This window comes from Lacticaseibacillus salsurae (assembly GCF_045862175.1).
Classification (GTDB): Bacteria; Bacillota; Bacilli; order Lactobacillales; family Lactobacillaceae; genus Lacticaseibacillus; species Lacticaseibacillus salsurae.
The window spans coordinates 1-107158 of sequence record NZ_BAAFZI010000004.1 but is presented as its reverse complement, the minus strand read 5'-3'; the positions used below and the strand labels follow the sequence as shown (position 1 = coordinate 107158).

108 protein-coding genes, 1 tRNA gene, 2 pseudogenes and 1 riboswitch are annotated in these 107158 nt (G+C 49.5%); of the genes and pseudogenes, 24 read left to right on the top strand and 87 right to left on the bottom strand.

Annotated features, from left to right (window positions below):
• Positions 1–177 precede the first annotated feature (177 nt).
• The 3 genes from ACKTSG_RS02985 (at position 178) to ACKTSG_RS02975 (ending at position 2114) form a co-directional block, all read left to right on the top strand.
• Positions 178–462 carry a hypothetical protein gene (locus ACKTSG_RS02985; protein WP_407891808.1) on the top strand — a complete coding sequence of 95 codons (285 nt, stop codon included), beginning with the start codon at positions 178–180 and terminating at the stop codon, positions 460–462.
• Positions 459–1082, top strand: a complete 624-nt coding sequence (locus ACKTSG_RS02980) for a serine hydrolase (RefSeq protein WP_407891806.1) — start codon at positions 459–461, stop codon at positions 1080–1082. Before ACKTSG_RS02985 ends, ACKTSG_RS02980 begins: the two co-directional genes overlap by 4 nt.
• An 87-nt stretch (positions 1083–1169) precedes the next feature.
• On the top strand, positions 1170–2114 hold the full coding sequence (locus ACKTSG_RS02975) for a diacylglycerol/lipid kinase family protein (RefSeq protein WP_407891804.1): 945 nt from the start codon (positions 1170–1172) through the stop codon (positions 2112–2114).
• A gap of 85 nt (positions 2115–2199) precedes the next feature.
• On the opposite strand, the gene ACKTSG_RS02970 is transcribed toward ACKTSG_RS02975, so the two are convergent.
• From ACKTSG_RS02970 to ACKTSG_RS02945, 6 genes are all read right to left on the bottom strand, one after another.
• The gene (locus ACKTSG_RS02970; RefSeq protein WP_407891802.1) at positions 2200–2982 is read right to left on the bottom strand and encodes a 2-keto-4-pentenoate hydratase; all 783 of its coding nucleotides are present in this window, start codon (positions 2980–2982) and stop codon (positions 2200–2202) included.
• Positions 2983–3421: 439 nt separating this feature from the next.
• Positions 3422–3946 (bottom strand): hypothetical protein, encoded by a 525-nt coding sequence (locus tag ACKTSG_RS02965; RefSeq protein ID WP_407891800.1) that lies wholly within the window; start codon positions 3944–3946, stop codon positions 3422–3424.
• A gap of 279 nt (positions 3947–4225) precedes the next feature.
• Entirely contained in the window at positions 4226–5443 is a 1218-nt protein-coding gene (locus ACKTSG_RS02960) for a GNAT family N-acetyltransferase (protein ID WP_407891798.1), read from the bottom strand.
• 8 nt (positions 5444–5451) lie between these two features.
• On the bottom strand, positions 5452–7854 hold the full coding sequence (recD2, locus tag ACKTSG_RS02955; RefSeq protein WP_407891796.1) for an SF1B family DNA helicase RecD2: 2403 nt from the start codon (positions 7852–7854) through the stop codon (positions 5452–5454).
• Positions 7847–8500, bottom strand: a complete 654-nt coding sequence (locus ACKTSG_RS02950; protein WP_407891814.1) for a tetratricopeptide repeat protein — start codon at positions 8498–8500, stop codon at positions 7847–7849. The genes recD2 and ACKTSG_RS02950 overlap by 8 nt, the downstream gene beginning before the upstream one ends.
• 112 nt (positions 8501–8612) lie before the next feature.
• Positions 8613–9275, bottom strand: coding sequence for a histidine phosphatase family protein (locus ACKTSG_RS02945; RefSeq protein ID WP_407891794.1), 663 nt, complete (start codon positions 9273–9275; stop codon positions 8613–8615).
• A 104-nt stretch (positions 9276–9379) separates the two neighbouring features.
• Between ACKTSG_RS02945 and ACKTSG_RS02940 the strand changes: the two genes are divergently transcribed.
• Positions 9380–10555: an iron-containing alcohol dehydrogenase gene (locus ACKTSG_RS02940; RefSeq protein ID WP_407891792.1), complete on the top strand. Its 1176-nt coding sequence runs from the start codon at positions 9380–9382 to the stop codon at positions 10553–10555.
• A 21-nt stretch (positions 10556–10576) separates the two neighbouring features.
• On the opposite strand, the gene ACKTSG_RS02935 is transcribed toward ACKTSG_RS02940, so the two are convergent.
• From ACKTSG_RS02935 to mnmA, 3 genes are all read right to left on the bottom strand, one after another.
• The gene (locus ACKTSG_RS02935; protein WP_407891790.1) at positions 10577–10945 is read right to left on the bottom strand and encodes a sigma factor; all 369 of its coding nucleotides are present in this window, start codon (positions 10943–10945) and stop codon (positions 10577–10579) included.
• An 86-nt stretch (positions 10946–11031) separates the two neighbouring features.
• Positions 11032–11772, bottom strand: a complete 741-nt coding sequence (locus tag ACKTSG_RS02930; protein WP_407891788.1) for a CPBP family intramembrane glutamic endopeptidase — start codon at positions 11770–11772, stop codon at positions 11032–11034.
• A gap of 84 nt (positions 11773–11856) precedes the next feature.
• A complete protein-coding gene (gene mnmA, locus ACKTSG_RS02925; protein ID WP_407891786.1) occupies positions 11857–12987 on the bottom strand; it encodes a tRNA 2-thiouridine(34) synthase MnmA in 1131 nt (376 codons plus the stop codon).
• Positions 12988–13119: 132 nt separating this feature from the next.
• Between mnmA and ACKTSG_RS02920 the strand changes: the two genes are divergently transcribed.
• Complete coding sequence (locus ACKTSG_RS02920) at positions 13120–13290, top strand: hypothetical protein (protein ID WP_407891784.1); 171 nt, start codon at positions 13120–13122, stop codon at positions 13288–13290.
• A gap of 52 nt (positions 13291–13342) precedes the next feature.
• Here ACKTSG_RS02920 and ACKTSG_RS02915 read toward each other — a convergent pair whose 3' ends face one another.
• The 5 genes from ACKTSG_RS02915 to ACKTSG_RS02895 form a co-directional block, all read right to left on the bottom strand.
• Entirely contained in the window at positions 13343–13684 is a 342-nt protein-coding gene (locus ACKTSG_RS02915) for a DUF1831 domain-containing protein (protein WP_407891782.1), read from the bottom strand.
• A gap of 128 nt (positions 13685–13812) precedes the next feature.
• Positions 13813–14973: a cysteine desulfurase family protein gene (locus ACKTSG_RS02910; protein ID WP_407891780.1), complete on the bottom strand. Its 1161-nt coding sequence runs from the start codon at positions 14971–14973 to the stop codon at positions 13813–13815.
• A gap of 2 nt (positions 14974–14975) precedes the next feature.
• Entirely contained in the window at positions 14976–15674 is a 699-nt protein-coding gene (locus tag ACKTSG_RS02905; protein ID WP_407891778.1) for a 5'-methylthioadenosine/adenosylhomocysteine nucleosidase, read from the bottom strand.
• 62 nt (positions 15675–15736) lie between these two features.
• Positions 15737–16009, bottom strand: a complete 273-nt coding sequence (locus ACKTSG_RS02900; protein WP_407891776.1) for a hypothetical protein — start codon at positions 16007–16009, stop codon at positions 15737–15739.
• Positions 16002–16550: an NUDIX hydrolase gene (locus ACKTSG_RS02895; RefSeq protein WP_407891774.1), complete on the bottom strand. Its 549-nt coding sequence runs from the start codon at positions 16548–16550 to the stop codon at positions 16002–16004. The genes ACKTSG_RS02900 and ACKTSG_RS02895 overlap by 8 nt, the downstream gene beginning before the upstream one ends.
• 158 nt (positions 16551–16708) lie before the next feature.
• On the opposite strand from ACKTSG_RS02895, the gene ACKTSG_RS02890 reads away from it, so the two are divergent.
• Both ACKTSG_RS02890 and ACKTSG_RS02885 read left to right on the top strand, forming a co-directional pair.
• Entirely contained in the window at positions 16709–17416 is a 708-nt protein-coding gene (locus ACKTSG_RS02890) for a 5-bromo-4-chloroindolyl phosphate hydrolysis family protein (RefSeq protein ID WP_407891772.1), read from the top strand.
• Positions 17416–18573: a toxic anion resistance protein gene (locus ACKTSG_RS02885; protein WP_407891770.1), complete on the top strand. Its 1158-nt coding sequence runs from the start codon at positions 17416–17418 to the stop codon at positions 18571–18573. The genes ACKTSG_RS02890 and ACKTSG_RS02885 overlap by 1 nt, the downstream gene beginning before the upstream one ends.
• 734 nt (positions 18574–19307) lie before the next feature.
• Here ACKTSG_RS02885 and ACKTSG_RS02880 read toward each other — a convergent pair.
• From ACKTSG_RS02880 to ACKTSG_RS02870, 3 genes are all read right to left on the bottom strand, one after another.
• Positions 19308–20291, bottom strand: a complete 984-nt coding sequence (locus ACKTSG_RS02880; protein ID WP_407891768.1) for a helix-turn-helix transcriptional regulator — start codon at positions 20289–20291, stop codon at positions 19308–19310.
• Between the two features lie 39 nt (positions 20292–20330).
• Positions 20331–21326: a hypothetical protein gene (locus ACKTSG_RS02875; protein ID WP_407891766.1), complete on the bottom strand. Its 996-nt coding sequence runs from the start codon at positions 21324–21326 to the stop codon at positions 20331–20333.
• A 169-nt stretch (positions 21327–21495) separates the two neighbouring features.
• Positions 21496–22929 carry an MFS transporter gene (locus ACKTSG_RS02870; RefSeq protein WP_407891764.1) on the bottom strand — a complete coding sequence of 478 codons (1434 nt, stop codon included), beginning with the start codon at positions 22927–22929 and terminating at the stop codon, positions 21496–21498.
• A 138-nt stretch (positions 22930–23067) separates the two neighbouring features.
• Here ACKTSG_RS02870 and ACKTSG_RS02865 point away from each other — a divergent pair, with 138 nt between their 5' ends.
• On the top strand, positions 23068–23907 hold the full coding sequence (locus ACKTSG_RS02865; protein WP_407891762.1) for a substrate-binding domain-containing protein: 840 nt from the start codon (positions 23068–23070) through the stop codon (positions 23905–23907).
• A 177-nt stretch (positions 23908–24084) separates the two neighbouring features.
• Here ACKTSG_RS02865 and ACKTSG_RS02860 read toward each other — a convergent pair whose 3' ends face one another.
• From ACKTSG_RS02860 to ACKTSG_RS02765, 20 genes and pseudogenes are all read right to left on the bottom strand, one after another.
• Entirely contained in the window at positions 24085–25542 is a 1458-nt protein-coding gene (locus ACKTSG_RS02860) for an ABC transporter substrate-binding protein/permease (RefSeq protein WP_407891760.1), read from the bottom strand.
• 93 nt (positions 25543–25635) lie between these two features.
• Positions 25636–27261 (bottom strand): putative polysaccharide biosynthesis protein, encoded by a 1626-nt coding sequence (locus ACKTSG_RS02855; RefSeq protein WP_407891758.1) that lies wholly within the window; start codon positions 27259–27261, stop codon positions 25636–25638.
• 198 nt (positions 27262–27459) lie between these two features.
• Positions 27460–27675: a cold-shock protein gene (locus tag ACKTSG_RS02850; RefSeq protein ID WP_407891756.1), complete on the bottom strand. Its 216-nt coding sequence runs from the start codon at positions 27673–27675 to the stop codon at positions 27460–27462.
• Between the two features lies 1 nt (position 27676).
• Positions 27677–30466 carry an isoleucine--tRNA ligase gene (gene ileS, locus ACKTSG_RS02845; RefSeq protein ID WP_407891754.1) on the bottom strand — a complete coding sequence of 930 codons (2790 nt, stop codon included), beginning with the start codon at positions 30464–30466 and terminating at the stop codon, positions 27677–27679.
• Between the two features lie 290 nt (positions 30467–30756).
• A complete protein-coding gene (locus ACKTSG_RS02840) occupies positions 30757–31446 on the bottom strand; it encodes a DivIVA domain-containing protein (RefSeq protein WP_407891752.1) in 690 nt (229 codons plus the stop codon).
• An 18-nt stretch (positions 31447–31464) separates the two neighbouring features.
• Positions 31465–32244: a YlmH family RNA-binding protein gene (locus tag ACKTSG_RS02835; RefSeq protein WP_407891750.1), complete on the bottom strand. Its 780-nt coding sequence runs from the start codon at positions 32242–32244 to the stop codon at positions 31465–31467.
• A 4-nt stretch (positions 32245–32248) separates the two neighbouring features.
• Positions 32249–32533, bottom strand: a complete 285-nt coding sequence (locus ACKTSG_RS02830) for a YggT family protein (RefSeq protein WP_407891748.1) — start codon at positions 32531–32533, stop codon at positions 32249–32251.
• Positions 32534–32544: 11 nt separating this feature from the next.
• On the bottom strand, positions 32545–33009 hold the full coding sequence (locus ACKTSG_RS02825) for a cell division protein SepF (protein WP_407891746.1): 465 nt from the start codon (positions 33007–33009) through the stop codon (positions 32545–32547).
• A gap of 63 nt (positions 33010–33072) precedes the next feature.
• Positions 33073–33264, bottom strand: a pseudogene (locus tag ACKTSG_RS02820) (cell division protein FtsZ); the annotation flags it as partial.
• An 81-nt stretch (positions 33265–33345) separates the two neighbouring features.
• A pseudogene (gene ftsZ / locus ACKTSG_RS02815) lies at positions 33346–34296 on the bottom strand (cell division protein FtsZ); the annotation flags it as partial.
• Between the two features lie 20 nt (positions 34297–34316).
• Complete coding sequence (gene ftsA / locus ACKTSG_RS02810; protein ID WP_407891744.1) at positions 34317–35618, bottom strand: cell division protein FtsA; 1302 nt, start codon at positions 35616–35618, stop codon at positions 34317–34319.
• Between the two features lie 119 nt (positions 35619–35737).
• A complete protein-coding gene (locus ACKTSG_RS02805; RefSeq protein ID WP_407891742.1) occupies positions 35738–36553 on the bottom strand; it encodes a cell division protein FtsQ/DivIB in 816 nt (271 codons plus the stop codon).
• A 15-nt stretch (positions 36554–36568) separates the two neighbouring features.
• Positions 36569–37657, bottom strand: coding sequence for an undecaprenyldiphospho-muramoylpentapeptide beta-N-acetylglucosaminyltransferase (murG, locus tag ACKTSG_RS02800; RefSeq protein ID WP_407891740.1), 1089 nt, complete (start codon positions 37655–37657; stop codon positions 36569–36571).
• 2 nt (positions 37658–37659) lie between these two features.
• Positions 37660–39024 carry a UDP-N-acetylmuramoyl-L-alanine--D-glutamate ligase gene (gene murD, locus ACKTSG_RS02795; RefSeq protein WP_407891738.1) on the bottom strand — a complete coding sequence of 455 codons (1365 nt, stop codon included), beginning with the start codon at positions 39022–39024 and terminating at the stop codon, positions 37660–37662.
• 16 nt (positions 39025–39040) lie between these two features.
• A complete protein-coding gene (gene mraY / locus ACKTSG_RS02790) occupies positions 39041–40006 on the bottom strand; it encodes a phospho-N-acetylmuramoyl-pentapeptide-transferase (protein ID WP_407891736.1) in 966 nt (321 codons plus the stop codon).
• An 18-nt stretch (positions 40007–40024) separates the two neighbouring features.
• Positions 40025–42184, bottom strand: coding sequence for a penicillin-binding protein (locus tag ACKTSG_RS02785; protein WP_407891734.1), 2160 nt, complete (start codon positions 42182–42184; stop codon positions 40025–40027).
• Entirely contained in the window at positions 42184–42567 is a 384-nt protein-coding gene (ftsL, locus tag ACKTSG_RS02780; protein ID WP_407891732.1) for a cell division protein FtsL, read from the bottom strand. The genes ACKTSG_RS02785 and ftsL overlap by 1 nt, the downstream gene beginning before the upstream one ends.
• 4 nt (positions 42568–42571) lie before the next feature.
• Complete coding sequence (rsmH, locus tag ACKTSG_RS02775) at positions 42572–43519, bottom strand: 16S rRNA (cytosine(1402)-N(4))-methyltransferase RsmH (RefSeq protein ID WP_407891730.1); 948 nt, start codon at positions 43517–43519, stop codon at positions 42572–42574.
• A gap of 3 nt (positions 43520–43522) precedes the next feature.
• Positions 43523–43954 carry a division/cell wall cluster transcriptional repressor MraZ gene (gene mraZ / locus ACKTSG_RS02770; protein WP_407891728.1) on the bottom strand — a complete coding sequence of 144 codons (432 nt, stop codon included), beginning with the start codon at positions 43952–43954 and terminating at the stop codon, positions 43523–43525.
• A 171-nt stretch (positions 43955–44125) separates the two neighbouring features.
• Positions 44126–44455 carry a hypothetical protein gene (locus ACKTSG_RS02765; RefSeq protein WP_407891726.1) on the bottom strand — a complete coding sequence of 110 codons (330 nt, stop codon included), beginning with the start codon at positions 44453–44455 and terminating at the stop codon, positions 44126–44128.
• Between the two features lie 128 nt (positions 44456–44583).
• Between ACKTSG_RS02765 and ACKTSG_RS02760 the strand changes: the two genes are divergently transcribed.
• The gene (locus ACKTSG_RS02760; RefSeq protein WP_407891724.1) at positions 44584–44697 is read left to right on the top strand and encodes a DUF4044 domain-containing protein; all 114 of its coding nucleotides are present in this window, start codon (positions 44584–44586) and stop codon (positions 44695–44697) included.
• Positions 44698–44895: 198 nt separating this feature from the next.
• On the opposite strand, the gene thiT is transcribed toward ACKTSG_RS02760, so the two are convergent.
• From thiT to ACKTSG_RS02675, 17 genes are all read right to left on the bottom strand, one after another.
• Positions 44896–45498, bottom strand: coding sequence for an energy-coupled thiamine transporter ThiT (gene thiT / locus ACKTSG_RS02755; RefSeq protein WP_407891722.1), 603 nt, complete (start codon positions 45496–45498; stop codon positions 44896–44898).
• Between the two features lie 44 nt (positions 45499–45542).
• Positions 45543–45639: riboswitch (TPP riboswitch) on the bottom strand.
• A gap of 84 nt (positions 45640–45723) precedes the next feature.
• Positions 45724–47157, bottom strand: a complete 1434-nt coding sequence (cls, locus tag ACKTSG_RS02750; RefSeq protein ID WP_407891720.1) for a cardiolipin synthase — start codon at positions 47155–47157, stop codon at positions 45724–45726.
• A 96-nt stretch (positions 47158–47253) separates the two neighbouring features.
• Entirely contained in the window at positions 47254–48069 is an 816-nt protein-coding gene (locus ACKTSG_RS02745) for an amino acid ABC transporter substrate-binding protein (protein WP_407891718.1), read from the bottom strand.
• The gene (locus tag ACKTSG_RS02740; RefSeq protein WP_407891716.1) at positions 48069–48707 is read right to left on the bottom strand and encodes an amino acid ABC transporter ATP-binding protein; all 639 of its coding nucleotides are present in this window, start codon (positions 48705–48707) and stop codon (positions 48069–48071) included. Before ACKTSG_RS02740 ends, ACKTSG_RS02745 begins: the two co-directional genes overlap by 1 nt.
• Before the next feature lie 10 nt (positions 48708–48717).
• Positions 48718–49374 carry an amino acid ABC transporter permease gene (locus ACKTSG_RS02735; RefSeq protein ID WP_407891714.1) on the bottom strand — a complete coding sequence of 219 codons (657 nt, stop codon included), beginning with the start codon at positions 49372–49374 and terminating at the stop codon, positions 48718–48720.
• Between the two features lie 491 nt (positions 49375–49865).
• Positions 49866–50660 (bottom strand): septum site-determining protein MinD, encoded by a 795-nt coding sequence (gene minD, locus ACKTSG_RS02730; protein WP_407891712.1) that lies wholly within the window; start codon positions 50658–50660, stop codon positions 49866–49868.
• Entirely contained in the window at positions 50661–51317 is a 657-nt protein-coding gene (locus ACKTSG_RS02725) for a septum site-determining protein MinC (protein WP_407891710.1), read from the bottom strand. It abuts the gene before it with no gap.
• Positions 51318–51380: 63 nt separating this feature from the next.
• Positions 51381–51911, bottom strand: coding sequence for a rod shape-determining protein MreD (gene mreD / locus ACKTSG_RS02720; RefSeq protein WP_407891708.1), 531 nt, complete (start codon positions 51909–51911; stop codon positions 51381–51383).
• A gap of 537 nt (positions 51912–52448) precedes the next feature.
• Positions 52449–53309, bottom strand: coding sequence for a rod shape-determining protein MreC (gene mreC / locus ACKTSG_RS02715; RefSeq protein WP_407891706.1), 861 nt, complete (start codon positions 53307–53309; stop codon positions 52449–52451).
• A 25-nt stretch (positions 53310–53334) separates the two neighbouring features.
• Positions 53335–54339 carry a rod shape-determining protein gene (locus ACKTSG_RS02710; protein WP_407891704.1) on the bottom strand — a complete coding sequence of 335 codons (1005 nt, stop codon included), beginning with the start codon at positions 54337–54339 and terminating at the stop codon, positions 53335–53337.
• A gap of 105 nt (positions 54340–54444) precedes the next feature.
• Entirely contained in the window at positions 54445–55113 is a 669-nt protein-coding gene (radC, locus tag ACKTSG_RS02705; protein ID WP_407891702.1) for a RadC family protein, read from the bottom strand.
• 23 nt (positions 55114–55136) lie between these two features.
• Positions 55137–55775, bottom strand: a complete 639-nt coding sequence (locus ACKTSG_RS02700; protein ID WP_407891700.1) for an HAD family hydrolase — start codon at positions 55773–55775, stop codon at positions 55137–55139.
• On the bottom strand, positions 55768–57054 hold the full coding sequence (locus ACKTSG_RS02695; RefSeq protein WP_407891698.1) for a bifunctional folylpolyglutamate synthase/dihydrofolate synthase: 1287 nt from the start codon (positions 57052–57054) through the stop codon (positions 55768–55770). Before ACKTSG_RS02695 ends, ACKTSG_RS02700 begins: the two co-directional genes overlap by 8 nt.
• Before the next feature lie 151 nt (positions 57055–57205).
• Positions 57206–58570 carry a L,D-transpeptidase family protein gene (locus tag ACKTSG_RS02690; RefSeq protein ID WP_407891696.1) on the bottom strand — a complete coding sequence of 455 codons (1365 nt, stop codon included), beginning with the start codon at positions 58568–58570 and terminating at the stop codon, positions 57206–57208.
• Positions 58571–58812: 242 nt separating this feature from the next.
• The gene (locus ACKTSG_RS02685) at positions 58813–59487 is read right to left on the bottom strand and encodes an ABC transporter ATP-binding protein (protein WP_407891694.1); all 675 of its coding nucleotides are present in this window, start codon (positions 59485–59487) and stop codon (positions 58813–58815) included.
• Between the two features lie 2 nt (positions 59488–59489).
• Positions 59490–60548: an FtsX-like permease family protein gene (locus ACKTSG_RS02680; protein WP_407891692.1), complete on the bottom strand. Its 1059-nt coding sequence runs from the start codon at positions 60546–60548 to the stop codon at positions 59490–59492.
• A 14-nt stretch (positions 60549–60562) separates the two neighbouring features.
• Positions 60563–61051, bottom strand: coding sequence for a TetR/AcrR family transcriptional regulator (locus tag ACKTSG_RS02675; protein ID WP_407891690.1), 489 nt, complete (start codon positions 61049–61051; stop codon positions 60563–60565).
• Between the two features lie 373 nt (positions 61052–61424).
• Between ACKTSG_RS02675 and ACKTSG_RS02670 the strand changes: the two genes are divergently transcribed.
• Both ACKTSG_RS02670 and nadC read left to right on the top strand, forming a co-directional pair.
• The gene (locus ACKTSG_RS02670) at positions 61425–62627 is read left to right on the top strand and encodes an MFS transporter (RefSeq protein WP_407891688.1); all 1203 of its coding nucleotides are present in this window, start codon (positions 61425–61427) and stop codon (positions 62625–62627) included.
• A complete protein-coding gene (gene nadC / locus ACKTSG_RS02665) occupies positions 62611–63444 on the top strand; it encodes a carboxylating nicotinate-nucleotide diphosphorylase (RefSeq protein WP_407891686.1) in 834 nt (277 codons plus the stop codon). The genes ACKTSG_RS02670 and nadC overlap by 17 nt, the downstream gene beginning before the upstream one ends.
• A 321-nt stretch (positions 63445–63765) precedes the next feature.
• On the opposite strand, the gene map is transcribed toward nadC, so the two are convergent.
• Together map and ACKTSG_RS02655 are read right to left on the bottom strand one after the other, a co-directional pair.
• Positions 63766–64563 (bottom strand): type I methionyl aminopeptidase, encoded by a 798-nt coding sequence (gene map, locus ACKTSG_RS02660; protein WP_407891684.1) that lies wholly within the window; start codon positions 64561–64563, stop codon positions 63766–63768.
• Between the two features lie 51 nt (positions 64564–64614).
• Entirely contained in the window at positions 64615–65547 is a 933-nt protein-coding gene (locus tag ACKTSG_RS02655; protein ID WP_407891682.1) for an NAD-dependent epimerase/dehydratase family protein, read from the bottom strand.
• A gap of 112 nt (positions 65548–65659) precedes the next feature.
• Between ACKTSG_RS02655 and ACKTSG_RS02650 the strand changes: the two genes are divergently transcribed.
• The gene (locus ACKTSG_RS02650; RefSeq protein ID WP_407891681.1) at positions 65660–66118 is read left to right on the top strand and encodes a flavodoxin; all 459 of its coding nucleotides are present in this window, start codon (positions 65660–65662) and stop codon (positions 66116–66118) included.
• A gap of 107 nt (positions 66119–66225) precedes the next feature.
• The gene (locus ACKTSG_RS02645) at positions 66226–66696 is read left to right on the top strand and encodes a glutathione peroxidase (protein WP_407891679.1); all 471 of its coding nucleotides are present in this window, start codon (positions 66226–66228) and stop codon (positions 66694–66696) included.
• Positions 66697–66734: 38 nt separating this feature from the next.
• Here the strand turns inward: ACKTSG_RS02645 and ACKTSG_RS02640 are convergent, their stop codons facing one another.
• The 6 genes from ACKTSG_RS02640 to ACKTSG_RS02615 form a co-directional block, all read right to left on the bottom strand.
• A complete protein-coding gene (locus tag ACKTSG_RS02640; RefSeq protein ID WP_407891677.1) occupies positions 66735–67895 on the bottom strand; it encodes a hydroxymethylglutaryl-CoA synthase in 1161 nt (386 codons plus the stop codon).
• Positions 67892–69148, bottom strand: coding sequence for a hydroxymethylglutaryl-CoA reductase, degradative (locus ACKTSG_RS02635; protein ID WP_407891812.1), 1257 nt, complete (start codon positions 69146–69148; stop codon positions 67892–67894). Before ACKTSG_RS02635 ends, ACKTSG_RS02640 begins: the two co-directional genes overlap by 4 nt.
• Positions 69149–69150: 2 nt before the next feature.
• Positions 69151–70326, bottom strand: a complete 1176-nt coding sequence (locus tag ACKTSG_RS02630; RefSeq protein ID WP_407891675.1) for an acetyl-CoA C-acyltransferase — start codon at positions 70324–70326, stop codon at positions 69151–69153.
• Between the two features lie 176 nt (positions 70327–70502).
• Complete coding sequence (locus ACKTSG_RS02625) at positions 70503–71426, bottom strand: FAD:protein FMN transferase (protein ID WP_407891673.1); 924 nt, start codon at positions 71424–71426, stop codon at positions 70503–70505.
• On the bottom strand, positions 71426–72598 hold the full coding sequence (locus tag ACKTSG_RS02620) for an NAD(P)H-dependent oxidoreductase (protein WP_407891671.1): 1173 nt from the start codon (positions 72596–72598) through the stop codon (positions 71426–71428). Before ACKTSG_RS02620 ends, ACKTSG_RS02625 begins: the two co-directional genes overlap by 1 nt.
• Complete coding sequence (locus ACKTSG_RS02615) at positions 72595–73155, bottom strand: NADPH-dependent FMN reductase (RefSeq protein ID WP_407891669.1); 561 nt, start codon at positions 73153–73155, stop codon at positions 72595–72597. Before ACKTSG_RS02615 ends, ACKTSG_RS02620 begins: the two co-directional genes overlap by 4 nt.
• A gap of 823 nt (positions 73156–73978) precedes the next feature.
• Between ACKTSG_RS02615 and pyk the strand changes: the two genes are divergently transcribed.
• A complete protein-coding gene (gene pyk / locus ACKTSG_RS02610; protein ID WP_407891667.1) occupies positions 73979–75409 on the top strand; it encodes a pyruvate kinase in 1431 nt (476 codons plus the stop codon).
• Between the two features lie 84 nt (positions 75410–75493).
• On the opposite strand, the gene ACKTSG_RS02605 is transcribed toward pyk, so the two are convergent.
• The 4 genes from ACKTSG_RS02605 to ACKTSG_RS02590 all read right to left on the bottom strand — a co-directional run bounded on the left by ACKTSG_RS02605 (position 75494) and on the right by ACKTSG_RS02590 (position 78945).
• Positions 75494–76489 (bottom strand): YihY/virulence factor BrkB family protein, encoded by a 996-nt coding sequence (locus tag ACKTSG_RS02605; RefSeq protein WP_407891665.1) that lies wholly within the window; start codon positions 76487–76489, stop codon positions 75494–75496.
• Between the two features lie 15 nt (positions 76490–76504).
• The gene (locus ACKTSG_RS02600) at positions 76505–77245 is read right to left on the bottom strand and encodes a hypothetical protein (RefSeq protein WP_407891663.1); all 741 of its coding nucleotides are present in this window, start codon (positions 77243–77245) and stop codon (positions 76505–76507) included.
• A gap of 124 nt (positions 77246–77369) precedes the next feature.
• Positions 77370–78146, bottom strand: a complete 777-nt coding sequence (locus ACKTSG_RS02595) for a hypothetical protein (protein WP_407891661.1) — start codon at positions 78144–78146, stop codon at positions 77370–77372.
• A 127-nt stretch (positions 78147–78273) separates the two neighbouring features.
• Positions 78274–78945 carry a sugar transferase gene (locus ACKTSG_RS02590; protein ID WP_407891659.1) on the bottom strand — a complete coding sequence of 224 codons (672 nt, stop codon included), beginning with the start codon at positions 78943–78945 and terminating at the stop codon, positions 78274–78276.
• A gap of 269 nt (positions 78946–79214) precedes the next feature.
• Between ACKTSG_RS02590 and ACKTSG_RS02585 the strand changes: the two genes are divergently transcribed.
• Both ACKTSG_RS02585 and ACKTSG_RS02580 read left to right on the top strand, forming a co-directional pair.
• Positions 79215–79766: a helix-turn-helix domain-containing protein gene (locus ACKTSG_RS02585; RefSeq protein ID WP_160529049.1), complete on the top strand. Its 552-nt coding sequence runs from the start codon at positions 79215–79217 to the stop codon at positions 79764–79766.
• A complete protein-coding gene (locus tag ACKTSG_RS02580; protein WP_407891657.1) occupies positions 79766–80278 on the top strand; it encodes an IS630 family transposase in 513 nt (170 codons plus the stop codon). Before ACKTSG_RS02585 ends, ACKTSG_RS02580 begins: the two co-directional genes overlap by 1 nt.
• A 106-nt stretch (positions 80279–80384) precedes the next feature.
• Here ACKTSG_RS02580 and ACKTSG_RS02575 read toward each other — a convergent pair whose 3' ends face one another.
• From ACKTSG_RS02575 to ACKTSG_RS02555, 5 genes are all read right to left on the bottom strand, one after another.
• On the bottom strand, positions 80385–81590 hold the full coding sequence (locus ACKTSG_RS02575; protein WP_407891655.1) for a CamS family sex pheromone protein: 1206 nt from the start codon (positions 81588–81590) through the stop codon (positions 80385–80387).
• 5 nt (positions 81591–81595) lie between these two features.
• Positions 81596–83623 carry an NAD-dependent DNA ligase LigA gene (ligA, locus tag ACKTSG_RS02570; protein WP_407891653.1) on the bottom strand — a complete coding sequence of 676 codons (2028 nt, stop codon included), beginning with the start codon at positions 83621–83623 and terminating at the stop codon, positions 81596–81598.
• A 570-nt stretch (positions 83624–84193) separates the two neighbouring features.
• Entirely contained in the window at positions 84194–86434 is a 2241-nt protein-coding gene (pcrA, locus tag ACKTSG_RS02565) for a DNA helicase PcrA (RefSeq protein WP_407891651.1), read from the bottom strand.
• A 141-nt stretch (positions 86435–86575) separates the two neighbouring features.
• A complete protein-coding gene (locus tag ACKTSG_RS02560; protein WP_407891649.1) occupies positions 86576–88096 on the bottom strand; it encodes a DUF438 domain-containing protein in 1521 nt (506 codons plus the stop codon).
• Positions 88089–88316, bottom strand: a complete 228-nt coding sequence (locus ACKTSG_RS02555) for a DUF1858 domain-containing protein (protein ID WP_407891647.1) — start codon at positions 88314–88316, stop codon at positions 88089–88091. Before ACKTSG_RS02555 ends, ACKTSG_RS02560 begins: the two co-directional genes overlap by 8 nt.
• Positions 88317–88447: 131 nt before the next feature.
• On the opposite strand from ACKTSG_RS02555, the gene ACKTSG_RS02550 reads away from it, so the two are divergent.
• Complete coding sequence (locus tag ACKTSG_RS02550) at positions 88448–89701, top strand: MFS transporter (RefSeq protein ID WP_407891810.1); 1254 nt, start codon at positions 88448–88450, stop codon at positions 89699–89701.
• A gap of 40 nt (positions 89702–89741) precedes the next feature.
• Entirely contained in the window at positions 89742–90062 is a 321-nt protein-coding gene (locus ACKTSG_RS02545) for a hypothetical protein (protein WP_407891645.1), read from the top strand.
• A gap of 89 nt (positions 90063–90151) precedes the next feature.
• Here the strand turns inward: ACKTSG_RS02545 and ACKTSG_RS02540 are convergent, their stop codons facing one another.
• The 8 genes from ACKTSG_RS02540 to ACKTSG_RS02505 all read right to left on the bottom strand — a co-directional run bounded on the left by ACKTSG_RS02540 (position 90152) and on the right by ACKTSG_RS02505 (position 99395).
• A complete protein-coding gene (locus tag ACKTSG_RS02540) occupies positions 90152–91477 on the bottom strand; it encodes a 3'-5' exonuclease (RefSeq protein ID WP_407891643.1) in 1326 nt (441 codons plus the stop codon).
• A gap of 92 nt (positions 91478–91569) precedes the next feature.
• Positions 91570–92727, bottom strand: coding sequence for an MFS transporter (locus ACKTSG_RS02535; protein WP_407891641.1), 1158 nt, complete (start codon positions 92725–92727; stop codon positions 91570–91572).
• Between the two features lie 880 nt (positions 92728–93607).
• Positions 93608–94906 carry an adenylosuccinate lyase gene (gene purB, locus ACKTSG_RS02530; protein WP_407891639.1) on the bottom strand — a complete coding sequence of 433 codons (1299 nt, stop codon included), beginning with the start codon at positions 94904–94906 and terminating at the stop codon, positions 93608–93610.
• A gap of 43 nt (positions 94907–94949) precedes the next feature.
• Complete coding sequence (locus tag ACKTSG_RS02525; protein ID WP_407891637.1) at positions 94950–96059, bottom strand: ATP-grasp domain-containing protein; 1110 nt, start codon at positions 96057–96059, stop codon at positions 94950–94952.
• Between the two features lie 18 nt (positions 96060–96077).
• The gene (locus tag ACKTSG_RS02520) at positions 96078–97400 is read right to left on the bottom strand and encodes a nucleobase:cation symporter-2 family protein (protein WP_407891635.1); all 1323 of its coding nucleotides are present in this window, start codon (positions 97398–97400) and stop codon (positions 96078–96080) included.
• Positions 97397–97975 (bottom strand): xanthine phosphoribosyltransferase, encoded by a 579-nt coding sequence (locus ACKTSG_RS02515; protein WP_407891634.1) that lies wholly within the window; start codon positions 97973–97975, stop codon positions 97397–97399. Before ACKTSG_RS02515 ends, ACKTSG_RS02520 begins: the two co-directional genes overlap by 4 nt.
• 293 nt (positions 97976–98268) lie before the next feature.
• On the bottom strand, positions 98269–98898 hold the full coding sequence (locus tag ACKTSG_RS02510; protein WP_407891633.1) for a glycoside hydrolase family 73 protein: 630 nt from the start codon (positions 98896–98898) through the stop codon (positions 98269–98271).
• Entirely contained in the window at positions 98898–99395 is a 498-nt protein-coding gene (locus tag ACKTSG_RS02505) for a hypothetical protein (protein ID WP_407891631.1), read from the bottom strand. Before ACKTSG_RS02505 ends, ACKTSG_RS02510 begins: the two co-directional genes overlap by 1 nt.
• A gap of 92 nt (positions 99396–99487) precedes the next feature.
• Between ACKTSG_RS02505 and ACKTSG_RS02500 the strand changes: the two genes are divergently transcribed.
• Positions 99488–100456 (top strand): Gfo/Idh/MocA family protein, encoded by a 969-nt coding sequence (locus ACKTSG_RS02500; protein ID WP_407891629.1) that lies wholly within the window; start codon positions 99488–99490, stop codon positions 100454–100456.
• A 236-nt stretch (positions 100457–100692) separates the two neighbouring features.
• On the opposite strand, the gene ACKTSG_RS02495 is transcribed toward ACKTSG_RS02500, so the two are convergent.
• Complete coding sequence (locus tag ACKTSG_RS02495; protein ID WP_054720182.1) at positions 100693–100893, bottom strand: cold-shock protein; 201 nt, start codon at positions 100891–100893, stop codon at positions 100693–100695.
• 169 nt (positions 100894–101062) lie between these two features.
• Here ACKTSG_RS02495 and ACKTSG_RS02490 point away from each other — a divergent pair, with 169 nt between their 5' ends.
• Positions 101063–101695, top strand: coding sequence for a hypothetical protein (locus tag ACKTSG_RS02490; RefSeq protein WP_407891627.1), 633 nt, complete (start codon positions 101063–101065; stop codon positions 101693–101695).
• 46 nt (positions 101696–101741) lie between these two features.
• Here ACKTSG_RS02490 and ACKTSG_RS02485 read toward each other — a convergent pair whose 3' ends face one another.
• From ACKTSG_RS02485 to ACKTSG_RS02475, 3 genes are read right to left on the bottom strand one after another with little or no spacing between them, the layout of a single operon-like run.
• Positions 101742–102344, bottom strand: coding sequence for an ECF transporter S component (locus ACKTSG_RS02485; RefSeq protein WP_407891625.1), 603 nt, complete (start codon positions 102342–102344; stop codon positions 101742–101744).
• 44 nt (positions 102345–102388) lie between these two features.
• Positions 102389–102880, bottom strand: a complete 492-nt coding sequence (locus ACKTSG_RS02480; RefSeq protein ID WP_407891623.1) for an alcohol dehydrogenase — start codon at positions 102878–102880, stop codon at positions 102389–102391.
• A gap of 60 nt (positions 102881–102940) precedes the next feature.
• Positions 102941–103108, bottom strand: coding sequence for a hypothetical protein (locus ACKTSG_RS02475; RefSeq protein ID WP_407891621.1), 168 nt, complete (start codon positions 103106–103108; stop codon positions 102941–102943).
• Positions 103109–103259: 151 nt separating this feature from the next.
• On the opposite strand from ACKTSG_RS02475, the gene ACKTSG_RS02470 reads away from it, so the two are divergent.
• Positions 103260–103787 (top strand): hypothetical protein, encoded by a 528-nt coding sequence (locus ACKTSG_RS02470; protein ID WP_407891620.1) that lies wholly within the window; start codon positions 103260–103262, stop codon positions 103785–103787.
• Positions 103690–103986: a DUF3658 domain-containing protein gene (locus ACKTSG_RS02465; protein ID WP_407891618.1), complete on the top strand. Its 297-nt coding sequence runs from the start codon at positions 103690–103692 to the stop codon at positions 103984–103986. Before ACKTSG_RS02470 ends, ACKTSG_RS02465 begins: the two co-directional genes overlap by 98 nt.
• 2 nt (positions 103987–103988) lie before the next feature.
• Here the strand turns inward: ACKTSG_RS02465 and ACKTSG_RS02460 are convergent, their stop codons facing one another.
• Together ACKTSG_RS02460 and ACKTSG_RS02455 are read right to left on the bottom strand one after the other, a co-directional pair.
• Positions 103989–104864 (bottom strand): DMT family transporter, encoded by an 876-nt coding sequence (locus ACKTSG_RS02460; protein WP_407891616.1) that lies wholly within the window; start codon positions 104862–104864, stop codon positions 103989–103991.
• A gap of 85 nt (positions 104865–104949) precedes the next feature.
• Complete coding sequence (locus ACKTSG_RS02455; protein WP_407891614.1) at positions 104950–105456, bottom strand: hypothetical protein; 507 nt, start codon at positions 105454–105456, stop codon at positions 104950–104952.
• 152 nt (positions 105457–105608) lie between these two features.
• Here ACKTSG_RS02455 and ACKTSG_RS02450 point away from each other — a divergent pair, with 152 nt between their 5' ends.
• On the top strand, positions 105609–105830 hold the full coding sequence (locus ACKTSG_RS02450; RefSeq protein ID WP_407891612.1) for a hypothetical protein: 222 nt from the start codon (positions 105609–105611) through the stop codon (positions 105828–105830).
• Positions 105831–105913: 83 nt separating this feature from the next.
• Here ACKTSG_RS02450 and ACKTSG_RS02445 read toward each other — a convergent pair.
• Positions 105914–105998, bottom strand: a tRNA-Leu gene (locus tag ACKTSG_RS02445).
• 227 nt (positions 105999–106225) lie between these two features.
• Here ACKTSG_RS02445 and ACKTSG_RS02440 point away from each other — a divergent pair.
• The gene (locus ACKTSG_RS02440) at positions 106226–106690 is read left to right on the top strand and encodes a GNAT family N-acetyltransferase (protein ID WP_407891610.1); all 465 of its coding nucleotides are present in this window, start codon (positions 106226–106228) and stop codon (positions 106688–106690) included.
• On the opposite strand, the gene ACKTSG_RS02435 is transcribed toward ACKTSG_RS02440, so the two are convergent.
• The gene (locus tag ACKTSG_RS02435) at positions 106667–107017 is read right to left on the bottom strand and encodes a SprT family protein (RefSeq protein ID WP_407891608.1); all 351 of its coding nucleotides are present in this window, start codon (positions 107015–107017) and stop codon (positions 106667–106669) included. The two genes, ACKTSG_RS02440 and ACKTSG_RS02435, sit on opposite strands and share 24 nt — an antisense overlap.
• Positions 107018–107158 lie beyond the last annotated feature (141 nt).

The following is a 107158-nucleotide window of genomic DNA, read 5'->3' as shown; positions in this document are numbered from 1 at the left end:
TGCCTTGGAACCAAACATTTACCGGTACCGCCCAATCGACCGTCGCTTAAAGCAAAGAGGTCCGCTTCCCTGAATCTGGGAACGGGCCTCTATTGATTTTCAAGACGGTCTGTTATTGGGTGCTTACGAAAGCGGTTGCGGATTATGCGATAATCAAAGCAGTCAGGAGGATCGCTTATGAATACCACACAACGCCACTTAAAACCTATCGTGAAACTCGCCTTATGGGCCTTCACCATGCTCTTATTGATCGGTTTGTTTAAATGGCGTGCGCAACTGTTACCAACTGATGCGACCTCATCATTTCCAGCCTTCACCCAGCCGGCGTCACCCACTGCCCCAACTGCCGCTCAAGTCAAAGCCACTTTGAAACGCCAGTGGCGCCGCCAACTTGCCAAACCCCGAAGCGCCCGATCAGCATCGCGGTTTATTCCCAGCGTTATCACTTCACGTTGGCCATGAACACCCACAAAACCACCCCTCACTCCACTGCCAGCATCGTCAAAGTGGCCATGTTAGTCCAACTGCTACATCAACACGCTCAAACGCATTCGACTTTAACTGCCACTGAACGCGCCGCTGCCGTCGGTGCCATCGAACACTCCAATAATGTCGATGCCACCACGTTGTATCATGCCATTGGCCAAGGCCAAGGTTTGACCACCTTATTTGCTAACTTACAAATGAACGATTCTAAAGCTTATGCCGCCGGCTGGGTCAGTACCACGACCAGCGCTAACGACCAGTTGAAATTATTACATGAGATCTTTGGTAACGGCACTTACCTCACCGCCAGATCCAAAGCCTACATCAAATCACGCATGTCGCATGTCGCCAATGATCAAAACTGGGGCATCAGTGCCGGGAATTCAACATTTGCGTTGAAAAACGGTTGGCGGCTCAACGGCAACAACAACACTTGGATCGTCAATTCCATCGGGCAGCTCGGCACTGGCAAAAATCGTTGCACCTTGGCGATTTTAAGCGATCAAAACCCCAGCTTGAAACAAGGCATCGCCACAGTTGAAAAGCTCGCCAAACTCACTGGCAAAACGCTGAACTTGTCTGGTTCCAGAAAATAAACACTGACTTTTCTCATCTTGATTGTTTTTGTGAAAATCCCTCTGTATAATTAATAGAGTATTTTCGTCGAAAAAGAGGAGTATTCTATGGCAGCTGGATTCTACTACATCATTTTTAATCCGGCAGCAGGTGCAGGCACTGCTGTGGACATTTTCAAAAAGATCCAAGCGCGCTTAGATGCGCAACACATCGCCTATGAGATCAAAGTGTCGCGCTATTCTGGCCATACGATCCAACTCGCCAAGCAAATCGGTGGCTTCAATCACCATGCCAATGCCGTGATGTTAGTGATCGGCGGCGATGGCACCTTGAATCAAGCCATCACTGGTTTGCATCAAACGCCACACGCTGAAATGCCAGTGGCCTACATTCCTGCTGGTTCTGGCAATGATTTTGCCCGCGGTGTCGGGATCTCCCAAGATCCGCTGAAAGCGTTGGACCAAGTATTAGCCGCACAACACCCCACAGTGATCGATATCGGCCATTACACTGAAAAAACGCGTGGGGAATCCGGCTATTTCGTCAACAATGTTGGCATTGGGTTTGATGCCGCCGCCGTTGCTGCCACCAACCGTAGCCGCTTTAAAACTGTGTTGAATCGCCTGCACTTAGGCTCTTTGGCCTATATGGTCGGTGTCGTCGGCGTCTTTTTTTCACGCAAACCTTTTCCAGTGGCGATCTATGTCGATGGCAAACGCACCTATATCCAACAAGCCTTCTTAGTCACTACCACCAATCACCCTTACTTTGGCGGCGGCGTCCGTATCTTGCCTGGTGCTGACCCGCGCGACGGCAAGTTGGATCTGATCGTGGTCGAACACCTCAATACCCCGTATTTCTTATTCTTGTGCTTGCAGTTGTTGCTAGGCCGCCACACCAAATACAAGCGAGTGCATGTGTTTGAATCCCCGCGCATCGAGTTGGAGACCCCATCACTAGAATTTGGTCAAATGGACGGTGAAGAACTTGGTAGCCGCCCATATGAATTAAGCTTTCATGTTGAAAAACAAAATTTCTGGTTCTCAGTTTAACGCAAAAGCCACCGACATTTTCCACGTGTCGGTGGCTTTTATTCACATGACTGAATTGTATGGTTGGTCATAAGTTGAATGGTGACTAGTTTAAATCAAAAGTAACTGTACCAAAATATTTGTCGAATTTCGCTTCATAATGCCCTTTAGTCGCATGTGGTGGCAATAAGAACGTCCCACTGGAGACCTTCGTGCCAGCTGGAAAATCATGCCCTTGAGCGGCCAATTTTTCAACCAGCCACTTCAATGAATTCAACGGGTTCCCCAGCACTTCACTAGACGCCCCATGGGCTAATTCTTTGCCGTCTTGATAAAGCGTGGCATGAACATTGGCTAAGTCGTCAACACTGAAGCTATCTTGAGACGCTGGTGCATATACCACCCTGCCGGCAACGGCTGAGTCTGAAACCACTAAGTATTTGTCCAATGCCGGGAACCAATCTGCAAAGCGGCAATCCGGCAATTCCACAGCGCCAGACACGCTGGTTTTTTTCAGCAGGTCTTCAACTGAGTCTTCAGGCGTCAACGCTTCATTGGCGGTAAACACCAATTCCACTTCCAACAGCGGGTCCATTAGCTCGGACAACGCCACAGTTTCGCCGGACTTGACCCAAGAATCAGCCACTTCAACGCCGTAAAATGGCGAATCAGAGTCAAACATTTTTTGGGTCTCTGCTGACGTTAAGGACACTTTATAGCCTCCGACTGGCGTTTTTTTCAACGCGGTGAAGGCCCATTGCACTCGATATGCGGAATCGTAATCGGTGACTTTGCCGTCATAATCGGCCATCGTCAGCGGTTTTTTGGTGGTCAATGCTTGATACAAGTCGTTTGCGACAGTTTGTTCTTGGTTTGTGGTTTCACTCATGATGATAGCCTCCATTGGCAATGCCAATTGTTATTTTTTAACACGCGGACCTATTCAACTGGGTAGTGCGCGCGTCGCTGCAGTCGACAAAAAGCGCCCCATCAGACAGTTGTCTGACGGGGCGCTTGTGCGCGGTACCACCCGTGAGTTGGTTTTTGTCACCAAAAACCACTTAGCACGTACAGCGATCGATTCGGCCAAGAACGATCACGATACGCCGGCCAGATATTGGTGGCCACCCAGTACCGCTACTTATCACGATACAACTCAGAGGTGATCGGTTAAATAGCTTTTGCAGATCCCCTTGCACCAAACGGGACTCGCTGGCTGCGACGCTATTGACACATCCTCTTCAACGTTTTGTTCCTTGTGTTGTGATAAATATAAACTGTTCATGAGGATTCGTCAACCGTTTTGCCATTATTTTTTAACTTTAATTTCAGACAGTTGGCAAAATGTTGTACAAACACCACACCATATCTGGTTCAAACCGCGCCAACACCGGCGTCATCGCTGGCAATAAATTGGCGCTGGTGATGCAATAGCGATACCCTTGGGCCAGAAATTCTTGATAGGCTTGGGCTTTGCTACCAGCATATAACACGGGATAATCACCGGTGCCTAATTGATGCCGTAACAAATTCTCTGTGGCTGGGTGGATGATCGCGGCATCTTGTGAATACTGCGGGTTTTCGATCAGTGCCATGGCTTGCAGCGGCCGGTGAAACACGAGCTCCAAGGCCAATTGATTGGAATATTCATAACACAACTCGCGCCACCCAAAATCCGGCCGCGCGCTTTGATACGCCGCTGGCAATAAGAATTGATCGCCAGCATAATCAGCCAAAGCGGCAATGATCTCATCAAAATTTGGATGCAGTTGGATCTGTGGGTGATCCATCCCGGGAATATGCATCGCCGCATCATAACTGTCGGTGGTTTTGGGGCCTAACGTATGTATCATCACTTGTCCTCCAATAAAATTTTGCCAGTAGCTTTAAGCAAACAAAAACACGACCTTGCAGCTTGCAAGATCGTGCGGAAAAGTGGGATCGCTTCGCCTCAGATCAACCATCTCTGAGGAACACTTTCTCAGACATGGACGCAAGCCAATACGCGCCCATGCCAGCATGGACGCTATCTGAAAAAGAAAAATGTGAATTGAACGCGATCAGTTGTCATATTTAAGCCTTCATTAATTAGAATAATCTCATTAAACCACACTCATCAGTATCCGTCAATATCAGAAATAATCGGAGAAGTAAGGTTCCTCCATCGGAATGATGCTTTCCAAGTTCTTTAATGCCGCTTTTGAGGCATGTAACCGTTCGATTCGGGCCAAGTAAGACGGCCGACGATAACTCATCAACATCGTGGTCAACGTTTGGATATCCACATCCACTGCTTCGCCCACTGGCCGATGCGTCACTTGGATATCCCCTTTTTCATTCCACCACAAGCCAAAGGTTTTGTTGTTCCACTCTGCTAATGGATCTGACACGTTAAAGTGGATCGGCTTGCCAGGTTCGGTGAAGGGATACTCTTTCAAGAATTCTTCAACGTCGACGATCCGCGCCATGAAGTAAGGGTGAATGGTTTGCTTGATGTCGCCATCTGACAGCAAGAAGTGCAAAGGTTCGTTTTTATAAATATTGCCGCGCACATGCTCCACCATGGAAAAATGTGCCGACACAAAATTCCACAAGCCCACGCGCGCTTCCTGGGTGTTATAAACCATTTCTTTGATGTGAAACACTTCATTGGCGATCCAATATAACACATATCCTTGGGGTTGATCTTGCGCATCATAATACACCCCGGCAATGCGCTCTTCCTCGTTTTCCCAGCGCCAATACTCATCCCAATTCAGCTGATTGCGGATCATGGCACCATGGGTGTGTTTGGCATAGGTTTGGTACGTTGAGATCACATCAGGATCATCGATCTCTAAGCGCTCGACATGCCCTGGCGTCGGCTGCGCTTTTGGCAATTGGGTGTCTTTAACATCAAAGGTCAAATGATCAGACATGATCTCCCAACCTTTTTTGCGGTAAAACGGGATCGAATACGGGTATAAATAAGAAAGCCACTGTTGATGCGCACGCATGTGTTGCAAAGCCAAGCGGATCAAATCATGCATCAGGCCATGACCGGCATATTCAGGATACGTGCCAACACCAGTCAAGCCGCCCATTTTCACTAAGTTGCCGTGCAAGTTTACCGTGCATGGGTAAATGGCCAACTGCGAGATCAACTCATCGCCATGAAACCAACCGATCACGTCGGATTTTTCCAGCACTGGACGCTTGGCACGTTCCAGTTCGCCTTCTTCATAACCAGATTCTTCAACTTCTTTGGCAGTGACTTGAAACACATAAGCCAATAAATCGTTGAATTGGTCTAAATAGTCTAATGTCACCGGTTTAATGGTGAGATTTTTGCGTATATTATTCTCGTCCATCCTAAAATTTACTCCTTGTGGGGTAGCGCCTCATCAACTGAAACAAAGTCCAACGGCTTGACGCCAGCCATGCCGATCATGGGATCAATGGTTTGACTTTGGATCAACGCTTCAGTCAACACAAATTCTTGTGGTGCTTCATCGCTTTTCTTATTGTCCGATAGCACATCGCTTGTGTCAATCGGTGTCATGACGCTTTGCAAGCGCGCCACCAAACTGGTTTTGCGATTATCGGCAACAGCTTGCACCGCCAGTTCAAACGCCCGCGGATCGCCCATCAACACCAATGACCGGCTGGCGCGCGTCACGGCGGTGTACAACAAATTTCGCCGCAACATCCGCCGAGATGCCAAAGTCAGCGGTAAGATCACCAAATCAAACTCACTACCTTGGGCTTTATGGATCGACGTCGCATAAGCCAAGGTAAATTTAGCAAAATCACTGCGGGTATAGGTGATCTCAGTGGTATCAAAATCAATGATCAATTCATCGGTTTTGGAATCTGCTTCTTTAGCTGGGGTAATGCCGATCACACGCCCGATTTCGCCGTTGAACACTTGTTGTTCAGGATTATTCACCAACTGCAAAATTTTGTCGCCGATGCGGTACGTCCGATCGCCAAAGGTCACTTCTTTAGAGCGGTCTGATTTTTTGGGATTGAGAATATTTTGCAACAAGGAATTGAGCTGATCGATCCCACCAGCGCCGCGATACATTGGCGCTAACACTTGCATATCATTAAGAGCGAACTTTTGCGCCGCTTTGGCCACCACTTGGCCCACTACCGCTGCTAATTGGTTAGGCGGGCACAAGATAAAGCTGCGATCAGGTTTGGGCTGTTGCCAATCTGCTGGCAAGTGACCAGTATTGATGGCATGCGCCAAGTCAATGATCGACGATTGCGAATCTTGCCGGTGGATATGAGTCAACTCTTGGGCGGGCAAACAATGTGCCCGCAGAAGATCAGCGAATACTTGCCCTGGCCCGACACTAGGTAATTGGTCTTTATCGCCAACTAAGATCAAACGAATGCCAGGATGCAGCGACATCAACAAGGTTTTGAACAAATAAGTGTCCACCATTGACATTTCATCAACGATCAACAGCCCATCTGGCAGTTCTTTGGGTTCATATTCATCCGAATCAATCGTCAACCCTAACAAACGGTGGATCGTACTAGCCGGCAAGCCGGTGGTTTCCGTCATGCGTTTGGCAGCACGGCCAGTGGGGGCGGCTAACATGATCGGGAAAGGCTCATCTTTATAAGTATTGACGTCCAATGACAACTCGTTGATCTCAGCATAAGTGCGCACGATACCGTTGACCACAGTGGTTTTACCCGTCCCAGGGCCACCGGTTAACGCAAAAATACCCGCTTGCATCGCGGTGATGATGGCATGGCGTTGGGTGTCATCATAGGTAATGCCTTGCGCTTTTTGCACATCTTTGAGCGCTTTTTGAATCGCTTTGTCAGCTGGCTTTTCCACGTCTTGGTCCAGTTGTTTCAAGCGGTTGGCGATTTCAAATTCGGCATCATACAAGCGCTTGGGGTAGATGCGCTGGTCTTCTGCCATGATCTGATTGCTTTTGCGCAAAGCAACGACTGCATCAGCAACATCGTCTGGGGTGATCTCGACATTGCGGGCACTTTCAAGCATGCCGATAGTGGCATCTAACAACTCAGGCAATTGGACATAAGTGTCCCCTTCGCCTTCAGTTTGATTGGTCAACGTTTCCATCACCGCGCCTTGGATGCGGATCGGGGCATTTGGGGCGATATTCATGTGAGCAGCAATCGCATCAGCGCGTTTAAAGCCGATACCATCGACATCGGCGATCAAGCGGTACGGATTTTCTTGGATCACATCTAGCGCATCAGTGTCATACAACGCATAGATCTTTGCCGCCATATTAGCGGTGAAGCCAAAATCATTCAACCCGATGATCACTTGTTCCATGCCTAAGTTGGCTTGCAAGTTATCGACTAAGGTTTTTTGGCGCTCGGCTTTGAGTTTCAATGGCGCCAAAACGCTTGGATCTTTTAGGATCTTATCAATGGCATTGACGCCAAGTTCGTCAACGATGCGCTCGGCGGTTTTTTTTCCGATACCAGGAAATTTATCCGAACTCAAATAGCCGATCAGCCCAGCTTTGCCTGATGGCTTTTCGACTTGATAATTGTCAGCAGCAAACTGTTGGCCATATTTAGGATGGGTGACCAATTTCCCCACAAACGTATAGGTTTCATCTTCTTTGATGTCACCAAAAGATCCTGTTACCACGATTTCCGGCTCCAACCAAGTCAGATTGGTTTTGGTGATCGTGATCAACAAGATCTTAAAAAAGCTCGTGGGATTTTGGAAAAAAATGCTTTTCACGCGCCCAGTGACAGATCGTGGCTCGTCAGTCATCAGATGACTCCTTGTGCAATAAGTAACCGGCAATGTCACGCACTTGGTTGGCTTTTTGATCGTAGCCATCTGGATCCAAGCGCTTGGCTTCATCCAAATATTTACTGCCGTCTTGCCCTGCGCCAGTCAACGCCATGCCATAAGTGAAATAAGCTTGCGCATTTTTGGTGCGCAACTGTGGTTCAAGCATGTCGGCGGCTTGTTGAAATGCCCCCATGCCTAACAACAGCTCTGCCGTTAACAACGCAGCATCTAAGCGATGCGGGGCGGCTTCATGTGCCGTCAGCGCAAAAGCCAACGCTTTTTGCGGCTGTTCCAGATGTTGGTACGACAAAGCCACCATGTAAGTGGCATCTTGGCCTAAATTGTCTGATTTGTCGATCAGTTGTTGGAAATATTGGATCGCCAATTGCCAGTTTTCCTGCCGAAACTGCAACAGCCCGAAGTTATACACCAATTCACCATCATCAGGAAACAACCCGATCGCTTGCATCAATAATTGCGTCGCTTCGTCATAGGCGTTGATGGCGATCAACATCGTGGCCAAAGTCGCATAACGCTTTGAGTCCTTGGGGTTTTCGTCAATGGCAGCAACTGCTGCATGAATGGCACCATCATGATCGCCATGATTGAATTGGGCAATCATGTTTTGCTTTGGCGTGGTTTTGCCTTTGGCTTTTGGGTGGGTATTGTTTTGCTTGGAATTTGTTAACATCATGTCTCCTGAAGGTTGTCAGCGAAGCGATTCAACTTATGCGTCAAATCGTATCCGTGGGATCGAGTTTCTTGGTGAGGTATTCGGTATCGTTCCACTTGATCAGCTTAAACGGCAACTTTGGCCCATGCGCTTCTAAAATGGTGACCGATGAATTGGTCAAACCACCCATTTTACGCATATCAGCGATCGGCGTGCCTAGCAAACTTTGAATCAACGCCACAAGCGCCGCCCCATGGCTGACAAAAAGTAGATTTGCTTCACCAGTGATATCTTGGGCGACTGCGTCTAACACTACCGGTTGCATCCGCTTGATCAAATCGGGAAAGGTTTCGCCGGCAATGGCACTGGGATCATATTCACCTGGGGCGGCGCGAAAAGCATGAAGTTCTTTGGGGTATTTTTTAGCCACATCGGAAAATTTCATGCCTTCCATTTTCCCCAAGTTGAATTCGCGCATCCCCACAGTCGTCGTGGTCGGAATGTTTTCATCAAGATCTTGTAACAAGGTTTTGGCAGTCGCTTGCGCACGAGGCAATGGGCTGACGTAACAATGCGCAAAATGTGTACCTTTGAGAAAACCCGCCAGCTGATGGATCTGCTCATAGCTTTCTGGCAATAACGGGGAATCCCCATTAGCGCCTTGATAGCGTCCTTCCAAGTTCCATTGCGTTTTACCGTGCCGCACAAAAAATAATCGTGTCAACTGCGTGCCCTCCTTGTTGTTGCTTCTATTATCGCGATTTTTGCGCGCCTTTTCAACCAGCCGGCGGTATAATCGAAGTAATCAGGAATTTGGAGGCCTTTTCAATGCAAGATTTTACTTACTACAATCCCACCGACATTCGCTTTGGTGATGATATCGACGATCAACTCGCTGACACCTTGGCGCACTTCGGCCAAAAAGTGCTGTTGGTGTACGGTGGCCATTCGATCAAAAAAACTGGCTTGTACCAGCGGGTGATCGATTTATTAAAAGGCTTTGATCTTGTCGAATTACCCGGCGTTGAGCCTAATCCTAAGATCGCGTCGGTGCGCGCCGGCGTTAAACTTGCCCAAGATCGCGATGTGGTGTTGGCAGTGGGTGGCGGTTCTGTCATCGACGCGGCTAAAGTGATCGCCACTGCAGCACATTATGACGGGGATGCATGGGACTTAGTCGTCGATCGCCCACTCGCCCAAAAACAAACCATGTTACCAGTGGTGGATATTGTGACCTTAGCCGCCACTGGTAGTGAAATGAATGTCAATGCGGTGATCTCTGATCCTAGCCGCAACGCCAAAGTCGGTGCGCGTTGCCCGAACCCACCAAAAGTCTCATTTTTGGACCCACGCTTGACCTTCACCGTGCCCGCTCGCCAAACTGCAGCTGGTTCGATGGATATTTTCTCACACTTATGTGAACAATATTTTGACCGCGCGGAAAATGACGCCGCCAAAGGCATGATCGAAGGCTTGATGCAAACCGTCACGCGCTGGGCGCCAGTGGCAATCAACAAGCCAGATTCCTTGGATGCTCGGGCCAACTTAATGTGGACTGCCACCAATGCTTGCTCAGGAATCGTTGGCGTCGGCACTGAAAATCACTGGTCTTGTCACGCGATGGAACATCAATTATCTGCCTTTTATGACGTCACTCATGGCGTGGGGTTAGGGATTTTGACCCCGCGTTGGATGCAATATGTGTTAGACCATGATGAATCGACTGCCAAACTTTTCGCTCGCTTTGGCCACCGCGTTTGGGATCTGCCCGTGTTAGGCAATGTACACAACCGCGCGCAAGAAGCCATTGATGCCACTTGGAGTTGGATCTTTGGCTTAGGGTTTGGCATGACGTTGCCAGAAATCGGTATCGTCGATGACACCCATTTTGCCGAAATGGCCAAAGTCGCTGCCGCTGGGGGTTTGGATCAAGCCTATTTGCCACTTGATGCCCAAGCTGTTGAAGCCATTTATCGCGCCAGCATGACCCCAGGGATGCATTAAGCCGACTTGAAAAAGCCTTCCTCAGATTTGTCGAGGAAGGCTTTTTTCATGGGCTAAGGCAGGAGTTTTGCGGCTGGCACAGTGAAGGTTGCTGGCAACACTAGGCTCATCAACTGCCAAGGCAGTCAATGTCGGCTTGCGTTTGGCGATCATTTTGAAAATGCAATTGAGTTCAACGCGAATCAGCCATGTATCAAAATACTCTGGGTGTTTCAGTTTATGAATGCTTAACATGGCTTGCAGCGCAGTTTCTTGCACGGCGTCTAGGGCATCTTGTTGCTGGTGTAGATATAAGTATGCGGTGCGGTAAAGCTTCTCGTTGCGCGCTTGCAACAAGGCAACTAAGGCCTCTTGATCGCCTTGTTGCGCCGCGTTGATCAAATCTTGCATGCCCATCCCTCCAATTCTCGATTACCCTTATTAGTACGCTTGAAGGCAAAAAAAGTTCCCTCCCAATCAAAAAAATCGCCGATCACTCAGCGACTCACTTCAAGGGGTAATAATTTCAGCGGTTTGCGGCTCCCATAGACAATGACGACGGCAATCGCCAAGTAGATCATCACCCAAATCAGCGAACCATATAATAAGATCTGAAAGTTCCCCGTTGGCGTCCCGCTTAATCCGTGGATCGCCACAGCAATATAATCTAAGCTAAAATGAAACGCTATTGGCACCAACAAACTGCCACTGCGCAAATACATCGCCGCCAACATCACGCCCATCCCCGCTGCTTGAAGGATCTGAACTGCGGTGATCCCAGCGCTTTGATGGGTCAAGTTGATCAAATGCAACGCGCCAAACAAGAATCCAGACGTCAACATTGCAGCCCACAGACTGCGCCAATGCTTCAATAGTTGTGTCAAGATCACCCCACGAAACATGCATTCCTCTGTTAAAGCAGCGACCAAGCCAATGACTAATCCCGCTGGGATACGACTGCTATGACCAAAGTGTGCAGTGGTCACACCCACGCCGATCCATAACAAGAACAACCACGTCCAAGTCCACCATTTTAAATTGATGACATGCAGCTTTTGATGGATCAGCCACCAGTTAAGCGCGAGGATGACGCAAAATTCTAGCGCTTTATAAACAAATAAGTGTGGCACGTAAGCCAAATGCAACATGCGGGTGCCATAGCCGATCACCACTTCGCCAAGTAGCAATTCCAATCCAAAAAATAACCCTAGGCGCAACTGCCATGAAAACTTTTCCATTTGAGCCTCCTATACGCTTTGGGCTGATTATACCAAAATTTCGACGCAAAAAAGCAACCAAGTGACCACTTGGTTGCTTCAAGGTCAAACGTATTGTAAGACTTGCTCATTGGCGTAAGCCACGTCGATGGTACCGCCACCGTAGCACTCTTCGCCATTGTATAACACCACTGCTTGACCTGGGGTGATGGCACGCACTGGCTCGTCAAACTCGATATGCGCGTTGTCGCCGTCTAAGTGCACCGTCACGCCAACATCAGCTTGGCGATAACGGAACTTGGCCGTGCAATGGAAATCTTGCGCTGGGGCAAAGCCGGTGAAGAAGCTCATGCCAGAAGCATCTAAACTCGTCGCCATCAAATGCGGGTTGTTAAAACCTTGACCCACATACAAAATGTTTTTGCTTAAGTCTTTGCCGACCACAAACCAAGGCTCGGAGTTCTCAGAGTTGCCGCCGATACCAAGACCGCCGCGTTGGCCAATGGTGTAATACATCAAACCGTCGTGTTGGCCTTTGACTTCGCCTTCGTAAGTCATCATCTTACCAGGTTGTGCTGGTAAGTAAGTGGATAAGAACTGCTTGAAGTTACGCTCGCCGATAAAGCAGATCCCAGTGGAATCCTTTTTAGCCGCTGTGGCTAAGCCGTATTCTGCGGCGATCGCACGGACTTCAGGCTTTTGCAAATGGCCGATCGGAAACATGGCTTTTTTGAGTTGGGCTTGGGAAAGCTGGCTCAAAAAGTAAGTTTGATCCTTGTTGCCATCGGCGCCGCGCAACATGTGTACGATCCCGTTTTCGTCAGTGGTCGTTTGGGCGTAATGACCCATGGCGATATAGTCGGCGTCAAGTTCTTCTGCATAATCCAAAAACGCTGCGAACTTGACTTCCTTGTTGCACATCACGTCAGGGTTTGGCGTGCGGCCAGCTTTATACTCGGTTAAAAAGTATTGGAAGACGCGATCCCAATATTCCTTTTCGAAGTTGATCGAGTAATAAGGAATGCCGATCTCAGCGGCCACTTTGGCCACATCTTCGTAGTCTTCCGTTGCCGTACATACGCCATATTCGTCAGTGTCGTCCCAGTTTTTCATGAAAACGCCCACCACGTCATAGCCTTGTTGCTTCAGGAGCAAGGCGGTCACGCTGGAGTCCACGCCGCCTGACATCCCAACGACAACGCGGGTATTGCTGTTGTCCATATGATTCACCATCATTTCATCAGATTGCTGAAAGCATTGATTTGAAGGTCAAGATTCCAGTAACGTCAAGTATAGCATAATCGCTTGCCAAAAGTAAGCCGATTTCCAGCCGCATTTTGGCGTATACTGAAGCCTTGAGGTGATCACATGCAAGTTTTCTTAGCCTTAATGGGTGTGTGCTTATTGGTGTTAGGCGCCCAATTTATGTCTGGGCGCTGGTTATCCATGTTAAAAGCTGACGCCACCAAACAAACCGGTATCGCTGTGGGATTGCCGCTGTTGGTATTCGGCTTGTTATTGTTGCGTTTCGCATTTTGATCGCGCCACCAAAAAACGTCAAAAGGCACATGGCCCTTTGACGTTTTTGAAGTTAAACAGGTTTGATCACTTGACGGTCGATCAATTCTGCAATGATGTAGTTGAACTGTTCGACATTCTCAGCGGTTTTGTCTGATTTAAAAATGTCGAGCGCTTTTAACCCGTTGCCGGTGGTCACACCCATTTGAAACGCACTCAGATCAGCTTTAAACGTGATGCGCAGTTTATTTGCTGCGGTAAATGGTGAGTTGGGATCCAAAGAGCGCTCCAATTGGAAATTGCCGTTTTTGGTTTTGGTAAAACCCAGATCCATCAACGTGTAACGCTTCACTGCTGGATCAACTGCATAAGTTGTGGGACTGCCAAGAGGTGCACTGGTGGTTGCTAATGCCATAATTATCCTCCTTCAAATCTTTAAGTCCATTTTACCACGAAAAGCGGTTACTGGTGGCGTCGAGCAAAAATCTGGCGCCCAGTGAAAAAAGCACCTGATCGCCGCTTCGGCGATCAGGTGCTTTCATGTTACCGGTTGGCGCGCGCATGCAAACGCTTGGCGATTTTGATCAAGGCCGTGCCAAATGCTTGCACTTCTTCAGCAGTGGTATAAGTCCCAAAGCTAACGCGAATGGACTCGCTGATCCGCGGTGAATCTTTGCCAAACATCGCGATCAACACATGAGACGGCTCTAAACTCCCCGCTGTACATGCAGACCCGCCGGAAATCGCAAACCCAGCCAGATCCAAGTTCGTTTGCAAGGCGTATGTCGACAAGCCTTTTAACCACAAATTCAAGACATGGTTGGGGTTATCTGGCTTCAAGCTCCCATTGACGGCATAAGCGACGCCTGCATCATCCAGTTGCTTCAACAATTGTTGCTTGAACGCGTAAAAATCCGCTTGGTGTTTGGCTTTGACTTCAGGCGTCAATAACGACACTGCCTTGGCAAAACCCACGATGCCAGCCACATTTTCTGTGCCCGCACGGCGCTTTTTTTCTTGTTCCCCACCATTCATGAACGGGAACAATTTGTACCCTGGCCGCCGATATAAGAACCCAACGCCTTTAGGACCATTGATCTTATGCGCCGAAGTTGATAAAAAGTCCACATGCAAAGCGTCGACATCGATATCATACAAGCCATAAGTTTGCGTGGCGTCAGTATGAAACAACGCTTGATGATCTGCTAACCGCTCACCGATCGCTTGGATCGGCAACCGCGAACCGACTTCGTTATTGCCCATCATGATCGATACCAAAATCGTTTGGTCATCTAACGCTGCATCAAAATCTGCCAGATCCAACTCACCAGCTGCAGACACTGGCAAATACGTCACGTTGAAACCTGCTCGCTCTAAAGCCTTCATTGATTCCAAGACACTAGGATGTTCAATGGCAGTAGTAATGATGTGCTTGCCTTTTGAAGCCATTGCCTGCGCCACGGTTTTGATGACGGTGTTGTTGGCTTCAGTAGCGCCGCTGGTGAAAATAATGTCATCAGGGGCGGCGTTGATGGACTGGGCAATCGTTTTGCGCGCCGCATCTAGTTGGGTATGCGCCGTGCGGCCAAACCAGTGACTGGAGCTGGCATTGCCAAAGTCATGTTGCATTTGGTCGGTCATGGCCTCAACCACTTGTGGCGCCATAGGCGTGGTCGCGGCATTATCAAGATAAATATGTTGCATGATCAAGCTTCCTTTAATTGATGAATATAGGCCAATAACATGGCGGCAGAGCGCTTGCCAGCGTCGATGATAAAGTCATCAAAGCTTTGGCCAGCATTGCCGTCTGCGGTGTCGCTCATGGCGCGGATCACCACAAATGGGGTGTTGAATTGCGTGGCCACTTGGCCGATCGCAGCGCCTTCCATTTCCGCAGCCAGTGCTTGGGGATAAATGCTTAAAATGCGTTTTTTCGCGTCATCTGAGGCAATGAATTGATCCCCAGACACGATCAAGCCAGTTTTGGTGGTCAAACCCACTGACTGCGCAGCTTTGGCAATGTCTGCGACCAGCTTGGCAGCAGCAGTGAACGTTTGTGGCTGTTGAGGCAGTTGCCCCATTGCATACCCAAAAGCGGTGGCGTCTGCGTCGTGATATGCCACGGCTGTTGATAACACGACATCGCCAACTTGTAAGCCTTGGCCGATCCCACCAGCTGAGCCGGTATTGATCACCACATCAGGGGCGAATTTTTCCAACATGATCGCGGTGGTCATGCCCATTTGCACTTTACCGATGCCAGATTCAACTAACACCACCGAAATGCCTTCAATGGTGCCTTGGAAATAATGTTGGTTGGCCACAGAAATTTCTGTTTTGCCTTCTAGTTTCCCTAATAAAGCGCGCAATTCTTCTTCCATTGCGCAGATCACGCCGATCGTCATGAGTTGTCCTCTTTTCAAAAAATGTCTGTGTCCAGTATACACTTTATTTAAGTAAGTCGCAATCAAACAAACGCCAACACCAAAAACACGATCACCAGCAACACCACCACGATGCCGATCGCCCAGTTGAGCTTTTTCTTCAAGCCGGTGACGCGCTTGTAAGTCACCTCATCGAATTGACCATTGGGTTGGATCTTACTGCGTTTTTGTTGGCGCTGTTGCCGCGCATAATCGCGTTCAACTTGTACCCGCTTTTTATCGCGCTGCGACGCTTGGCTTTGCGAATGCTTTTGCGCCTCACGATACGCTTTGCGGGTTTTGGGTTCTTCATCCATTAGCTGATCCTTTCATATTTGCCCATAGTGCCAACCCCAACACCGTTTTGGCATCGCAGATCACCCCTTGAGCTAACAAAGCTTGCGCCTCACGCAACGTCAACCACTGTGCATCGACAAATTTGCCGACGTCTTGAGGGCGTTTGGCTACTACTGAGGTGAGATCTTCAGCTAAAAACACATGACACAACGCATCCGAAAAACCGGCTGCTTGATAAAATTGCGTCAGTGGAGTCAATTTGTTGGCTTTGAGTCCCGCTTCTTCATTAAGCTCACGCGCAGCGGTCACCAAAGGCGCTTCTCCCACTTCGATGCGGCCTGCTGGCAGTTCGATCGTGGCTTGTTTTAAAGGCGCTCGCCATTGGCTGACAAACAATGCCTGATCACCATTGAGGGCCAATATTGCCGCGGAGCCGGTAGTATGCACGACTTCGCGATCAGCAGTTTGACCATCAGCTAAGCGAACTGTTTGTTTGGCTAAAGTCACGACTTTGCCTTGGTACAAAATCGTTTCTGACAACAACGCCTCAGGGGTCATCATTGGTCCTCCTTAAATACATTTACTGTATCAACTATACCGTTGTGCTGCCATCCTGCAAAGGACTTAACGAAAACTTGATGAAACTCAACCCGAAGTCTGATATTGAATCTCTTGGTTTATGCTAAAATGAGGACATAAAGAGTTAGGAAGTGAACCAGGTGAAAAAAACGCAAAAACGGATCCGCAGTTGGCGGGTGCTGGTATGGCTTGCAGGCGGTGTCGCGCTTGGCTTATTAAGTGGGCATATCGGCATTGCAATTTTTGTCGGCGTCGTGTTTGGCGCCGCACGACTGATCGGCGAACTTTCTCGGCCACGGCCTGTGACCCCTAGTGCTGTTAAACCTTTAAGTGCCAGCATGGCAGCGCATTATCAAGAATCCGGCTTAGATGATAGCGAGATCAAAGTCTTTCGTGACACAATGGATCAAGTTTCTGATCAGGTCCAAGAATTTGAAGAGATCATTGCCCGCGTCCCTAAACTCAAAAGTATCGCCATTAACACGGACATTGTTTCAGTTTTGCACGCGTACTTTAAAGCCATCGTCAACAACCCCACGGCAATGGGGGCGGCTGGGCATTTCATCTACGAGCAACTGCCGAATTTAGTCCGCATTGCCGAAAAATATGAAGCCATCAGCCACCACGAAGTCAAAACTGAAGACACTTATGAAGTGTTGACCACTGCGGCCAACACCACTGCGGACTTGGCCAATGCGATCCGCGATGACTATGCGCATTTTGTTGAAACCGACATTGACGCCTTAGAAGCAGACATCAACTTGGCCAAAAAACAGATTCCTGAATCAACTCAAAATCCCAACACCCGCGTTGATCTTGCTGGTGAAAAAATCAAGGAGCATGCCTAATGACAGAAGAACAAAAAACTGACGCCAATTTAGTCAATGACTTGCTGGCCAATCCTTTTGGGCAAACGCCTGCCCCAACGGCGCAACCTGCCGCCCAACCCACCGCGGTTGCGTCTGGTTTGACGCCTGAACAAGAAGCACAAGCCAAACAATTGGCCGATCAAATCGACGTGAAGTCAACTGATGCCGTGATGAGCTATGGTGCCAGTGCGCAAAAGCAACTTGGGCAATTCTCCCAAACCATGCTCAACAAAGTTCAGTCGCAAGACACTGGTGCCGTTGGTGATGCGTTGACCAGTTTAATGGCGCGGTTGAATGAAGCCAATCCAGATGAATTGCGTGCAGAAGACAATAATGTGTTCAAAAAGCTGTTTGGCAAAGTGCGCCGCTCGATTTTCGAGATCACCGCTAAATATCAAAAAATTGGCGCGCAAATCGACTCGATCGCTTCACGCTTAGAAAAAGAACAACAAGGTCTGCTCACTGACAACAAAATGTTGGATGAACTCTACAGCCAAAACAAAGCCTATTTTGACGCCTTGAACATCTACATCGCCGCGGCCAAAATGAAACTGCAAGAACTTGACGCCACGACCATTCCAGAAGCCATGGCCAAAGCCCAAGCATCCGGCGATCAAATGCAAGTGCAAGAAGTCAACGACCTCAAGCAATTTCAAACGCGATTGGAAAAGCGTGCGTATGATCTGGAATTAGCCCGGCAGATCACCTTGCAACAAGCCCCACAGATCCGCTTGATCCAAAATACCAACCAAGCATTGGCGGAAAAGATCCAAGCGTCGATCAACACTGCCATTCCATTATGGAAAAATCAAGTGGCGATCGCCTTGACCTTGTTGCGGCAAAAAGATGCTGTCACCGCGCAACGTCAAGTTTCCGAAACCACTAACGATCTGTTGAAGAAAAATGCCGCGATGCTCAAGACTTCGGCCATCGAAACTGCCAAAGAAAACGAACGCGGCGTGGTGGATATCGAAACCTTGACCCAAACGCAAAACGACTTGGTGGAAACCTTGCAGCAAACCTTACAGATCCAACAAGAAGGTCGCAGCAAGCGCCAAGCCGCCGAACAAGAACTGGCCAACATGGAAACCGAACTCAAAAATCACTTGTTGGACTACACCAAAGGCAACATGTAACCGTCAAAATCGCCTAGCCGACTGGTTTCAGGCGATTTTTTCTTTCATTTTAAAAAAGCGCTTGCACTTTTAGATCAAAGGTGTTATGCTTCATTCACCAACTAAAAGTAAGTGCCAAGAACTTGCTTTTGTTGGTAAAAAGCACTAAGCAAAGCCGCGCGGTTAGGTACATCGTCTGCGCTTTGTGGCAGCAAACATCCCCATGATGGCGAAGCGTGGCGATGGGCATTCCCGTGGGCAGAAGAGCGTTGGCGTACCGAAGAAAATGGTCAACTATCACTTCGACAAAAGTGAGTCACAGAAGCGGCCCGCCGTGTTTGAGCGTTTCACGACTGATCAGTGGATCATCGAGACAACTGTCGCCCAGTTTCGTCCGATGGCTCCCTGATCTTCGTCGCAACAGCCTCATCACGACGCGTCGGATTGTGCAAAAATCGGGATCCACCTGCGCCACCGTTTTACCCACAGTGAGTTTTGTGCTGTGGCTGTTCGAGTGCCCACGGGCATGGCAACGTGTGACCTTGAATCACTCGAGGATCACACTTCACAAACGAATTTTAAGGCACCTAAATTGGGTTAGTAGGCACTTTTTCAACCAAACGTTGAATCAGTGCCTATTTTTATGCGATCACTCAGGATCTGCAGACGATCGATGTATCGCCAACAGCCTTGGTTTAAGCGCACAAACGCCGTGCCGCCACGATGGTTGTCAATCGTGGTGGCACGGCGTTTGGTTACGCGTCGTCATAACGCGATAATGCCAAGTGCAAATGGGCTTTGACGTCATCGACCACGTTTTGCGGGGCGATCACCCGCAAGACCAAGCTTTGGGCAATCAACCACATCCGCACGCCAGCAGAATATTCGGCGTCCATTTCGACTAATGCCACACGAAACGGCCAAGCGTTGTCTTTGTTTGGTAAATAACGCAAGACATGCGCGGTGGGATAGCGATCGAAGACATATTCCAATAACCCATAATATTCAAACTGGATCTTGATGGTTTTGCCGCGATAACCAGCCGCTTGAAAGCGGCGATGCGCCCCGACTTCAGGATCCGGTTGCGCGATTTCAGTCGGCGTCAACGCTTGAAAATCACTGATCCAATCCAAATGCAGATCACGAATGGTTGAAGTGGCTTCCACATTAACACTGAGCAAAAAGTATTGCCCTGTAAAACTGATCGCCAACGGCACCACTGTTAGCGTTTCTGGGGCTTGCCATTCGCCGGCTTCCCGATCAACATAAGTTAACGCCAAGTAGCGCTTTTGTTCGATGGCTTTTTGCAGCTGCCAGATCAAGCGTGCCCGAGTTTGGACCATGGTGATGGGTTCATAGTTGGCGACTTCTTCGGCAACCGCTTGTTGGATCGACGTGATCGCAGCATTATCAGTTAACCGCTGCAACGCATTAAAACTGGTTTGCATTTCCGCTACGGTCAAAATTCGCGACTGGAGGATCATTTTTTCTAGCATCAACACCACACCGGGTTGTACTTGCGCATTCAACACGATCCGATACCCTGCCGGCCGCGTCGGCAAGCGCTGCAACAAAGGCTGGCCATGTGCGCCGAGTGCTTGTAATTGATCCAAGTCGCGTTGGGCGGTGCGGACCGTCACGCCGAATCGATCAGCAAGCGATTGTGCCGTGACGGTGGCGCCAGTAAAAAGCAGATTGAGGATGCTTAATAAGCGGGATTGGGCTTGAATATTTGCCATGGTGAATACTCCTTAGACCTTCAGTATAGCGCATTTATTTTACGGCTGAGCAAATATCTCATTTAACGCGTTAATGAAGTCGGCTTTGCCTTGGCGTACACGTGCTTCTCTAAAGCGGTGCAATTCTGCCACAGTTTCGGCAGGGATCACATTGTTGCGCGTTAAATGCACACTGCTACCAGCGTAATAAAACAACCGGCGATCAAAAACATCCAGCATTTCAGTTTTGGCTTGATAATCTGAGCGCTCAATGGCAGTGTGGATCGCTCGGCGCCAATTCGTATCTTGACGTGTAATGAACATGGGTTGTTTTTCGGTGGGCCATTGACTCACGCGCCGCAAATATGCCGCCACCCAAGTCAACATCAGCTTTTGAGAAGCCAGCCAATGCTCAGGATAACTGGTATTAAACTGACGAAATGGCGAACTGGCAAATTTTGCGGAACGGTAAGGAAACCAAGAGATGCGCACGACCTCTCGAATCCCAAATTGATGGTCATTACCCAGATCGTCAGCTGAGATCAATGCATCCGGATCTTGGATATAGTTATCATGGACAAACGTGCCTTTGCTGCTGAGCTGATCGGGTAAAAAAGTCCCTGGGATCGGCCAAGTGCCGCTGATATTTTTGAGATTCATCACTTGATGATCAAAAGCCTCACGAGCAGGTAGCGTCAATAAGCCCCGATCATTTTGCGGATTGCTGGCTAAGATCACTAACCTTGGCGCTTTTAAGGTGCCTTGAAACGGCAGCGGCACTTGCGGTTGGCGGAGGCCATCGATCATTGGCGCAATGCAGTCAAGTACTGCTTGGTGATCGGCTTGATGCAAGATAAATGACCGTAAGCCGGAATGCCAGTCTTCCATGGCCACGCTAGCCCACACCACTTCTTCGAACATCGGTTGTTCTGCAACATAATCTAAGATCTGCTGGTAACGTTCGGCAGGCGTTTTGCCACGACCCCAACCCCGCCAAAATTGATAAATGGCTTGGGTCGCATCAACAGACGACATCACCTGAATCAAATCTTTCATCACCGCATCATACTCCCCCCGGGTACATTAGCTCACATTTATATTATGCGGGATAATATGGGGTCGTGGCTTGAGAATTTCACCAAGTCGATCCAGCGACGTCATGTGTCGTCAGCCTAAAAGCTTGCGACATATGGTGTCGTTTTACGCACAAAAAAACAAACCACCGTTAAGCGGTTTGTTGGCGGTTTTGCCACATGCGATAAGCCGTCAATCCAAAAGCGATCACACATAAGCCGATCGCCACGGCAAAAGCCACTTGCATCCCATTGATGAACAATTGGTTGTGACCAGTCGGATATGCGGACATATGCTTACCCACAGTGTGGCTCATTGCGGCAAATAACGTGGTCGTCGCCGCTGAGATCCCCACGACCATTCCTAAGTTACGCGCTAACGCGTTTAGCCCACCGGCGATCCCCAGATCCTTAGACGCCACTGCGGACATGATAATGGTGTTGTTTGGCGATTGAAACACCCCGTTGCCAAACCCGTTGACGGCAATGATCGCGATGATCGCCCACATCGGCGTGGCCAAATGCCACAGTGCATAGCCGACTTGTGCCGCCAAAATCGCGCCTAAGCCCACTAAGGTCAAGAAATACGGGCCAATCTTATCGGACAACGACCCCGAAAGCGGCGCGATGATCACTTGCACAATGGGAAACACCATCATCAAATACCCAGCATGGGTCGCCGAAAATCCGCGTGCATTTTCCAAATAAAACGGCGTGATCACATTGGAAAAGAAGTTGGTCACAAAAATCAAAAAACCAGTCAACAGCGACACGGTAAATTCATGATTGGCAAACAGCTTAAACGATACCAAAGGCAGGTGATGGCGGTGTTCAAGCATCACAAACCCCATGAACGCAACTAAAGCAAAGGCAAATAATGCCAAGATCAAAGGTTGACCAAAGCCGACTTCTTGACCTAACGATACCGCCAAGAAAAATGGCACGATGGCCAACACATACGCGCCAAAGCCGCCCCAATCGATCGGCTGGTGCGTGATTTGCAAGTCTTTTGGCAACACGAAATGCCCCACAAGCATGGTGATGATCCCAATGGGAATATTGATCCAGAAAATGTACCCCCAAGGCAGTGCCCCTAAGATCAACCCGCCAATGCCAGGTCCAGCAATCGAACCAACGGCGACAAATGAACCGATCAAACCTAACGCTTTGCCGCGTTCGTTGGCAGGAAATACTTCAGTAATGATGCCGTTGTTATTGGCCATGGTCATCGATGCGCCGAGCGCTTGCATCACCCGGGCAAATAACAACAAGCCAAAACTGTGATTGAACCCCGCCAATAAACTGCCGAAAGTAAACAACACCGTGCCTAAACGAAAGACTCGGATCTTGCCGAATGAATCGCCAAGTTTGCCCATCAACAATAACAAGGCACAAATCACAATCAAATAAATCGACACGACCCACTCGGCTTGATTCATCGGCACGTGTAAGTCTTTTGACATCACTGGCAAGGCAATATTGACGATCGACGCATCCAATGTGGACATGATCGTGAACATCCCCACAGCAGTGATGATCCACCAGCGATTTTTTTGCACTTTAGGGTCTTGCACGTAATTTTGCACCAGGTCAGCCTCCACTTTTCTGAAAGTACTTTTAGTATACGCCGATTTACTAAACAATTACCAACCTTACCGCTTCGATACATCAAAGCGGACAGGTCTTTACATTCACCAATTATGCTAAAAGCAGGAGGAAAAAACATGAAAAAATTGACTTGGCTTTTGTATGGCTTGCTTGCCTTCACGTTAAGTGGTTGCGGCATGCAACAAGCCACTGCCCAAAATGACCACCGGCTCACCATCGCCGGCTCCACTGCCATGCAGCCGCTATTAACCGCTGCCGCCAAGCAACAACATCAACCCATCACCCTCACTGGTGGTGGTAGCGCCACTGGCTTAAACGCAGTGGCCACCAACAAAGTCAGCATCGGCGCAGCTGATATGTTTGCAGAAAATTCCGACACGCCAGCAGCCAAACTCGTCGATCATCAAATCGCCGTGGTGGGCATTGCGCCGATCGTGGATCCTGACGTCGGTGTCAGCAACCTCACCACCGCGCAATTAGAGGCGATTTTTTCAGGGCAGCTCACCAACTGGCAACAACTTGGCGGCAAAACCTTGCCGATCAAAGTGTTCATGCGCGAAGCCGGCTCTGGAACGCGCACCGCTTTTGAAACGTTGGCGTTGCACAGCGTCCAAGGGCTTAAAGGCCAGGTGCTAAATTCGTCACAAGCGATGGTCAAACAAGTGGCCGATACCCCAGGGGCGATCGGGTATGTGGCGTTTTCGGCGTTGCAAGCTGGCGTACGCCCGTTGCTACTTGATGGGGTCAATCCCACTGATGCCAATGTGATCACCAACAAATGGCCGCTTTGGGCGTATGAACACCTTTATACCAACGGTGCGCCAAACGCTGCAGTGGCGCGTTTCATTCACCAAGTGCAAACCGACACCGCACAGATCAAGCGCCTCGGGTATATTCCAACCAGCGACATGCAAGTTGCTCGCACCCACACTGGCCAAATCGAAGATACGCATTAAATCAATGTTGCTGAGCGATCAAGCAGTGTTCGCATAGCAAAAAAGCGTCCTGCCGAATCAATCGCAAACTTTGTGATTGACTTGACAGGACGCTTTTGCGCAAATGCGTTGCTTGACGGCTCATCAAGCGCGGTAATTGTCTTGGCTTGCAATGATGGCTCGCTCAGATTCTTTTGATCAGTTGGTATGATTGAGTTTGTGTTCAAAATGCTGCAGTACTCGTGACAACCCGAAGGTCAAAATGAAGTACAACACCATGGCCACCACGATCGGCAACACGCCTTTATAAGTATCTGCTTGCACGATGCGCAATTGATAGATCAGATCTGCTACGCCAATGATCGACACGATCGAGGTTTCTTTGATCAAGGAAATAAATTCATTGCCTAATGCCGGCCAAATCGTCACGATCGCTTGCGGGAAGATCACACTTTGCATGGTTTGCTTATCAGACAAGCCTAATGACCGGGCAGCTTCTTTTTGTCCCACTGGCACAGATTCAATGCCTGAGCGGAACACTTCTGACACATAAGCCGCCGAGTTTAACCCCACCGCTAATGTCCCAGCAACTACGGCAGAAATGTCGTAAAACATGCCGATACCAAAGTAAATGAACATCACTTGCACCATCAAAGGCGTGCCGCGAACAAATTCCACATATGCAGTCGCTAATGCATGCCAGACCTTGGTATGCCCGATGCGGATCAAAGCCAACACGGCCCCCAATAACACGCCAATGATCACTGCCACCAAGGAAATGCCCACAGTGTAGCCAACGCCTTTGGCAAAATATGACCAATAATGCCACATCGACGTGTTAGCGGTATTGGTGTTCATCAACTTCCCGGCTTGGGGTAAGTAAACTTTGTTGATCAGGTCTTTTTGTTGGATCTTTTTAATGGACTGATTGATCGCCAAGGTTAAGCTGGTTTCACCTTTAGGCAAAGCGATGGCGTTGCCGGCTTCTTCACCAGACACGGAAAATTTACCATCGATCGCGGCTAAGCCAGGATCAGAAGTGGCATATGCCATCGCTGACGCAGAATCTTTGACCAACCCATCGATTTTATGGGCTTTTAACGCCAACACCAAATCGGCAGCATTTTCCATGCCCACGAGTTTGGCGCCAGGCATCTGTTCTTTGACCAGATCATAAGGAATCGTTCCAACCACGGCACCAACTTTCTTGCCGCTAAAGGAATTCTTGTTTTTGTATAACCCTTTGTCCGTTTGGTTGATGATGATGTCTTGTTTGGACACATAATAAGCATCGGTGAAATCCACATGCTTCTTGCGGGCGGCAGTTGGGGAAAAGCCAGATAAGATCATATCGACTTTGCCAGTTTCCAAGGCCACTAACATGGAATCAAAGGACATTTTCTTCACGACCAATTTAACGCCGAGATCTTTGGCGATCTGCTTGCCGATCGCAATATCCATCCCCACGATCTCGCTTTTGCCATGCTTGTTGATCTGAAATTCATAAGGTGGGTAATTCGGCGAGTTGCCCATCACCAAAGTGCCTTTTTTTTGGATCCGGGCCAATGAATCATCAGTGGCCGCATGTGTCGTTTGCGACCCCATGCCGGCAACCAACATGCACAATACAAATAATACCCCAAATAGCTTTTTCATTTTGCGACCTCATTTTTTCAATGTTGCTCTAGCATACATTTTTTTCAATATTTATGCAAGAAAAAAACGGCCATTGCTGACCGCTCATTGTCGTTATTTGATGTGTAATTTGTGGCGCATGCCGGCGATCCGTCCGCCGAGCAAGTCATCTGCCAAACGAAACTTCAATACCAAATACACATATACCACCGCGCCGCCGCCTGCACCGACTAGCAAAATCGGAATGGCCGTCAGCTTACGCACGCCGCCTAACCACCAATCACAGCCTGCAACTACTGCTGTGGCAATGGCAAACATCGCCAACGCGCAACCTAAAAGTTGTGAAATATGCGTCCCTAGCAGTGACCAATCCAAGTCATAACGTTGATCCAATGCCCGCAACATCAACACGACCGACACCATCATCCCAACACCAGTGGCCACCAGTGGCGCAAAGCCTTGTAGCCAATACACCAACGGCCACTGCAAGACGATCTTCACGGCAAAGCCGATGAAAAAATACACGATTGCTTGACGATTTTGATACAAACCTTGCATCACCGCTGCTAACACGGTGAACAATCCCATGGCAATGGCCACATAGGCGTTGAATTGCAACATATGCACGCCTAAGCGGTCGTCTGAATAAAACAGCGCATAAAGCGGCCGTGCCACTGCCGACATGCCTAATGCACTGGGCCACATCACCAAAAAGAACAAGCGCAAAATATTTTCGATCTGCGTGGCTACGCCATGCTTATCGCCTTTGGTAAACGCGCCAGCCAACAGCGGGATCGCCGTGACGGCCAAAGCCGATGCCAACGATACCACGATCATCACCAGTTTGTTGGTGTTAAAGGCAAACAAGCCATACAAGAAATTGATTTGATCATTGGAGACATGGTAGAAGTAGCTCAGAAATTCTGGGAAACTGTATTGATCAAAGAATTGATACAACACCGTGCCGGCATCCAAAATGATAAACGGCACCGATTGCTTCAAGACTTCGCCTAACAAGGTTTTAGTCGGAGCTGGCACATCAGTCGCCACCAGATCAAATTCTCGATGCTGGCGAGTATACACCCCAACTAAAAAGATCAACGCGATCGCCGCGCCGACAAACGCGCCGAAAGTCGAATGCGCCACTGCTTGAATATAGTCCCCTGAGCCAACGCGCATGATCAAATATGTCGAGCCCAGCATGTACACCACGCGGGCCAACTGTTCCAACAATTGGGAAATGGCACTTGGCGCCATTTGCGAAAAGCCTTGAAAATACCCCCGCAAAATACTCATCGGTGGGATCAATAACAACGGCCAAACTAACGCGTGCAGCACTGGGATCATTCGCGGATCGACCTGGCCATTTTGCATGGCTAAAATCGGCGTCAAGGCCCATAACGCCCCGGCACTGATGACCCCTAAGGCGATCATCAAGATAATGCTGCGATGAAATAATTTTTTGGCTGAGCCATATTGATCAGCGGCTAAATAATGCGCCACTTGCTTGGATACGGCACTGGGGATCCCAGCGGTTGAAATGATCAAAAACAAGCTGTAAATATTATACCCGCGAGCAAACAACGCATTGGCGGCGGACCAATGCACGCCCATCCACATCACCCAAGGAATAACGTAGATCGCGCCTAACACGCGCGAGAAGATCGACCCTGCGGTCATCCAAGCAGAACCTTTAACTAACGCGGCTTTGGCCTGCGAATTATCTGCGATGCTGTTCACCCCCAAATCATAACTAATATTATACGTCGCCGGCAAAACAACGGTTCCGCCAGTGGTAATCTTTGCGTTTTCTTAACGCCCGCAACAACCGGATTGCTTCAAGTTTAACACAGACTGCGCTTTACCACCTGAATCATGCTGGGATGTCGCCCATACAAAAAGCCATCGTTTTTCACGATGACTTCGTTTGACCTTGATCTAAGCTTCAGTTTTCGGGTCGACTACAGTGACGTTGGCCGCTTGCGGACCGCGTGCGCCTTCGACAATCACGAATTTGACTTCCTGTCCTGGAGTCAAGCTTTGCCGACCACCACCTTGGATCGCTGAAAAATGCACGAACACATCAGGTTGTTCTGGAATTTCAATGAAGCCAAAGCCTTTGTCTTCATTGTAGTTTTTTACGCGTCCTAACATATTACGCCTCGAATTGAAAATCTGCAGCAGCAGTTTCTGGGAAGTTAGCCGCCACGATCTGGGCACAACGCGCACAAAAATGTGGGTAACGCGCATCACTGCCAACATCAGTGGTGGTCATCCGGCAGCGATCACAAACGTCGCCTTGGGCATGGACCACGACTAATTTCACGCCGTCGACATCTTGGGCATCAGCGGGTGCATCAGCGGCGTCGGCCACAGTGAAGTCAGAAACGATCAACAATTGCGCCAAATTAGCATCCAAGCCACTGAGCAGTTGCTTGAGTTGATCATCGGCGTAAACCGTGACATGGGCTTCTAAGGATTTGCCGATCACTTTGGCATCACGCGCCACTTCTAGCGCCTTTTGCACTTGGTCGCGGAAGGCCATAAAGGCTGGCCATTCAGCTAACAAGTCATCTTGGTTGGTAAAACCACTTGCTTCTGGGAAATCAGCCAAAGCCGCAAAGTCGCGTTTTTGCTTCAACAATGGCCAGATCTCTTCAGCGGTAAAGGAAAGAATTGGAGTGAGTAATTCCACCACATCGACCAAGGCTTTGTCCATCACCGTTTGCATGCGCCGCCGCGCCAAGGACTTTTCGCCTTCGATATAAACCACATCTTTGGCAAAATCCAAGTAAAAGGCGGACATATCAACTGTCAAGAACTGAGTAATGGTTTTGACGACTGTGGCAAAGTCATACGCAGCATATGCTTCGCGCACAGTTTTGATGACTTGGCTCAACCGCACCAACATATACTGATCCACAGAACCTAATTCGGCATAAGAAACCGCATCTACCGCTTCATCGTAATCGCTGGTGTTGGCCAACATGAACCGCAGGGTGTTGCGGATCTTACGATAAGTTTCAGAAGTATGCGCAAAGTTATCCATCGAGACTTTCATATCTGAGGATGAATCAACTGAAGCGACCCACAAGCGAATGATCTCAGCGCCGAATTGTTTTTCAACCGTGTCAGGCACGATGGTGTTGCCTAATGACTTGGACATCTTGCGGCCTTCACCATCCAAGGTAAAGCCTTGTGACAAGATCTCTTTGTAAGGGGCCACGCCGTTGTTGGCCACGCTGGTGATCAAACTGGAGTTGAACCACCCACGGTATTGATCAGACCCTTCCAAGTACAGATCAGTTGGGTAAGTCAATTCTGGGCGTAACTTGGCCACGCCAGCCCAGCTGGAACCTGAGTCAAACCACACATCCATGATGTCGGTTTCTTTCGTGAACTTACCATGAGGCGAATGTTCATTGGTATAACCTTCAGGCAACAAGTCTTTGGCTTCGCGTTGTGACCAAACGATCGAGCCATATTCGCCAAACAAGTCAGCGACATGATCGATGGTTTCTTTTTCAATGATCGGGGTCCCGTCTTCCGCGTAGAAAATCGGCAATGGCACACCCCATGCCCGCTGACGCGAGATCACCCAATCCCCGCGGTCGCGGATCATGTTGTGCAGGCGCGTTTTGCCCCATGATGGGTTGAACTTGACTTGGTCGATCGCATCCAAAATGTCTTGGCGGAAGGATTCAACAGACGCAAACCATTGCGTCGTTGCCCGATAGATGACAGGCTTTTTGGTGCGCCAGTCATGTGGATAACTATGGGTGAAGAAGTCCAGCTTCAATAACGCGCCTTTTTCAGTTAAGGCTTTGGTGACCATGCGGTTGGCATCATCATAAAAGACCCCTTCAAAACCAGGTGCATCTTTGGTCATGAAGCCTTTTTCATCAACGACAGAATAAACAGGTAAGTTGTATTTCACGCCGACTTTGTAGTCATCTTCACCATGTCCAGGGGCGGTATGGACCAAACCAGTACCAGCATCCAAGGTAACGTGATCAGCTTCCATCAACAAGCTGGTGCGATCATACAACGGGTGTTGCGCCGTCATGCGATCAAGCGCAGTGCCAGGGAAAGTCTTCAACACGTCATAGTCGCGCCAACCTAAGGCTTCAGCGACTTTTGGCAACATTTCAGACGCCACGACATACTTGTTGCCAGCCACTGCGACTTGGGCATATTCAAACCGGGGGTTCACTGCGATCCCTAAGTTGGCTGGAATGGTCCAAGGCGTGGTGGTCCAAATAATGAACGACGTATCGGCATCCAACAAGTCTTTGCCATCAACGACTTTAAAGGCCACATAAATCGATGGCGACTTCACGTCATGGTATTCCACTTCAGCTTCGGCCAAGGTGGATTCAGAACTCCATGACCAATAAACGGGCTTTAAGCCATGGTAAATGTAGCCTTTTTCAGCCATTTTGCCGAATACGCGGATTTCTTCAGCTTCAAATTCTGGCTGTAAGGTGATGTAAGGATGGTCCCAATCGCCTAACACGCCTAAGCGCTTGAAGTCGGTACGTTGCTTGTCGATTTCTTTCATCGCAAACTGACGGCACATTTCGCGGTATTCTGCCATGGAGATCTCTTTGCGGTGCACGCCTTTTTTGGCGAGTTGCTGTTCGATCGGCAAACCATGTGTATCCCAACCAGGCACATAAGGGGCGCGAAATCCTGACATCGACTTGGAACGCACGATGATGTCTTTGGTCACTTTATTCAACGCGTGACCCATGTGGATGTTCCCATTGGCAAATGGGGGGCCATCATGTAACACAAACGTCGGCTTGCCTTCGTTTAACTTTTGGCGCGCTTCATAAACATGGTTTTCGTACCAAGCAGCTTGCAACTTGGGTTCCTTAGCTGGGAGCCCAGCGCGCATTTTAAATGGCGTCTTGCCCAGATTTAAGGTCTCTTTGACTTTCATATGAGTTCTCCTTTTTTGTATGGTCACGCGGATGTCAGTCCGTCAGTTACGTGGGTAACAAAACCCCAGGAACAAAAAAAGACCTCGCCGCAATATAGGACGAGATCTTCGTGGTACCACCTAACTTCAAAGGCACATAGCCTTCCTTAAGCCTGCTAACGGGAGTACCCGGCGCAAGTTACATCTCACCTGCGCAACTGACGGACTGATATCACCACCGCTGCCGCCTCGAGCTTTCACCAGATCTCGAGTCGCTATGCCGGTCTACGGTTTAGACGCGTGTCCATACGTTATTCTTCAGTGTCTGTCGATTGTGCGTCAGAGTCGTCATCATCTTCTTGTGGGAAAATGATCTCGGTATAACCGGGTTGATCTGAACCATCTTCAACAGGTTCTGTTGCTTCTGAGTTTACGGGTTCACCTGCCGGCTTGTCAAGGTTAGATTCACGATTTGCTGGATCTAACACGACTGCCGCCGAATCAGAAGACGATAACAGCTCTTTCCATTCAGGGGATTTCACCACTTCAAGCTGCGATTCCAACATCACTTGCAACCGTTGGCGGAAGACGCGGGTCTGGCGCTTTAAGTCTTCAGTTTCAACAGTGATCTTCTTGGCTTTTTCACTGGCATCGCCAACAATGCGGTTGGCTTTATCCGTGGAGCTGGTCAACAAGTCTTGCGCGTTCTTTTCGGCTTGTTGTTGGATCAAGTCGGCTTCTTGTTCAGCGTTAGTCTTCACTTTATCCGCCGCTTCTTGGGCGACGATGATGCTTTGATTCAAAGCATCTTTCAAGTCAGTGAAGTACTTCACCTTTTCTTGTGCGTCGCCAAGTTGCTTTTGCAGATCTTCATTGTCTTTCAACAAAGCCGAATAGTCTTTAATGATCTGGCTTAAAAAGTCATTGACCTGATCTTGATCATACCCGCGCATGCGGACGTTGAATTCTTTATTATGAATATCCAGTGGGCTTAATGCCATGTCACTGCCTCCTAATCACTATTTATGGATCACATCCGCGGTCACCCGCAGCTTCTCTTTTTTGGTGGTACCTAAAATGGCTTGGATCCGCAAACGGCCAAAACCGCGCACCGATAAAATGTCGTGCAAGTCAACTTCCACATCCGGTCTGGTGATCACCGCAAAGTTCAATCGCACCAAGGCATGCTCGACTAAACTTTTCGCCCGGGTGCGCGAAATATTGAACACATGCGCGACCACGGCATCAATGCGCAAAGACGGGATGGTGAGTTGCGCAGTTTCCCAATCATTTGTCGGCGTGACCAATGCGTCTAAGGTAATGGGTTCAAAGCGCACCCCGATGCGACCGATCTTGTCGATATTGGTTTGCACCCAACTACTCATCGACTTGGCAACGATCACTTGCCACTGGGTCCCATTTGACACAATATCACCAAACAAGTTACGTTCGATGCCAGCGTTAGCCAAGGTGCCGAGAATATGCGAATGATCAAGTTCAGCGAATTTCTTTGGGTAGTTGATCTCTAGTGCCGCCAATTCATAATCAGCCGGCGTTGGTTCAAAATAGTCCGGCGCGATCAACGCGCGTCGGCGTTCCGCAGTCGCAAACCCGCCAAAGCAAAACAGCTTCACGCCGTCAGCTTGATTGACCAAGGTTTCAGTGATGTACACTTGCCGCGGATCCAAGAAATTCGTCAACACTGGCCGATATTCACCTGCAGCAGTTTCGATATCAGCTTCCACTTGGGCGATGAATGGCGCTTCATCCTTGCGAAAATGCTGTAAGACGTTATCCATTTGTTCACCTATAAATCAAATTGATAAAAATGATGTCCAAAGCTTTTTCCACGAGGTAGATCACCGCAAATGCTGGGATCGGCGACAGATCCAACCCTAAGATCGGCGGAATAAAGCGCTGAAACCAGCCGAGATAAGGCTGATAAATGCGCGTCAACAGCCGACCAAAGCGGCTATCGTAGGCATCTGGGAACCAAGACATCACAATATACACGGCCATGCCTAAGCTATAAGCGGAGATCACCATCGCAATCAGCCGCCAAAGCCAATAGAGTCCTGTTGCTAACAATCGCAGTCCTCCTATTCTGTCATTTGCAAGTCGAAATCAGTGCCTAAATTCTCTGCCAAGGTCCCATCGATTTGGAAGTTGGCTGGGGTGACCAAAAAGATCTGCTCGCCGACGCGCCGGATCTCGCCATTAATGGCAAACACCGTGCCGGTCAAAAAATCAACGATCCGCGTGGCAGCATCATTTTCGATGCGATCAAAGTTCACCACCACCGCTTTGTTATTCAACAAGTTGGTGCCGATCTCTTTGGCATCCGAGTAAATACGCGGTTCATAAACGACGATTTTTGCCGTTTGTTCATTTGGATTACTCATTGACACGACCTTATTGCCGCGAAACTGCGGCTTGGACGACACCGATTGTGATGCCGCTTGCGATTGATCAACAGCAGTTGGCGCCACAGTTTCTGGCTCGTCTTCATCTGCATCCATGGCAAAAAATGAATTAAATTTCTTCCCGATGTTTTCAAATGCCATCAGCATGCCCTCCTTTGACAAAAAATCTGTGGAAGTGAAACTATTGTTGGCATCACGTCACGTTTACTGGCGACGACGCTTGAAAAATGGCGGTTGATCATCCCCACCGTCGTCTTGCGTTTGCGTCGGTTGTGATTCGAAAATATCAAATTCCGTCTTTTTCACATGATCAAAATCTTGCGTTGGTGCCGGTTGCTCATGGTGTTTCGGCTCGCGACGCAGATCCCAATTGCCAAATGGATCGGCGCTTTCAGCGTTATCCGTTTTGGCTGCAGCCGGTTTGCTGGCAGCTTCGGCTTTGCGCGCATCGCGACTTTGTGGCTTGGCGTTTTCACCGTCGATACCAGTGGCGACGACTGTCACCACAACGGAATCGCCGAGATCTTCATTGATCGATGTCCCAAAGATGATGTTGACATCGTTACTTGCCGCTTGCGCCACGATTTCAGACGCATCTTGGGCTTCAAACAAGGACAAGTCTGGACCGCCAGTAATGTTGAGCAAGACTTGCTTGGCACCAGCGATGGACACTTCCAATAATGGTGAGGAGATTGCCTTTTTGGTCGCTTCAATGGTGCGGTTTTCACCGTTGGCCGTCCCAATACCCATTAACGCCGAGCCTTGGTTGGCCATAACCGTTTTGACATCCGCGAAGTCCAAGTTGACAAATCCAGGGCTAGTGATCAGATCAGAGATCCCTTGAACGCCTTGCCGCAACACGTTATCAGCAGCATGAAAGGCTTCCATCATTGGGGTCTTTTTGTCGACGATTTCAAGCAAGCGGTTGTTGGCAATAATGACCAAGGTATCCACATGCTCTTTTAAGTTGGCGATGCCTTCTGCGGCATTTTTGGCGCGGCGCGGACCTTCGAACGTAAATGGTCGGGTGACGACCCCAACAGTCAACGCCCCCATGTCTTTGGCGATCTTAGCAACGACTGGCGCAGCGCCAGTCCCAGTGCCACCGCCCATACCACAAGTCACAAAGATCATATCGGCGCCTTTAAGCGCTTCTTGGATCTGTTCTTCAGATTCTTCAGCGGCTTTTTGGCCGATTTCAGGCGTGGCGCCGGCACCTAAGCCGCGCGTCAATTTGTTGCCTAATTGGATCTTGGTTTCAGCGTTTGAATTCGACAGCGCTTGAACATCAGTATTTGCGGCGATAAATTCCACGCCTTTGACGTCTTCGGCGATCATGCGGTTGACCGCATTACCACCTGCGCCACCCACGCCGATCACTTTGATTGCGGCGCCTGTATCATTTTGTGCATCCAGTGAGAATTCCATTGTCGTTCCTCCTAGGGAAATTATTCGAAGAAATTACCGAAGAAGCGCCGCAACGCGTTCGGCTTCTTTTCGGTGGTGTCAGGCTCGTCAGTTGCGGGTTTGGCTGCCGGTTTGGGCATAGCAGTCGGTTTTGGCTCTGAAGCATTGCCAACTGCTTGACTATTTGGCAAAACGCTCGCCACCAATTGATCGATGTCCGTTAAATGTGCCGCATATTGGATCAATCCCAGCGCTTGGGTGAATGCGGGATGCCGCAAGCCCATTTCGTTAGGGATAAAAACGCGCACTTGATGATTGAAAATATCTCGGGCCAGTTCAGTGATCCCAGGAATGGCGGTGGTGCCACCAGTGATGACGATCCCACCAGGCAGATCTAACGCATTGGCTTGTTGCAGTGCCGCGTTGATCCGCTTAAAGATCTGGCCTAAGCGCGCTTCAATGATCTCTGACAAGTATTTTTCGGAGATCATCACCGGCTCAGTTTTACCCACGACAGTCACTGGGAACGTGTTGTCTTCATGCGTCGCCAATGAATCGGCATTGCCATAATCGCGCTTGAGTTTTTCTGCATCTTTAAAGCCGGAGTTAAGCACCACAGAAATATCTTTGGTGACGAATTCGCCGCCTTCAGGATCTTCAAAGGTGAACTTCAGCTTGTGATCATGGATCACAGCGGCAGTACTTTGACCGCCACCAACATCGATCAACACGGTCCCAAAGTCTTGCTCGCCATCGCTTAAAGCCACTTGCGCAGTGGCTAATGGATTGATCACCACGGTGCGAATGGAAAGGCCGGCTTTGCTCAACGCTTTTTTGGTATTATGTAATACCGTTTTGGGAACGGTGAACAAGATCCCGCGCATTTCCAAGCGCACGCCGATCATGCCGCGGGGATCTTTGATATCATCAAAGCCATCCACGATAAATTCCGTCGGTGTCAGTGACAAGCTTTCGCGCTCTGGTGGCAAATTGCGCACCAATGCGGCGGCAGCGACGGCTTTGACATCCTCATCGGTGATCTCTTTGGACGCGTCACCAACTGCGATCATACCGCTGACTGACTCGATTTGAAGCATGTTGGCCGGGACGCCGACCACCACTGAATCGATTTTAATGCTTGCTTTTTCTTCTGCTTGACTTACGGCTTGGCGAATCGCCATCACAGCCTTATCAATATCGACGATCACACCACGACTCAAGCCGGCTGAACGTTGACTGCCGACCCCGATGATATTCATTTGACCTTGAATATATTCGGCCACAATGACTTTGATCGAGGTGGTGCCGATATCAAGTCCAACGTATATGTCTTGATTTCCCACGACGGCAAACCTCCTGGACTGGAATTTCTCTCATTGAAAACGTAATACTATTTTGATTTTACCACACAACCTCCCGCCAACTCATCAAAACACTATAAAGATTAGGGATTTTGCGGGTTTTATTTGGCGTATGGAGTGAAAAAGGCGCCGACTTCCAGATCCACAGTGCCTTTGGTTTTCACATCAGCCAATAACTGCGGGTAATATTTGATTTTTTTGGCGACAGTGCGCGAATCCGCCACCACCAAATTGCCATTGCTCATGCTTAAGGTGATTTGATACGGATTGGCCGCACCGCGAGTGGCTTTGACTTCAGAAACCGCTTTGCGCACCGCTTGAGGAAAGCTGGCCACAGTTTTGGCCACGTGAAACGCATCTTTGCTAGAAAATCCGGTAAAAATCGGATAAGTGCTTTTCGGCGTTTGCGTGGCGTCTTTGACCACCACACCTGACGCTAACAACACATGGTATTCGCCATTTTTTTGGACATAGCCTAATGGCGCATATTCATGAACATGCAAGGTCACTTGGTTAAACGCTTTGACTGAAACGCTTAACGTTTGCACTTGCGGCAACGCCTGCTTTACCCGTGTGGTCACTTGGCCTTTATGCCACAACAAGTCTAAAATCATTTGACTGCTACCAAGTTTTGACGCGTCGATCACCGATTGGGCTGGCAACGTTGACTCGCCGCGTACGCTGATCTCCCCAACGCGAGCCAGCGGCGTTAAGAAATAAATCGCCACGACCAATAACACTGTCAGTGGCGTGAAGATCACCGCCAGATTGCGCCGCCTGCGACTTGTGCGCGTTTGGCTGAGATGCGGCAAAGGCAAAGGCCGCGATGCCGCTTTTTTAGCGCGCTTTTGTTTGGCCTGATAAGCTTCCCAAGGCGTCAGCGGGTCATCAGTTTTTGATTTTCGCCAAAACGGCATCGTGTCACCACCTTTCTAATGGGCGTTGATCGCCGCTTGCATCAAGGCGATCAAACGGTCTGCAGCATCTGGGACGCCTAAGCTTTTGGCTGCGCGCGTCATTTCCACTAAGCGCGCATCATCTTGCATCAATTCCGCCACTTGTTGGCCGAAATGCTCATCTAGTTGTGTTTCTGGTACCACCAACGCCGCGCCAGCTTTTTTTAAGCTTTGGGCATTGATGAACTGGTGATTGCCAGTGACATTAGGGCTGGGGATCAGCACCGATGGGATGCCCAAAGCCGTGAGTTCGGCGATGGAAGTCGCCCCACTGCGCCCGATCACCAAAGCGATATCTGGCAAGATCGCCGGCATATCGTCAACATAAGGCACCACTTTGACGTTATCTGGCAAATCGCTGAGCTGTTGGTGGATATGGTCAAAATGCCGCCGCCCAGTGACGAACAAGGTTTGAAAATTACTTTGGCCAAATAACGGGATCGCATCGATCGCCGCTTGGTTGATCATCGGGGCGCCACGTGAGCCACCAAAGATCAATAAAGTCCGGCGTTTGGGATCTAACCCAAAATCCGCCAAGCGGTCATTAGGCAACAAATTGGCCACTTGTTGCGCTCGCGGATTGCCGACGCGCTGAACTTTTTTGGCTGGAAAGCTGGCTTCGACTTCCGGAAATACAGTCCCGATCTTATCCACAAAGTGACTGAGGAATTTGTTGGTGACACCAGCGACGGAATTTTGTTCATGGATCACCGTAGGAATGTGCAAGCGGGCGGCTTCAAATAAAATCGCTGCCGACACATATCCGCCAGTGCCCACCACCACATCTGGCTTGAAGGTTTGTAAAATATGTTTGGCTTTGCTTAACCCGCCGACAAAGCGGGAAACCGTTTTGAGGTTCTCCAAGCTCAAACTGCGCTTGAAGCCTTGCAGTTCAATGGTGTCAAATGGGATACCGGCTTTTGGCACGATGCGACTTTCCAACCCGCGCTTGGTGCCGATATATAACACGTCATCTAACAGATCGCGTTTTTTTAATTGTTCCAGTAACGCCAACGCCGGGTAGATGTGCCCACCAGTGCCGCCACCTGAGACGATCACGCGCATGACTATTCCTCGCTTTCAGCTAAAGCATTGACCGCGTCGATAAAGACATCACCACGAATTTCGAAATTCGGGAATTGATCCCAAGACGCCGCCGCTGGTGACAACAACACCACATCGCCTGGCTTAGACGCCGCATAAGCTAACGGCACGGCGGTTTTAACATTTTCCGTTTGTTGGTAAGGAATGCCAGCCTTTTTGGCCACTGCATTCATCAATGGTGCCGTTTGCCCAAAGGTGATCATGGCATGGACATGGGCTTTGACTAGCGGGATCAGATCGTCCATCGACAAATGCCGATCCAAGCCGCCTGCCAATAACACGATCGGTTGGGTGAAGGCGTTAAGCGCCACACTAGCTGCTTCGACGTTAGTGGCTTTGGAGTCGTTGTAGAATTTGCGGTCATTGATCGTGGTCACATATTGAATGCGGTGCTTGACGCCAGTAAAGCGAGACAACACGGCGACGATCGACGCATTGTCGACACCAGATAACTTCGCCGCGGCAATGGCGGCTAAAGCATTCTCAATATTATGGGTGCCAGGGATCTGCATGGCGTCGGCTTTCATGATCTTTTCGCCATCAAAACATAACCAGCCGTCGATCAACGCACTGCGCGCACCGGCAGCATTTTTGCGGGAAAATGGGACGATCTGGGCTTGAGATTGCTTGGCCAATTCGTGCATTTCTGGCAGATCCCAATTCATGATGAAATAATCATCAGCCGTTTGATTCATGGTGATGCGCATTTTAGCGGCAACATAATGTTCACGGTCGCCATGCCAGTCCAAATGGGCTTCATAAATGTTGGTCAAAACAGCAATGTGGGGATGCAAGGTTTGAATGCCACAAAGTTGAAAACTCGACAATTCAGCGACGACAGTGTCATCTTTACCCGCTTTTTGGACAACAGCTGAAGCGGGAATGCCGATGTTGCCGGCATCATAGGCTTTATGCCCAGCTTCATTGAGCATTAAACCGATCAACGTGGTGGTCGTGGTTTTACCGTTGGAGCCGGTGGTGGCGATCCAATGGGATTCAGAGACTTGATAAGCCAATTCTGGTTCGGTAATGATCGGGATACCTAAACTTTGGGCTTTTTGGACCATAGGGTTGGAATACGGGATCCCTGGATTTTTCACCATGTATTCAAAATTCTCATCCAGCAATTCCACTGGGTGATACCCGGTGATCACTTTGATGCCGTCTGCCAATAACGCTTGGGCTTGTTTGTTGTCATCGAATTTCTTTTTATCGTTGACAGTCACTAAAGCGCCGAGTTTGTTCAACAACCGTGCGGCGTTGACGCCACTCATGCCTAACCCTAAAACTAACACTTTTTTATTTTGGTACGTTTTGATCTCCAACATGGCCCTAGACTTCTTTCTAAAGGAAAATTAATAGATAAATTGCACTGGCAACCAGACCTACTGTCCAAAACGTGAGGTCAACGCGCCATTCCGACCAGCCTAACATTTCAAAATGATGGTGGATCGGACTCATTTTGAACACGCGGTGGCCGGTGGTTTTAAACGCCGCCACTTGGATCATCACGCTGGCGGTTTCACATACAAACACCAACCCGATCAACAGTAGCGACCACTCGCGATCCAACAAAATGCTGACAGTAGCCAACATCCCGCCTAATGCCAACGACCCGACATCGCCCATAAAGATCTGCGCCGGCTTGTGGTTGAACAGCAAAAAGCCGATCATCGCGCCGATGGTGGCCAAGCAGATCACCAACACATCCACGCGGCCATCATGGGCGGCAATAATGGCATAAGTGCCAAAGGCGATCGTCGAAAGCCCAGCCACTAAGCCGTCTAAGCCGTCAGATAAATTCACCGCATTGGAAAAACCGACTAACCAAATAATCGCGAAGATCACAAAGAACCATAAAGCATTGACTTGGCCGATGAATGGCACAGTGATCGCATGCGAGAAACCGTCATGCAAATACGCCATCACCACGACGATCGCGCCGATGATCTGGCCCAGCATTTTTTGCCAAGCTTTCAAACCTTGATTTTGATGATGAAACAACTTCACAAAATCATCGATAAACCCAAGTACCCCATACAGGAGCAAAATAAACAATGCGACATATACAGACATGTCTAAGCTGTGTTGCCAAATGGCCGAGCCGATCGCAGCAATGACGATGGCGATGATGAACACCACGCCACCCATGGTCGGGGTGCCGGATTTTTTGGCATGCCATGTCGGGCCTTCTTCGCGGATCATTTGGCCTTCTTTTTTGAAACGCATGTAGCCGATAAATAACGGCAACACTATCACGGTGATGGCAAAAGCTGCCACCATCGGGATCAACATTTGTGCTAACTGCATGATATGCCCCTTTATAGTTTACTGTTGCGCAAATTGGATCGTGACTTTCGCCGATCCTAATAATGACCCGGCTTTCAAGCTTTGCGCAGTGGCGTAACCAGATCCCACCAACTTGAAAGTTTTCCCAGTCAACTGGGCTAATTTTAACACATCAGATTTCGACCAACCAGACACGTTAGGCATCGTCATCGCCCCATTGGTCAAAACTACCACATGAGCGCCTTTCAAAGCATTGCCACCAGCAGTCGGTAACTGCTGGACCACCTTGGTGCCAGTGCCCACGACTGCAGGCGAAAAACCGGCATTGCTCAGCTTTTGTTGCGCCGTAGCCAAGGCGTTATTGGTGACGCTTGGCACACTGGCAGTTTCATCGACAGTCGTGGTGGGATTGGTGCTGCCATCTAAGGCCAATGCGCGCGTCATCATTGGCTTGAAGATCTCAGCCATGATCGATTCGGCCGGTTCTGTCATTTTTTGAGGCTGTTTCATGGCAATGTATAACACATATTTCGGGTTAGATGCTGGGGCCATGCCCATCACCGAGAAAATGTAATTTGAATCGCCGGTTAAATACCCACCGTTGGGACCGGCGATTTGCGCCGTCCCAGTTTTGACAGCTAAGTCCACGCCACTCATTTTATACGCCGCGCCGGTACCATATGAATCATTGACGACTTCGCGCATGGCCGCGACCACTTGATCAGCAGTGGTCTTGGAGATCGGCTTGCTCAACACATGGCGACTGTAAGCTGTGGTTTGGCCTTTTTTGTTGGTGATCTTCGAAACGATGCGCGGTTGCACCATGTCACCGCGATTGGCAACCGCCGTGGCCGCTTGCATCAGTTGCATGGCATTGACGTCAATGGACTGGCCGAAGCTGGCCATCGCCGAATCCAAGTAACTGCCAAAATCAAACGTGCCGCTGGTTTCGCCAGGCAAAGCGATGCCGGTTTGTTGGCCAAAACCAAATTTGCGCAAATATTCTGAAAATACGGTGGCGCCCATGGTTTGCTCGATTTTGACCATGCCGACGTTAGAAGAGCGTGGAAACGCCTGACTTAACGGAATGGTCCCCCACCCTGAAGTATCCCAGTCTTTGATGGTGGTATCCGCGACTTTCACGGATCCGGATTTGTAGTAAGTATTAGGGTGATAATTGCCGCTTTGGATCGCCGCGGCCAACGTGAAGATCTTCATCACCGATCCTGGTTCATAATTGTCCTCAACCAAAATGTCGCGCCACATATTGGCTAAGCCTTCACCTGTCGACGGATCAAATGTCGGCCGCTGAGACGCTGCTAAGACTTCACCGGTTTTGGGATTCATCAACACCGCCAGCAAAGATTTGGGTTGGTATTTGGTGGCGACGCCAGTCATCAACGTTTCTAAGTAGCTTTGCAAACTTGCATCGATCGTCGTGTAAACTGAACCACCATCAACTGCGGCTTTGGTTTTGACTTTGGATTCTGGTAACTGATAGCCATAAGCATCCGTTTGCGAGGTGCGATAGCCGTTGGTGCCTTTTAAAATTGAATTAAACTGTTTTTCTAAGCCTAAAACGCCGACTAATTGATCCGTGGTTTTGGCATTAGTTTGCGGTTGCGCCAAGCCGATCACGTGACTGGCAAAGATCCCATTGGGGTAAAGCCGTGAAGGGGAATCAGTGAAGTTGATCCCAGGCAGCTTGGCTTTTTGGATCGCCTGTTTCGTCGCCAAGCTCAACCCCGTGCCCGCTGCGCCAAATTCCACTTGAAACTGGGCTTTGGCTGGATTCAAGATGGCTAAGATCTTGGCTTTGGAAAGTGGCAAGTACTTGGCCAGTTCTGTGGCAGTTTTCTCTTTGTTTTGCACATAAAGCTTTTTTTTGCCATTGACATAATTGTGATCCAAGATCGCATAGATCGTGTACGTGTTGGAGTCTTCGGCGATCACCCCACCGTCACGGTCATAGATCGCGCCGCGTTTGGCTTTCAGCACCGTTGAGCGAGCCACGACTTTTTTGCGGTAAGCCGATAAGTTGGCTGAGTCCACTTTGCCACCAGCGGCAATATACACAAAACGACAGGCGAACGCGACCAGCAGGAACACCGCAAGCGCCATCAATAAGATGCCGAACTTGCGTCGATTCTTGGTTGGGTGGATCGCGTTCGTCTGTCGTTTAGAGGATTTTTTTGCCATTACTTGTTCACACGCTTAATATTTGCTTCGATCACCGTCAGGCCATGAGCCTTGGCATACGCACTGAGTCGACTGGAATTGGACAGTTCACCAACAGATTGCTTTAAGTCAGCGACTGATTGATTTTGGGTGGCGATTTGGGCTTGGACATCTTGATATGTACGGTTATTGGTATCCAGTTGCGTTTGCGCATTTAAGAACAATAGGCAAGTCGCACAAGCTGCCAAGCCACAAATTGCGGATAACACCCGTTCAAACGGGGAAAAACGCCTTGAAGGCCGCGGTGCAGCCTGCACATCTGGGGCTTTTTGCGGCGGCGTTTGCGGTTGGATGATCGGATCGACCACCTCTGGTCGTAATTGTCTGGCAGTACTTTCTTGCATAAGGCTACACCTCCTTCACTAATTTTTCTAAGACTCGCAATTTAGCGCTATGGGCGCGGTGATTATGTTCAAGCTCAGCAGCACCTGGCAAGATCGGCTTGCGCGATACCAAACGAAAATCCGGTTGCATGCTATCTGGGATCACTGGCAAGTCATGAGGCACATCTTTGATCGTGGTCAATTCTTTGAACATCGCTTTGACTAAGCGATCCTCTAACGATTGAAAGGTGATGACACTGATGCGACCGCCAGGATTCAACAAGCTCACGGCTTGTTCCAAACTGGCTTCTAAGGCCCCAAGTTCATCATTGACGGCGATACGCACCGCTTGAAATACGCGTTTGGCTGGATGGCCCCCAGTGCGGCGGGCTTTAGCTGGAATGCCTTGTTTGATCAACTCCACCAATTCAAAGGTGGTTTCAATGGTGTGATCAGCGCGGGCTTTTTCGATTTGGCGAGCGATCGATTTGGCAAATTTCTCTTCGCCATAACGATTAAAGATCCGCACCAGATCATTAAACGACCAATCGTTGATCACGATCTTGGCAGTCAAGGTTTGGCTTTGATCCATGCGCATATCCAACGGCGCATCAAAGCGATAAGAAAAGCCGCGCTGAGAATCATCAAACTGTGGCGACGACACGCCTAAGTCATATAACACCCCGTCAACGCCAGTCACACCACGCTCAGTTAAAGCTGCTTGTAAATTGCGGAAATTGGTGTGGATCAAATGCAAGTTCTCCGGCATCGGATCCAGCGCTTTGGTGACGGCATCAATGGCTTGTTGGTCTTGATCAAAGGCATACAAAGCCCCACCAGTCATTTGGCTTAAGATCTCTTTGGTGTGCCCAGCGCGCCCTAAAGTCGCATCAACGTAAATGCCATTTGGTTGAACGTTCAAGTTGGCGGCGGCTTCTTTTAGCAGTACGGTTTCGTGTTTAAATTCAGTCATAGTTTATAACCCAAAGTCGATCAAGTTTTCAGACAGCTCATCAAAATCATCTTCGGCTTCGTCGGCATAGGCTTGCCAACGCTCTGCCGCCCAGATCTCAATACGATTGGACACGCCGATCAACACACATTCTTTGTTTAATGCCGCGTGTTGGATCAAATTGTTTGGCAGATTGATACGCCCTTGTTTATCAAGTTCGCATTCAGCCGCGCCTGACAACAGCATCCGTGAAAACGTCCGCGCGCTTTTTTTCGTCAATGGCAAAGCGGCAAGTTTTTCTTGCAGTTTTTGCCACTCGGCTTGCGGGTAGCCGAACAAGCAACCATCCATGCCCCGGGTCAACACAAATGCCGGATTGAGCGCTTCGCGAAATTTCGCTGGCACGATCAATCGGCCTTTGGTATCGATACTGTGATGAAACTCACCCATGAGCATGGAATCACCTCCCAACGTTGAGTTAAGTCTACCACATTCCCCCATGTTCCACCACAATCATCCCCACATTCACCTATCCTGTGTGTGATTCTTAACAATTGTAACAAAAAAACCCTCGCAACGCTGTGGTTGCAAGGGTTCAGCTCAGGTATCAAAAGTGGGGATCTGGCCCTAATTTCGAAAGAAAATCGCGGCGACCCACCAACATGTGGTAGCCAATAGCTCGACACGGGCCAGTAGATGGGCATATCGGCGCAATAAGACATCATGCTCATTAATGATCAGCAACACCACCACTAACATCGCAGCGATGATCGCGACAAAAAAACAGACCCACAAATAAGTCCCAGCATGTTGTTGCGTCAGTTGCCAAATCGCCAAAAAGTTGACGAGGATCATCACCCAAAACAAAAGATTATGACGATAGTTGAACTTGCCAATGATCACCAACAACAAGATCCAACCCAAAATTGGCAATCCGATCGCTAAAATCTCCCCCATGCTGGCACCTCCTTTTATTATTTATCATACCTAATATTGCCAAACAAAAAAAGCATCACAAAATGATTTGCCGCCAACTTAAGAAACAGGTACACTATAAACCATATCAACCGATCAAAGGAGGTGTCATGATGAAGAAGTCGCGGACAAAATTTTGGTGGATCACCCACATCGCCGCTTGGGCCATGCTCATCGTCACTATCCTTGGGGCCGTACTTGGCGCAGTTTCTGCGTTTGGGTAAACACCAAGACCTTAAAATCCCGTTTGGCTTGCGTGATCTCACACGCAAGCCAAACGGGATTTTTGTCTTACTGATGTCATTGCCACAAAACTTGCGACTGGCGCAAGGCCACAAAGTCCAGCAATTGATGCAAGACGGACACGCAAGCATTTTTCCACAAAAAAAGCCGCGAATCACTCGCGGCTTTCCACATCTTCTTTAATTGGCGGCTAATCGTCCTGTTGCTTTCGGTAAAAACAAGTGCTTGGCCATCGTGACCAACGCGGACACCACCACCAACGTCAATAACCCAGTGGCCAATGCAGAACCACCATTAACGACTAGCGAGTAGATCCAAGCGGACATGCCTTTAGGCGCGTAACTGCCCCAAAAGATCACCCCGGCATAAAAGTGGCACAAGTACTTGGCAAAAACGCCTAATACAATTGCCACCCAAGCCCAACCTAAGGCTTTGCCTTGGGCGTTGTTTTTTAGCGCTTGCTGGAATGGTTTGTAAAACAACCCACCTAAGCCAGCTACCGTAAAGGCAATAGGATATTCGATGAAGCCTTGCGTCACATTCAACACACTGCCTTCGCCGATCCCGATAAGTAACATATCCAACAAGCCCCAAGTCAACCCTGCAGCCAATGCTGGTCCAACGCCGCGGCGCAGGGCCAAGACACTGATTGGGATCAACCCGTAACTCATTTCCACACCAGAGATCCCGGTTTTATGCGGGATATACTCCAGCGCCATGGCAAAAGCGGCAATGATCGCCACTTCTAACACAATTTGTAAATGCTTGTTAGTCGTTTGCATCACAATTCCTCCTTTGGGTGTGTCCGTCCACAAAGAAGGTCGCATTTTACGACGTTCACAATCCCTACGCTCGTATTAACGAACAGGTTCGAAGGGTCTGGGTTTCCCCACTCTCAGCCAATGGCTCCCCTTTGTGAAGGACAATTTCTCGACTACAAGCGGTATCATAACATGTTTGATTTATTTATCCAAGTTTTAAGCTTTATCGAAAAACTTGGCCAAAACTTACAAGATCGGCGCCAACAGCCGCGCCCATTCCGAGGTCAACCGCGAATGCCGCGAGCGCTTGGTGACCGCCGCCATCGGATAAGGGGTGGCTTTGATCAAGTCCACTTGATATTGCGCTGTGACTTGCTTGGCCAAACTCGGCGCATACAACACTGCCGCTTGTTCAAAGTTCAATTTGAAGCTGCGAATGTCCATATTCGCCGTACCAGTGGCTAGGATCCGCCCATCAATGATCACCGCTTTGGTGTGCAAAAAACCGCCTTCGTAATAGAAGACTTTACCACCGCCAGCGACCACACGATCCAAATAAAACCGACTGGCCGCCGCCATCAACGGTTGATTGGTATGCCGCGGCACCATCACTTGGACATCGATACCGGCATTGGCGGCGATGATCAACGCATCTAACAAACTGTCATCTGGCACAAAATACGGCGATTGCACCAAAATGCTGGTTTTGGCTTGGGCAAACATGCGCAAATACCCCAGCTTCAACGTCTCAATGGCTTGTTCAGGCCCGCTGGATACCACTTGCATGGTAATGTCGCCATGGTCATCAGGTTGGGGAAAATAACTGGCTTGAAAATGCACTTTTTTGATTTTAGCAGTGGTGTTCCAATCCATGAAAAATCGTGCCTGCATCACCGCCACTGCTTGGCCTTGGATGCGCAAAGCCAAGTCTCGGGTGATCGGAAAATGTTTGTGACTGCGACCAAGATCAAAGCCGCCTAAATACCCAATACGCCCATCGATCACTAACACTTTGCGATGATTGCGAAAGTTGATCCGCGGATTAGCCCGAGCTAATTTCGTCGCAAAAAACGCCTCGACTTGCCCGCCAGCTTGGATCACTGGCCGCCAAAAACGGTGATTCAACCGATGCGACCCAAACGCATCATACATCACCCGCACTTTGACCCCGCTGCGTGCTTTTTGCGCCAAAATGTCGCGCACTTGCAAGCCGATATCATCAGGCGCTAAAGCATAGACTTCTAAATGAATGTGATCTTTTGCCGCTTGTAGATCGGCAAAAACTGCTTTTAAGTAATCGGTTTGGGTGAATACCAACTGCACCTCATTCATGGTGGTCACCAAAGCATTATCGCTTTTCAACAAGCTACGGACCAATTCCGGCACCCCAGCGAGTTCTTGTTGGCCGATCAGATCTTGCCCCACAGCGATGGCTTCTTGTTGCGCTGCGACCATTTCATCGATGCCCAAGCGCTGTTGGGTCGCCAATGCTTCCAGTTTTTGACTGGATAATTTGCGCCCAAAGATCCAGTATAAGGCCAAACCTACTACTGGCAGCAACAACAGCACCAATAACCATGCCCAAGTCGCCGCAATATCGCGCGGTTGATAAAACACGGTGATCATGGCTAATGCTGCATTGATCACGATCACCACAATGACCGTCCCAACCACCCACATAAAAGTCCCTCCTTTTTGATGGCCCTAGCGCCAAGTGACGCCTTCATGGCACGCAAAAAAGCGCACCAGCTGGTTACGCTTTTAAGTGTAGCATATTTAATTGGCATCAGTCCCAAACCACTTGCGTTTGAGTTTGGCCATGGTCCCGTTTTGCTCTAAGATCTTGAAACCGCGGTTGATCTTACTTTGTAGTTCGGTATCGGATTTGCGCATCCCCACCGCAAAGGCTTCTGAATCAAACCCTTTAGACATTAAGATCTTGTAGCTGCCAGGATCTGATTGATGGGCGACATAATAGCGCGCGTAGACTTCATCCATGAAGATGCCTTGGATCCGCCCAGCATTCAGATCCAAAAAGGCATTGGTAAAGGTGTCATACAAGACTGGATCTTGGCCTTTGATGTATTGCTTCAAGAGTTTTGGTTCTGCATCCAATGCCGCAGCACCACTCGATCCGGTTTGCACGCCTAAGCTTTTGCCTTTCATGTCGGCGTAAGAATTAACATGGTCTTTGGTTTTGGTGACTAACAGTTGGTGGTTGACCAAGTAATCTTTAGAAAAGGCAACTTTTTTGGCCCGCTCTGGGGTAGCGGAGTAGCCGTTCCAAATCAAATCGATGGTTTGATTTTTCAGTTCGGTTTCTTTCATCGACCATTCAATAGATTGAAAATCACATTTCACGCCATAAAGTTTGAACACCGCTTTGGCCAAGTCGATATCAAAACCTTCAAGCTTGCCGCTTTTTTCACGAAAGCCCATTGGCACAAATGAATCATCCAAGCCGATGACAACTTTTTTATCTTGCTTGATGCGTGGCCAAGAATTATTCACCGTGCGCCGAGCACAGCCACTTGCGCCGACAGCCAACACGGCCACGGCTGCCACTAATAGTAATTTAACGAAGCGTTTCATCACCGCTCACCGCCTAGCTTGTTGACAGTGAAGGTGGTGTCAGCGACTTCTTGGGCAAATTCCATGTCATGGGTGACCACCACTTGCGTCATCCCTTGGGCTTTAAAAGCGTTGATCAAGTTGGCAACACTGTGGCGCAAGTTAGGATCCAACGCACTGGTGGGTTCATCATATAACAAGATCTCAGGCTTTAAGGCTAACGCCCGGGCAATGGCGATCCGTTGCTTTTGCCCACCAGACAAGGAGAACGGATAAGCATCAGCTTGGTCTGGCAAGTCCAATTGTTCCAACAGATCACGGGCGCGCTTTTCCGCATCAGCAGCGGAAACACCTTGCAAGGTTGGTGCCAAGGTAATGTTTTTTAACACGGTGAGATTGGGGAATAATTCAAACCCTTGAAACACCACGCCGATGACGCCATCTTTGCGCAATTGTTGCGGCGTCGTGCTTTTGCCTTGCCATGTGAATTCACCAGCATCAGCAGCGGTCAAGCCGGCAATGATCCGCAACAGCGTGGTTTTACCAGCGCCTGAAGGGCCAACGACCGCTAAAGTTTTGTGATCTTCGATAGTCAAATCGATATTGGACAAGACAGCTTGACGGCCAAAAGATTTGGCAATATTTTTAAGTTCTAACATAAGTGGCCTCCTAGCGGTAATAAGAGAAGGACTTTTCGACCTTCTTTTGTGCCCAAGTCAACAACGCAGTCATGATCAAGTAGATCGCCCCGACTAATACCAATGGGACCAAGGTGACGTCGCGAGCTGTGGCGACGTTGCCGGCACGCAACAAGTCGCCTAACCCGATGACGTAAACCAAACTGGAATCTTTGACCAAGTTGATCACTTCATTGCCCATCGATGGTAACACGACTTTTAAGACTTGCGGGATCACCACATAACGCAAGGTTTGCCAACGCGTCAAGTTCAACACTGTCGCGGCTTCAAATTGCCCTTCTTCAATGGCGCCAAAGCCGCCGCGGAAGATCTCGGCAAAATATGCCGCGTAATTGAGGATAAAGGCGAAGATCGCCGCATTGAAGCGATCAAACACGATGCCGATCAATGGCAAGCCGTAAAAGACGAAGATCAGCTGTAGCAATAATGGCGTGCCCCGGAACAACCACACATAAGCGGTCAACACCCAGTTGATCAACTTACCCAGCCAATTTTTGGCTTTGTTGATCAACCCAACGGAAAACAACATCCCCAACGGAATCGACCCGATCAACGTGAGGAAGAATACCCCCAATGTCATTTTCAAGCCTGATAATAATGCCGGTAAAATTTCAAATACATATTTCATGCCCTTGCCTCCTTGGCTTTTTGTCGAATAAAAAAACGCCCACTCATACGAAAACTCGTACGAAAGGACGCTTGTCGCGTGGTGCCACCTCACTTCGTTTACGCCTCACGACGCAAACCTCGTGTGGTTGAAAAACCTTAACGTTTGGTATCACGGTACAAAAAAAAGTCCTCAAACAGCCTAAGCTGTTTGAGGACGACTTGAATGCCGCGGTGCCACCTCATGTTCGCTGATCAATCACTTGACCAACCTCATTGTGTTTTTCAACCACGGCGATAACGAGCCAACCGGCATCGCCTACTGATTTCAGCGATGCACTCGTGGATGTGAGGCGATGAGGTGACTGCTTGGCTTACACCTGCCCAAGCTCGCTTGAAGTCATCACTCAATGCCAATTCCACTCAACGCATTGATTTATTATGTGACTAACATTAATCATCTTTTAATGTTTTGTCAAGGGTCTGCGCCGAATTTTTTTTACAAACTGGCGCTTAATTGCGATGGAACAACCGCTGCCAAAACCCGACTTTCTTTTGCTCAAGTTTCATCAATGGGACAGATTCGCCCATCAACCGGCGGGCAATGTTGCGATAGCCTTTAGACGCCAAGTTATCTGGATCCATGACTACTGTATCGCCTTTATTTGACGTGGCGATCACGTCATCATCATCGATAATGATCCCCAGCAAGTCGATGCCTAAATGTTGGGTGATCTCATCAACATCCATTGCTCGACCATCATCCATCATGCGCAAACGAATGCGATTGATCACCAAGCGTGGCGGATACACCATGTCGCGCTGCTCCAACAACCCGACCACCCGATCGGCATCAGACACCGCTGAGATCTCAGGGGTGGTGACCACGATCGCGCCATCAGCGCCTTCTACCGCATTGCGGAAGCCTTGTTCGATCCCAGCAGGGGAATCCAAAATGATAAAGTCGAATTCATCGCGCAACTGCGCCACGATGTCTTTGACTTGTTCAGGTTCAAGTGCGTCTTTTTCGGCATTTTGAGCGGCTGGTAACACATACAGCAAATCATCAAAGCGCTTGTCTTTGATCAAGGCTTGATGTAATTTGGCGCGGCCAGTGGCCACATCCACAATGTCGTAAATGATGCGGTTGGACAAACCTAACACCACATCCAAATTCCGCAACCCGATATCCAGATCCAGCAATACCACGCGCTTGCCTTGTAATGCCAAGGCGGTACCAATGTTGGCACTGGTCGTGGTTTTACCCACACCGCCTTTACCTGAGGTGACCACTAATGCTGTTCCCAATTACAAGTCCTCCAGTTTCCGGAAAAGTTTCGGGCGCATCTTCGAAAGATCAGCGACGTGTCCGTGTTCCAAAATATGTAGATCGTTAATATAAGACAGGGTATCGGCTTGATAATCATTTTGGTCAATGATCTCAACGGTGTCAGCGATGCGGATCTGCCCGGCATGACTGATATCTCCGGCGATCACCGCGCTGGTATCGCCAGCCGCACCGGCGATCAATAACCCTTCAACGCGCCCTAACACAAAAATGCTACCAGTCGCTTTTAAGGTGCCAGAAACATGCAACGTCCCGACAAAAACCACGTCGCCATGAAATTCCAAGCTTTGGCCAGAGCGCACGATGCCGCCAACGATATGCGTCGCTTGCGCCAACAATTTCGCTTTAAACGCCGTTGGGTCTTCAACATTGGCTGTCAGCGACTTGATCTCAAAGCGCCCAAATCGATCAAACAAGCGCTGGATCTGGGTTTGTTGATCAGCCGTCAACAAGCGATTGCCAGACAACAATTTGAACTCAACATTTCCTTCAGGCGTATCCTTGGCTAATTTTTGTAATAAGGCTTCCAGGTCTGCTAAGATCGCATCCCAAGCAGCAGTATCGGCTAATTGCAATTCAAAGCCGTCTTTGCGCCCTTTTAGAATTACTGCATCCACGCTCTCACCTCTCATAGGGTCTCCCCCGCTACTAAAACACCACCGGCAAGCCGGTGGCGTTCACTAACTTCTCTTTAAGTTTATCAATAATCGGCTTAAAGGCAAATACACAATTGCAAAGCCGACTAAATTCACTAATAAACTTGGCCCCATATGCACAGCGACCAAAGTCACGAAGTTGGTGGTACCAAAGCCGATGAACTCATTCATCACATCATTGGCCAAACAAAAGATCGTCACGGCGATCACCACCAGCGCCCCAACAAATAATGGCGATTTAGGCACAAATTGCCGCAGTTGCACGGCGATGTATACAATCAATGGCCAGATCAGCGCGTTGATGCCGATGATCCCAGTGTAGATCATATCAAACAGTAAGCCAAAACCCACGGCATACCAGACGATATATTGTTCATCTGGCAAAAAGATCACCGTCATCAATAACGCGATCAAGGTCAATTCCGGCACCCCAGAAAATTGTGGCGTCAATAACCATTGCCCAAGCACCAGACTCAACACTCCGTCTAGCAGCAAGGCCACAAATAATATCAACAAGACCCAGCCGTGGCCAGTAAAAGGACGCTTGGTTTGCATAGTTTCCTCCTAAAAAACAGTACTTTGATCGCCGAATGGCCCAAAAATCTCTAGGCACCGGTGAATTGGCGCCACTGCAGAGACTTGGCCAAGTCGCCGTGCGGCCGGCTTCAGAAATCGGCAAAATCTACGCATGCCGACAAAAACCGGCGTCATGCTTGATTTTACTTTCACGGCAATTGGCCAGTTCTCCTCCGTTATGCCAGTTCACCTCTGCCCACAGGTTTGTGCTATCCGTCAAACCAGTTGCGTGATCAACACCTATTCGCCACTGAGATCAGGTCACCATCGTTTGAATTTGGGACAGAGGCTAGCTGGTGGTGGCATCGTGAGATTTCTGTTAGCGATTTATCGCTTACAGAAAGCCGCAGGAAAAGATCCGGCGGGTGGGGAGCATCGCGACACATCCCGGCTAGCTTTTTTGAGGACCCTCACAATGCCGCCACCAGCCAGCCGGAGTTCCAAATTCAAACGACCGGCCACCACCAAAATGAAACACAAAAACCGGGACGTGAAAAGTCCAAGTCCCGGTCAATGTTAGTTGCTGGCGATCGTACGGGCGATCACAGTCACAACACTTAAGTCATCAAGATTAGCAGCTGGCTTTAAGTAAACGGTATTGGCCAAGCCGTAATCATCTTTTTTGATGGTTTCGACTGTGCCTAACAGCAGCCCTTTAGGGGTCGCCCCACCTAATCCTGACGTGACCACTTGCTGGCCTTTTTTGATATTTTTATCAGTATTGAGCTGACCTAAAATCAAATAGCCGGTTTTGGCTTGGTAGCCGGTGATCACGCCATTGATCGTGGCTCCGCCAGAAATGGCGATCTGGGCGGCGAAATGATCGGCGACTTTGTTATCCGTGGATAACATTTCCACTTTGGCATTGGTTTTATTGACTTCCACGATGCGACCCACCACGCCAGAGCCTGACATCACTGGCATGTTCTTTTTCACGCCAGCGCCAGAGCCTTTATTGATGGTGACCATGTTGCGCCAGTCACTGGGACTGCGCAACATGACGGAAGCATTGATCTGAGCATAGTCGGTCAAGGTACCATCGAGTTTGAGTTGCTTTTTCAACGCTTTGTTTTCACTGCGCAAGGTTTGGTTTTGCACCTTGGTTTGGGCGAGATCGTCGATTTGGGCTTTCAGGGATTTGTTTTCACTGTAAGCATTCATCAAATCGGAAATGTCGTCCAAGCCACCTTTGACCCACTGTGCTGGCGCTGAAACGATCCGCGCGCCGATGCCCACCACGTCGTTGCCGACTTGCTGGATCACTGGCGGCGTACTTTTTTTGTCGCGCACTGCAACGGAAAATGAAATCATGCCCAAACTCAGCAAAATCGCGACCATGACGACGATCAGTTTTTTATTTGAGAAGAACTTGTTCATGTCACACTCGCTCTCATTCTACGGCTTAGTGTTTCTTCAAAACCTCGATGTTTTTCAGCGATTCGCCAGTCCCAATGGCCACACAGTCCAATGGGTCTTGGGCGATAAATACTGGCACTTGGGCCGCGTCTGAGATCACTTCAGATAAGTGCTTCAATAACGCGCCACCACCAGTTAACACGATGCCATGGTCAATGACATCAGCGGCGATTTCTGGGCTGGTTTCTTCTAAGGTTTCTTTAACGGCTTCGATGATCGCTAATACCACTTCATTGATGGCGTTGGCGATATCAACAGCAGTGACTTCAACAGTTTTTGGCAAACCGGTCAACAAGTCGCGACCACGAATGGTCATACCGTCGATTTCTTTGGCGCGTTCAACAGAGGCTGAACCGATCTCCATTTTGATATCTTCAGCCGTGCGTTCGCCGATCAATAAATTGTATTGTTGGCGAATGTAGCTGATGACCGCTTCATCCATTTTGTCGCCGGCCATGCGGATCGAGCGACTCGATACGATGCCGCCTAATGAGATCGTGGCAACATCAGTGGTCCCACCGCCGATATCAACGACCATGGAACCAGTTGGATCCATCACTGGCAAACCAGCACCAATGGCCGCAGCGTAAGGTTCTTCGATGACGAAGGCTTCTTTGGCGCCTGCGACTTTAGCGGCGTCGATGACCGCGCGCTTTTCAACTTCAGTGACGCCGCTGGGAACACAGATCATCACTTCTGGATGGGCGCCATTGCCACCGAGGGCTTTTTCCATGAAATACTTCAGCATCGCGGCGGTCGTGTCGTAATCAGCGATCACGCCGTCTTTCATTGGGCGGATCGCGGTCACGTTCGCCGGGGTGCGGCCGATCATGGCCCGGGCTTCTTCACCTACAGCGATGATTTCGCCGGATTGGGTGTTTTTGGCAACAACAGAAGGCTCATGCAAAACGATGCCTTTGCCATCGACATACACCAAGGTGTTGGCAGTGCCGAGATCGATCCCGATATTTTTAGCTCCTAATCCAAACAAGATGTTCTCTCCTTCAACGCGTTTCTGTAATGTGGTCTAACAGATTATAGCACAACTTCCATTCGCACTGGCGTCATCCGGCTTCAAATTCGCACAGTTAAGGGATTATTTGAAAAAATTTAACCCTTCGCGATCGCCTGCAAATGAATAAAAATCACGGGCCCCAATGATCACATGATCTAGCATCCGAATGCCGATCAATTGTCCCGCTTCAACAAACCGCTTGGTCACGGCGCGATCAGCGCGACTAGGCGAAACATTGCCGCTGGGATGATTGTGCACCAAGATCAAACTGGCAGCATGGACTTTCAGCGCTTGGCTAAACACCACGCGCGGCTCCACTTGTGCTTGGGTAAGCCCTCCTAGCGCCACTGGCATTTCTTGGATCAACTGCAACTGATTATCCAGCAAAAATGCCAGCACTTGTTCTTGGGAACTGGCACCAAGCCTTGGCATCAATTCAGCGGCTAAACTTTCCACCGACAAGACTTCCCCGTAGCGCTTGGTACTTTGTTCAACCACGCGGCGGCCAAATTCGATCGCCGCAAGCATCCCAGCGGCTTTGCTTAAACCGATGCCAGAAATTGCCATCAGCTGCTTGGCATCGGCCAAGTTCAAGCCTTTAAAATCTGGAAACACCCCTAACACTGTGGCGACGATCTGCGGCATCGGCGCACTTTTACTGCCGTTGCGCAATAACACTTGCAAGAGTTCCGCGTCGCTTAACACACTGGCACCATTTTTGACGATGCGTTCATATAGATCAGGTTTCATGCGACTACCCCCTCACTATTAGATTACGCAAATGCCGCCAAAAACATCTTTTCTAAGGCCAACAAATTTGGCACCACCAGCAAGGCTTGCGCACTTTCCGGCGCCAAGTCTAACACTTGGACACAATCAAGCCCAGCTGCCAACGCCGCTTGTATCCCAACGCCGCTATCTTCAACCGCAAGGACTTGATCAGTAGGGAGTTGCAATTGGTTTAAAGCTTGCTGGTAAAGATCAGGGGCTGGTTTCAAGCGACCATTTTCGGCGGTGATCATCACTGAAAACACATTGGTCCAACCAGTATTTTGCAACATGCGCGCAGTGGCTTCAGCCGTTGAAGTAGTCACTAAGCCTAATTTCACTTGGTGTGCGATCAACATTTGCAACAAGTGATCGGCGCCAGGTTGGGCCAAACTTGGGCCTGAATCCACGCGCGTAGTGACCAACGCTTGCGTTAAGGCGACAAATTCACCTTGTTGATCTGGCGCGATCAATTGATCCAACGCCACGTCAAAAGCCGCTTGACTGATCCCGACTAACGGCAAAAAATCCTGCTGTGTCAAGTGATACCCTAACGTGGCGGCTGCTTGCACATTGCGATCAAGATACAGCTGCTCAGAAGCGACCAAAGTGCCATCCAGATCAAAACAAACAGCTTTAATCATCGCCTTGCCCCATCAGCGTTTGCCGCACGGCAGACACCAAGTACAATGAGCCGGTGATGATCAAAGGCTCTTCGCTGTGTTCTTGGGTATATGCTGCCAACGCTTCTTGCCAAGAATCAAAATGCGTCACATTATCCGGATAATCACCAACTTTAGTGGCCCGCGGCGTGTTCGGTACCGGCACTAACCATAAGCGGTGATCGCGGCTGGATAAAACTTGGATCATGGTATCAACGGCTTTATCTTTTAATACGCCGGCAATGACGGTGAGTTCTTGTTGACCAAATAACCGATCCAGCGTCTCGACCAACCCATGGATGCCTTGCGGGTTATGCGCCCCATCTAAAATGATCAATGGCCGATCAGAGATCTTTTCCATGCGGCCAGGCCAGACGCTGGCTTTGACGCCTTTGGTCACTTCATGATCGCTCAGTGGCCAGTCCATCACTTGCGCATAGGTTTTGGCGGCGGTAATGGCCACTGCCATATTGGCCGGTTGATAACTGCCCACTAATGGCATAGTGAGCTGTCTGATCCGCTCTTGGTCGCGGTGATAGTCAAAATGCATCCCCCAGTCAAAAGTCGACGCATGCACCGCCGAAAAATCTTGACCATATTGTTGCCACTGACTGTGCATCGCTGCCACCTGCTTGGCCACCACCACTTGGGCTTCATCTGGTAGAATCCCTGTCACCACTGGGACGTGGGGTTTGATGATCCCCGCTTTATGTCCGGCAATACTGGTTAGGGTCTTGCCTAATAATGCTTGATGGTCATAGCCAACGCTGGTGATCACCGCAACTTTTGGCATGATCACGTTCGTTGAATCTTCGCGCCCGCCGATGCCTACTTCGATCACTGCCACGTCCACATTGGCTTCATTAAAATAAAGCAACGCTAACGCGGTGATAAATTCAAATTCGGTGACCACAAATCCAGGGCGTTGGCGTTGCAGATCAGCCAAAACAGCCGCACCATGCGTGGTCAACTCGGCCAAGCGCTCTGAATCGATATCTTGATGATCGATGCGGATACGTTCGTTGAAGCGCATGATAAACGGGGAGGTGAATAACCCCACCGTCAAGCCACTCGCTTCTAAGATATGGCTGATGGCATTGGCCACCGATCCTTTGCCATTGGTGCCAGTAACATGGATATAATTTTGATCTTGCTGCGGGTTTCCTAAAGCAGCGAGCAGCGCTGAGATGCGATTTAAGCTGCCATCTTTGGCTAAGCGTGGCAAGTGGTGAATGAATTGGACACTGGTTTGATAATCCAAAAAGCTGACCTCCGAACATTTTCAATAATGGGTTTAGTATACCGCATTTTAACTCACAACTATGGCAAAACCGCCCATCGCACGCATCAAAAACGCCACTGCCTCACGCATGGAAAATGCGTGGCGCAATGGCGTCTGGCGCTAACTGAAATTAAAAGACGATCACTGGTGTCCCAAGCGGCACTGCCGCATACAACTTGGCCATAAAGTCAGGCGGGTTGTTCACACAGCCATGAGAGCCGTGTTGTTTGTACCAATCGCCACCGAATTTCGGCTGCCAAGGTGCATCATGTAACCCAACCCCGGTGTAATCGATCGGCATCCAATACGACACTTTAGAAGCATAGTTGGAGCCATCATCGTTTTTGCCAGTTAACGTCTTGTTGCGGGCTTTGCTCCAAACAAAGTCCACCCCTTTAGGCGTATCTTGGCCAGGCTTGCCAGTGACGACAGCTGAATCTAACACCAACTTGCCATTTTGATAGAAGTATTCGTGTTGGTTGGTAACATCGACTTCAACATACGTGTTGCCGATATCTGAGCCATCGCTGTGGTAGCCTGAGCCTTCCCAAGACACTTCTTTAGTGAAGTCTTGGCCTTTTTTGATCTCCGCCACTAAATTCTTCGCAGTGTCATTGGGCAAAATGGTCCAACCATAAGTCCCACCAGGCACCGTCACCGTACCGCGCTTCGTGGATTTAAAGGTCCGCGTTTTGCCGTAAGTGTTATACGTGTTGCCAAGTTCAGTGGTGTAGGCTTCCACTTTGGCCAAGTCGACTTGCACGCCGTTGTCATAACTCAACCAACTTTGTAATTTGTCCGTTGGGATCGTCACCAACTTGTTGGCGATTTTGACTTGCGCCTTGATCGCCGCGATTTTTGATAACTCAGTGGCCGCTTTTTTCAAGCTGGCTGATGTGGACGTGACTTTCGGTTGGGTGTAAGTAGTGGCCACATCCACAGTAGACTTATCTGCAGAAACGGCTTTGGTCACTGCACTGGCTAATTTCGTCGCGTCGATTTGGTTGCCGGCTTGTTCTTTTTGCACCACGTATTTGCCACTTTGCGGGACAACTTTGGCATCAACTGGCGCTTTGCGGGTTTGGTTGAGTTTGGCAGCCACTTGTTTGGTGTAATTCACTAACGTGGTATTGCCTGTGGTCAACGCCGCTTTGTCTTGGCTTTGCGCCAAAACGGTCGCCGACAAAGCCCATGGATTTTGCTTTTTAAGCAGTTGGGTCAAGGTTTGGGTGAAGTTTTGCTTCAAGCCTAAAGCCGTGCCAGAAGCGGTCACCAAGGTTTGGTTTTGATCAACTAATTTCACTGAACTGTTGGTAAAATGCGTCTGTAATGTCTTGTTTGCTTGGGTCACCGTCTGGTCACCAACGTCTACCCCAAGCACTTGGGTTTTCGGTAGAAACCGGTTTTGATAATGATGCGAGCGCATCGCATACCCGCCAATGGCAAGCATGATGAGCACCAACACCCCACCAAACCAGACACGTTTATTTTTCATGGATGATTCACTCCTTGACTGCAAATCTGCACCAACAAATGTCGCAGTAATTATATCACACCTAAACCTTAGACCTAGAATGTGAAGTTTTGACGAAGACTGCAGAATTCAAGCGTTTACCCCACTAAGGTGTCAGCATTTCGCCTAAAGCAACGCAGTGGTCATCCATATAATACAATTGTTTCAGTTAAATGACAATTATTGCGTAACGCTCAGCCGAAACTGTCATCAAATTCCAATGATCACTGTGCTTGCGTTAAGCGTCCATCCACCATGTCATACACATGATCAGCTAACGGTTGCAGCCGCACATCATGGGTCACGATCACGACGGCTTTGTTGCGGTCATGGGCCAAATGCTGTAACAACCGGCCCACTTGCATCACCCGGGTGGAATCAAGCGCCGCTGTCGGTTCATCAGCCAGCACCACTGAAGGATCTGGATATAACGCTCGGGCAATCGCAACGCGCTGTTGTTGGCCGCCGGAAAGCGACCCAGGGTATGCTTTAACAAAAGGCGTCAGGCCTAGTTCTTCCAGTAAAGTCGCCAGATCCGTTGCGGATAAGTTACCGGTTTTTTTGACTTGATCGACTAACTTGAATTGTTCTTGCACCGTTAAAAATGGCAACAAATGATATGTCTGCAAGACAAAGCCTAAGTGATTCAAGCGCAATTGCTCTTTTTGCTTAGCGGTGGCTTGGCCTAATTCCACGCCTGCAACTTGCACGCTACCAGCCGTTGGCGTTAGTAACCCACCAGCAATCGTCAACAGCGTGCTTTTGCCGCTACCTGAAGGCCCTAAGATCAAGCTGACTTCGCCGGCTTGCGCCTCAAAATTCACATCATGTAATACTTGCACCCGACTGGCGCCAGTGCCGAAGAATTGATCGACATGTTCGATTTGTAATGCTTGCATCATTAGCCTCCGATCACCGTGACAGGGTCAACTTTTAAAATACTGCGCACTGGGATCACGGCGCCAAGCATGGCGATGACCACCAACGCCAAGGCCACTAAGCTTAAGATCGGCACATCAAAAGCCATTGGCACAGCACTTGGCATAGCCATTGCCGTGGCGACCGTCAAGATCACCCCGATCACAAGGCCGACGACTACCATCAAGAACGCTTGACTCAAGGTGCTTTTGACCAGCACAGCGCCAGGAATGCCTTGAGCGCGCAATACCGCGTAGTTTTGCTGTTTTTGCATGGTCAAAATATACAAGAACACCGCAATGACGATCAATGAGATCACCATCAAAAAGCCGATCATCATTTCAAACGTCATGTTTTGAGCCGTGTAACCTGGCAGTTTTTGGATAAACGCATGCTTGCTGTACGTGTGCAACGCCGCATTCCCGGCATCTGGTTTGGCTTTAGTCGACACGATCGCACTGGCGATCATGGTCGTGGGAACATTTTTCAATGTCGCCCAAGCTGACAAGCGCCCATAAACCACTGGCGCCACGCTCATTTTCGCATGATGCGTGAAGCCGACGATTTTGTAGGCATGGGCATTGCCGTTAAGCTTCATGGTGTCGCCAAGTTGGTAACCCGATTCTTTAAAAGCGTCATCCACCATTAACTGATAGCGGCTTTTGGCCAAGTGACCACTAGTCACCGTCAAATTCTTGGCCACGAATTGCTGGTTATCCAAACCGATAAACGTCCCAGAAACTTGCTTGTGCCCACTTGCTTTGGCCACGATCGGCGCTTGGGCCAGATAAGCTTGCGACTTTGGTAGTGCGTCTGGTGCTTGGCTTTTTTTGATCAAAGATTGCGTCAAGCTGATATCGGCGTCTTTATTCAAGATGATGCTTTGCATACCCCATGAATTCACCGCATCGGTGTTTTGTTGCGCCAGGCCTAACGCCAAGCTAGTGAGAATAAAAATCAAGTAACTGATCAGTACGATCATGGCAATGATCAAACTGTAGCGCAATTTTTCTTTGCGCATTTCTTTTAATGCCAAAAACATAAGCTTCCCCCTTGTTATTGGGCCAGTTTGGCCAATGCCTGCTTGAGATCCGCCAAGTGCTGCGCTTTGTGCGCTGGATCGATCAAGCTCAAGCGAATGGTTTCATGACACAACGTCATTTGCGCCCAAGCCAATGGATCCAAGTCACCAGTCGGCTGATGCGTCGGCAACATCGCGGCATTATGGGCAAAATGTTGCCGCAAAAAGTCGTGGTACTGCGAATCCACTGCCCCATTGACAAAAGCCGCCGTGGCGTCATAGCTGTTGCCAGCTTGCGGAACATGGCGATGGACCACTTGCATCACTTGGCCAAATAGATACATATACGCATCTTGAAGATCTGAAAAATAATGATAAAACGCGCCGCGGGCAATGCCTGCTGCACTGACGATCCGCGCCACTTGGGCTTGGGCCAACGAATGCGCTGAAAATTCTGCCAGCAAAGCTGCTTCTACACGATCTTGCTTGGCTTGTGGTAAGTTTTGATACATTTTGGAAACCATGGTATTCCCCTTTTAAGTGAAAATGACACCGTGTCAACAACGACCAGTATACAGGATGTTGACATGGTGTCAATAGAACGGGAGCAATTTAATCTGATTCAGTTAAAATCGGCACAATGTATTAGGCGTTACCGGTCAGAAAATCTGACCGCTTTCCTCGGCTAAACCCGCCGACCACACGGATCAAGGTCAAAATAATCGCTTGCGTCACCCAAACGATCAAAATCCCTCTCACCAAAGCTGACAGCGCATGGTTTTCGTATCACGACACCATTGAAACGACGACCATATCTTGACTGTGTCATGTCTTGGGTGTAAGCTCATTATCATTCCCGAATGCAATTATTCATACTTTATCGGGTCGGAGGAAACAATGAAGACACCAAAGCACTTATTATTGATCGTCGGGACGGCGTGGCTGTTTGATGCCATGGACGTTGCCTTACTTTCATTTATTATGCCGTTACTCAAGACTGAGTGGGCACTTACCAGCACCCAACTGGGCTTAGTCGGCGCCATGACGTCGATCGGCATGGTTTTTGGCGCGATTTTATGCGGGCGTTTGGCTGACGCGTTTGGTCGCAAACACGTCTTGATGGGCACCTTGATCTTATTTTCAGCCAGTAATTTGGCACTCGCGTTTGCGCCAAATGTGGAATGGTTCATGGTGATCCGCGTGATCACTGGCTTTGGACTGGGGGGCGAATTGCCTGTCGCCGCCACCATGCTGGCGGACCACTACACTGGTGTTAAACGCTCACAAATGTTGGTGTTAGGCGATAGCTTTTGGGCTTGGGGCTGGATCGTCGCCAGCTTGATCGCCTATCTGGTGATGCCAGCATTTGGCTGGCGCATTGCCGTGGCTGTGACGTTGATCGCAGCGCTTTACGCGTTTATTTTGCGTGAACACTTACCCGCCGAACCTGAGCATGCAAAAACCGCCCATGCGCCTTTTGCCGAATTGATGAAACCCGCACACCTGAAGCCTTTGGCCACATTAAGTGTGATGTGGTTTATCGTGATGTTGACGTATTACGGCATTTTCTTGTGGTTGCCAAGTGTGTTGACCATGCGCGGATTTTCGATCGTCAACTCATTGGGCTACACCTTGGCCATGAGCATCGCGCAGTTGCCAGGTTACTACTTGGCCGCTTGGTTGATGGGTAAAGTCAGTCGCAAGTTGATCATGGGCATTTACTTAGTGGGCACCATCATTGCTGCGTTAGTGTTTGGCAATGCCAACTCCACAGCCTTGATCTTGATCGCTGGTGCTGCCCTTTCCTTCTTTGATCTTGGCGCTTGGGGCACGTTGATCGCGTTGACGCCTGGTCAATTTCCAAAAGTCATTCGCGGCACTGCCATGGGCACCGCCCAATCCATCGGCCGAATCGGCGCCACTGTTGGGCCATTTTTAGTCGGCTGGTTGTTTGATGCCGGTTTCGGCATCCACGGGGTATTTGGATTATTTGTCGGCTTATTGATCATCGCCTTAGTCGTTTTAGTTTTTGGTGTCAAAGATGAAAACATCGAAGACGCCCCAGAATCGCAGGTGGCAAATAATGCCGTTAAACTATGAACAAGTGGCACCAGCGTTAAAAAGCTTTTTGCAAGAAGATCTCGGCCGCGGTGATCTCACTGCCCCACTGCTTGCTGGACGCGCTGGCGGCGGGGTGTATTTGGCCAAAACCCCTGGCGTCATCGCCGGCTTGCAGATCCCAGCGTTTTTGTATCGCTTGTTGGATGCGCAGATCACCTATGAGCCGTTGGTTCAAGAAGGCCAAGTGGTCAAAGCCGGCACCCCGATCGCCAAAGCTAGCGGCGATTTGGCGACATTATTGGCAGTTGAGCGTTTGAGTTTGAATTTGATGCAACGTTTATCTGGCATCGCCACTGCCACTAAGCAAGCTGTCGATACCTTAGCCGATCCCAGCATCCAAATTCTAGACACGCGCAAAACAGCGCCTGGCTTGCGGCTGTTTGACAAATACGCGGTTCGTGTTGGCGGCGGGGTCAATCATCGCTTAGGGCTAGATGACATGGCGATGCTTAAAGACAACCACTGGGCTGCAGTTGGTGATTTAACTCAAGCCATTCAATTGTTGCGGCAAGTCAACGGTCCAACCAAAATGATCGAAGTGGAATGTGAATCCCGATCGCAAGTTGAACAAGCCATCAAAGCGCGCGCAGATATCATCATGTTTGATAACCAAACGCCGCAAACGGTCAAGGCTTGGCAACAATTGATCCCGGCAGGCATCCAAACTGAAGTCTCTGGCGGCATTGAGTTGTCGAACTTACATGATTATGCCGGTTGCGGTGCGAACTTCTTATCGTTAGGCTATTTGACCAACCGCGTGGTCAATTTGGACATCAGCTTCAATCAACACGCCTAAATCGCTTGAAACGCAAGGCCAACTGTTCGCAGTTGGCCTTTTTGTTGGATCTGTTACCGGTTGATTGGATTTAACACGGCGCCGTTTTTGACCTGAGATAGTTAGCCGGCTAACTATCTGAGGCCAAAAACGCCGTGACAGGAGCTTTCATGTGGTGATCAAACTCAGATCGGACTCAGCAAATTTGTCCTGAACACGACCAGTCGATAACAATCTGTCGGTGCAAGCGAATCGGCGTATCCTCAGATTTTCGTGCGAAACGACAAAAAAGCCTAGCCCATCCCGCTTAACTTAAGCGAAACAGACTAGGCACCAGCTGATTTAGTCGAGCAAATACTTCGCATCGAATTCTTTGTCATAGCTGGTCAAGATCTTTGGCCCATCATCAGTAATGACGATCGTGTGTTCAAATTGGGCACAGTCAGAGCCGTCAGCGGTGACATAATATTCCCAATCTTCATTTGGCACTTCTTTAGCTGCGATCTTCCAAGTCCCAGTGGTGATCATGGGTTCAATGGTGATGGTCATGCCGGCTTTTAAGCGCAACCCATGCCCTGCTTCGCCATAATGGGGAACATTGGGACTTTCGTGCATCGTTGGCTGAATGCCATGGCCGATCAATTCACGCACATCACCATAGTTGTTTTCAACTTCAGTGAATTGTTGGATCGCATGGCCGATATCACCAATGCGGTTGCCCACTTGTGCTTGTTCGATCCCCAAGTATAAGGCTTTGCGCGTGTCATCTAACAACTTTTGGCGTTTGTCAGAAACTTTGCCAACGGCATATGAACGGCAAGCATCAGACATGTAGCCTTGCCAGTTGACGACGGTGTCAACAGACACGATGTCGCCTTCTTTAAGCATCAAGCCTTTGCGGGGAATGGAATGCGCCACTTCGTCGTTGATGGCAACACAAGTCGCATAACGATACCCTTCAAAGCCTTTTTCTGCGGCAACGGCACCGTGGGATTCGATCCATTCATTGGCAAATTTTTCAATTTCCCAACTGGAGATCCCTGGGCGGATGATGTCGTCGAGTTTGGCTAACATCCCAGCTAAAATGGCACCGGATTTGGCCATACCTTCAATTTCTCGTGGTGATTTAAGCGTGATCAAAATATGCACTTCCTATTATTTTCTTCTATTTCAGTGTAACACAACTGTGCATTATTTCACGGAATCTGCGTAGATCTTCAACCCATCCTTTAATGGCGTATGGGTCATGAAGCCAAATGCATTGATCTTATCCACATTGGCATAAGAATCGCGGATATCCCCTTGGCGCGCTGGTTGGTAAGTGGCGTTGAGCTTTTTGCCGGTGATTGCTTGTAAGTCGTCAGCAACTTGTTGCAACGTGGTTTGCTTGCCATTGGCGATGTTGAACACATCAGCGCGGGCTTGCGGCGTGTGCAACAAGCCGATGATCGCTGATACCACGTCGCCAACAAAGACAAAGTCACGCGTTTGGCCGCCATCGCCAAAGAAAGTGAACGGCTTATCGTTTTGCAAGGCATTCATAATGATGGACAACACACCAGAATATGGTGACGCCGGATTTTGCTTTGGACCAAAGACATTAAAGAAGCGCACCGTGACAAAAGGCAGATCATACAAACGGGCGTAGTTGATGATCGCGCGTTCCGTGGCGTATTTGTCCACTGCATATTGGGTCAACGGGTCCACCGCCAAAGTCTCGACTTTCGGCAAGGTCGGGTTTTCACCATAAACCGCTGCTGAGCTAGCGAAGAATAACTTCTTTAATGGCAACTTTTCGCGGCGAATGGTTTCAATGATGTTGAGATTGGCTTCTTGGTTGATCTCATGCGTGTAGTAAGGCCGGTCGACTGAATCGGCAACACTGGCGATCGCCGCTAATAAAACGATGTAGTCGAATTTCTCATTGATCAACAGTTCTGACATGAAGTCGTGATCCGTGATGTCGTGTTTGATGAACGTCACTTTGTCGCTGTCTGGCAAGTTGCTCAACAACCCCATTGATAGGTCATCTACCACTGTGATCTGATTGTCACCTTTGACCAATTCATCGACTAAATTCGAGCCGATGAAGCCGGCTCCGCCTGTTACCAAGTATTTGGACATGTTGCGCCTCCTAAGAATGTTGCCTTTATTTTACCACACTTGCGCAACTAGTCGCCGCCGCTGAAGTTTGTTATAATGGCGGTTAAAGTGATCCAACGAAAGGAAGTTCGACATGGTCAAAGCAGCAATCGTATATGCCAGTATGACCGGCAATAACGAAGAAATCGCAGGCATCGTAGAAGAAGAATTCGAAAAGTACGGCGTTGAAGTCGATACCACTGAAGTGTCTCAAGCTGACGCTGAAGATTTTGAAGATGTGGACATTTGCGTCGTCGCCACTTACACCTACTCAGATGTTGGTGACGGGGTGTTACCAGATGAAGCCGTTGATTTTTACGACGACCTCAAAGAACTTGATCTCTCTGGTAAAGTGTATGGCACCTGCGGGTCTGGCGACACATTTTATGACGACTTTTGCACCAGTGTCGACGACTTTGCCAAAGCTTTTGATGAAACCGGCGCGATCAAAGGTGCTGAATCCGTTAAGATCGATCTCGCCCCTGAAGATGACGATATCAAAAAGCTAGAAGCCTTCACCAAAGCCTTGGTGGATAAGCAAGCCAGCTTGTAAATCGGTGGTCTGGCCAAAATGGTCAGGCCTTTTTTATTTTGCCAGATTTAAATCGCACACAACTGGTTTGCACGTGGTATAGTTAAGCCAGAAGGTAGGTGTTCAAAATGATTTATGATTATGACGTCACGCTGGAAAATGGTGACACTTATTCCATGAGCAAATATCGCGGCCATCCGTTGGTGATCGTCAACACCGCGACGAAATGTGGGTTTGCCCCGCAATTCAAACAACTGGAAAGTTTGTATGAGCAGTTCAAAGATCAAGGTTTGGTCGTGTTGGGCTTCCCTTCCAACCAATTCAAACAAGAACTCGAAGATGGCCAAGCGGCCGCTGAGGCTTGTCGCATGACTTATGGGGTGTCGTTTCCAATGCACAGCATGACCGTCGTCAATGGCGACAACGCTGATCCTTTGTTTAAAGAACTCAAACACGACGCGCCAGGTATCTTAGGCGAAGCGATCAAATGGAACTTCTGCAAGTTTTTAGTGGACGCTAACGGCCAGGTGGTCGAACGCTTCGCGCCAAAAACCAACCCAGAAAAAATGATCCCTAGCATCGAAAAATTATTGCAGTAATCAAAAACTCCCGTCGCGATGACGGGAGTTTTTTGGATTTAACGGGCCAGATATTGACGCTCTTGCGCCTTCACGCCAGTCAAAATAAAGCGCCCGGCAAAATACTTCGGGTCCGCTTGATAATCATCGGCGGCATAAGGCACTTTGTCTTTGAAAACTTGTTCATATTCCGCCACAGATAACTGAGTACGCTCGGCTAACAGTTTTGCATGTTCAACTGGGGACACGTGTTGCTCAAACCCAGGCACCAACGTTGCTGAGAAGAACTCACCAACCGCCCCAGAGCCATAAGAAAACAGCCCTAACGTATCACCTGCTTGCAAACTGTCATCTAATTCCAACAGCGACAACAAGCCCAAATATAACGACCCTGTGTACAAGTTACCGATGCGCCGAGAATATTGGATCGAGCGATCATAATGCGCCAATAAATCGTTTTGTTTGCTTTCATCCACTTCTGGCAAAGCAGTCCGCAAGGCTTTTAAGCCCATTTTGGTGTATGGCAAATGGAAGCACAGCGCCTTGAAATCCGCCAGCGTTTTGCCAGTGGTGGCTTTGTAGCGGCCCCAAACTTGCTGGAAAAAGTCGATATATTGGGCTGTGGAATACTTGCCTTTGGCCAAGGCAGTATCTTGGTACACCGGCCGCCAAAAGTCCATGATCGAGTCGCTACGATACACCGAATCATTATTAAGCACCAAAATTTTCGGATCTGCCGCCACGATCATGGCCACTGCACCAGCACCCTGGGTGACTTCCCCGCCTGTTGCTAAGCCATAACGGGCAATGTCAGACGCGATCACCAAGGCTTGTTGGTCCGGATGCGCCGCCACAAAATCGCGCGCCATCATCAACGCCGCAGTGCCGCCATAACAAGCTTCTTTGATCTCCACGGCTCGCGCCCATGGGCTGAGGCCCAACAGTTTTTGAATGTACAGTGCGCCGGCTTTGGACGCATCGATGCCAGTTTCTGTTCCTAAGGCGATCAAGCCGATGTGGTCATTTTCAGTCAAAATGCTGGCAGCAGCCTCTGCACCCATGGTGACGATGTCTTGAGAACTTGGGGCGACGGCTTGTTGATCTTGACCGATCCCAATGGTGTATTTATCTGGTTCATCCCCGCGGGCTTTGGCCAATGCCACCAGATCAACAAAAAATGCTGGTGTGGCCATGCCGATACGATCAATTCCAATGTTCATTGTTGTTCCCCTTTTTGATGACGAATAGCCGCTAACAGCTGTTTGGCAGTCGCCAGATCTTTTGATTGTTGCTGCAACGCTTGGGCGACTTGTTGGATCTCGCTGCCGGTGGCGCCAGCTTGGATCGCCAAGGCGTTGGCTTGCAAGGCCATGTGCCCCGCTTGAATCCCAGGCCCAGCTAACGCCCGCAGCGCCGCGAGATTTTGCACCAAGCCTAACGCCACCAACACTTGTTGCAAAGTGGCAACGTTGGCATAGTGCCCTAAGCGCTTGGCGGCTTGGGCGGCTGGCAAAGCGCTGATCGCCCCGCCAACGACCCCGACTGGCATGGGCATGGTCAACTCGCCGATCAATTGATCAGCGGCGACGTGCCACGTGCTTAAGCCGACATACTGGCCGCTTTTGGCGGCATAAGCATGGGCGGCGGCACTGACGGCGCGGGTATCATTACCACTGGCCAAAACAGCCGCGGCAATGCCATTCATAATCCCTTTGTTGTGGGTCACGGCGCGGGCGACATCGACTTGCGCCAAATCACTTAATGCCGCGATCTTGCGCGCAATGGTCGGCCCGTCGGTGGTTTTGGTTTGTAAAGTGTCAAGTTTCAATGCGACGCGAGCTGTTGTGAGTTGCTGGTCTTCATTGCTTAAAATCGCCACCAACGCAACTGATTTCAGCCATTCACTGAGTTTGGCGGCGACAGCTTCACAAATCGTATTCACGATATTGGCGCCCATGGCTTGTTGCACGTCAATGGTCAAGCTCACCTTCAAAAAGCGATCGATCAGCGTCACCGCAACGGTTTGCAACCCACCACCACGCCGCACGATCGACGGATGAGCGGCATCGGCAACCTTGTTGAGATCGGCGGTGCGTTGGGCGATCAACGCTTTGGCGGCAAGTGGTTCTTGCAGATGATCAAACACGACTTCCCCAACGACCAAATGGGCACTGGTGGTAGTATGCACGCCGCCATTTAATTTGGCGATGCGCGCGCCATTTGACGCTGCGGCGATCACAGAAGGTTCTTCAGTGGCCATGGGCACTTGATACGCTTGACCATTGACCAACAGATCTTTGGCCACGCCTAAAGGTAAGGCGAACTGCCCGATTTGATTTTCACTTAACGCATCGGCGATCGCTGCTGGCAAGCCAGTATTTTGCGCCCAGAATTCAGCATCTGCTGGCAACAAGTCGCCGGCTTTGACTAACGCATCGCGGCGTTGCGCCGGCGTCATTTGGTAGAATTTCACCATTAGCGACTCACCTGCATCGCCACTGCCATCCCGCCACCGATACATAGCGCCCCGATGCCAAGATGTTGTTTGGTTTGTGCCAGTTCATGCACCAACGTCACCATCAAACGCGCGCCACTGGCCCCAAGCGGATGGCCTAACGCAATGGCACCGCCGCGAGGATTGACCCGCGTCAGATCCATTTTCAAGTCGCGGGTGACCGCCACGCTTTGAGCGGCAAACGCTTCATTTAATTCCAACGTGTCGATGTCACTTAAGGCAGTATCGGTTTTGGCCACCAGTTTTTCGATCACAGATTTCGGCGCATAGCCCATGATCCGCGGTGCAATGCCGCCTTCAGCAAAGCCATCGATAGCCGCCAACCACTGCAAACCTAACGCTTCGGCTTTGCTTTGTTTCATTAAGATCAACGCCGCGGCGCCGTCGTTGATGCCACTGGCGTTACCGGCTGTGACGGTGCCATTGGCGCGAAATGACGGGCGCAAATGCGCCAGTTTTTCGGCACTGGTGTCTGGGCGTGGGCCTTCATCAACTGCCACCACCACATCGGCTTTGCGCTGATGCACCGTCACCGGCGCGATCTCATCGGCAAACGCCTCGTGTTGTTGGGCGGCGACGGCTTTTTGATGGGAGGCCAAAGCAAAATCGTCTTGTTGTTGGCGCGTCACTTGATATTCGGTGGCGACATTTTCGGCAGTGATGCCCATCGGCTCATGGCTGAAGGCGTCAGATAAGCCGTCTTGCATCATGCCATCGACAAACGACACATCGCCTAACTTATGGCCATGGCGCATATTCGGCGCATAAAATGGCGTTTGGCTCATATTTTCCGTGCCGCCGGCTAACACGATTTCGGCATCCCCCATTAAAATGGCACTTTGACCTAAACGGATCGCCTTTAAGCCGCTACCACAAACTTCATTGATGGTCATCGCCGTGCTGGTGTTGGCCATGCCGACACCTAAAGCAATTTGTCTGGCCACATTTTGGCCGGAGTTGGCCTGCAGCACATTGCCAAAAATCGCTTGGTCGATTTGCTCTGGGGCGATCCCAGCAGCAGCGATCGCCGCTTGGCTGGCGGCTTTGCCTAATTCGACTGCTGATACCGAACTTAACGCGCCGCCGAATTTCCCGATCGCGGTTCGCTTAGCACTCACAATGACAATGGTATCCATAACATCCTCCAAATCGTTGCGTCGAAATTCCCGACGGATAAGAAATTGTACCTTATTAGTATACGCGACTCGATTGCAGTTTCAAAACGCCGTTAAGAAATCTTAAGTTGGGTACAATTATTTTGATCTACCCCACACAAAAAGGCTTGATCATTTTGCCGACCAAGCCTTGATCGTTATGTTAAATCGACACCAACCGGTACCACGCGCCCGTCTTGATACACAAACACCGCACCAAAGATCCCTGGTCGCTGTTGCCAGCCTGGAATTGGTTGCCCGGCAAAAAACAAACGCTTGGCTTCAGTTTCTGCGACCACGGACTGCTGGGCAAAAACCGTCACCCCAGCTAGCTTGGTTTGCAATGGGTGGCCGGTGCGCGAATCCAGTAAATGGTGATATTGTTTGCCATTCACCACCAAAAAGCGCTCATAAATGCCGCTAGTCACTGCCGAACAAGCCGGTAAGATCGTGCGGCCCACTTCTTCGTGCCGTTGCGCTTGCGGATCTTGTACGCCGATCACCCACTGGCCATCGGCGCGCCTTGGCGACCGGCCGACAAATACCAAGTTCCCGCCAAGGTCGATGATCCCACTGGCCACACCATAAGCCCGCCAAAGATCCGCGATACGATCGGCGATCTCCCCTTTGGCAATGCCACCAAGATCCAACTCCATGCCCGGTTTTAACAACGCCACACAGCGCGTGGCATCATCAAGTTGCACAAGGCTGGGATCGATCAACGCTTGGCGCGCTTTGATGTCAGCTTCTGCTGGCACATGGGCATCTTTAAACCCGATGGCCCATAATTTCACTAACGGGCCGATCAACGCATTAAAGCCATAATTTTCGCGACTGGCCAATACCGCGCGTTTCACCAACTGGTAAGTCGCCGGCGACACTGCCACCGCATGGTCGCCAGCGGCGTGGTTGATGCTCATCACTTCAGACGCGCTGCGATTGACCGTTAAGCGATTTTCATAATCTGCCACTAACGCCATAGCCGCATTAGCCGCCACGTCATTCAACTCGCCAAAAGTCGTTAAGGTGATGGTGGTGCCTAAGCCGTACCCGACTTTGACGCGTTTGTCCAAGTTCGACATTAGTGTTCAGAAGCCCCGCTCGTCGCATCTGGCGCTGGTGTGTCGTCAGCTGGCGCAGCCGTGTCTGGTGCAGCAGCGTCTGCTGGCGCATCATCATGAGCCGAAGCGCCACTGGTGGCGTCAGCGTCTGAAGCGTCATCATGGCCAGAAGCCCCACTAGTCGCGTCTGCTTGTGAAGCGTCAGTGGTGCCGTCGCTGGCACCCCAGGCACCTTGATCATAGAAGTTCAAAATGTGTTCTACGCTGCCAGTGAATTCGATGGTGCCAAGATATGACCCATCGATATCACGCAAAGCATAATATTGGATCAACACGCGATGGCCATGCATCACCAACGGCCGCGAAACTGAATCGCGCGACCCATCTTTAAAGGAATTGATGATCTTCATCACGATCGGCAAAGCCTTTGGTGGATGGCATTCTTCGACAGTTTCTCCAATTTCGTTGGGATAGCGCACATGTTCACGGTTAGGTTTGCTGGAATACCACGAGAACTTGTCGTTATGATCGATCAAATCGATTTCAAATGGGATCGTCGCAAAAATTTGTTGGACTTCGCGGAAACTCAAAGACCCAGTGGGAAAATGAATATACGCGTCATCTAAATAAGGTTGTTTTGGCATCGAATCGTCCTCCTTAGGGGCAGTGGTTTCAACGAAATCAACAAAATGATTAAAGTAGCTTTCCAGTTCAGCACGGACGCTGGCGCTGGTCACATTGCCATCGACAAACACTTTAGCGGCATTGCCGATCAACATTTCATTACCAGATAACGTATACGCATCACAGTCTGGGCTCGCTAAGATCTGGCGCAAATGTTCTTGCGCGCGCGCAGACGCTTGCGGCCCATAGCTGGTGCCGACGATCATCGCCGGTTTGTGATACAACACATTATGCTTGTAAGACACCCATTCGATGGCTGACTTTAAGGCCGCGGGGATCGAGTGGTCATATTCAGGCGTGGAGAAGATCACCCCATCGGCGTTTTGGATCGCTTTTTTAAACGTCCAAACCGCCATATCTTGCGGGGTATCAATGGAAAAAGCCGGCAGTTGATCGATTTCTAAGATCTTAATGTCTGCCATGGCTTGAAAGTGCTTTTGCATGTATTGTAGCAACAAGCGGTTATAAGAAAAATCGGCATTGGTACCGACAATCGCAACTAATTTCATGCTTGTGCCTCCTGTGCTGCTTGATGCATGGCGACGAAATCTTTGAACCCGTTATAACACAACGTCAAAAAGTCGATCGTGCCTTGGTCTTTCAAGTCGCCAGCGTCATCAAACGCCTGATTGGCAGTGCCTAGCAAAAACTCATTGCCAGGAAAGACTTGGGCAAATAACCCTGGTGAATCTAAGATCTGACGTAAGTGCAGTTGTGCCCGTGAAGAGCCTTGCGGATAAACTGACGCCCCGACGATCATCACTGGTTTGTTTTTAAACGGGTGCAAGCGATAAGATTCCCATTCGATCACAGACTTCAAGCCACTTGGCACACTGTGGTTATATTCAGGACAAGCGATGATCACCCCATCAGCCGCTTCGATTTGTTCAGCGAGTTTCACAGCCGGCTGAGGATCAGTGGCTGGATGATTTTCATTGAACATCGGAAAGTCTTTGATCTCAACTAAGTCCAGTTGGTCTTGGTCAAAATGCCGCTGCATAAACTGAAGCAGTTGGCGATTGACGGAATGGTTCGCGTTTGAGCCAACAATTGCGACAAACTTCACATTAATCACTCCTTACGATTACAGTTTCGGCGTAAGCCATTACCATTGATTGTAACTCATCCCGCACATATTACCAACGCCGCATCCTGCATAGACTTATGCCAAAACTTGGTGTTTCTTGTGAATATCTAGGCAAGCACCTGCCACTCGGCCGAAAATCTGCGGGCTGCGACAAAAAGTACTTCGGCGGGCTGGTCATGGAACGCTATGGCGCTCGTCGGAGCTAACTTTGCAAAAATCGCAAAGTGGATCTCCTTCTCGCTGGGGTCTAAGCGGTAAACCGCTAAGACCCCCACGGCTGATGACCAGCCCGCCTACGCACTTTTTGCCTCCGCCCACAGATTTTCTATGTGAGTATTTTGATACTACATATCTCGGTACTTAGCATCACTAGGTACCAGCCTGATCACTTTGCAATTTGGGCGTGACGGTCAAAGCAGGATCGGTTTCCACTAGTAGGCATTACATACTAGTGGCAGTGCTCGCACACTAGGTCGTTTGAATTTGGGACGGAGGCTGGCGTGTTGTGGCATGGTGAGAATGCTGTTGGCGATTTATCGCCTACAGCATTCCGCAAGTCGAGATCCAGCGGGTGGGGAGCGTAGCGACACATCCCGGTTAGCTCGGCTGAGGACCCTCACTTTGCCACAACGCGCCAGCCGGAGTCCTAAATTCAAACGACCCGCCGAGATTAAAAAACATCCGCTTACAACCTACTTCGTGAAAAGGCTTGCGTTACCTATTGCCTTATTAGTTAATATTCTTTAAAATAATAGTCGTGATTGTATCACGCTTACATAACTTTTTGGAGGAAACTTTACCTATGCGTAAAACTAAAATCGTTTCGACGTTAGGCCCAGCATCCAATGACTTGAAAACCATCAAGGCCTTGATCAATGCTGGCGCCAACATTTTCCGCTTCAACTTCTCTCATGGCGATCACGCCGAACAACTCGGCCGCATGAACTTGGTCAAACAAGCCATGAAAGAAACTGGCGTTAAAGTTGGCTTGATGCTAGACACCAAAGGCGCCGAGATCCGCACCACCGCCACTGCCGATGAAGGCAAGATCGCTTATAACACTGGCGACAAGATCCAATTGTCCATGAATACCGGTAAGCTGTCTGAAAAAGGTGCCGTCGATATCACCTATGCAGGCTTGTATGACGACGTTGAAATCGGCCATCACGTTTTGTTTGATGATGGGTTGTTAGACACTGAGATCATCGCCAAAGATCCAGTGAAGCGCGAATTGACCCTTGAAGTCCAAAACCCAGCCGAACTTGGCTCGAAAAAAGGCGTCAACTCCCCTGGCGTTTCCTTACAACTCAAAGGCATCACTGAAAAAGATAAAGACGACATTCGTTTTGGCGTCAAGCAAGGGATCAACTTTATCGCGGCTTCTTTTGTCCGCAAAGTGTCTGATGTTCAAGAGATCAAAGAAGTGTTGGCCGAAGTCGGTGGCGAAGATGTGTTGATCATCCCTAAGATCGAATCTCAAGAAGGCATCAACAACGCTGACGACATTTTGGCGGTGGCTGATGGGTTGATGGTCGCACGTGGCGACATGGGCATCGAAATTCCTTATGAAGAAGTCGTGGCGGTGGAACAATCCTTGATCCACAAGTGCAACTTAGTCGGCAAGCCAGTGATCACAGCAACGCAAATGCTGGACTCCATGCAAGAAAACCCCCGGCCAACTCGCGCTGAAGTGACAGATGTGGCCTTTGCGGTATTACAAGGTACCGATGCCACCATGCTTTCTGGCGAATCTGCCAACGGCGATTACCCCGTCCAATCGGTCCACACGATGGCTGTGATCGACGAACGCGCCGATCGCATGTTGCCTAAGCACTCTCCAGTATTAGATGAATTGAAGCAATCTGGCTCCATCACCACCACCACTGCGATCGCCGCAGTGACTGCCGCTGAGCGCGTCAACGCCAAAGCCATTATCGCCTTGACTGCTAGTGGCTACACGGCGCGCCAAATCTCACGTTTGAAGCCACAAGCGCCAATTTTAGCCGCAACTTATGACGAACGCACCGCTTCAAGCTTGTTGCTGTCTTGGAATGTGACCCCAGTGGTGTTTGACAAAGGCAAGTCTTTTGAAGACTTAGTTGCTGATGCTGAAGCCAAGTTAGTGGCTTCTGGCGAACTTGAACCTGGTGACGTGGTGGTCATCGTTGCTGGTTTGCCATTATATGAACCAGGCTCCACCAACAACGTCATGTTGCGTCGAGTTGCCCAATAATCACCAATAAGCTGTCGAGGCCTTGCTCGACAGCTTTTTTTTGCCAAAAAAATCAGCAACGGCGCTGGCCATTGCTGATTTTCTTTATTTCCGCGCGCGTTGCTTTTTGACAAAGTCATGGACTTTGCCATGTGAGTGATGCAAATGGCCGGTGAAATATTCCGCCACTAGCGCATTGATCACCCCACCGATCAACATCAACATCGCCGAGAAGTTCAGCCACAGCAACAACACCATTACCGTGCCTAACGTCCCATAAGAAGTAAAACGGGTGCCAAAAAAGCGCATATATAACGAAAAGACTTGCGCCAAGCCTAACCAGCCAAGGATGGTGAACGCCGCCCCGGGTAAGATCGTCCAAAGTTTCATTTTGACATTGGGCAAGAAATAATCCACCGAGCCGATCACCACGATCAGCGCAGACACCGTCACTGGCCATCTTAAACTATCAAAAGTATTGAGCCAATTATCTGACAAGCCCAATAGCGGCACCACCCATTCCAAAAACTGCCGCCCAAAGGTGAACGCCACCATGACCAGGCCTAACGCCACGATCAATAAGAAAATGATCAACATCGAAATGATCCGTTGCACAAAAAAATTCTGCGGTGGCGTGACCCCATACGCTTTGTTGAAGCCATTCTTCAACCCATTGATACCCAAACTGGCAGCCCACAAGGTGGCAATAGCCCCAATGGACAACGCTGAGCCTGAAGTCGAATTCAACAAGTTATGAATGATCGGATCGATCCAACTCATGATGTCGGTGGGCACCACTTGCTCCAAGTAATCTGCGACGCCATCATACGAAAAGCCAAATAACGGTAACAAATTTCCAAATAAGATCAACATGGGAAACATCGACAACAGCGTATAAAAAGCCAGCGATGCCGCCGTCATCCCCAATTCCGCATCGGTGAAGCGGCGCATCGCTAACTTCAAGAATTCACGCAACTTCACGCGCTTGGGCAGCTTCATTGTGGCCAAAGGAATTTGACCTTGGGCAATGGCTTGCTTTTGGGCTTCAGTCAACGCCTTGGGATGCTTGTCACTACGGCGTTTCAAGCGCGCCTTAGACATAAACTCAGCTCCGTTCTAGTAGGCTTTGACAACATTGCCATTGGCATAATAAAAATACATATGTACCGCAACGCTTGAGCCATCCACTTGGGTTTGGTATAACCCCACTTCATATGCTGGCACGCCAGCGTAATCGGTAGTGTAATCGATCACCGAAACGTTATCGATACGGGTGTCATCATAGTCGCTGGGATTTTGCACCATATGCGCCCGCACTGCTGATACCGCTTTGACTTTGGGATCAACCGCAGCCACTTTTGAGGCACTTGACGCACTGGCTGCTTTGGCGGCACTAGCGCTAGATGCTGAGGCGCTTGCTGCCACGCTGGCACTGGACGCACTTGAGGCACTCGTTTTGGCGGCAATGCTTGATGACTTGCTGAGGGACTCAGACAAGCTTTTGGCTTGTTTGGACACGGAGCGGGCTTTTTTCAACCGCGACGAGCGCACTTTTTTGGTAGGCTTTTTAGGTTGCGACTGGCTGCTTGAAACCGCAGTTTGAGCAGCTTGGGCGCCCATGCCAAAAATCGGCAACACGCGATCATACACCAATACCCCAGCCAATAACACCAGCACCACCACGATTTGTTTGCGCGCGGAACTCACCACATGGGCTAAGCGACGTTCTCGCGTGCGCACATATTTCTTCTTGCCAGCCGCGCGAAAGCGTAGATAAAAGCTGATCAACACGATCACCAATAAGCCCACTAACACCAATTCACGCAACAACATGTTATGTAGCAAACTTGCCGCCATAATGACCCTCCACAAAATCCCTAATAAAGTCATTATACCAGTGTGACCCAGACACGACTAGTATCACCCCAGCCAAAAAAATAGCCCAAGATCACCTTGGGCCAATACTTGACCGAACATTCACTTAGTCAACAAAATCTGGTAAATACCGCATCAACAAGGCTTCAGCGACTGTGAATTCTCCGCGGTTTAAGGCCGCGATGATCTCACCAACTTGCGCCAACAAGTCAGCGTCGCTACCAGCAACTTGGCTTTTTTCTGCGGCAAACCACTGTAGCCAAAGGGTCAAAAGCGCCAACAAGTCGGGATCCACGTGCCGCTTTAACGCCTCAAATAGCGCCAACAGCCATTCCCCATCGATTTGCACCAACAGCCAAAACATTGGTAGCGCCGCTTCTGGCATCAACGTTTGGCTCAAAGGCCAATAGGCACGAGTCAAGCGGGCGCCAAAAATTTCCGTCAACTCGTCTTCAGTCAGACCATGCTGGCTGGCAAAACTGCTCAACACCGTTTGAAAAGCCAATGCAGACATCGCCAACCAGTTTTGCCGCGCATGCCAAGAAAAATACCGCAGTGCAGATGCATCCAGTTGCTGGCCCAATTGCTGAAGTGCAGGCAAACTCGTCAAGGCTTCTGACTCACTTAACGCCACAAGTTGATCGGCGTGCACAAAGCGCGGATCGACGTAGATCACCCCATCGCCACCTGCTATTGGATCAAACATAGTAGCAATGGCGCGCGCTAAATCCACTTCTGCAGGCGCTAACGGTTGGCGCGCTTTTTTGCTCACCAAATACGCCTCTAACACCATCGGCAAATTCAGCGGATGGCGCCAATCAAGGGTGATCTCACTGTCAGCGTTGATCAGATGCTTGATTTGATTGGCAAAGGTATTGACCATGATCACCGCCTCCTTATCCACATCTTGATGAGACGCCTCATGATAATCGCGATCGCGATGCCTGTCAAGTCAGACGCTTGCGGCGACAAAAAAGTCGCAGTGCCTAGGCATCACGACTTTATGTAACTTAATAAGCCCCGTTTGGTTTGATCACGATCACAAAGGTTTTCAAAATGATCGCCAGATCCTTGGACAAACAAGCGGAATTGATATATTCAATATCCAACTGCACCATTTCGTCAAAGCCCACATCACTGCGGCCACTGACTTGCCACAACCCAGTGGCACCAGGCGTCACGCATAAGCGTTGCTTGTCGTAATCGGTGTAAGTCGCCACTTCGCGCGGCAACGGTGGCCGTGGCCCGACCATGGACATATCCCCGCGCAACACATTATAAAGTTGCGGCAGTTCATCAAGGCTATATTTACGAATGATGCGCCCGATCTTGGTGATACGCGGATCATCTTTGATCTTGAACATCGCGCCAGTGGTGTCATTTTGTTTGGCAAGTTTGTCGACCATTTTATCCGCGTTGGCGACCATTGAACGAAATTTCCACATGCGAAATTCACGGCCATTGCGGCCGATACGCGTTTGTGAGTAAAAAACCGGCCCTTGCGGATCGTCAAGTTTAATGATCAACCCGATAATGGCAAACGGAATGGCTAAGATCACCAACCCGCACGCTGACGCGACAAAATCAAAAGCGCGTTTGATCGTTAAATAAGCCGGCGACAAACGCTCAGGCGCCGCGTGTGGTCGCGCTTTATGTGAGTTTAATTGCGTCGATGTTTCCAAATTTGGTTCCCCCCGTGTGCATTTGTGACTATTCACAGCTTAAGCCAATCTTAATCATTATTCAATAACCTTTACTTAAATCGCGCATGTAAACGTTTTCTTCCGTGGTTTATAACCTGCAGTCACAACTTGGAGTATTTTTTTTGCCTTATCCCGTATCAAAATCTTGCCTAATGGTCATGTCACCCTAACAGAATAACGGAGAATGTTATACTAACGCATAGTTAAATTCTGCTGAAAGGTAAGCGATTTTCCGGTATAATGAAACTATGTCAAATCGATTTAAATTTACAGCTGAACAAGTCGCTGAATTAGAAGATGCTTATCGCACATACACTGATGATGGCAAGGCCCATCGTCGTATTCAAGTGGTCATGCTTCGCGCCCAAGGCACTCGTGTTAAAGCTGTCACGGCAGCGACGAAAGCCTGCTCCTCAACGATTACCGATTTTACGAATCGGTACCTTGAAGAAGGAATCCCAGGCCTTCTGAAGACAAAACACAAGGGTAATTATCGGTTCTTGACCAAGGAAGAAACGCTTGAATTCTTGGCCAAGTTTGAAGAAGACGCAGCCGCAGGCAAATTGATTACAACCAACGAAATGTTTGAAGCTTATCAAGAACGTATTGGCCACACTGCCAATCGCAATGCTTTTATCAGTATGCTTCATCGCTTTGGTTGGCGGAAGGTCAAGCCACGTCCACATCATCCCAAACAAGTCGACGCTGAGACAATCGAGGCGTCAAAAAAATTAACGACAAAATCCAAAAAGCAAGAAAACGGTTACTGCATGACTTGGATTCACGAGACGTCCTTGTGATGTTTGAAGATGAGGCTGGTTTTGGTCGTATCTTCAGACCGGCTTCTTGTTGGGCGCGTCTGGGCGTACGTCCAAACGTAGCCGCTCATCACATTCGTGAAATGCGTTATGCCTTTGGGGCGGTCGCACCACAGACCGGTGACAGCTTCTTCCTGGCACTGCCGTACTGCACAGTAACGTGCATGAATCTCTTTTTACAACAGTTATCTGATCAGTACCCAGACAAGATGATCATCCTGATTTGCGACAATGCGGTGTGGCATAAAGCGCGGGCGCTGTTTATTCCTGCGAATATCGAGATGCTATACATTCCACCCTATACGCCTGAGATGAACCCGATTGAAAGAATTTGGCGAGAATTTCGGCGTCGAGGATTCGTTAATCGCGTATTTCAAACCTTAGAAAAAGTAGTAGATAGGCTTTGCGAGGTCATACAAGGATTAACCAAATCGGATGTTAAATCGATTACGCATACTGCTTGGTTGATTGAACCGGATTTAACTATGGGCTAGTATTAATGCCGTCAAACATTTCGTCTTGTTGCGGTCATTTTTTTCCTTTCGACAAAAAATCATCATAAAAAACAGCCTGACAATGATTTCGTCAGGCTGCGTGACTTTAATAACTTCCAAAGACATGCGTGTAAAAGGACTTCTCGCCGGTATCTCGGGCGACAAACGCTTGGATCCCACCAGTGGATTGAATTTGGATCTCGATCTTAGCGCCGCTGGGCAGATCTTTTTGCGCGGTGGTGGCCACATATTGCGTGAAGGACTCGATTTCCGTCAAGCCGTAAAACTGGGTATTGATGGTGATATTCATCCCAGTCAACTGCCCAGATTCATAATGCGTTTGGGCGGTGACGCCAGCTAACGTCGGGAAGAAGTTCTCGATTTCATCGGAGAAATTCGAAAAGTCGTTGGCTACCGTTGAGTTGACGGCTTTTTCGTTTTCAACAACGGGCAACACTTGATTCTTTTGATCGATGGTCTTCCATGAACTCAAGTTAGTTCCAGAATCGCTGGTGGTCGACGCAAAGAAGGTGCCACCGACTAAGGCATCTTGATCGGCATTTTTATACAACGCCACCACGATCGGTGTGGTGCTGGACACGCCGCCCATTTTGCGAATGCGACTGACGACGGTGGCAGCCATTTGCTTGCCGTATTTTTCGAGATCAGCTTGGGGGATCTTGGTGGAATATGTGGCGCCATATTGCTTTTTTTGATAGTAATAATACTCATTCATCCCCAAAGCAATGGAAATGCCGCCAAGTTTCATCGATTTGCCACTAGTTTGCATATAGTCTTGTTCCAAGATCGTGGCTAAATACTCTGGTTTTGCGGTTTCGTAATTGGCAATGACCGCCCCTTTTTGGCCATTTTTATATTTGCTGGGGTTTAAGCCATCTGGACCTTCAGAACCGGTATCGTCTTCAGTCGCGGCTTTGCGCATCAGCCAGCTTTTGGCAGTGGCAGTGGACAATAGTTGCCCTTCTTGCAAGGAGTACTTGTTAGTGGGAAAATGCGTCATCGAAATCGACTGCAAGCCCGCTTCCATCGACTTAATGTTGTAAGTATTGGCCCCTTGGGTATTGGTGCTGATGGTCAAGCCGCGCGCCGAACTGGTTTTGTAAGTGCCGTTTTGAATGACCCCTTGATACATCGAGGAATCCACTGACCCAGTTGTTTGGTATTTGCTGGTACTGGTGCCGCTACCGCTGGTGGTACTGCCGTTGCTATCTGAGCTAAAACTCAACTTGCCACAACCAGCCAACACGATCACTAATCCGACCAGCGCCACTACTGCCTTGAATTTCTTCAAAATAATCAATTCTCTCCTTGCAACGTGTTTTTCAATGTCGCCTCATCCATCACGGTGATCCCTAAGCTTTGGGCTTTGGCCAACTTGCTGCCAGCTTTTTCACCAGCCACCAGCAGATCCGTTTTCTTAGAAACTGATCCGGTGACTTTAGCCCCTAGCGCTGTGATTTTTTTGGTCAACTCAGGACGCGAATAATCCGCAAACGACCCAGTGATCACCACTGTTTTACCGGCAAAAAAGCCGTCAGTCGCGACTGCCTGTCCACTAGTATAGCGCATGTTGACGCGCGCATCGCGCAATTCTTGCAATAATTGTTGCGCGCCAGGCATGGCAAACCACGCCACCACTGCTTCGGCAATGATCGGGCCGATCCCAGGCACTGCAGCGATCGCGTCGCCATCTGCGTGACTTAGCGCATCGATGGTTTCAAAATGCGCCAGCAACAATTGCGCCGCTTTGCCACCGACATGGCGGATCCCTAATCCAAATACTAAGCGTTCCGCGGAGTTTTGCCGACTGTTATCAATGGCATTTAAGAGATTATTAATCGCTTTTTCTTTAAACTTATCCAACCCCGCCAAGTCTGTTGCCGTCAGTTGATAAAGATCTGCCACATCATGTACCAAGTCTTTGGCCATCAGTTGGGCGATGATCTTAGGGCCTAAGCCATCGATATTCATCGCATTGCGTGAGGCAAAATGCGTCAGTTGCGAGGCCACTTGGGCTGGACAGCGCGGATTCAAACACCGTAGCGCCACTTCGTCATCCAAATGCACCAAGGCTTCACCGCATGACGGACAAGCCGTTGGAATTGCCAATGGCACTGAATCTGACGCGCGCCGATCGACCAATACCCGCGACACTTCAGGAATAATGTCGCCAGCTTTATGCAACATCACCACATCGCCTAGGCGAATATCTTTTTGTTGGATCTGATCGACATTGTGCAACGTGGCGCGACTGACGGTAGTACCAGCCAGTTGCACAGGATCCATCACTGCCGTCGGGGTGACCACACCAGTGCGGCCAACGGTCCATTCGACATCGCGAATGGTGGTTTGGGCTTCTTCTGGTGGGAACTTATAGGCGATCTCCCAACGCGGCACTTTGACCGTGTTGCCTAATTGCGCTTGCAAAGCTAAGTCGTTGACTTTCACCACGATGCCATCGATACCATAAGCCAATTGATCGCGATCAGCAGTTTGCGTGGTGATATACGCATCCATGGTCGCCAGATCTTTGGCCACGACACTAGACGGGTTGGTGGCAAAGCCTAATTTTTGCATGAAGGCGATGGCCTCGTGTTGCGTGCGTAGCTGATATTGCGCCGGATCGATCACCGTATACATGAATGTCGCCAACTGCCGAGCTTTGGTGATTTTGGCGTCTAATTGGCGCAAAGACCCCGCAGCGGCATTCCGCGGATTGGCAAAAATGGCTTGGCCTTCTGCTTCGCGACTGGCATTCAATGCGGCAAAGGCGGCTTTTGGCATGTAGCATTCACCGCGCACTTCAATGTTCAGCGGCTCAGGTAAAGTTTGAGGAATATCTGGAATCGTGCGGACGTTTTTGGTGACGTCTTCGCCAATGTTCCCGTCACCACGCGTTGAGCCTTGCACCAGCTGGCCATTTTCGTACACCAAAGACAAGGACAAGCCGTCAATTTTCAATTCCACATTGTAATCTACTGGCTGATCGACACCAGCTTCCAAGCGCTGGGCCCAGTCTTGCAGTTCTGCTAGCGAAAAAACGTCGCCCATGGATAACATCGGGATCGGATGTGGGACTTTCGGCAGATCTGAATTTGTGGCCCCGCCGACTAATTGGGTCGGCGAATCCGACCGCACCAGTGCGGGAAACGCGGCTTCAAGCTCTTGTAGCCGGCGATATTGTAAGTCGTATTCATGATCTTCCACTGTTGGCGCGTCTTTGGTGTAATATTCGTCGCGCCAAGTATTCAATTGCGCCACTAAAGCATCGACTTCAGCTTGAGCGGTGGTTTGGGTATAATCACTGATCGGCTTTTGCGCCATGTTCAACTCTCCTTATCTTATCTGTGAGTTAGGCCGGTGGTTTGAATTTAGGACTCCGGCTGGGTGGGGTAGCCATAGTGAGAGTCCTCAGCAAAGCTACGGGATGTGTCGCTACGCTCCCCACCCGCTGGATCTCGACTTGCGGAACGCTGTAGCTACCCCACCCAGCCTCCGTCCTAAATTCAAACGACCTACGCGACTTGTGCCGCCTGATATCTGGCAACTACTCGACATGCTGCAGGCACTAGTAGGTAATGCCGACTAGCGGCAACCTGATCGTTGATTCAACTTCACTAGCCAAGAAAAGCTGTGGGCGGAGGTGAATTGGCATAACGGCAGGAAACTGACCAATTGCCGTGACAGTGAAATCAAGGATGACGCCGAACTTTGGCGGCATCCGCAGATTTCACCGGCAGATTTTGAAACAGCGAACTTTGCTGGTTCAAAATCTAGGCGTAAGAACATCGGCGGGTTTTGCCGATTTCTGAAGCCGGCCGCACGGCAACTTGGCCAGTTTTCTGCAGTGGCGCCAATTCGCCGCAGCCCGCAGCTTTTCGGCACGCCACTAAGTCAGGCTTTTTTGATCGGGGCAAAAGCAGCCAACAAACGCTTGACGCCTTGTGACGCAAACGCGATATCAAGCTCTTGATCTTCACCTGAACCGTTGACTTTCACCACTGTGCCTAAGCCCCACTTGCGGTGCGTGACTTTATCGCCAGCAGCCCAGTGTTCGCTACCAGCATCAGAGGTGGTTGTGGCGGTGACTTTTTTGGCCTTGGTGCCAACTGGATGCCGCGAGTACGTTGGCGTTACGGCACGCTGAGTCCGATTGATGAATGGAATATCGGATTTTGGTTGGGCCTGACCGGCAGTTTCCAATAACTCGGGATCGATTTCTTCAATAAACCGACTGGCTGGGTTGTTTTGGCGTTGACCATAAAGCATGCGCCCATACGCGTTTGAAATGTAAAGCTTCTTTTGGGCGCGGGTGATACCCACATAAGCCAAGCGGCGCTCTTCTTCCAGTTGCGTTTCATCCATTGCCGCCCGACTCAGCGGAAACAAGCCTTCTTCCATCCCCACCATAAACACCACTGGAAATTCCAAGCCTTTAGCCGCGTGCAAGGTCATCAAGGTCACTTCTTGAGCATCTTCTTCGATGCTATCTTGATCCGATAATAACGCCAAGTCAGCTAAGAAGTCGACAAAGATGTCTGAATTTTCGTCTTCAGGTTCGTAGCGGTCATCAAATTGCTTCGTCACTGACAGCAACTCATTCAAGTTATCGATGCGGGTATCGGCTTCAATGGTATTGGCCACTTTTAACGTTGGTAAATAGCCGCTTTCATCTAAAATGTGTTGCATCATTTCGGTGACCGTGAAGTCTTTGCGCTGTACCGCCAGTTTTTGCATGGTCGTGCCAAACTGCGCCAAGCCTTTGCGCGCTTTGCCAGACACTGGGGTGAGTTCGGCGTTGCTTGCCGCTTCCAGCAGGCTCCAACCATTTTGGGTGGCAAAAGCTTCTAGTTTTTCGATGGACGTTGACCCGATCCCACGCTTAGGTTCATTGACGATGCGGTTAAATGACATGTCGTCATCTGGGTTGATCACCAAGCGGAAATAGGCCAACGCGTCACGAATTTCTTTGCGGTCATAGAACTTGTGGCCGCCGACCATTTTGTACGGAATATTACTTTTGACAAAAGCTTCTTCAATCGATCGTGATTGGGCATTGGTGCGATACAAAATCGCAAAGTCGCCATATTTGCGATGCTCATCGCGGATCTGCGCTTCGATTTGTTTGATCACGAAATACGCTTCGTCTAATTCCGATTGGGCGCGATAATAGGTGATTTTTTCGCCTTGCGGGTTTTGGGTCCACAAAGTTTTGACTTGGCGCTGTTGGTTGTGTTTGATCACGCCATTGGCCGCATCCAAAATCGTTTTAGTAGAGCGGTAGTTTTGTTCCAGCAAGATCACTTGGGCGTCTTTGTAGTCATCTTGGAAGTCCAAAATGTTTTGCATATTCGCGCCACGCCAGCCATAGATACTTTGATCCGCATCCCCGACCACACAAAGATTGCGATACCCTTCTGCCAACATGTGCACCAGTTGATATTGGGCTTCGTTGGTATCCTGATATTCGTCGACGTGGATATATTGGAATTTACGTTGGTAAAATTCAAGCGTTTCTTTGTCCTGTTGGAACAATTGAATGGTCATCATGATCAGATCATCAAAATCCAGCGCCTGATCGCCGCGCAGACGCTTTTGATACTCGCGATACACATCAGCAGTGATTTTTTCGATCGGACCGCCGGCTTGTTTTTGATAGTCGTCTGGCGTTAATAAATCGTTTTTGGCATTGGAGATCGCGCTTAAAATACCTTTAGGATCATAGCGCTTGGGATCCAGATTCATATCCGCCAAAATGTGTTTCACCAGCGTTAATTGTTCTGCTGGATCAGCGATCGTAAAGGCCCGATTCATGCCGAGTTTTTCAATGTCGCGGCGTAAGATCCGCACACAAAGCGCATGGAAAGTCGACACCCACACATCCCGCGCCACTTCAGCGTCTAATAACTTGCCGACGCGTTCTTTCATTTCCCGAGCGGCTTTATTGGTGAAAGTGATCGCCAAGATCCGCCAAGGGTTGATATTTTTTTCTTCGATCAAATACGCGATGCGATGCGTTAACACCCGCGTTTTACCAGAACCGGCACCAGCCATGATCAACACTGGGCCTTCAGTTGCCAATACCGCCTCAGTTTGCTTGTCGTTCATGCCGTCCAACATTGGAACAGTCGCCATGGAATAATCTTCCTTTCGTCTTGCAGTCAGTTAGGGTAATTGTACCAAAAAAGCGGCGGGCATAACAGCATCACAAACATATGTACGTATTTTTTACACCAAAAAAGCCCAGCGATCACAAGCTGGGCTTTGCGTGTGGATTTAATCCCCTAACCGCTTTTCACCGGTGAGTTGTTGAATGGCAGAAATATCTTGCGTGACTTCCAAACACCCTAAATAATTAGCGTCCACATCACGAATGGCAAAATAACGAATATAGATCATTTTCTCGCCGTGCAAGTTGATCCAAAAATCCGCGTGATCTTGGCGACCGGCGTGAAAATCACTTAAGATCTTTTCGACTTTATCCACTGACTTTGGCGGATGACAATCTTTGACCAAACGGCCGATCACCGCCGTTGTCCGCGGAAAAACCCGCTCACCAGAATCTGAAAACCAGCGCACCGTATCGGTATCATCCACAAACGTGAGGTCTAAGGGCAATAAGCGCAACACATTGGTGAGTTGATCAAGATCCATCGATCCCGTTGGCAACAGCACCCGCGCTGGGTGGCTGCCATCGATTTCAATGCGGCCAGAAGCACTGCCTGACGTGGCGGCGCCAAAAACAGTAGGCCCAGCATGGCGCTTAGGTTTCGGGCGTTGCACAGAAATCGATGGGCCGTGCACATCGTTATCCCCGTCGGCAGTTTTGGCCGCTTGCAGTTTAGCCAGCGTTTCTGCCGGCGCAGTGGGCATGGAGACGCCTTGGTGGATCGCTTTTAGCACATCGCGGTCGCTAGGTTCTGGTGCACGATCAGAGGCTAACGCTTGAGATTGCGCCAATTCTTCTGCCATCGCGTTGAGTTCTGCCGCCATTTTGGAAGGCTTGGGCTTTTGCGCCAATTCAGCTTCAGTCGGCTGCCAAGGTAGCGGGTCGGCGATCAACGTGTAGCCAATGTCGCCTGATTCGCGCTGGATCATCGCCCAATCAGCGGCGGTGAAGATCTCAAGGGTCATCGGCAACATGATCTCTTCTTCTTTGAACACCATTTCGTCGACTTCTTTGGCGGCTTTTTCGATCGCCGCTTCAATGGTGTAAGCGTCAGGAGTTGGCGTGGTGGTCACCAGCTTTAAGGCGGCTTTGATCCAGCCGCGGATCTCATCATCAACGCCCCACATCACTTTTGGCGGCGCGGTGATGCCGTATTTGGTCATCAGTGGGAAGATCAAGTTTTCTTTGCGCAAATAATGGTGGTCGATTTTGGTCAGATCCGCTAGCGCATTTTGCATGCGGTGGCGCAGTTCAACATCGCTGCCAGCTTGTTGCCACTTTTTCAAGGTCGGTAACAACTCGTCATTCAGCAAACTCATCAACACGGTGTTTTCCAATTTCAACACTTGCACTGGGTGACCGGGGATCTCTTCGCTCGGCGTTTTGCTGTGCTGGTTGATCTTACCGCGAAACACGGCGGCGTGGACGTTACACAAGGTTTGAATCTCCATGGGATTCAAACCAGTAGCGATCAGTTGGCGTTCAGCGTTGGTGATCTCTGAAACGTCAACTTGATCAAAAGTCTCATCAAAAATCTTTTTAGCTGCTTCAAATGACCCGCCTTGATGCAACATTTGCAAGATCTCCACGATTTTTTTCTGGCGGTCGATCGCATGGGTTTCAGTCATGTTGCACCTCAAATCCCGCCGCTGCTAACTTTTGAGTCAACTCGGCGATGTCGATGTGTTTCATTTTGGCACCTTTGCGCAAAGTCATCAAACGCCCGACTGTGTGCAATAACTTGGGATCCGTGACCCCATCTAACCCCATCGCCACCATCACGTCAATGATCGCTGGCGTTTGGGTGACCAAGTCAAAAACTGGGGTATCTAAGTTGATCGTCACCATGATAGCGCCTCCTTTTTAGCTTTATTATACCCGCAAAGATAACTATTCGCTATCTTTATTGTGCCAAAGTGTGATTGACAAATGTCGATGAAAGCGCAAAATATTGACGATGTTATTTTTCAGAAAAGAGTCTGCAGATGCAAGTCCTCGCCCGTACTTTCTCGTCTTTAAAAAATCCGAATTTCCGCTATTTTTGGCTGGGCCAATGTGTTTCCGTGATGGGTACTTGGATCCAACGCACCGCCCAAACTTGGTTGGTGTATCAAATGACCAAGTCTGCTTTGCTGGTGGGGATCTTAAGTGCGTGTCAGTTTGCTCCGATCTTAGCGTTGACGTTAGTGGCAGGCACGTTGATCGACCGCTACCCTAAACGGCGCATTTTGATGCTCACCCAAGCAGGATTTTTAGCCTTAGGCGTGATCATGACTGTGATCGTGTTGACTGGGATCGTCCAATACTGGATGGTCTTGCTGATTGCGTTAGGCTATGGGTGTTTACAAAGTTTTGACACGCCGACGCGGCAATCGTTTGTGGTGGAGTTAGTCGGTCACAAAAACTTGATGAACGGCATTTCGTTGAATTCCACGGTGTTTAATTTGGCCAAGATCGCCGGTCCTAGTATCGCCGGCATATTGATGGTGAAGTTTTCCGTGGGGATCTGCTTTTTAGTCGACGCCGTGTCTTATTTGGCGGTGCTGTTAGGCTTATTTTTGATCAAGCAAGCGCGTGTGGTCGCCACGCCTTCCAACAAACGCGTTTGGGAAGATGTCAAAGATGGCTTGCAGTATGTTTGGACCCATGCAGAAATTCGCTTAAGCGCCATTTTCATGCTGATCATTTGCACTTTGAATTACAATAACAATGTCATCATCCCGATTTTTGCCAAAGAAGTGCTGCATTCCGGCGCGCAAACTTATGCCAATTTACTTTCGGCCACAGGCGTTGGGTCGCTGATCGCCGCTTTTTTAATGAGCTACTTGGCACGGTTTGGCTTGCGGCGAGATTTTTATTTGGTCGTGGCTGTAGGCACCGCGAGTTTACAAGCGTTGATGCTATTGATCCGGCAAACGGACTTGGCCATGGCGATGATGGTGCTGATCGGCTTTTGTAATATGATCTTTTTGAACCAGTCCAATGCCAGTTTTCAATTTGACATCCCCAATCACCTCAGAGGGCGGATCATGTCCGTGTATGTGTTATTGAATCAAGGCACCACCCCGATCGGCAGTTTGTTTGTCGGTTCCGTGATGGATGTTGCCGGCGGATTATGGGGTTTCCCCGCTTGTGGGCTATTGGCGTTAGCCTTGCTGTTGCCGATCATGATGCGCAATCGTCACATGATCGCCGGTTGGCTACATATCGGGAATAACTCGACAAATTCTTGAAAAAGGCTTACATTTAAAACAAAAAAAGAAGGCATATGCCATGCATGAAATTCCAGAAACATTAGCCCAAGCCCAAGCTTTAGCTGACAAACTCAACGAACCTTTAGACGCCGTGATCCAAGGCGGGTTGCGCAACTGGGCGCAACAATTATTGGATGAAGGCGTTGAAGGCGGCTACTTAACCGCGGTATTCACTGAAAAAGGCTTGGAGGTCAAAGATATCAACCAAGAACATCTTTTGACTGAAACCAGCTTACTCGCTTCGGAACTCGTCCCGCGGTTTAAAACCGAATCTCACGCCACTTTGTTGTTGATCCAAACCAAGATCCGGCAGCTGTTTGATTCCGGCAAGCTCCATTAATCGTGCCTCAAAGAATTTAAGTGAAGACCAAACGCCCGTCATGGCAAGCCGAAATTTCAGCTTGCCATGACGGCCGTTTGGTCTATTTCTTAGTAATGAAAATTCTTCTTCGGGGATTTAAAGCTGGTTTGTTCAAACACTTGATTGAATTGCGCCATCACCACTTCAGGCAATAATGGCGAACCTTGCAAGTAAGCATATAGCGCATAAGTGGTCACTGCATCATACACGGCACCATGCGCCAAAATATCTAGCCCCAAGTAATTGCGATATTTGGCCAAGCCCACATCTGGACCGCCTGGCATCGGTCCGCCGGCTTTGGCGATTTCTGCGACATCTAACAAGCGCCCAGGCGTGGCATACAACCCAAATTGCCGCTGCATCACCAACAAGTCCCCGCCTTTGACCGCAAAGCCTAACAGCGGATCTTTGCCGATGAAGTTTTGAAATTCAGTCAGTGCGGTGCCAGCTGGGCGGCCATAGCGCATCAACAAGCCGGTATGGATCCCAGTCAACGATTGTGAGCGGGAATTCAAGCGCATACCATGTGGAATCTGCACAAAGCAGTCGAAAGTATCGACGATGCGCGCATTGCGGACTTTGATCGCGCCGATTTCCGTGGCGAACTGGCCTTCTTGCTTGTTGCCACTGGAAAACTCCAGATCAAACACGGTATACGCGTCCGGTCGCCCACCAAAAGGCTGTAAGATCGGGCGTTGCGGCGTGAAGGCAGGCGCTGGCGTTTTAGGAAAATGCCGCGTTTTTAACGCTTTGGCCCGCCCTAACACATCGCGTTGTAACCCGGCTTCTGCCACACCGCGCCGGGGTTTGGCTTTGGCGATGGAAAGATCTTCCATATGCCGCAAAGACGAAAATGCTTGCGCCCATGGGGTCAGCATTTTGCCATGGGTGTAAGTCACGCCATATTGCGCCATCAACGCCACAGTTTCTTCAGCAAGTGGGCCAAACAAGCGCACCTTCACCGGTTCTTGGTCATCGGCTAAATGCAGCTGATGCACCACCGCGCCAAGGGCTTGGAAGTGATTGGCCATGGCATGCACCAAAGCCCATTGCGGCTGTACGCTTTGCGGCAAATTCGCGGGATCCCGCAACGCTGCCACATAAGTGCGAAATAACTTTCGCACCACCCAATCGACAGCTTTGCCCGTCACTGGCAACGCTTCAAGCGTGGCTGTGGCAGTGATCGCCGGCCACAAGTCGCCAGTTGCTAACGCTTGGCCATCAAGGGTCAAGTGCACCGGCCACAAGCCGCGCAGATCAAGCGTTAAGTCGACCAAGGCAAGCTGTTGCGGGCGCCCACCGCCGATGCGCGCCAATTCTTGTAGTGCCTTGAGCAACTGATCCGCCCAGGCTTCACTAAAAGGCGCTTGTAGTGTTTGTTTCAACTCGTCCATATTGGTCTCCTTTGTGCTTATCTGTTTTATTTTACCGCAAAAGTTGACCAAACCAAAATGCGCGACAACCAGCTGTCTCGTTCTGCATGCTTTCACTGGTGTTTAGGGATCGCATGATTGAGTTTGGCGACCGCCACCACCATCAGCAAGGTAAAGCCAAGCATATACACCGGGTACAACCTGATGCTAAATGCCTCTGCTAAAAGGCCAAACAGCGGTGGCGCAAACGTCGACCCGACATAAGCAAATGCCATTTGGATGCCGATCACCGCTTGAGAATTTGGCGCGCCAAAGTTCGTCGGCGTTTCATGAATGATCGTCGGATAAATCGGCGCACAGCCTAAGCCAATGATCAACAACCCTGCTAACGCCGCTTGCACTGGTAGCGGCAGCAACACCAATAAAAGCCCACCGCCTAAAATCAAAGTGCCCAACCACACCATCCGGCGATCCCCTAAGCGATCGGCGATAAACCCAGACAAAAACCGCCCCAAAGTGATCCCCATATAAAAAAGCGCCGCAAACTTTGCCGCCGTTGCGACTTCGACGCCGCGCGCTTGCACCAAATAACTAGCCGCCCAGATCCCAGCCGTGCCTTCAAGGGCACAATAAGCCAAAAAAGCCGTCAACACTTGTGGCACCCCAGGAAGTGCAAACAACTGCCGCGTCGTCAGTTTGGCAGCGACAGCAGAGCCGCTTGGTTGGCGTTTTTGCCACAGCGGCAAGCTGAGCACCAACACGATCGTCAACAAAAGCTGCACGATACCGATGATCCGATAACCGCTTTGCCACCCCCACTGATGGGTTAAACCAAAACTCATCACATACGGGCTGATGGCCGCCCCAACACCCCAAAAACAGTGCAGCCAATTCATTTGGCGACTTTGATAATGAAGCGCCACATAGTTGTTCAACGCTGCATCGACAGCGCCGGCACCAAGGCCATAAGGAATCGCCCACACGCACAACCAAATAAAGTGTCCTGAAAAAGAAAAGCCAAATAACGCCAAAGCCGTGGTGGCCACACTTGTAGCAGTGACGACCCCAGTGCCAAAGCGGCGCGTCAAGCGATCTGACAGCAAACTGGAAATGATCGTGTTCGCTGAGATCAGCATGGTAATGATCCCAGCATAGCTCGTCGGCACGTTTAACGCCGTATGCATCGCCGGCCACCCAGAGCCGATCAGCGAATCAGGTAACCCCAAGCTGATAAATGCGAGATAGATTATGGCAAGTAAAATCGAAAACATGACAGCCTCCAAGTTCAATAATACACATACTCTATCACAAGCCACGCCGATAAACCGCCAAAAAAGCAAATAACCCGCGGCTTTATCAAACATCGACAGCTCATACGTGCATTTGAATTTGGCACTCCGGTTGGCTAGCCGCAGCATGGTGAAGGGCCTCAAAAAAGCTAGCCGGGTTGTGTCGCTGTGCGCCCCACCCGCCGGATCTTTTTCTGCGGCTTTCCGTAAGCGATAAATCGCTAACGGAAAGCTCACGATGCCGCGACCAGCCAACCTCCGTTCCAAATTCAAACGCCCTTCATTCCAGGAGGTATCTGACAAAGGGCGTGACGTTGGCATGACTGGCACTAGTATGCATGACCTACTAGTGATGAGTTGCTCGGTCAAGTAAGATTTTGAAATCGACCACCTAGATAACTCAATAGTTTTCTTAGTGATGCTGGCTTGATTGTTCACGTCGAAATGGACCACCAGCAAGAGGCGAAATAGGCCAACCTAGAAAAGTTGTGAGCGGAGGTGAATTGGCATCACGGAGGAAAACTGGCCAATTGCCGTGAAAGTGAAATCAAGGATGACGCTGGGCTTTGGCGGCATCCTTGATTTCACCGGCAGATCTTGAAACAGCGGGTTTGGCTGGTTCAAGATCTAGGTGTAAGAACATCGGCGGGCTTGGCCGATTTCTGAAGCCGGCCGCACGGCAACTTGGCCAGTTTTCCGTAGTGGTGCCAATTCACCGGAACTCACAGCTTTTCAAACCGGAGGGACGGTGCCATAGCGTTCCATGTCCTGCCCGCCGGAGCGCTTTTTGCCGCAGTCCCCAGAGCTTCCGGCCACAAACAAAATAAAAGACCGAGCATGCCGCTCGGCCTCACCAATCGATTTAGTCGCCTAACCCGATGCGATCAAAGATCTCATCGACATGGCGCAAGTGATAATGATAATCAAACGCATCATCCAATTGGGCATCACTCAAACGCTCAGTGACTTTAGGATCAGCTTCCAACAATTGGCGGAAGTCGCGATGTTCATCCCAAGCTTGGGCAGTTTTTGGTTGCACCAGATCATACGCGGCTTCACGCGACAAGCCAGATTCGATCAGCTTCAACATCACGCGTTGTGAGAAGATCAAACCATGCGTCTTGTTCATGTTGGCCAGCATCGTTTCTGGGAAAACATCGAGGTTTTCGATGATCGTTGTGAAGCGATGCAAAATGTAATCCAACAAACCAGTGGCATCTGGTAACATCATGCGTTCAGCAGAAGAATGCGAAATATCGCGTTCATGCCACAAGTTGACATCTTCCAGTGCCGGAATACTGTAGCCGCGGATCACCCGCGCCAAGCCAGAAACATTTTCAGAGCCGATCGGGTTGCGCTTATGCGGCATAGCTGAAGAGCCTTTTTGACCAGGGTTGAAATGTTCTTCCACTTCATGAACTTCGGTGCGTTGCATATGCCGCACTTGAGTGGCAAAGCGTTCAACGGAAGTGGCAATCAAGCCCAGCGTTTGGATATAATGCGCATGCAAGTCGCGCGGCAAGATCTGGGTGGAGATTTCTTGGGCGCGAATGCCTAAGTGTTCGCAAACATAGGCTTCAACAGCTGGTGGGGTGTTGGCAAATGTACCAACCGCCCCTGAGATCTTGCCGGCTTCAACATCTGCTGCGGCTTCGTCAAAACGCTTCAAGTTGCGTTGCATTTCGGAATACCAGGTGGCCACCACTAACCCAAATGTGGTCGGCTCTGCGTGGACACCATGAGTCCGCCCCATCATTGGGGTGTGCTTGTAAGCTTTGGCCAACTTGGCTAACGCGTCGATCAACGCCACGATATCCGCGCGTAAAATGGTGTTGGCTTGTTTCAACACCGCACCTTGGGCGGTATCAACGACGTCAGTGGACGTCAAGCCAAAATGCACCCACTTTTTTTCCTCGCCTAAAGATTCTGAAACTGTCCGAGTGAACGCCACCACGTCATGACGAGTCACGGCTTCGATTTCATGGATCCGATCAACGGTAAAGCTTGCGTTTTTGCGTAAAGCTTTGACGTCTTCAGCTGGGATCTCGCCTAACGTTGACCACGCTTCAGCAGCCAAAATTTCCACTTCAAGCCACGCTTTGTAGCGATTTTCTTCGGTCCAAACTTGTGCCATTTCCAAACGACTATAACGGTCGATCATGAATTGGTTCCTCCTTATGTCTCACCTATAAGATTAACAGCAACTAGATCTGGAAATAATCAGTGGCATTGACGGTTTGTTTGATTTCATCAATGTCACCAGTGATGACGATCTGCCCGATATCTGCCGCCCCTTCTGGATAAAAGGTGAAGCGCCAATCAGGTTTGATTTGGATCTGCGTCATCGCCGCGGCGCGATCGTCAACGCGCAGCGGCAAAAAGGCCCCATCTTGCACCAAACGCACCGCCGGCAGCGGCCAGCCAAATAAGGCGCGCAAATGTAGATGATAAGGCGACACACCAGTGGTAGCCGTCAGTACATGCCCATTAAGCTGTGGCCCTGGGAAAATGCGTTTGACATAAAGCGTCAGGCTTTTGGTCATGAATAACTCGATGCCAAACACCCCAGTGTAATTCAACGCTTGCGCCAAGACTCTGCCGATCCGTTGGATCTCAGCAATCACCGCCGCATTGGCAGTGGCCGGCACAGTGGAGGCTTTCAACAAGTGATGGGTAAATTGATTTTCCACCACTGGCATCACCCGAATCGTGTCACCGGCTTTGGCGACTAATACGGAGAATTCAGTGGGGTCATCCAACCACGCCTCCAAAACATAAGGGCGCTGTTGTAACAATTGTTCAGCACGGCGCACATCTTCTGGTTGGGTCAAGCGCAATTGTTGATCGACCCCGATGCCTTTTTGGATCGGCTTTAAAATCGCCGGAAAGCCGACATTCTCCACTGCGGCGGTAATGTCTTTTGGCGTGACGACTTGCGCATATGGCAAAATGTTCATGTTTTGATCATCCAAGAACACTTTTTCCAAATAGCGGTCTTGCGTCACGCTTAAAATATCCACGCCAGAAGGTAATTGTTGCGGCTTGGCGATGTCTTGTAAGGTGGTGCCGTCGACATTCTCATCAACATAAGTGATCACTTGGGCTAAATCGACCACCCGCTGTAAGGCGTCTTGGTCATCCACCGCCCCGACGATGCGCATATCAGCCACATCAAAGGCGATGTCACTGTCTGTTGGGGAAAGCACGATCGGGTGCATGCCCATTTGCCGAGCGGCTAACGCAAGTTGATACCCGCGCACATCGCCGCCGATAATGCCGATCACGGCACCTGGTTTGATAAATTGAGGCATCATAGTCTTCTTTCTGTGATACTACTCGTCTTTTTCGTTTAAACCGTCTTTGGTTGGTAGCTCTGGTTGCGGCGTTTTGGAATTAAAGATCCAATTCAACAACACCGCAGAAACTGAAGCCATCAAGATCCCAGAGCCAAACAACAATTGTAACGTTTCTGGCAAAGCTTGCACGATTTCAGGCTGGGTGGTGACCCCAAGACCTAAGCCGATGGAAACTGCCGCCACCAACAAGTTCTTGTCATTGTGGAAGTCCACTTGTTGCAACATGCGAATACCTTGCACGGCCACCATGCCAAACATCACCAACATCGCCCCACCTAAAACTGGCGACGGAATGATCGTCGCCAAGGCGCCGATTTTTGGCAATAAGCCTAACAGGATCAAGAACAAGGCGGAAAACATGACTGGCTTGCGGGTTTTGATCCCAGATAATTGCACCAAGCCAACGTTTTGGGAAAAGGTGGTGTAAGGGAAGGTGTTGAACACCCCACCTAAAAATACCGCTAGCCCTTCAGCGCGATAGCCTTTTTTCAAGTCGTCAGCTTCGATCTTGCGGCCGACCACATCCCCTAAGGCAAAAAACACCCCAGTGGATTCGACCATCGACACCAATGAGATCAAGATCATGGTGACAATGGAGCTCCATTCAAAATGCGGCACCCCAAAGTAAAATGGCGTGGGCACATGGAACCATGACGCTTCGGCAACTGGCGCAAAGGATACCATGCCTAAAAATCCAGCCAATACCGTGCCGCCGATCAACCCGATCAAAATGGCGATACTGCGAACAAAGCCGCGACCCCAAACGTTAAAGGCTAGAATCAACAAAACGGTAAAAGCGCCAACGGCTAAGTTGGTCATTGACCCGAAATCTTTGGCAGTCGTGGACCCGCCGCCAAGATTTTGAAAGGCCACTGGGATCAACGATAACCCGATCACGGTGATCAAGGTGCCAGTAACCAAAGGTGGGAACAACTTGCGCAACTTGGCAAAAAATCCGCCGATGGCAAAAACGAACAGTCCTGCGGCAATGATCGCACCATACATGGTTTGAAAATCAAATTTCTGCCCGATCAAGATCAACGGCGCCACGGCTTGTACCGCACAGCCAAGCACGACTGGCAAGCCGATCCCAAAGAATTTATTGGAGAAGATCTGCAGTGCCGTGGCGATCCCACACATGAAAATATCGATGGACACCAGATACGTCATTTGCTCACTGGAAAAATGTAGCGAGGCGCCGATCAAAATCGGCACCAACACCGATCCTGAATACATGGCCAATAAGTGTTGGATCCCTAAAACCGCCGCTTTTGGTGCAGAGATGTCAGCGTTTTTCATGCTTCGTCCTCGAATTCGACTTGACCGTCATGAAAGGCCTTGATGCGCGCCAAGGAAACGGTTTTGATATGGCGATCATCTAACAACTTGCGCCCTTTTTGGAAGGACTTTTCGATCACGACCCCAACGCCTTCTAAGGTGGCTTGGGCTTGTTCGATAATGTCGATCAAGCCTTCGACTGCTTGCCCGTTCGCCAAAAAGTCATCGATGATCAAGCAGTGGTCATCAGCACTTAAGAACTTTTGGGCAATGGCGATTTGGTTGGCGGTTTTTTTGGTGAAGGAATACACTTCAGCGGTGTACAGATCATCTTTTAACGTCAGTGATTTGTGCTTGCGGGCAAACACCACTGGCACATGAAAAGCCATCCCAGCAGCCAAGGCTGGCGCGATCCCAGAACTTTCGACGGTTAAGATCTTGGTAATGGGTTGGTCTTGAAATTGCCGGTGAAATTCTTCCCCTAACGCCGTCATCAGATCAGGGTCGATTTGATGGTTCAAGAAATTGTCTACCTTTAATACTTCTGCACCTAATACCTGACCATCTTTTCTGATCCGGTCTTCAAGTAATTTCACCAGTATGCACATCCTTATCCATTTATTGAATTTCACAAATTTTAACACAAAAAATAAGGTCAAACAACCAATTTACGATAATCACATCGTATTTTCACGTTACCGTTCGTGTTTTGCCACTACCGGTTATCGGCTTGCGGGGTGATGACTGACCACGTTTCATCGTTGATCGCCACCAATTGCACAAAAACCCGATTATTCGGGTTTTTGTGAATGATTTTGTTTGGGTTTGTTTACTGAAAATAATTTAAACCAATCGCGCAACCCTTTGAAAATGAGAAACCGCCGACCCGTTATTGGTCGTATTGATCCAAATGCCATTGTTGGATCAACTTCACCAACTTGCTGGGATAATCTGGATCAGTTGCATAGCCATCCGTATGTAACGCCGCAGCCGCTTGTTGATAAGTGGTTGCCGCTAACACATCAGCATATTGTTTGGCATTCCAAGCGGTGCCATTGACGAACAATAACGCATGTGCCTTCATGGATTCTTGGTCGCTGGCATACACGGCAAAGCGGCCGTTGACGGTTTTCCATTTGCCATTGAGGTATTCTTGCGTGGTCAACACCACCCCGCCAGAGCCGGCTTTAATGCCGAACAAATTATGGTATTTTGCCGCCAAGGTGCTAGTCCCCCAGTCGGATTCTAAAATCGCTTGGGCCAGCGTGATCGACGCTTTCACGCCGTAAACTTGTTGCAACTCTTGGGCATAAGGTGCCAATTTGTCGATGAAGGCTTGCTTTTGTGCCGTGTCATCGCTGTGTTGAGCCACAGTATCGACATTGGCGGTGCGTTGGGCGATCAATTGACAGCCTACCACCCCAACGCTTAAACCCATGGCTAATAAGATCAGCCAGATCAAAGCAGGGAGTTTGAGGCGGTGGGTTTTGTGCTTTCGCGGTTTGCGGCGTCGCGCCATTACTTCACTTCCGGATCATCTAAATTTTCATCAGCCCAAGTCAACAAGTCGAGTTGCTTGGTTTGGAGTTGCTCAGCGATCGTCGTTGGCACCACAAAATCCAAAATGTCGACTAACCCATGGACACCATAATCTTGGCGTAGTTGCAAATGTACACTGACGCGCCCAGCACCAAGGGGTTCTTTGACATAATTGGTGGTGACACTTGGCGTTTGTAGCCAAGCTTTGGCGATCACGGTTTTAGCATTTTGGAAACGTTGCGCCAACCCGCCGACAACTGGGGTGGTGCTTTCAAACACTGCCAGCTTTTGAGCCAGCATCCACTCATAATCAGTAAACAAATAACGCAATTGTTCACGCTGTTGTGGCAATAAAGCGGCTTGACCTTGCAAGATCGCCGCTGTGGGAATGTGCATCACTGATTCTAACACGTCAGCATTCCCGTCACGCTGCCGCAACACAAACGCGGCTAATTCGATCAAATGGGTATCATTCATTTCAATCACCTCAACTTATTCTAACATGTTTTCACCATCGTGCTCGGGTGGTAGACTAAGTTTAAACCGTTTACAAAAATTGGAGGCAACTGATGACAAACTATCGTTGGGGCATTGTGGGCTTAGGTCGCATCGCCCATAATTTCGCCACATTTTTTCCAAACACGCAAACTTTGTATGGCGTCGCCGCACGCGATCAAACCCGTGCCGCTGCTTTTGCCAAACAATTCAACGTACCCAAGACCTATCCGGATTATGCCAGCTTGTTCGCGGATCCCGACATCGACATTGTATATGTCGCCACGACTCACAATTTCCACTATGAAAACATCAAAGCCGCGCTCTTAGCAGGCAAACATGTTTTTGCCGAAAAAACCATCACGTTAAACGCCCGGGAATTGGCAGAATTGATCGCCATTGCCAAACAGCGTCACTTGATCTTAATGGAAGCCCAAACCATCTACCATATGCCGCTATATCCGGCGTTGGATGCAGCCGTCAAAGACTTCGGCCGCTTGCGCACGATCCAAGTGGCTTTTGGGATCAATGCCACCGATCCTAAAGACCGTTTGTTAAATCCTGATCTGGCAGGAGGCGCCTTGTTGGATATCGGCATTTACGCGCTGTCTTTTGTGCGGCGGTTGATGAGTGCAACGCCTAAGCTGGTGGCCACGCAAATGACGCGCTCAGCCACAGGGGTTGATGATCAAAGCAGCTTTTTATTGACCAATGCCGATGGTCAACAAGCCACCGTCGTCTTGAATCTGCAAGCCCAGATGCCCAAAGTCGGCATGGCCGCTTATGACCGCGGCTATGTGCAAATCAGCGAATATCCGCGCGCTGATCACGCCACCATTGCCGTCACTGGCAGTGAGCCGACGACTTTAAGTGCCGGCGATCAACATCACGCCATGGCTTATGAGATCAATGACATGGCCCAAGCCGTGGATACTGGCGACAATCCGACGCTTGCGTGGACTTATGACACCGCGGTGATCATGAGCCAAGCGCGCGAAGCTTGGGGATTTTATTACCCGAATGAACAAGCGCCATTGGTGTAACCCTTTTGAAACCATTGAAAAAATCCAAGACATCATTGAAAGTCACGAAATGAACACGATAATTACCGAGATGTACGAGCCAAAAAGCAACGCATTTGCGTAGAAGAGTCCTGCCAAGCAAATCCTAAGTTCGGGATTTGCTCGTCAGGACTCTTCTACTCTATGCTAAAACCGCTTTATGGCTCAGCCACATTGAAAAAAGCCTCACCGAAAATTCGGCGAGGCTTTTGTTTGAATTACAGCTTGTTAACGTTAACGGCTTGGGCACCGCGGTCGCCTTGTTCGACTTCGAAGCTGACTGCTTGGCCTTCTTCTAAAGTCTTGTAGCCGTCGCCTTGGATAGCAGAAAAGTGAACGAAAACATCAGAGCCATCTTGACGAGTGATGAAGCCGTAACCTTTTTCTGCGTTGAACCATTTAACTGTACCTTGTTCCATTAATAAATCCTCCTAGCGCAAAAGCGCATGAATTGCATTTCGTCTCTAACAGACGGAAGTACTTCGTAAGTGTATCAGAATGTCAAGACGACGGCAACTAAAATCGTCGAGACTAGAAATTTAACTGCATTTACGCTACGATGAAAGAAACGAATCAAAGGGGCGCAAGATGAAAAAACTGTGGTTGCCATTCATTGGCCTGATCGTGTTTTTGACTGCCTGTTCAGCAGGTTTTGATCAAAAAACGCAACTCAAACAAACGTCCAACAACATTGTCACCCAAGTCGCCAAACAAAATGCGGCCATCGACACCATTCAAAATCAAATCGGCGCCTTTCCGTCCACTTTTGAAACTGCTTATGCCGCCCACCCCAATGCTGATTTTCAAAATACTGGCAAGATCCACGCCTTGATCCAAAAGCGTGAAGCCGCCTATAAACAGCTTGAACGGGTGCAAAGCCAACTAGAAGCCGCCACCAATCAATTGGTGAAGATCAACTCTCAAGCCAATGCCCAACTGCCTAAGACCCAGCTGAAAAAAACCATCGCGACATTGAAGTTGGCCCAACTCGATCATAAAACCTTTGACGCCTACTACAAAGAACTCACTGATGCGGAACAAGATTTCTTTGACACCGTTGCCGCCGACCCCAGTGACAAATCAGGCATTGAAGACGCCTTGGGACAGTTGAACCAATATGACAGCTCGCTAGGTCAACAAGCTGATATCGTGGAAGCCAATTTGCAATCCGTCACTGCCGATGCGCAAAGCTTGCATGCCGCCGCCGTCAAGATGAAATAACTTAAAATGGCACCATCGTTGATCTGATCAACGATGGTGCCATTTTTCAACGTTTGAATCGCAATAACGCTTGGCTTAATATCGGCACCAAAATACCAGCTAACAGCGCTTCGGCAATGGCATTGATCGCCAAAGCCCCGATCAACAACCACCCTAAATTACTACCGTCAGCGCCTTTGACCACGGCATTGGCATTATTGGCAAAAAACACCCAAGTCAAGGCGATCACCAAACTGGTATTGGTCAACGCCCCGCAAACGCCGGCAAAAACCATTTTGATCGTGCCAAGGAGGTCTTTTTGATGGGTTTTGGCCATGTGGTTGAAGATCAACCCTGCCACCACGCCGACCATGATCCGCGGAATGATCGCGATCAACGGGTTGCGAAACAGCAAGATCGTCACTGGATCAGTGGCATCTGTGTAGGCTTTGATCAAACTGACACAACCCCAAAACGCCCCTAAACCGGCCCCACCGCGCACGCCCAGTAGCACGCCGGCTAAGATCACGGTTAAATGAATGGTCGAGATCGCCGGCCACAGCGGCGTGATGCGAATATAGCCGACCATGGGGATGTAGGCTTGTAAAATGATCAATGCGGCTAAGATCCCAGTGATACTGATGGTGTACGCTGAACTTTTTCGCGTCAAAGTTGGCCTCCTGAATCAAAAACGGCTGCAGGCAGTCGTTTCAATTAGTCATTTGATTTGTTGGTACGCTGTAAGATCGGATCGAGAAACTTTTTTTCAGCGGCTTTGCGCGCGTCAACTGCTGCTTGGAAATCGACGAATTGTTTGTTCAACACCAATTTGCCTTTCAAAAATAACCGCGCATTCCACTTGGCAGTTTGGCGATCAAAGGAAACCCCGATCACCCCAGAGCGGTTCGTGGCGCGCAACTTGGTCGCAGCGGCCACATTGACGCCTTCTGTGTCGTCAAATTGACCGCGTTGCCCCATTTGCGCGCGGGTCTTGGGATTTGCCATGATCGCTTTTTTCATGTATTCACGCCGATAACACCCACAGCTGGTGGTCATACCTTTGCGCAAGCGGTAGCCATCGACCACTGCCGTATTGCCACAATCGCATTGACAATTCCACCTGGCGTTGCCGTTAGTGGCCGCACCTGCATAGCTGATCACCGTCAAGCGGCCAAACTTTTGACCCACAAGATCCAATCGCTTCATTTGTGCACCCCTCCAGTTTGATTTTTCAACATCTATTTTGACCTATGCCAACAGAACTTGTCAACTTTTAGGCAGGTGGCGGCGCAACACGATGATCGCCAAGATCACATACAACACCACGTCCACAGACCAAGTCCATAAACCTGGCATTGGCCAAACGATCTGCCCTGCCAGCCACGCCAATTCCACGCTTCCCCAGGCGATCAACCACTTTGTCCGCGCGCGCATGGCCTGCTCCTTTCAAATAGAAAACGGTATCATTCATTGTTTGCATGATACCTGCTGACCAGACCCAAGTCAAGACAATTTGTCGACTGGCAAGTTAAGCGCTATCATAACGTTAATGTGACATTGTTGCCGAAGCAGAAAGGAATTTGCCTTGTTAATGCTGACTTTTGATCCGATTTTTGCCAAAACCCTCGCCCAACGATCACAACTCACTGTATTAGCCTTACCGCCAGATCTGCAATTTGGCGATCTATCCCGACTGGACCAACCCCAGCTGGATTTTTACCAGTTGAAAGTGGCCCATTTAGGGTTAGGCCAATGGGCGCCTGAAGTCGATGCCCAAACCTTGCAAACTCAAGATCGCACTGCGATCAACGCCTTGCAAACCGCCATTGAAGCCAACACGCCTTTATGCGTTTGGTGGACAGAGGTACCAAACGATATCGTGGGCTTATGGTGGCTGGCCGATCGTTGTGCCCAACATGATCGCCTGTTATCCCAAGTGCATGTGCCGACAGTGTTGCCGCATCCCACCAGTCCGAAGCTGACGCAAATCAGCCATTTAGCAGACTTGACCCCTGATGAGATCGCGCCACTGGCTAACACGGCCACGACTTTGTCAAAGCAAACCGTCAAAAAACTTAGCGCTAGGCTGGCAAGATCTAGTCCAAGCGCCTGATGACTTGCGGGTTTGGTTGAACGGACAATTGCTTGCGATGCCGCAAAGCTTTTATGATCCGCTGATTTTGGCGCAAACTAACAACCTGCCAACGACTAACCTCAAACGCCTTGATGTGATCGGCAACTTGATCGGACGCTTCGACATCGACGTGCCAGATTGGTGGTGGTATGCCCGCTTGCAACACTTATTTCAGTAAGTTCAACTTTTGCCTGACAGCCATAGCCCGACTAATGTTAATGCCGCGCCGATCACCAACGGCACGCTCAGCGGCTCATGCAACAAGAGCACGGAAAAAATCAAGGTGATCACTGGCACCAAATAAATATACACGCTACTAGCCACGGTACCCAAACGCTTGACCGCCAGATTCCACGTGACAAAACACACCGCACAAGCCCCGATGCCTAAAAATAAAAAGTTGGCCCAGTTTTCAGTTGATTGCAAAGCTTGAAGCGGTAAATGAAAACCCAATGCATAGGCAATGGGCACCATGAAGAGCAACCCATAAAAAAAGACGTGCCGCGTAGATTGGATCAAATTCAGCTCCAAGGCGCCGATTTTGGTGGTGAAAATCGAATAGATCGCCCAAGCCAAACACGCCAAAAGCGCCAAACCGTCGCCTAGTAAACTGGCATGACCGCTGGCGTTGCCAGGGTCGGAAATCAAGATCACCCCGCTGATTGCCACCACAAACCCCACATAAAACCAAATATTGGCGCGCTTGGTGTGCAAAAACCAGCGCGATAACAACGCGGTCAAAAAAGGCGCGACGGTCACGATGATCCCGACGTTGCTAGCAGTGGTTTGCGTCAGCGCCATATTTTCCAATAAGTAATAGATCGTGATCCCAGAAAACCCCGCCCCAACAAATAACCACTCTTGGCGGCGGTTCGCCAAATGCAGCCACCCTGGGCGCCATGCCAACAAAGCCAAATACCCGATCACAAATCGCGTCAGCAAAATCGTCACTGGATTGAAGCTGCGTAGCAACACTTTGGTCGCAATAAACGTGGTCCCCCAAATCAAAATCGTCAGTAGCGCTGCCAAATGCCCAGTGGTGCGTTTTTCTGTCATCAGCCAATTCCCCCCCAAAAAGCAAAACAGACCATCACCATGACGGTCTGCTTTGCTTTATTCTACCGGTAATGAGACCGCCTTGCTAGCGGGTGATCAGATAATTTTCAGGATCTCGGTAAAAGTTGCGATATTTTTGCGCGTGCAGCCAATAAACCACATCAATCAAGCTAATGACCGCAATGGATAACCCAGTGATCACACTCAAGCGCTGATCAAGCGGCGTGTCAGCGCGTTGGAAAAATCGCTGCCCCAGTAACGCAAACGTGACGCCTTGGGCGATCAGCCAATAGCGCCAACCACGAAAGGCCTTGTCCCATCCCATTTGGTCGAGTTTTGGCACCAATGGAACATTGGCATCTGTGGCCACCACCCAAGTCAACATCAAAAGAGTCAGCCATAATTGATCAGCGTCATGCAGGTGTTCTAACACCATGACTTGGGCAAAATCATGGCGCCCAAAGGCTTTGGCCACTGCGGCGGTATGTTGCGCCGTTTCCCAATGTAGCGCCCAAAAAGTCCCGCCGCAAATGATCACGGTCGTCAACAGGATGTACCCATATGAAAAAATTCGGTGGTGTCGTTTTGCCATCGCTTGCCTGACCTTCCATTAAATGTAAACCCTTACGCCAAATTCTAATGGATTTCTCAGCCGAACACAAGCGTAGAATTTTACCCCTGAAAATCGCCATGCTATACTGACACCGATAAGAAGCGTTTACATCATTTAAAGGAGGCTTTTTCATGACCAAACCACATTTTTTAATGGTCGTTGCGATCAACTTGTTTTCCAATAGTCTCATGTTTGCGGTGATGACCGCCGCTCAAGCCCACTGGCTAGCCACCTTGCTGGCTGAAAAAATCGTGATCGGCTTGGCGTTGATCAATCTGATTTTGATCGTGGTATTGATCTATTCCTTGATCATTTATGTGGCCGCCGAGCATCACCGCGAAAAACAACCTTGACCCCAAACATAACCCAGATCTGGCCATTCCGACGCAAAAAAAATATCCGCAACCATTTCTGGTTGCGGATCGCTGTAATTTGATGCGGGCAAGAAGACTCGAACTTCCACGGCCTAAACGGCCACAAGATCCTTAATCTTGCGCGTCTACCAATTCCGCCATGCCCGCATATCATGCGTTTCCGCTCTTAAGCACAAGAAACAGTATACGGGATTTTAGGGGGTGGCGTCAAGCAATTTTCTTAAAATCAGGCGATTAATTGAATAATGATACAAATCGTAATCGCAAACGCAAAAACCCCGCAAGCATTTGGGGCGTCACTCTAGACGGCTTTAACGAAAAAACGACCTTGGCATGCTACAATAAGCCTAACTTGGTTCAACAAGGAGGACGTCATGAATATTCGCTTGGCAACAGCAAAAGACGCGGCTTTGGTCGCCCGCCAATATTTACAGCTCACCGCCGAAATGGCCAAACTGGCGCCAGCAGTGATCCAGCCCGCAGCCATCGATCAAAGTGGCTATTTTAAAGATTATATTGAAGACGCCAACGCTGATGTCTTCTTGGCAGAAACTGATGGCGAGCTACTTGGCTTTTTGTTGGTGGTCGCAGCCACTACCCAAGCGGATCCGGAAGTCGTGTTTCACCGCTTCGGGTTTGTGATCGACTTGTACGTCACCCCAAAAGCGCGCAAGCAAGGCATCGGTCGGGCATTATTGGCTGCAGCAGCGGACTGGACGCGCGCTCATGACGGGGAATTTCTCCAATTGAATGTGTTAGGCCAAGACGTTGGTGCGCGCCAATTTTATCAGCGCTTAGGCTTTACGCCTGCCAGTTTAACGTTGACTCAGCAGTTGTAACTTGCCGCGGCAACGCCCACAAGCAAATTTGCGCGTATCGATGCGGCGTTGGCGGCGATATTGGGTGCCACATTGGCAGCAGACATACACATATTTTGCTGGCCGCGGCAAACTCGGTGCAAAACGCGAGCCGCCGACTGCTTGCAACAATCGCTTGAAGTCAGCGTCGCGATGCTGGTAGCCGCGATGCAGTCGATACAAATGGTAATGACACAATTCATGCTTGATGATGCCCAGTTGCTGGTCGCGGTCGATGGCGGCAAACAGCTTGGGATTGAAATCTAGATTTTGGTCGTTGACGTGAAAGCGCCCGCCAGTGGTTTTCAACCGCGCGTTAAAATGGGTCTAAAATTTTTGGTGTTGAAGAGTACTTCAACGCTGGAAGTTTTAGGCCTTTTTAGATAACACAAAAACACCTACTCCCTCCAGTGTTATGCTTTAAGCGACCAAACCAAAAGATAAACGAGG

Coding starts and splice junctions, on each gene's coding strand:
- ACKTSG_RS02985 (WP_407891808.1), top strand. CDS start 178: ATGAATACCACACAACGCCACTTAAAACCTATCGTGAAACTCGCCTTA.
- ACKTSG_RS02980 (WP_407891806.1), top strand. CDS start 459: ATGAACACCCACAAAACCACCCCTCACTCCACTGCCAGCATCGTCAAA.
- ACKTSG_RS02975 (WP_407891804.1), top strand. CDS start 1,170: ATGGCAGCTGGATTCTACTACATCATTTTTAATCCGGCAGCAGGTGCA.
- ACKTSG_RS02970 (WP_407891802.1), bottom strand. CDS start 2,982: ATGAGTGAAACCACAAACCAAGAACAAACTGTCGCAAACGACTTGTAT.
- ACKTSG_RS02965 (WP_407891800.1), bottom strand. CDS start 3,946: ATGATACATACGTTAGGCCCCAAAACCACCGACAGTTATGATGCGGCG.
- ACKTSG_RS02960 (WP_407891798.1), bottom strand. CDS start 5,443: ATGGACGAGAATAATATACGCAAAAATCTCACCATTAAACCGGTGACA.
- recD2 (WP_407891796.1), bottom strand. CDS start 7,854: ATGACTGACGAGCCACGATCTGTCACTGGGCGCGTGAAAAGCATTTTT.
- ACKTSG_RS02950 (WP_407891814.1), bottom strand. CDS start 8,500: ATGATTGCCCAATTCAATCATGGCGATCATGATGGTGCCATTCATGCA.
- ACKTSG_RS02940 (WP_407891792.1), top strand. CDS start 9,380: ATGCAAGATTTTACTTACTACAATCCCACCGACATTCGCTTTGGTGAT.
- ACKTSG_RS02935 (WP_407891790.1), bottom strand. CDS start 10,945: ATGCAAGATTTGATCAACGCGGCGCAACAAGGCGATCAAGAGGCCTTA.
- ACKTSG_RS02930 (WP_407891788.1), bottom strand. CDS start 11,772: ATGGAAAAGTTTTCATGGCAGTTGCGCCTAGGGTTATTTTTTGGATTG.
- mnmA (WP_407891786.1), bottom strand. CDS start 12,987: ATGATGGTGAATCATATGGACAACAGCAATACCCGCGTTGTCGTTGGG.
- ACKTSG_RS02920 (WP_407891784.1), top strand. CDS start 13,120: ATGCAAGTTTTCTTAGCCTTAATGGGTGTGTGCTTATTGGTGTTAGGC.
- ACKTSG_RS02915 (WP_407891782.1), bottom strand. CDS start 13,684: ATGGCATTAGCAACCACCAGTGCACCTCTTGGCAGTCCCACAACTTAT.
- ACKTSG_RS02910 (WP_407891780.1), bottom strand. CDS start 14,973: ATGCAACATATTTATCTTGATAATGCCGCGACCACGCCTATGGCGCCA.
- ACKTSG_RS02905 (WP_407891778.1), bottom strand. CDS start 15,674: ATGACGATCGGCGTGATCTGCGCAATGGAAGAAGAATTGCGCGCTTTA.
- ACKTSG_RS02900 (WP_407891776.1), bottom strand. CDS start 16,009: ATGGATGAAGAACCCAAAACCCGCAAAGCGTATCGTGAGGCGCAAAAG.
- ACKTSG_RS02895 (WP_407891774.1), bottom strand. CDS start 16,550: ATGATGACCCCTGAGGCGTTGTTGTCAGAAACGATTTTGTACCAAGGC.
- ACKTSG_RS02885 (WP_407891770.1), top strand. CDS start 17,416: ATGACAGAAGAACAAAAAACTGACGCCAATTTAGTCAATGACTTGCTG.
- ACKTSG_RS02880 (WP_407891768.1), bottom strand. CDS start 20,291: ATGGCAAATATTCAAGCCCAATCCCGCTTATTAAGCATCCTCAATCTG.
- ACKTSG_RS02875 (WP_407891766.1), bottom strand. CDS start 21,326: ATGAAAGATTTGATTCAGGTGATGTCGTCTGTTGATGCGACCCAAGCC.
- ACKTSG_RS02865 (WP_407891762.1), top strand. CDS start 23,068: ATGAAAAAATTGACTTGGCTTTTGTATGGCTTGCTTGCCTTCACGTTA.
- ACKTSG_RS02860 (WP_407891760.1), bottom strand. CDS start 25,542: ATGAAAAAGCTATTTGGGGTATTATTTGTATTGTGCATGTTGGTTGCC.
- ACKTSG_RS02850 (WP_407891756.1), bottom strand. CDS start 27,675: ATGTTAGGACGCGTAAAAAACTACAATGAAGACAAAGGCTTTGGCTTC.
- ileS (WP_407891754.1), bottom strand. CDS start 30,466: ATGAAAGTCAAAGAGACCTTAAATCTGGGCAAGACGCCATTTAAAATG.
- ACKTSG_RS02840 (WP_407891752.1), bottom strand. CDS start 31,446: ATGGCATTAAGCCCACTGGATATTCATAATAAAGAATTCAACGTCCGC.
- ACKTSG_RS02835 (WP_407891750.1), bottom strand. CDS start 32,244: ATGGATAACGTCTTACAGCATTTTCGCAAGGATGAAGCGCCATTCATC.
- ACKTSG_RS02825 (WP_407891746.1), bottom strand. CDS start 33,009: ATGGCATTTGAAAACATCGGGAAGAAATTTAATTCATTTTTTGCCATG.
- ACKTSG_RS02805 (WP_407891742.1), bottom strand. CDS start 36,553: ATGCCGTTTTGGCGAAAATCAAAAACTGATGACCCGCTGACGCCTTGG.
- murG (WP_407891740.1), bottom strand. CDS start 37,657: ATGCGCGTGATCGTCTCAGGTGGCGGCACTGGTGGGCACATCTACCCG.
- murD (WP_407891738.1), bottom strand. CDS start 39,024: ATGTTGGAGATCAAAACGTACCAAAATAAAAAAGTGTTAGTTTTAGGG.
- mraY (WP_407891736.1), bottom strand. CDS start 40,006: ATGCAGTTAGCACAAATGTTGATCCCGATGGTGGCAGCTTTTGCCATC.
- ACKTSG_RS02785 (WP_407891734.1), bottom strand. CDS start 42,184: ATGGCAAAAAAATCCTCTAAACGACAGACGAACGCGATCCACCCAACC.
- ftsL (WP_407891732.1), bottom strand. CDS start 42,567: ATGCAAGAAAGTACTGCCAGACAATTACGACCAGAGGTGGTCGATCCG.
- rsmH (WP_407891730.1), bottom strand. CDS start 43,519: ATGACTGAATTTAAACACGAAACCGTACTGCTAAAAGAAGCCGCCGCC.
- mraZ (WP_407891728.1), bottom strand. CDS start 43,954: ATGCTCATGGGTGAGTTTCATCACAGTATCGATACCAAAGGCCGATTG.
- ACKTSG_RS02765 (WP_407891726.1), bottom strand. CDS start 44,455: ATGGGGGAGATTTTAGCGATCGGATTGCCAATTTTGGGTTGGATCTTG.
- ACKTSG_RS02760 (WP_407891724.1), top strand. CDS start 44,584: ATGATGAAGAAGTCGCGGACAAAATTTTGGTGGATCACCCACATCGCC.
- thiT (WP_407891722.1), bottom strand. CDS start 45,498: ATGCAAACGACTAACAAGCATTTACAAATTGTGTTAGAAGTGGCGATC.
- cls (WP_407891720.1), bottom strand. CDS start 47,157: ATGTGGGTGGTTGGGACGGTCATTGTGGTGATCGTGATCAATGCAGCA.
- ACKTSG_RS02745 (WP_407891718.1), bottom strand. CDS start 48,069: ATGAAACGCTTCGTTAAATTACTATTAGTGGCAGCCGTGGCCGTGTTG.
- ACKTSG_RS02740 (WP_407891716.1), bottom strand. CDS start 48,707: ATGTTAGAACTTAAAAATATTGCCAAATCTTTTGGCCGTCAAGCTGTC.
- ACKTSG_RS02735 (WP_407891714.1), bottom strand. CDS start 49,374: ATGAAATATGTATTTGAAATTTTACCGGCATTATTATCAGGCTTGAAA.
- mreD (WP_407891708.1), bottom strand. CDS start 51,911: ATGCAAACCAAGCGTCCTTTTACTGGCCACGGCTGGGTCTTGTTGATA.
- mreC (WP_407891706.1), bottom strand. CDS start 53,309: ATGAACAAGTTCTTCTCAAATAAAAAACTGATCGTCGTCATGGTCGCG.
- radC (WP_407891702.1), bottom strand. CDS start 55,113: ATGAAACCTGATCTATATGAACGCATCGTCAAAAATGGTGCCAGTGTG.
- ACKTSG_RS02700 (WP_407891700.1), bottom strand. CDS start 55,775: ATGATTAAAGCTGTTTGTTTTGATCTGGATGGCACTTTGGTCGCTTCT.
- ACKTSG_RS02690 (WP_407891696.1), bottom strand. CDS start 58,570: ATGAAAAATAAACGTGTCTGGTTTGGTGGGGTGTTGGTGCTCATCATG.
- ACKTSG_RS02685 (WP_407891694.1), bottom strand. CDS start 59,487: ATGCAAGCATTACAAATCGAACATGTCGATCAATTCTTCGGCACTGGC.
- ACKTSG_RS02680 (WP_407891692.1), bottom strand. CDS start 60,548: ATGTTTTTGGCATTAAAAGAAATGCGCAAAGAAAAATTGCGCTACAGT.
- ACKTSG_RS02675 (WP_407891690.1), bottom strand. CDS start 61,051: ATGGTTTCCAAAATGTATCAAAACTTACCACAAGCCAAGCAAGATCGT.
- ACKTSG_RS02670 (WP_407891688.1), top strand. CDS start 61,425: ATGAAGACACCAAAGCACTTATTATTGATCGTCGGGACGGCGTGGCTG.
- nadC (WP_407891686.1), top strand. CDS start 62,611: ATGCCGTTAAACTATGAACAAGTGGCACCAGCGTTAAAAAGCTTTTTG.
- ACKTSG_RS02655 (WP_407891682.1), bottom strand. CDS start 65,547: ATGTCCAAATACTTGGTAACAGGCGGAGCCGGCTTCATCGGCTCGAAT.
- ACKTSG_RS02650 (WP_407891681.1), top strand. CDS start 65,660: ATGGTCAAAGCAGCAATCGTATATGCCAGTATGACCGGCAATAACGAA.
- ACKTSG_RS02645 (WP_407891679.1), top strand. CDS start 66,226: ATGATTTATGATTATGACGTCACGCTGGAAAATGGTGACACTTATTCC.
- ACKTSG_RS02640 (WP_407891677.1), bottom strand. CDS start 67,895: ATGAACATTGGAATTGATCGTATCGGCATGGCCACACCAGCATTTTTT.
- ACKTSG_RS02630 (WP_407891675.1), bottom strand. CDS start 70,326: ATGGATACCATTGTCATTGTGAGTGCTAAGCGAACCGCGATCGGGAAA.
- ACKTSG_RS02625 (WP_407891673.1), bottom strand. CDS start 71,426: ATGTCGAACTTGGACAAACGCGTCAAAGTCGGGTACGGCTTAGGCACC.
- ACKTSG_RS02620 (WP_407891671.1), bottom strand. CDS start 72,598: ATGAAATTAGTTGCGATTGTCGGTACCAATGCCGATTTTTCTTATAAC.
- pyk (WP_407891667.1), top strand. CDS start 73,979: ATGCGTAAAACTAAAATCGTTTCGACGTTAGGCCCAGCATCCAATGAC.
- ACKTSG_RS02605 (WP_407891665.1), bottom strand. CDS start 76,489: ATGTCTAAGGCGCGCTTGAAACGCCGTAGTGACAAGCATCCCAAGGCG.
- ACKTSG_RS02600 (WP_407891663.1), bottom strand. CDS start 77,245: ATGGCGGCAAGTTTGCTACATAACATGTTGTTGCGTGAATTGGTGTTA.
- ACKTSG_RS02595 (WP_407891661.1), bottom strand. CDS start 78,146: ATGGTCAATACCTTTGCCAATCAAATCAAGCATCTGATCAACGCTGAC.
- ACKTSG_RS02585 (WP_160529049.1), top strand. CDS start 79,215: ATGTCAAATCGATTTAAATTTACAGCTGAACAAGTCGCTGAATTAGAA.
- ACKTSG_RS02580 (WP_407891657.1), top strand. CDS start 79,766: ATGTTTGAAGATGAGGCTGGTTTTGGTCGTATCTTCAGACCGGCTTCT.
- ligA (WP_407891653.1), bottom strand. CDS start 83,623: ATGGCGCAAAAGCCGATCAGTGATTATACCCAAACCACCGCTCAAGCT.
- pcrA (WP_407891651.1), bottom strand. CDS start 86,434: ATGGCGACTGTTCCAATGTTGGACGGCATGAACGACAAGCAAACTGAG.
- ACKTSG_RS02560 (WP_407891649.1), bottom strand. CDS start 88,096: ATGACTGAAACCCATGCGATCGACCGCCAGAAAAAAATCGTGGAGATC.
- ACKTSG_RS02555 (WP_407891647.1), bottom strand. CDS start 88,316: ATGGTGACGATCAACTTAGATACCCCAGTTTTTGACTTGGTCACCCAA.
- ACKTSG_RS02545 (WP_407891645.1), top strand. CDS start 89,742: ATGCATGAAATTCCAGAAACATTAGCCCAAGCCCAAGCTTTAGCTGAC.
- ACKTSG_RS02540 (WP_407891643.1), bottom strand. CDS start 91,477: ATGGACGAGTTGAAACAAACACTACAAGCGCCTTTTAGTGAAGCCTGG.
- ACKTSG_RS02535 (WP_407891641.1), bottom strand. CDS start 92,727: ATGTTTTCGATTTTACTTGCCATAATCTATCTCGCATTTATCAGCTTG.
- purB (WP_407891639.1), bottom strand. CDS start 94,906: ATGATCGACCGTTATAGTCGTTTGGAAATGGCACAAGTTTGGACCGAA.
- ACKTSG_RS02525 (WP_407891637.1), bottom strand. CDS start 96,059: ATGATGCCTCAATTTATCAAACCAGGTGCCGTGATCGGCATTATCGGC.
- ACKTSG_RS02520 (WP_407891635.1), bottom strand. CDS start 97,400: ATGAAAAACGCTGACATCTCTGCACCAAAAGCGGCGGTTTTAGGGATC.
- ACKTSG_RS02510 (WP_407891633.1), bottom strand. CDS start 98,898: ATGGCGCGACGCCGCAAACCGCGAAAGCACAAAACCCACCGCCTCAAA.
- ACKTSG_RS02505 (WP_407891631.1), bottom strand. CDS start 99,395: ATGAATGATACCCATTTGATCGAATTAGCCGCGTTTGTGTTGCGGCAG.
- ACKTSG_RS02500 (WP_407891629.1), top strand. CDS start 99,488: ATGACAAACTATCGTTGGGGCATTGTGGGCTTAGGTCGCATCGCCCAT.
- ACKTSG_RS02495 (WP_054720182.1), bottom strand. CDS start 100,893: ATGGAACAAGGTACAGTTAAATGGTTCAACGCAGAAAAAGGTTACGGC.
- ACKTSG_RS02490 (WP_407891627.1), top strand. CDS start 101,063: ATGAAAAAACTGTGGTTGCCATTCATTGGCCTGATCGTGTTTTTGACT.
- ACKTSG_RS02480 (WP_407891623.1), bottom strand. CDS start 102,880: ATGAAGCGATTGGATCTTGTGGGTCAAAAGTTTGGCCGCTTGACGGTG.
- ACKTSG_RS02475 (WP_407891621.1), bottom strand. CDS start 103,108: ATGCGCGCGCGGACAAAGTGGTTGATCGCCTGGGGAAGCGTGGAATTG.
- ACKTSG_RS02465 (WP_407891618.1), top strand. CDS start 103,690: ATGAGATCGCGCCACTGGCTAACACGGCCACGACTTTGTCAAAGCAAA.
- ACKTSG_RS02460 (WP_407891616.1), bottom strand. CDS start 104,864: ATGACAGAAAAACGCACCACTGGGCATTTGGCAGCGCTACTGACGATT.
- ACKTSG_RS02455 (WP_407891614.1), bottom strand. CDS start 105,456: ATGGCAAAACGACACCACCGAATTTTTTCATATGGGTACATCCTGTTG.
- ACKTSG_RS02450 (WP_407891612.1), top strand. CDS start 105,609: ATGACCAAACCACATTTTTTAATGGTCGTTGCGATCAACTTGTTTTCC.
- ACKTSG_RS02440 (WP_407891610.1), top strand. CDS start 106,226: ATGAATATTCGCTTGGCAACAGCAAAAGACGCGGCTTTGGTCGCCCGC.